Annotated in this window: 102 protein-coding genes, 1 tRNA gene, 2 pseudogenes and 1 riboswitch (2 of these 106 cut by a window edge); of the genes and pseudogenes, 36 read left to right on the top strand and 69 right to left on the bottom strand. The window is 72.4% G+C overall.

Annotated elements, in window-relative coordinates:
* From selA to ACLJN9_RS01805, 6 genes are all read right to left on the bottom strand, one after another.
* A protein-coding gene (selA, locus tag ACLJN9_RS01830) for an L-seryl-tRNA(Sec) selenium transferase (protein WP_410809192.1) crosses the window boundary here: on the bottom strand, positions 1-963 show its 5' portion. Its footprint begins 342 nt before the window's first position; only the first 963 of its 1305 coding nucleotides appear in the window; the start codon lies at positions 961-963; the stop codon falls past the left edge of the window.
* A 23-nt stretch (positions 964-986) separates the two neighbouring features.
* Positions 987-1082, bottom strand: a tRNA-Sec gene (locus tag ACLJN9_RS01825).
* A 13-nt stretch (positions 1083-1095) separates the two neighbouring features.
* Positions 1096-2277 carry an NrfD/PsrC family molybdoenzyme membrane anchor subunit gene (nrfD, locus tag ACLJN9_RS01820; protein WP_410809191.1) on the bottom strand — a complete coding sequence of 394 codons (1182 nt, stop codon included), beginning with the start codon at positions 2275-2277 and terminating at the stop codon, positions 1096-1098.
* Positions 2274-3470, bottom strand: coding sequence for a 4Fe-4S dicluster domain-containing protein (locus ACLJN9_RS01815; RefSeq protein ID WP_410809521.1), 1197 nt, complete (start codon positions 3468-3470; stop codon positions 2274-2276). The genes nrfD and ACLJN9_RS01815 overlap by 4 nt, the downstream gene beginning before the upstream one ends.
* Positions 3463-6735: a formate dehydrogenase gene (gene fdh / locus ACLJN9_RS01810; RefSeq protein ID WP_410809190.1), complete on the bottom strand. Its 3273-nt coding sequence runs from the start codon at positions 6733-6735 to the stop codon at positions 3463-3465. Before fdh ends, ACLJN9_RS01815 begins: the two co-directional genes overlap by 8 nt.
* A gap of 441 nt (positions 6736-7176) precedes the next feature.
* Complete coding sequence (locus ACLJN9_RS01805; protein WP_410809189.1) at positions 7177-7734, bottom strand: hypothetical protein; 558 nt, start codon at positions 7732-7734, stop codon at positions 7177-7179.
* Between the two features lie 843 nt (positions 7735-8577).
* Between ACLJN9_RS01805 and ACLJN9_RS01800 the strand changes: the two genes are divergently transcribed.
* The 3 genes from ACLJN9_RS01800 to ACLJN9_RS01790 all read left to right on the top strand — a co-directional run bounded on the left by ACLJN9_RS01800 (position 8578) and on the right by ACLJN9_RS01790 (position 11508).
* A complete protein-coding gene (locus tag ACLJN9_RS01800) occupies positions 8578-8919 on the top strand; it encodes a hypothetical protein (RefSeq protein ID WP_410809188.1) in 342 nt (113 codons plus the stop codon).
* On the top strand, positions 8916-9575 hold the full coding sequence (locus tag ACLJN9_RS01795) for a nucleotidyl transferase AbiEii/AbiGii toxin family protein (protein ID WP_410809187.1): 660 nt from the start codon (positions 8916-8918) through the stop codon (positions 9573-9575). The genes ACLJN9_RS01800 and ACLJN9_RS01795 overlap by 4 nt, the downstream gene beginning before the upstream one ends.
* Before the next feature lie 142 nt (positions 9576-9717).
* Complete coding sequence (locus ACLJN9_RS01790) at positions 9718-11508, top strand: bifunctional metallophosphatase/5'-nucleotidase (RefSeq protein WP_410809186.1); 1791 nt, start codon at positions 9718-9720, stop codon at positions 11506-11508.
* A gap of 61 nt (positions 11509-11569) precedes the next feature.
* Here the strand turns inward: ACLJN9_RS01790 and ACLJN9_RS01785 are convergent, their stop codons facing one another.
* Together ACLJN9_RS01785 and ACLJN9_RS01780 are read right to left on the bottom strand one after the other, a co-directional pair.
* Positions 11570-11749 (bottom strand): hypothetical protein, encoded by a 180-nt coding sequence (locus ACLJN9_RS01785; protein WP_410809185.1) that lies wholly within the window; start codon positions 11747-11749, stop codon positions 11570-11572.
* Positions 11750-11919: 170 nt separating this feature from the next.
* Complete coding sequence (locus tag ACLJN9_RS01780; RefSeq protein WP_410809184.1) at positions 11920-13074, bottom strand: geranylgeranyl reductase family protein; 1155 nt, start codon at positions 13072-13074, stop codon at positions 11920-11922.
* A gap of 158 nt (positions 13075-13232) precedes the next feature.
* On the opposite strand from ACLJN9_RS01780, the gene ACLJN9_RS01775 reads away from it, so the two are divergent.
* Together ACLJN9_RS01775 and ACLJN9_RS01770 are read left to right on the top strand one after the other, a co-directional pair.
* Positions 13233-13469, top strand: a complete 237-nt coding sequence (locus ACLJN9_RS01775; RefSeq protein WP_410809183.1) for a hypothetical protein — start codon at positions 13233-13235, stop codon at positions 13467-13469.
* An 83-nt stretch (positions 13470-13552) separates the two neighbouring features.
* The gene (locus tag ACLJN9_RS01770; protein WP_410809182.1) at positions 13553-14992 is read left to right on the top strand and encodes an MFS transporter; all 1440 of its coding nucleotides are present in this window, start codon (positions 13553-13555) and stop codon (positions 14990-14992) included.
* A gap of 159 nt (positions 14993-15151) precedes the next feature.
* Here the strand turns inward: ACLJN9_RS01770 and ACLJN9_RS01765 are convergent, their stop codons facing one another.
* From ACLJN9_RS01765 to ACLJN9_RS01750, 4 genes are all read right to left on the bottom strand, one after another.
* On the bottom strand, positions 15152-15709 hold the full coding sequence (locus ACLJN9_RS01765; protein ID WP_410809181.1) for a hypothetical protein: 558 nt from the start codon (positions 15707-15709) through the stop codon (positions 15152-15154).
* A 1162-nt stretch (positions 15710-16871) separates the two neighbouring features.
* Positions 16872-17513: a hypothetical protein gene (locus ACLJN9_RS01760; protein WP_410809180.1), complete on the bottom strand. Its 642-nt coding sequence runs from the start codon at positions 17511-17513 to the stop codon at positions 16872-16874.
* Positions 17514-17526: 13 nt separating this feature from the next.
* A complete protein-coding gene (locus tag ACLJN9_RS01755) occupies positions 17527-19314 on the bottom strand; it encodes a DUF4012 domain-containing protein (protein ID WP_410809179.1) in 1788 nt (595 codons plus the stop codon).
* Between the two features lie 99 nt (positions 19315-19413).
* Positions 19414-20661: a glycosyltransferase family 4 protein gene (locus tag ACLJN9_RS01750; protein ID WP_410809178.1), complete on the bottom strand. Its 1248-nt coding sequence runs from the start codon at positions 20659-20661 to the stop codon at positions 19414-19416.
* A gap of 168 nt (positions 20662-20829) precedes the next feature.
* Between ACLJN9_RS01750 and ACLJN9_RS01745 the strand changes: the two genes are divergently transcribed.
* The gene (locus ACLJN9_RS01745; RefSeq protein WP_410809177.1) at positions 20830-21384 is read left to right on the top strand and encodes a low molecular weight phosphatase family protein; all 555 of its coding nucleotides are present in this window, start codon (positions 20830-20832) and stop codon (positions 21382-21384) included.
* Here the strand turns inward: ACLJN9_RS01745 and ACLJN9_RS01740 are convergent.
* Positions 21365-22825 (bottom strand): polysaccharide biosynthesis tyrosine autokinase, encoded by a 1461-nt coding sequence (locus tag ACLJN9_RS01740; protein ID WP_410809176.1) that lies wholly within the window; start codon positions 22823-22825, stop codon positions 21365-21367. The genes ACLJN9_RS01745 and ACLJN9_RS01740 overlap by 20 nt on opposite strands.
* A 337-nt stretch (positions 22826-23162) precedes the next feature.
* On the opposite strand from ACLJN9_RS01740, the gene nhaA reads away from it, so the two are divergent.
* Complete coding sequence (nhaA, locus tag ACLJN9_RS01735) at positions 23163-24503, top strand: Na+/H+ antiporter NhaA (RefSeq protein WP_410809175.1); 1341 nt, start codon at positions 23163-23165, stop codon at positions 24501-24503.
* 49 nt (positions 24504-24552) lie between these two features.
* Here the strand turns inward: nhaA and ACLJN9_RS01730 are convergent, their stop codons facing one another.
* The 10 genes from ACLJN9_RS01730 to ACLJN9_RS01685 all read right to left on the bottom strand — a co-directional run bounded on the left by ACLJN9_RS01730 (position 24553) and on the right by ACLJN9_RS01685 (position 32514).
* Positions 24553-24750 (bottom strand): hypothetical protein, encoded by a 198-nt coding sequence (locus ACLJN9_RS01730; RefSeq protein WP_410809174.1) that lies wholly within the window; start codon positions 24748-24750, stop codon positions 24553-24555.
* 4 nt (positions 24751-24754) lie between these two features.
* Complete coding sequence (locus tag ACLJN9_RS01725; RefSeq protein ID WP_410809173.1) at positions 24755-25075, bottom strand: hypothetical protein; 321 nt, start codon at positions 25073-25075, stop codon at positions 24755-24757.
* Positions 25075-25437, bottom strand: a complete 363-nt coding sequence (locus tag ACLJN9_RS01720) for a DUF1622 domain-containing protein (RefSeq protein WP_410809172.1) — start codon at positions 25435-25437, stop codon at positions 25075-25077. The genes ACLJN9_RS01725 and ACLJN9_RS01720 overlap by 1 nt, the downstream gene beginning before the upstream one ends.
* Before the next feature lie 39 nt (positions 25438-25476).
* Positions 25477-26064, bottom strand: a complete 588-nt coding sequence (locus ACLJN9_RS01715) for a TMEM165/GDT1 family protein (RefSeq protein WP_410809171.1) — start codon at positions 26062-26064, stop codon at positions 25477-25479.
* Positions 26065-26281: 217 nt separating this feature from the next.
* Positions 26282-27247 carry an L-histidine N(alpha)-methyltransferase gene (gene egtD, locus ACLJN9_RS01710; RefSeq protein ID WP_410809170.1) on the bottom strand — a complete coding sequence of 322 codons (966 nt, stop codon included), beginning with the start codon at positions 27245-27247 and terminating at the stop codon, positions 26282-26284.
* Positions 27248-27297: 50 nt separating this feature from the next.
* Positions 27298-28044 (bottom strand): ergothioneine biosynthesis protein EgtC, encoded by a 747-nt coding sequence (gene egtC, locus ACLJN9_RS01705; RefSeq protein WP_410809169.1) that lies wholly within the window; start codon positions 28042-28044, stop codon positions 27298-27300.
* A 40-nt stretch (positions 28045-28084) separates the two neighbouring features.
* Complete coding sequence (gene egtB / locus ACLJN9_RS01700) at positions 28085-29422, bottom strand: ergothioneine biosynthesis protein EgtB (protein ID WP_410809168.1); 1338 nt, start codon at positions 29420-29422, stop codon at positions 28085-28087.
* A gap of 236 nt (positions 29423-29658) precedes the next feature.
* Positions 29659-30894: an ergothioneine biosynthesis glutamate--cysteine ligase EgtA gene (egtA, locus tag ACLJN9_RS01695; protein ID WP_410809167.1), complete on the bottom strand. Its 1236-nt coding sequence runs from the start codon at positions 30892-30894 to the stop codon at positions 29659-29661.
* Positions 30895-31049: 155 nt separating this feature from the next.
* Entirely contained in the window at positions 31050-31838 is a 789-nt protein-coding gene (locus ACLJN9_RS01690) for a hypothetical protein (protein ID WP_410809166.1), read from the bottom strand.
* A gap of 16 nt (positions 31839-31854) precedes the next feature.
* Positions 31855-32514 (bottom strand): RNA polymerase sigma factor, encoded by a 660-nt coding sequence (locus tag ACLJN9_RS01685; RefSeq protein WP_410809165.1) that lies wholly within the window; start codon positions 32512-32514, stop codon positions 31855-31857.
* A gap of 512 nt (positions 32515-33026) precedes the next feature.
* On the opposite strand from ACLJN9_RS01685, the gene ACLJN9_RS01680 reads away from it, so the two are divergent.
* Both ACLJN9_RS01680 and ACLJN9_RS01675 read left to right on the top strand, forming a co-directional pair.
* Complete coding sequence (locus ACLJN9_RS01680; protein WP_410809164.1) at positions 33027-34403, top strand: serine/threonine-protein kinase; 1377 nt, start codon at positions 33027-33029, stop codon at positions 34401-34403.
* 118 nt (positions 34404-34521) lie between these two features.
* Positions 34522-35784, top strand: coding sequence for a nucleotide sugar dehydrogenase (locus tag ACLJN9_RS01675; RefSeq protein WP_410809163.1), 1263 nt, complete (start codon positions 34522-34524; stop codon positions 35782-35784).
* A gap of 98 nt (positions 35785-35882) precedes the next feature.
* Here the strand turns inward: ACLJN9_RS01675 and ACLJN9_RS01670 are convergent, their stop codons facing one another.
* On the bottom strand, positions 35883-36584 hold the full coding sequence (locus tag ACLJN9_RS01670) for a DUF305 domain-containing protein (RefSeq protein ID WP_410809162.1): 702 nt from the start codon (positions 36582-36584) through the stop codon (positions 35883-35885).
* Between the two features lie 139 nt (positions 36585-36723).
* Between ACLJN9_RS01670 and ACLJN9_RS01665 the strand changes: the two genes are divergently transcribed.
* Complete coding sequence (locus ACLJN9_RS01665) at positions 36724-38169, top strand: LVIVD repeat-containing protein (protein ID WP_410809161.1); 1446 nt, start codon at positions 36724-36726, stop codon at positions 38167-38169.
* A 73-nt stretch (positions 38170-38242) separates the two neighbouring features.
* On the opposite strand, the gene ACLJN9_RS01660 is transcribed toward ACLJN9_RS01665, so the two are convergent.
* Positions 38243-39241: a linear amide C-N hydrolase gene (locus ACLJN9_RS01660; protein WP_410809160.1), complete on the bottom strand. Its 999-nt coding sequence runs from the start codon at positions 39239-39241 to the stop codon at positions 38243-38245.
* 140 nt (positions 39242-39381) lie between these two features.
* On the opposite strand from ACLJN9_RS01660, the gene ACLJN9_RS01655 reads away from it, so the two are divergent.
* Entirely contained in the window at positions 39382-40608 is a 1227-nt protein-coding gene (locus tag ACLJN9_RS01655; RefSeq protein WP_410809159.1) for an SLC13 family permease, read from the top strand.
* 4 nt (positions 40609-40612) lie between these two features.
* Here ACLJN9_RS01655 and ACLJN9_RS01650 read toward each other — a convergent pair whose 3' ends face one another.
* The 5 genes from ACLJN9_RS01650 to ACLJN9_RS01630 all read right to left on the bottom strand — a co-directional run bounded on the left by ACLJN9_RS01650 (position 40613) and on the right by ACLJN9_RS01630 (position 46240).
* The gene (locus ACLJN9_RS01650) at positions 40613-42202 is read right to left on the bottom strand and encodes an asparagine synthetase B family protein (RefSeq protein WP_410809158.1); all 1590 of its coding nucleotides are present in this window, start codon (positions 42200-42202) and stop codon (positions 40613-40615) included.
* A 4-nt stretch (positions 42203-42206) separates the two neighbouring features.
* Positions 42207-43175, bottom strand: coding sequence for a DUF5715 family protein (locus ACLJN9_RS01645; protein WP_410809157.1), 969 nt, complete (start codon positions 43173-43175; stop codon positions 42207-42209).
* A gap of 418 nt (positions 43176-43593) precedes the next feature.
* Positions 43594-44391 carry an isocitrate lyase/phosphoenolpyruvate mutase family protein gene (locus ACLJN9_RS01640; RefSeq protein ID WP_410809156.1) on the bottom strand — a complete coding sequence of 266 codons (798 nt, stop codon included), beginning with the start codon at positions 44389-44391 and terminating at the stop codon, positions 43594-43596.
* Positions 44388-45428, bottom strand: coding sequence for a cytochrome P450 (locus ACLJN9_RS01635; protein ID WP_410809155.1), 1041 nt, complete (start codon positions 45426-45428; stop codon positions 44388-44390). Before ACLJN9_RS01635 ends, ACLJN9_RS01640 begins: the two co-directional genes overlap by 4 nt.
* 68 nt (positions 45429-45496) lie before the next feature.
* Positions 45497-46240 carry an ArsR/SmtB family transcription factor gene (locus tag ACLJN9_RS01630; protein ID WP_410809154.1) on the bottom strand — a complete coding sequence of 248 codons (744 nt, stop codon included), beginning with the start codon at positions 46238-46240 and terminating at the stop codon, positions 45497-45499.
* A gap of 113 nt (positions 46241-46353) precedes the next feature.
* Here ACLJN9_RS01630 and ACLJN9_RS01625 point away from each other — a divergent pair, with 113 nt between their 5' ends.
* Positions 46354-48579, top strand: a complete 2226-nt coding sequence (locus ACLJN9_RS01625) for a family 43 glycosylhydrolase (RefSeq protein ID WP_410809153.1) — start codon at positions 46354-46356, stop codon at positions 48577-48579.
* A gap of 97 nt (positions 48580-48676) precedes the next feature.
* On the opposite strand, the gene ACLJN9_RS01620 is transcribed toward ACLJN9_RS01625, so the two are convergent.
* The 4 genes from ACLJN9_RS01620 to ACLJN9_RS01605 form a co-directional block, all read right to left on the bottom strand.
* Positions 48677-49051 (bottom strand): hypothetical protein, encoded by a 375-nt coding sequence (locus ACLJN9_RS01620; protein ID WP_410809152.1) that lies wholly within the window; start codon positions 49049-49051, stop codon positions 48677-48679.
* 233 nt (positions 49052-49284) lie between these two features.
* Positions 49285-49803 carry a 2'-5' RNA ligase family protein gene (locus ACLJN9_RS01615; protein WP_410809151.1) on the bottom strand — a complete coding sequence of 173 codons (519 nt, stop codon included), beginning with the start codon at positions 49801-49803 and terminating at the stop codon, positions 49285-49287.
* 143 nt (positions 49804-49946) lie between these two features.
* Positions 49947-50552 carry a DNA-binding response regulator gene (locus ACLJN9_RS01610; protein WP_410809150.1) on the bottom strand — a complete coding sequence of 202 codons (606 nt, stop codon included), beginning with the start codon at positions 50550-50552 and terminating at the stop codon, positions 49947-49949.
* Complete coding sequence (locus ACLJN9_RS01605) at positions 50549-51703, bottom strand: sensor histidine kinase (protein ID WP_410809149.1); 1155 nt, start codon at positions 51701-51703, stop codon at positions 50549-50551. The genes ACLJN9_RS01610 and ACLJN9_RS01605 overlap by 4 nt, the downstream gene beginning before the upstream one ends.
* A 132-nt stretch (positions 51704-51835) precedes the next feature.
* On the opposite strand from ACLJN9_RS01605, the gene ACLJN9_RS01600 reads away from it, so the two are divergent.
* Together ACLJN9_RS01600 and ACLJN9_RS01595 are read left to right on the top strand one after the other, a co-directional pair.
* A complete protein-coding gene (locus ACLJN9_RS01600; protein WP_410809148.1) occupies positions 51836-52711 on the top strand; it encodes a hypothetical protein in 876 nt (291 codons plus the stop codon).
* 49 nt (positions 52712-52760) lie between these two features.
* Complete coding sequence (locus tag ACLJN9_RS01595) at positions 52761-54491, top strand: DEAD/DEAH box helicase (protein ID WP_410809147.1); 1731 nt, start codon at positions 52761-52763, stop codon at positions 54489-54491.
* A 47-nt stretch (positions 54492-54538) separates the two neighbouring features.
* On the opposite strand, the gene ACLJN9_RS01590 is transcribed toward ACLJN9_RS01595, so the two are convergent.
* The gene (locus tag ACLJN9_RS01590) at positions 54539-54943 is read right to left on the bottom strand and encodes a DoxX family protein (RefSeq protein WP_410809146.1); all 405 of its coding nucleotides are present in this window, start codon (positions 54941-54943) and stop codon (positions 54539-54541) included.
* A gap of 133 nt (positions 54944-55076) precedes the next feature.
* Positions 55077-57407: an endopeptidase La gene (lon, locus tag ACLJN9_RS01585; protein WP_410809145.1), complete on the bottom strand. Its 2331-nt coding sequence runs from the start codon at positions 57405-57407 to the stop codon at positions 55077-55079.
* Between the two features lie 254 nt (positions 57408-57661).
* Here lon and ACLJN9_RS01580 point away from each other — a divergent pair, with 254 nt between their 5' ends.
* Positions 57662-58009 (top strand): histone-like nucleoid-structuring protein Lsr2, encoded by a 348-nt coding sequence (locus ACLJN9_RS01580; RefSeq protein WP_410809144.1) that lies wholly within the window; start codon positions 57662-57664, stop codon positions 58007-58009.
* A 144-nt stretch (positions 58010-58153) separates the two neighbouring features.
* On the opposite strand, the gene ACLJN9_RS01575 is transcribed toward ACLJN9_RS01580, so the two are convergent.
* The 3 genes from ACLJN9_RS01575 to ACLJN9_RS01565 form a co-directional block, all read right to left on the bottom strand.
* Positions 58154-59464 (bottom strand): hypothetical protein, encoded by a 1311-nt coding sequence (locus ACLJN9_RS01575; protein ID WP_410809143.1) that lies wholly within the window; start codon positions 59462-59464, stop codon positions 58154-58156.
* Between the two features lie 291 nt (positions 59465-59755).
* Positions 59756-60634 (bottom strand): DUF2726 domain-containing protein, encoded by an 879-nt coding sequence (locus tag ACLJN9_RS01570; RefSeq protein WP_410809142.1) that lies wholly within the window; start codon positions 60632-60634, stop codon positions 59756-59758.
* Positions 60635-60715: 81 nt separating this feature from the next.
* Positions 60716-61585: a phytanoyl-CoA dioxygenase family protein gene (locus ACLJN9_RS01565; RefSeq protein WP_410809141.1), complete on the bottom strand. Its 870-nt coding sequence runs from the start codon at positions 61583-61585 to the stop codon at positions 60716-60718.
* Positions 61586-62033: 448 nt separating this feature from the next.
* On the opposite strand from ACLJN9_RS01565, the gene ACLJN9_RS01560 reads away from it, so the two are divergent.
* The 3 genes from ACLJN9_RS01560 (at position 62034) to ACLJN9_RS01550 (ending at position 64216) form a co-directional block, all read left to right on the top strand.
* Complete coding sequence (locus tag ACLJN9_RS01560) at positions 62034-62876, top strand: Asp23/Gls24 family envelope stress response protein (RefSeq protein ID WP_410809140.1); 843 nt, start codon at positions 62034-62036, stop codon at positions 62874-62876.
* On the top strand, positions 62873-63433 hold the full coding sequence (locus ACLJN9_RS01555) for a hypothetical protein (RefSeq protein WP_410809139.1): 561 nt from the start codon (positions 62873-62875) through the stop codon (positions 63431-63433). Before ACLJN9_RS01560 ends, ACLJN9_RS01555 begins: the two co-directional genes overlap by 4 nt.
* A gap of 66 nt (positions 63434-63499) precedes the next feature.
* A complete protein-coding gene (locus ACLJN9_RS01550) occupies positions 63500-64216 on the top strand; it encodes a helical backbone metal receptor (protein WP_410809138.1) in 717 nt (238 codons plus the stop codon).
* Between the two features lie 10 nt (positions 64217-64226).
* Here the strand turns inward: ACLJN9_RS01550 and ACLJN9_RS01545 are convergent, their stop codons facing one another.
* Positions 64227-65105 (bottom strand): TerC family protein, encoded by an 879-nt coding sequence (locus ACLJN9_RS01545; protein WP_410809520.1) that lies wholly within the window; start codon positions 65103-65105, stop codon positions 64227-64229.
* Positions 65106-65380: 275 nt separating this feature from the next.
* Here ACLJN9_RS01545 and ACLJN9_RS01540 point away from each other — a divergent pair, with 275 nt between their 5' ends.
* Positions 65381-65773 (top strand): FKBP-type peptidyl-prolyl cis-trans isomerase, encoded by a 393-nt coding sequence (locus tag ACLJN9_RS01540; protein WP_410809137.1) that lies wholly within the window; start codon positions 65381-65383, stop codon positions 65771-65773.
* A 119-nt stretch (positions 65774-65892) separates the two neighbouring features.
* Here the strand turns inward: ACLJN9_RS01540 and ACLJN9_RS01535 are convergent, their stop codons facing one another.
* On the bottom strand, positions 65893-66273 hold the full coding sequence (locus tag ACLJN9_RS01535) for an STAS domain-containing protein (protein WP_410809136.1): 381 nt from the start codon (positions 66271-66273) through the stop codon (positions 65893-65895).
* A gap of 258 nt (positions 66274-66531) precedes the next feature.
* On the opposite strand from ACLJN9_RS01535, the gene ACLJN9_RS01530 reads away from it, so the two are divergent.
* Complete coding sequence (locus tag ACLJN9_RS01530; protein WP_410809135.1) at positions 66532-67551, top strand: SMP-30/gluconolactonase/LRE family protein; 1020 nt, start codon at positions 66532-66534, stop codon at positions 67549-67551.
* Between the two features lie 73 nt (positions 67552-67624).
* Here the strand turns inward: ACLJN9_RS01530 and ACLJN9_RS01525 are convergent, their stop codons facing one another.
* The gene (locus ACLJN9_RS01525; RefSeq protein WP_410809134.1) at positions 67625-68887 is read right to left on the bottom strand and encodes an Ig-like domain-containing protein; all 1263 of its coding nucleotides are present in this window, start codon (positions 68885-68887) and stop codon (positions 67625-67627) included.
* A gap of 576 nt (positions 68888-69463) precedes the next feature.
* Between ACLJN9_RS01525 and ACLJN9_RS01520 the strand changes: the two genes are divergently transcribed.
* Together ACLJN9_RS01520 and ACLJN9_RS01515 are read left to right on the top strand one after the other, a co-directional pair.
* A complete protein-coding gene (locus ACLJN9_RS01520; protein WP_410809133.1) occupies positions 69464-70420 on the top strand; it encodes a sugar phosphate isomerase/epimerase family protein in 957 nt (318 codons plus the stop codon).
* Between the two features lie 25 nt (positions 70421-70445).
* Positions 70446-72554: a PQQ-dependent sugar dehydrogenase gene (locus tag ACLJN9_RS01515; protein WP_410809132.1), complete on the top strand. Its 2109-nt coding sequence runs from the start codon at positions 70446-70448 to the stop codon at positions 72552-72554.
* 55 nt (positions 72555-72609) lie between these two features.
* Here the strand turns inward: ACLJN9_RS01515 and ACLJN9_RS01510 are convergent, their stop codons facing one another.
* The 4 genes from ACLJN9_RS01510 to pdhA form a co-directional block, all read right to left on the bottom strand.
* Complete coding sequence (locus ACLJN9_RS01510) at positions 72610-74289, bottom strand: right-handed parallel beta-helix repeat-containing protein (RefSeq protein ID WP_410809131.1); 1680 nt, start codon at positions 74287-74289, stop codon at positions 72610-72612.
* A 113-nt stretch (positions 74290-74402) separates the two neighbouring features.
* Positions 74403-75761 (bottom strand): dihydrolipoamide acetyltransferase family protein, encoded by a 1359-nt coding sequence (locus ACLJN9_RS01505; RefSeq protein ID WP_410809130.1) that lies wholly within the window; start codon positions 75759-75761, stop codon positions 74403-74405.
* Entirely contained in the window at positions 75758-76774 is a 1017-nt protein-coding gene (locus ACLJN9_RS01500) for an alpha-ketoacid dehydrogenase subunit beta (RefSeq protein ID WP_410809519.1), read from the bottom strand. The genes ACLJN9_RS01505 and ACLJN9_RS01500 overlap by 4 nt, the downstream gene beginning before the upstream one ends.
* Positions 76771-77937 carry a pyruvate dehydrogenase (acetyl-transferring) E1 component subunit alpha gene (pdhA, locus tag ACLJN9_RS01495; protein WP_410809129.1) on the bottom strand — a complete coding sequence of 389 codons (1167 nt, stop codon included), beginning with the start codon at positions 77935-77937 and terminating at the stop codon, positions 76771-76773. Before pdhA ends, ACLJN9_RS01500 begins: the two co-directional genes overlap by 4 nt.
* Before the next feature lie 106 nt (positions 77938-78043).
* Between pdhA and ACLJN9_RS01490 the strand changes: the two genes are divergently transcribed.
* Together ACLJN9_RS01490 and ACLJN9_RS01485 are read left to right on the top strand one after the other, a co-directional pair.
* Positions 78044-78550, top strand: coding sequence for an Lrp/AsnC family transcriptional regulator (locus tag ACLJN9_RS01490; RefSeq protein ID WP_410809128.1), 507 nt, complete (start codon positions 78044-78046; stop codon positions 78548-78550).
* 74 nt (positions 78551-78624) lie between these two features.
* A complete protein-coding gene (locus ACLJN9_RS01485) occupies positions 78625-80781 on the top strand; it encodes an acyltransferase family protein (protein WP_410809127.1) in 2157 nt (718 codons plus the stop codon).
* Positions 80782-80785: 4 nt separating this feature from the next.
* On the opposite strand, the gene ACLJN9_RS01480 is transcribed toward ACLJN9_RS01485, so the two are convergent.
* Together ACLJN9_RS01480 and ACLJN9_RS01475 are read right to left on the bottom strand one after the other, a co-directional pair.
* Positions 80786-81757, bottom strand: coding sequence for a DNA polymerase domain-containing protein (locus ACLJN9_RS01480; protein WP_410809126.1), 972 nt, complete (start codon positions 81755-81757; stop codon positions 80786-80788).
* A gap of 89 nt (positions 81758-81846) precedes the next feature.
* The gene (locus ACLJN9_RS01475) at positions 81847-82173 is read right to left on the bottom strand and encodes a hypothetical protein (protein ID WP_410809125.1); all 327 of its coding nucleotides are present in this window, start codon (positions 82171-82173) and stop codon (positions 81847-81849) included.
* A gap of 129 nt (positions 82174-82302) precedes the next feature.
* On the opposite strand from ACLJN9_RS01475, the gene ACLJN9_RS01470 reads away from it, so the two are divergent.
* The 5 genes from ACLJN9_RS01470 to ACLJN9_RS01450 all read left to right on the top strand — a co-directional run bounded on the left by ACLJN9_RS01470 (position 82303) and on the right by ACLJN9_RS01450 (position 87477).
* Positions 82303-83571 (top strand): GNAT family N-acetyltransferase, encoded by a 1269-nt coding sequence (locus ACLJN9_RS01470; RefSeq protein WP_410809124.1) that lies wholly within the window; start codon positions 82303-82305, stop codon positions 83569-83571.
* A gap of 100 nt (positions 83572-83671) precedes the next feature.
* Complete coding sequence (locus ACLJN9_RS01465) at positions 83672-84403, top strand: histidine phosphatase family protein (protein ID WP_410809123.1); 732 nt, start codon at positions 83672-83674, stop codon at positions 84401-84403.
* Positions 84387-85256, top strand: a complete 870-nt coding sequence (locus ACLJN9_RS01460; protein WP_410809122.1) for an NAD(P)H-hydrate dehydratase — start codon at positions 84387-84389, stop codon at positions 85254-85256. The genes ACLJN9_RS01465 and ACLJN9_RS01460 overlap by 17 nt, the downstream gene beginning before the upstream one ends.
* An 80-nt stretch (positions 85257-85336) precedes the next feature.
* Positions 85337-85837 carry a hemerythrin domain-containing protein gene (locus tag ACLJN9_RS01455; RefSeq protein WP_410809121.1) on the top strand — a complete coding sequence of 167 codons (501 nt, stop codon included), beginning with the start codon at positions 85337-85339 and terminating at the stop codon, positions 85835-85837.
* Between the two features lie 94 nt (positions 85838-85931).
* Positions 85932-86021: riboswitch (ZMP/ZTP riboswitch) on the top strand.
* A gap of 19 nt (positions 86022-86040) precedes the next feature.
* Positions 86041-87477, top strand: a complete 1437-nt coding sequence (locus ACLJN9_RS01450) for a glycine hydroxymethyltransferase (protein WP_410809120.1) — start codon at positions 86041-86043, stop codon at positions 87475-87477.
* A gap of 143 nt (positions 87478-87620) precedes the next feature.
* Here the strand turns inward: ACLJN9_RS01450 and ACLJN9_RS01445 are convergent, their stop codons facing one another.
* The 6 genes and pseudogenes from ACLJN9_RS01445 to ACLJN9_RS01420 form a co-directional block, all read right to left on the bottom strand.
* Entirely contained in the window at positions 87621-87881 is a 261-nt protein-coding gene (locus ACLJN9_RS01445) for a hypothetical protein (RefSeq protein WP_410809119.1), read from the bottom strand.
* Positions 87882-87948: 67 nt separating this feature from the next.
* Positions 87949-89277, bottom strand: a complete 1329-nt coding sequence (locus ACLJN9_RS01440) for a PLP-dependent aminotransferase family protein (protein ID WP_410809118.1) — start codon at positions 89275-89277, stop codon at positions 87949-87951.
* A gap of 3 nt (positions 89278-89280) precedes the next feature.
* Positions 89281-90384: an alpha-hydroxy acid oxidase gene (locus tag ACLJN9_RS01435; RefSeq protein ID WP_410809518.1), complete on the bottom strand. Its 1104-nt coding sequence runs from the start codon at positions 90382-90384 to the stop codon at positions 89281-89283.
* Positions 90370-91290 (bottom strand): annotated as a pseudogene (locus ACLJN9_RS01430) (alpha/beta hydrolase); the annotation flags it as partial. The pseudogene ACLJN9_RS01430 and the gene ACLJN9_RS01435, both read right to left, overlap by 15 nt.
* A 9-nt stretch (positions 91291-91299) precedes the next feature.
* Positions 91300-92514: a cytochrome P450 gene (locus ACLJN9_RS01425; RefSeq protein ID WP_410809517.1), complete on the bottom strand. Its 1215-nt coding sequence runs from the start codon at positions 92512-92514 to the stop codon at positions 91300-91302.
* A 64-nt stretch (positions 92515-92578) separates the two neighbouring features.
* Complete coding sequence (locus ACLJN9_RS01420) at positions 92579-93856, bottom strand: SGNH/GDSL hydrolase family protein (protein ID WP_410809516.1); 1278 nt, start codon at positions 93854-93856, stop codon at positions 92579-92581.
* A 246-nt stretch (positions 93857-94102) separates the two neighbouring features.
* Between ACLJN9_RS01420 and ACLJN9_RS01415 the strand changes: the two genes are divergently transcribed.
* The 5 genes from ACLJN9_RS01415 (at position 94103) to ACLJN9_RS01395 (ending at position 98961) form a co-directional block, all read left to right on the top strand.
* Positions 94103-95659 (top strand): class I adenylate-forming enzyme family protein, encoded by a 1557-nt coding sequence (locus tag ACLJN9_RS01415; protein ID WP_410809117.1) that lies wholly within the window; start codon positions 94103-94105, stop codon positions 95657-95659.
* Positions 95656-96882, top strand: coding sequence for an MFS transporter (locus ACLJN9_RS01410; RefSeq protein WP_410809116.1), 1227 nt, complete (start codon positions 95656-95658; stop codon positions 96880-96882). Before ACLJN9_RS01415 ends, ACLJN9_RS01410 begins: the two co-directional genes overlap by 4 nt.
* Before the next feature lie 95 nt (positions 96883-96977).
* Positions 96978-97898 carry an aminoglycoside phosphotransferase family protein gene (locus ACLJN9_RS01405; RefSeq protein ID WP_410809115.1) on the top strand — a complete coding sequence of 307 codons (921 nt, stop codon included), beginning with the start codon at positions 96978-96980 and terminating at the stop codon, positions 97896-97898.
* Between the two features lie 19 nt (positions 97899-97917).
* Positions 97918-98322 carry an MmcQ/YjbR family DNA-binding protein gene (locus tag ACLJN9_RS01400; RefSeq protein ID WP_410809114.1) on the top strand — a complete coding sequence of 135 codons (405 nt, stop codon included), beginning with the start codon at positions 97918-97920 and terminating at the stop codon, positions 98320-98322.
* 9 nt (positions 98323-98331) lie between these two features.
* On the top strand, positions 98332-98961 hold the full coding sequence (locus tag ACLJN9_RS01395) for an HAD family hydrolase (protein WP_410809113.1): 630 nt from the start codon (positions 98332-98334) through the stop codon (positions 98959-98961).
* Between the two features lie 15 nt (positions 98962-98976).
* On the opposite strand, the gene ACLJN9_RS01390 is transcribed toward ACLJN9_RS01395, so the two are convergent.
* Positions 98977-99552: a hypothetical protein gene (locus ACLJN9_RS01390; RefSeq protein WP_410809112.1), complete on the bottom strand. Its 576-nt coding sequence runs from the start codon at positions 99550-99552 to the stop codon at positions 98977-98979.
* 311 nt (positions 99553-99863) lie between these two features.
* Here ACLJN9_RS01390 and ACLJN9_RS01385 point away from each other — a divergent pair, with 311 nt between their 5' ends.
* Entirely contained in the window at positions 99864-100802 is a 939-nt protein-coding gene (locus ACLJN9_RS01385) for a sialidase family protein (protein WP_410809111.1), read from the top strand.
* A 43-nt stretch (positions 100803-100845) separates the two neighbouring features.
* Entirely contained in the window at positions 100846-101535 is a 690-nt protein-coding gene (locus ACLJN9_RS01380) for an SGNH/GDSL hydrolase family protein (RefSeq protein ID WP_410809110.1), read from the top strand.
* A gap of 76 nt (positions 101536-101611) precedes the next feature.
* Here the strand turns inward: ACLJN9_RS01380 and ACLJN9_RS01375 are convergent, their stop codons facing one another.
* The 14 genes and pseudogenes from ACLJN9_RS01375 to ACLJN9_RS01310 form a co-directional block, all read right to left on the bottom strand.
* Positions 101612-102970 (bottom strand): hypothetical protein, encoded by a 1359-nt coding sequence (locus ACLJN9_RS01375; RefSeq protein WP_410809109.1) that lies wholly within the window; start codon positions 102968-102970, stop codon positions 101612-101614.
* A complete protein-coding gene (locus ACLJN9_RS01370) occupies positions 102967-103935 on the bottom strand; it encodes an alpha-ketoacid dehydrogenase subunit beta (protein WP_410809108.1) in 969 nt (322 codons plus the stop codon). The genes ACLJN9_RS01375 and ACLJN9_RS01370 overlap by 4 nt, the downstream gene beginning before the upstream one ends.
* A complete protein-coding gene (locus ACLJN9_RS01365) occupies positions 103936-104907 on the bottom strand; it encodes a thiamine pyrophosphate-dependent dehydrogenase E1 component subunit alpha (protein ID WP_410809107.1) in 972 nt (323 codons plus the stop codon).
* A complete protein-coding gene (locus tag ACLJN9_RS01360; protein ID WP_410809106.1) occupies positions 104904-105695 on the bottom strand; it encodes a DUF3050 domain-containing protein in 792 nt (263 codons plus the stop codon). The genes ACLJN9_RS01365 and ACLJN9_RS01360 overlap by 4 nt, the downstream gene beginning before the upstream one ends.
* Before the next feature lie 2 nt (positions 105696-105697).
* Positions 105698-106630: a phytanoyl-CoA dioxygenase family protein gene (locus ACLJN9_RS01355; RefSeq protein WP_410809105.1), complete on the bottom strand. Its 933-nt coding sequence runs from the start codon at positions 106628-106630 to the stop codon at positions 105698-105700.
* Between the two features lie 114 nt (positions 106631-106744).
* Positions 106745-107824, bottom strand: a complete 1080-nt coding sequence (gene hppD / locus ACLJN9_RS01350) for a 4-hydroxyphenylpyruvate dioxygenase (RefSeq protein ID WP_410809104.1) — start codon at positions 107822-107824, stop codon at positions 106745-106747.
* 75 nt (positions 107825-107899) lie between these two features.
* Positions 107900-109138: a beta-ketoacyl-[acyl-carrier-protein] synthase family protein gene (locus tag ACLJN9_RS01345; RefSeq protein WP_410809103.1), complete on the bottom strand. Its 1239-nt coding sequence runs from the start codon at positions 109136-109138 to the stop codon at positions 107900-107902.
* Entirely contained in the window at positions 109135-110754 is a 1620-nt protein-coding gene (locus ACLJN9_RS01340) for a class I adenylate-forming enzyme family protein (RefSeq protein ID WP_410809102.1), read from the bottom strand. Before ACLJN9_RS01340 ends, ACLJN9_RS01345 begins: the two co-directional genes overlap by 4 nt.
* Positions 110751-111263 (bottom strand): annotated as a pseudogene (locus ACLJN9_RS01335) (beta-ketoacyl synthase chain length factor); the annotation flags it as partial. The pseudogene ACLJN9_RS01335 and the gene ACLJN9_RS01340, both read right to left, overlap by 4 nt.
* Before the next feature lie 89 nt (positions 111264-111352).
* Positions 111353-112447 carry a beta-ketoacyl-[acyl-carrier-protein] synthase family protein gene (locus ACLJN9_RS01330; protein WP_410809101.1) on the bottom strand — a complete coding sequence of 365 codons (1095 nt, stop codon included), beginning with the start codon at positions 112445-112447 and terminating at the stop codon, positions 111353-111355.
* Positions 112440-112685: an acyl carrier protein gene (locus ACLJN9_RS01325; RefSeq protein ID WP_410809100.1), complete on the bottom strand. Its 246-nt coding sequence runs from the start codon at positions 112683-112685 to the stop codon at positions 112440-112442. The genes ACLJN9_RS01330 and ACLJN9_RS01325 overlap by 8 nt, the downstream gene beginning before the upstream one ends.
* Positions 112685-112951 (bottom strand): acyl carrier protein, encoded by a 267-nt coding sequence (locus tag ACLJN9_RS01320; protein ID WP_410809099.1) that lies wholly within the window; start codon positions 112949-112951, stop codon positions 112685-112687. Before ACLJN9_RS01320 ends, ACLJN9_RS01325 begins: the two co-directional genes overlap by 1 nt.
* Before the next feature lie 161 nt (positions 112952-113112).
* Entirely contained in the window at positions 113113-114507 is a 1395-nt protein-coding gene (locus ACLJN9_RS01315) for a class I adenylate-forming enzyme family protein (protein ID WP_410809098.1), read from the bottom strand.
* Between the two features lie 308 nt (positions 114508-114815).
* Positions 114816-115343, bottom strand: the final stretch of a protein-coding gene (locus ACLJN9_RS01310; RefSeq protein WP_410809097.1) for a helix-turn-helix domain-containing protein. Its footprint extends 621 nt past the window's final position; 528 of the gene's 1149 nt are visible here — the last part of the coding sequence; the start codon falls outside the window, past its right edge; the stop codon is at positions 114816-114818.

Here is a 115343-nt window from a genome sequence, read left to right as displayed (position 1 = left end):
GGTGGCGGCCAGCGCGGCCAGGGTGAGTTTGTCCACGCGCAACGCCCGCGCCAGCGGATGGCGGCGCAGCCGCTCCAGCACGTCGGCGTCGCCGAGCAGCAGCCCCGCCTGCGGGCCGCCGAGCAACTTGTCACCGCTGGCGGTGACCAGCGCCGCGCCCGCGCGCAGGGTGCTGGCCGCGTCCGGCTCGTCGGGCAGCAGCGGATCCGGTGCGAGCAGCCCGGAGCCGATGTCGGCGACCACCGGCACGTCGAGGGTGGCCAACTGCCGCACCGTCGTGGCCGACGTGAACCCGGTGACCTGGAAGTTCGACGGGTGCACCTTGAGCACGAAGCCGGTGTGCGGGCCGAGCGCGGCGGCGTAGTCGGCGAGCGTGGTGCGGTTGGTGGTGCCCACCTCCCTCAGCCGGGCGCCGGTGCTCTCCAGCAGGTCGGGCAGGCGGAAGCCGTCGCCGATCTCGACCAGCTCGCCTCGGCTGACCACGATCTCCCGGCCGCCCGCCAACGCCGTGGCGGCCAGCACCAGCGCGGCGGCGCCGTTGTTGACCACGTGCACGGCGCCCGCGTCGGGCACGGCGGCGGCCAACGCGTCGAGCGCCTCGCGGCCCCGGCGTGCCCGACGCCCGGTGGTCAGGTCCAGCTCGACGTCGGTGTGCCCGGCGGCAGCCACCACCGCGGCGACCGCGTCGGGTGACAGCGGCGCCCGGCCCAGGTTGGTGTGCAGCACGACACCGGTGGCGTTGAGCACCACGCGGGGGCCGGGCGCGGGCAGCGCGGCGACGGCGGCGTCACGGACCTCGTCGGGGCCGATCTCACCACGGCGGGCCCGTTCCTGGGCGCGGGCGACGACCGTCTTGACGCGGTCCCGACCGAGTGTCGCGACGGCGGCGGCGAGCCGCGGGTCGGCGAGGAGCGTGTCGGTGCGGGGCACCCGGCGTCGCGGGTCCACCGGCCCCTCGCCCATTCGGTCATCTCCCGCCGCGCCGTTGGCGGAGACGGACGGGAATCGAACCCGCCTGGCCCGGGTCCCGGACCACTCCGGTTTTGAAGACCGGGAGGGGCACCAGCCGCCTGAACGCCTCCACCGGACATTCGATCACAACCGCGACGGGGCCGCCCGGTCAGGTGGAAGATCCGTGGCCCGGCGGGCGTCGAGCCGCTCGCGTTGCGGAATGACCGTGTACCGGGGGTCGCGGGCCGAGGCGACACCGCCGTAGAAGATGCCGAACCGGGTGGCGACCGACGCGGCCAGCAACGCGACGCCGGAAAGCCCGCCCATGACGCGACTGCGCCGGCCGAGCAGCGCACCGGCCACCCCGGCCACGGTCAACAGTCGACCGGTGCGCAGCAGCCGACCCGGCACCCCCAGCCGGTAGGGCTCGCTGAGCAGGCCGAGGCGGGTCTCCACCCGGTGCGCGCCGAACAGTTCCAGCGCCGCTCCGGCCACCGCCATCCGCCGGGCCGGGCCGGCCTGGGCCGGCGGCACGGCGAGCAGACCGACACCGGCGCCGCTGGCCAGCGCGCTGCCCGCGAAGATGACCGGCAACTCGGGGTACGCCTCGTGCCACGACGGCACCGCCGTGTCGGCGAGCAGCACCCCGGTGTACGTGGCCAGCGCGGGCGCCGTGCCGGCAGCGAGCAACCCGGCGGCGTGGCCGATCGGTGGCAGCACTCGGCGGGCCAGCCCGAGCGGGCCGTGCCGGGGCAGCCAACCGGCGGCCTCGGCGACCGCGGCGGCTCCGGCGGCCGGCCCGTAGACGGTGAGGATCCAGGTGCCCATCGACATCGGCGAGGTCGGCTTGGCCACCCGGAGCATGTGGTGGAACCGCTTCGGCCGGCCCAGATCCCTGACCAGGAAGACGGCGCTGGCGCTGACGGCTGCCAGCGCGGTGACCCGACCGGCCCGGCGCAGCGCCGGTCGGCCGGTGAGCTGCCCGCCCGCGGCGAGCAGCGACGAGCCGGCGGCCAACCCGCCCGTGAACAGGTACGCCGCGATGTCCCACTTCCAGACCGGCGCCTTGAGGACGGGCCGGCCGTAGTACGAGGTGAACTCGGCCTCCGGCACCCGTAGTTCCTCGCCGCCACCGCGTCGACCGCCCCGCCGGCCCGTCCGCCGACCGGCGGGTTCGGCGGTCCGCGACGGCTGCCGGCTCAGGTCTGCCCGGGCCTCGGTGCCATCCGTCGCCCGGCTCGCTCCTGGCCGGGCGGAGCCCTCGGCGGCCAACCGATCACGGAAGCGTCGGAACAGGGCACCCACCTCGGAACGGTGTGGACTCACGAGGAACCTCCGACGAAAGCGGCGACGGTTGCCGCCGCCATGGCCAGCGCCGCGATGCCGGCGCGTTTCCACATCGCCGGCAGATCCCGGGTGGTCACCACCGGATCCGGCGGCAGACCATACACCTCAGGCTCGTCCAACAACAGGAAGAACGCCCCGTCACCACCCACCCCGTCATGCGGGTCGTGCCCATACAACCGGGCCTCCGGCACCCCCCGCTCATGCAACACCGCCACCCGGGACGCGGCCCGCTCCCGCAACTCCTCGACCGGCCCGTACTGGATCGACTCCGTCGGACACGCCTGCGCACACGCCGGCGTCATCCCCGCACCCAACCGGTCATAGCACAACGTGCACTTCCACGCCCGACCGTCATCCCCACGCTGATCGATCACCCCGTACGGGCACGCCGAAATGCAGTAACCACACCCATTACAGATGTCCTCCTGCACCACCACCGTGCCGAACTCCGTCCGGAACAACGACCCCGTCGGACACACGTCCAGACACGCCGCATGCGTGCAGTGCTTACACACATCCGACATCATCAACCACCGAAAATCACCACGCCCCTGCACACCGGTCCCCCGACCCGGCGGCTGCGCCCCCGGCATCCCGAGAAACTCCGCCCCGGCACGCCCGTCCCCCGGCCCAGCGTGGGCGTGGCGCGGCCCTGCGTCACCGCTGCGCGGCCCCACGCCACCGCAGCCCGGCGCGGCGCCACCGTTGCCCGGCGCGGCGCCACCGTTGCCCGGCGCGGCGCCGAGGGGGTCGCCGAGCACGTCGGTCGCCATCCGCGCGGCGGCCGACGAGGAGCCGGCCGGCAGCCCCGGCTCCGTGCCCGTCGGGCCGGCGGTCTCGGCCGCGACCGCCGCCGACGTCGCGCTGGCCGGCACTCCGGTCGGCAGTCCGGCGAACGGCGGACTGCGGTGCCCGGCCGGACGGGGCTGCTCGATGAACGCGACGTGCCGCCACGAGTTCGCGGTCAGTGCGCCCGTGTTGTCGTACGACATACCCAGCAGGTCCAGGCCGGAGCCGGGGACCCCGTTCCACTCCTTGCAGGCCACCTCGCAGGCCTTGCAGCCGATGCAGACGCTCGTGTCGGTGAAGAAACCCATTCGCGGCGGCGCCGACGACCAGCCGGCATCCTGAGCAGGGTCCAGCGGCCCGTACAGACTGTTCGGATCAGGAATCACCGCGCCCCTCCCCGTCGGCTTCGGCGGTGACCGCCGGAGCCTGTCGGCCCGGGCTGATCCCGGCCCGCCGTTGGTAGTCGGCCACCAGTTCGAGCAGTTCCGGTCCTCTCGGGCGCCGGCCGGGCCGGACGTCGCAGGTGCCGACCTTGCTCTCCTGGATCAGGACGTTCGGGTCGAGGCTGATGCCGAAGAGGTCGTTGGCCGAGTCGCCGGTCACCAGACCCTCGAACCCGAAGTGGTACGGCAGCCACACCTGATGGATGATCCGACCGTCCACCCGCAACGGGGTGAGCCGGTCGGTCACCAGCACCTTCGCCTCGATGGCCGCGCGAGCCGTCACGAGATGAGCCCACCCGAGATGCGCCAGACCGGCCTCGGCCGCCAGCTCCGGGGACACCTCGACGAACATCTCCGGCTGCAACTCGGCCAGCGGACGCACCGTACGGCTCATTCCGCCGGCGGTGTGGTGCTCGGTGAGACGGCTGACCGTGAACACGTACGGAAAGACCTGACTGTGCTCCTCCGGCGGGCTCGGGTTCACCGAGTTCACCGGATGCGCGTACATCTTGCGGGTCGGGTTGGCCTGCTGCTGGTAGAGCGGGTTGCGCACCGGCGACTCGACCGGTTCGTAGTGGGTGGGCAACGGCCCGTCCAGGATCCCGCTGGGCGCGTACAACCAGCCCTTGCCGTCGCCCTGCATGATGAACGGATCGTCGCCCGCGATGCCCTCCGTTCCGGACGCGCCGGGCGGCGGCCGGTACGACGGTGGTTTGGTCTTCTCGAAGTCCGGCACGTCGTAGCCGGTCCACTCGGCCTTGTCCGGGTCCCACCAGACGTAGCGCTTGCGCTCACTCCACGGCCGCCCGTCCGGGTCGGCGGAGGCACGGTTGTAGAGGATCCGCCGGTTCGCCGGCCAGGCCCAACCCCACTCCGCAGCCACCCAGTCCTGCTCGTGCCGGGACTTGCGCCGGGCAGCCTGGTTCACGCCGTCGGCGTACACCCCGGTGTAGATCCAGCAGCCGATCGCGGTGGAGCCGTCCGCGCGGGCGTCGGCGAAGCTGGACAGCGGGCGGCCGGTCGCCACGTCGTACCCGTTGATCTCCCGCAGCACGGCCTCGGCGCTCGGCTCCGCGTGCGGGCCGTGCGTCGGGTAGTCCCAGGTGAGGTCGAGCAGCGCCCGGTCGCGCGGCAGGTCCGACTCGGCCAGCCTCTCCCGCAGTCTCCGGCCGAGGTGGTAGAAGAACCACAGCTCGGAGCGGGCGTCGCCCGGCGGCTCGACGGCCTTCTCCCGCCACTGCAACAAGCGCTGCGTCTGGGTGAAGCTGCCCTCCTTCTCCACGTGCGAGGCCGCCGGCAGAAAGAACACCTCGGTACGGCACTCCTGCGGCACGATCTCGCCGGTGGCCACCTCGGGGCCGTTCTGCCAGAACGTCGCGCTCTCGACCAGAAACAGGTCCCGCACCACCAGCCAGTCCAGGTTGGCCATCCCGAGGCGCTGCGCCCGGCCGTGCGCCGAACCGACCGCCGGGTTCTGCCCCAGCAGGAAATACCCCTTGATCCTGCCGTCGATCATGTTCAGCACCTGCTGGTACGTCCCGTGATCCCCGGTCATCCGCGGCAGGTACCCGTAGCAGTAGTCGTTCTCCGCCGTCGCCGCGTCCCCCCAGTACGCCTTCAACAGGCTGGCGGCAAACGATCCGGCGTTGCCCCAGAAGCCCTTCTGACCCGGGTGCCGGATGCTGTCCACCCACTCGTCGAACGTCGGATGGTCGGCGTGGTGCGGCATCGGCAGGTAACCCGGCAGCAGGTTGAACAGCGTCGGGATGTCGGTCGAGCCCTGGATGCTGGCGTGCCCGCGCAGGGCCATCACCCCACCACCGGGACGACCCACGTTGCCCAGCAACAGTTGGATGATCGCGCCGGTGCGGATGTACTGCACACCGACGCTGTGCTGCGTCCAACCCACCGAATAGATCAGCATGCCGGTGCGCTCGCGGCCGGAGTTCTGCGTCCACGCCTGGGCGAGCTCCAGGAACCTGTCCTTCGGGATCCCGCAGACCCGCTCGACCATCTCCGGCGTGTAGCGGGCGAAGTGCCGCTTGAGGATCTGGTAGACGCAGCGCGGATGCTGCAACGTCTCGTCCCGTCGGGTCTGCCCGCCCACCTCCGCGCCGTGCGACTCGTGCCGCAGGCCGGCGGCGGTGTCCCGCTCCTTGGCGGTGTGCCCGCTGCCGGACGAGCCCTCGTGCCCCTCGTACTGCCAGCTGTCCTGAACGTAGCTGCCGGTCTCGGGGTCGAAGCCGGAGAAGAACCCGTCGCCGTCCTCGGTGTCGCTGAACTGGTCGCTGATGATCGTCGCGGCGTTGGTGTACGAGAGCACGTACTCCCGGAAGTCCAGCTCGTTGTCCAGGATGTAGCGCACCACCCCACCCAGCAAGGCGATGTCCGTGCCCGCCCTGATCGGCAGGTACGAGTCCGCGACGGCGCTGGTGCGGGTGAACCGCGGGTCGACGTGGAACACCTTCGCGCCGCGCCGCTTGGCCTCCATCACCCACTGGAAGCCCACCGGGTGCGCCTCGGCCATGTTCGAACCCTGAATGACGATGACGTCAGCGTTGGCGATGTCCTGCTGGAAATCCGTCGCGCCGCCACGACCGAAGCTGGCCCCCAGACCGGGGACGGTGGCGGAGTGTCAAATACGCGCCTGGTTCTCGATCTGGAGAGCCCCCATCGCGGTGAACAACTTCTTGATGAGGTAGTTCTCCTCGTTGTCCAGCGTCGCCCCACCCAGACTGGAGATACCCAGCGTCCGGTTCAGCGGCCGACCCTGCGCGTCGACGTCCTCCCAGGTCTGCTCGCGGGCGGCGAGGATCCGGTCGGCGATCATGTCGAGCGCGGTGTCGAGCTCCAGGTCCTCCCACTGCGTCGAGTACGGCCGGCGGTAGCGGACCTTCGTCTGGCGCAGCGGACTGGTCACCAGGCTCTTGCTGGCCGAACCCTTCGGACAGAGCCGACCCCGCGAGATCGGGCTGTCCGGATCACCCTCGATCTGACTGACCTGCCCATCGGTGACGAACACCCGCTGACCACAACCCACCGCGCAGTACGGACACACCGAACGCGCCACCGAATCGGCCGCCTCGGTGCGCGCGGTCAACCCAGCCGATCGGGCGGACTGCGCCGCGGCACCCCGACCGAGCGGATCAGTGCCGGTGAGCTGACGGTAGACCGGCCAACCCTCGATGAAGGTCCGCAGACCCATCCCCGACACCCCCTCCCACGCGAGCGACCCCCCGAAGATAGCCCCAAGCGAGGCCGGTTCGCGAACCGAAAAATCAACCGGTGGAAGAGACAGCGCCGCCCCCGGCGGTTGGGCCAGGGGCGGCGCTGGTGTCGGTGTGCAGGTCGCCTCTCGGCGAGTGGCGCGACGCGGCTCCAGCCGAACGGTGTTCCGCGACGGCAATATAGGTGAGGCCCGGGGACACTGGATCACACCGACATGGGGTGTAACAGGCCCACGCCCCACCCTGTTCCCGACCAGCCACCCAGATCTTGGACACTTACCGTCCACCAAAAACGGTAACAGTCCAAGATCTCCCGCCGCCGCCGCGACACCGCTGGCCGGCACCCGTCTCGGGTGCCGGCCAGCGATCGGTTTCACGCGGTGGTGCGGTGCTGCGGTGGTGCGGTGGTGCTGGGTGGGTCAGCTGTTCCAGTGCTGGTGCACGAGGTCGGTGGCCTGCTGCTCCCACTGGGCATACGCGTCCGGGTACGCCGAGACCTGCACGGTCTGCGCGGCGTCGGTCAGCGCCATGTCCTGCCACCCGTCGACCTGCCGCAGGCCCTTGAGGAACGCGGTGGTGGAGTAGGCCGGGTCGGTGATCTGCTCCGGGGTGCCCCAACCACTGGACGGGCGCTGCTGGAACAGGCCCAGCGAGTCGTGGTCGTTGGCGTCACCGAGGTGGCCCAGGTTGTCCAACTTCGACTCCTGCAGGCTGGTGGCGATCGAGATGACCGCGGCCCGCTCGGGCAGGCCGGCCTTCTTCGTCGCGGCGATGATCGCCTTGGCGTTACCGGTCTGCTCACCATTCAGCGCGATCCGGGACTGCTCACCCTGCGGCTTCGGGGCCTGCACCGCGACCGCGACGGGCTTCGTGTCGACCGGGGTGGCGGCGTGCGCGGCGACCGGACCGGCGAACACACCACCGGCGAACGCCAGACCAGCAACAGACAACACACTCTTACGCATGATCGTGTTCATGGGGAAAGCTCCTTCGGGGGTAAGAACACCCAACCGCCAAGGGGGGAACGGCGAGCCGGGTGCGAGCACCTCGTCCGGGCGCATCAGAAAAAGTCTTCGGGGGGGTCGACGCCTCCGGCGGCTCAGCGTCGGGGTCGGCGACCTACGGGCGGGCGGCTCGTGGCGCCGGGGTCGGCGGCCTCCGAGAGGGCTCGTGGCGCCGGGTCCAGATGTAACGACCGGCGGGCCGCCGTCATTCCGGGGGTGGCCCATCCCGTCGCCACCCTCATCCAGGCGGTGATCGGGGGGTCGTTCGTGGGGACGGTAACGACCGGGCGGGGGCCAGCATTCCAACCAGAGACCGGTCAGGCCGGCGAGCCGTGGTGCTGCGATCGTCAGGGTATGTAACGACCCCCGGCCAGTCACCATTCCGCCCGGCGAGTGCGCCCGGCCACACGCCAAACCTCTCAAATCGGGTGTAACGCACCAGATGACCGGGCACTACGGGGGCAGATCGGCCATCCACGCCATGACCGACACGGCATCAGCAATGTCGGGTTATCCGGCCACGCGGGCTATCCCGACATCGGGACACCCCGCGTCGATCAAGCAAGCAGACCACCGCCAGAGAGCGACCAGACGGCATCGCGGCACCAACCGACGGCACGGCAGGCGCACCCGCCAGCACAAACCCGACGTCTCACCCACGACGACACCACGGGTCTGGGTCCAGGCGGGTTGGTTGGAGACAGAGGCCGGGTTGAGGCTCGGTGTGGGCGGGGCCGGGTGGCGGCAGGTCGGGTGGCGGCGGCGTTGGGGAACGTCCTGAGCGACATCGGCACCGGCGGGCGTTACGCTGGGCACATGTCTGCCGCCTCTCCCACCGCGACCGGCGTGGCCCTTCTGGCCCGCCCGGGTCGTCCGGCCGTGGTGGCGCGGACGATCGCCGAGCTGGCCGGTCCCACCCACGGTCTGGTGGAGCTACCGGTACGGCTGATGTGGAACGCCGAGCGCACCTTCGACCTGGGCGACCCCGACGACCTGCTCTGGATGTACGAGAACGTGCTGCGAGAGACCACCCGAGCCGAGGATCTGCGCGTCCTGATCAACGGGCGGACTCTGCGGCGGGTGTGGCGGCACCTCAACCTGCCTCGGGGCGTACGCCAGGCGTGGGAGAGCCGGCACCGCGGCCTGCGCGCGGCGTGACCGCACCGCACCTGCACGACTTCTACCGTGAGGTTGCCCGGGTGGCGCTGGCCGCGGCGGGGCCGTACCGGTTCGTCCTGGGCGGTGGCGTGGCCTGGGCGGCGCACGGCCTGGTGGCACGCCCGACGGAGGACGTCGATCTGTTCGCCGACGTGGAGGGCGCCGCGGCTGCGGCGTCCGCCGGGGTGCGTGCCGCGCTGGAGCGGGCCGGGTTCACCGTCAGTGACGCCGACCCGGACAGTGACCTCGCCGAGCTGTTCGACGGGTACGGCCGGGACATGAAGGACTTCGTGGTGAGCCGCGACGGGCGGCAGATCCGGCTCAGTCTGGCCCGGCTCGACCGTCAGCAGAGCCCGGTGGTGATGGACCTCGGCCCGGTGATGGACGTCCGCGACCTGGTGGCCAACAAGATCGCGGCGCTGGTCAACCGGCGGGAGGTCCGTGACTTCATCGATGTGGCGGCGGCCCTGGAGCACTACGACGTGACCGAGCTGCTGGTGCTGGCCCGGCAGGTCGACCCGGCGCTGGATCCGGCGGACGTCCGGGCCGCCGGACGCTACCTGGACCGGCTGCCCGATCAACGCTTCGGCCGCTACGGCCTGGACCCACCTGACGTCGCACGGGTGCGCGAGCGAATGGCCGACTGGCCGCGCTGACCCGCAACGTCCCCCGGTCGCTGACTTTCGGCCCGATGGAATCTGCGACAACAACTGGGGCTGACGTGGCGGTGGTGACGGCGTCTGGTTATGGTGCGCGAGGCGCCCACGAAGCGCGTCCACCCCCATGGAAAGGCACGTCATGACCTCTCCCTCCGGCCCGTCGCGTCGCCAGGTGCTCGTCGCCGCGGCTGCTGCGGCGACCGCCCCGCTGATCGCCGCCGCGCCCGCGCAGGCGGCCGGCGCGGCCCGGTCACGCACCTGGGACCTCACGCTTCTCGGCACATCGGACACTCACGGCAACGTCTACAACTGGGACTACTACCGCGACGCGGAGTACGACGACAGCAAGCACAACGACGTCGGCGTGGCGAAGCTGGCCACCCTCATCAACCAGATCCGCCGTGAGCGACGCGGCAAGGCGACGCTGGTGCTGGACGCCGGCGACACCATCCAGGGCACGCCGCTGGCCACCTACTACGCCAAGCAGGAACCGATCACCGCCACCGGGGAGAAGCACCCGATGGCCCGGGCCATGAACGTCATCGACTACGACGCGGTGACGCTGGGCAACCACGAGTTCAACTACGGCCTGCCCCTGCTGGACCTGTGGATCCGGCAGCTCGGGTTCCCGGCGCTGGCCGCCAACGCGGTCAACGCCAAGACCGGCAAGCCGGCCTTCCTGCCGTACGTCATCAAGAAGGTCTCGCTCGGTTTCGGCGCGCCGACCCTGCGGGTCGGCATCCTCGGCCTGACCAACCCTGGCGTTGCCATCTGGGACAAGGGCAACGTCGAGGGCCGCCTGCGGTTCGACGACATGATCGCGACCGCAGCCAGGTACGTGCCGATCATGCGGGCGCGGGGCGCGGACATCGTGCTGATCTCCGCGCACGGCGGCGACAGCGGCACCTCCAGCTACGGCCCGGAGCTGCCCAACGAGAACCCCACCGCGCTGATCGCCCAGCAGGTGTCCGGTATCGACGCGATCCTCTTCGGTCACGCGCACAACGAGGTCGTCGAGAAGTTCGTCACCAACGAGCGGACCGGCGCCCAGGTGCTGCTCTCCGAGCCGTCGAAGTGGGGTCAACGGTTGACGCGGATGGACTTCGCCCTGACGCGCGAGCGCGGCCGGTGGACGATCACCAAGAAGACCGCCACCATGCTGAACACCAACACGGTGGTCGAGGACCCGAAGGTGCTCGCCGCCGTGCGGGCCCAACACCAGAAGACCGTGGCGTACGTCAACCAGGTGGTCGCGCAGTCCACGGTGGAGTTGTCGGCGGCGGAGTCCCGCTACCGGGACACCCCCATCCTGGACTTCATCAACCACGTGCAGACCGAGGTGGTCGGCGCGGCTCTGGCCGGCACCGCGTACGCGGACCTGCCTGTGCTGTCGATCGCGGCACCGTTCAGCCGGACCGCGGTCTTCCCCGCCGGTGACGTCAAGATCCGCGATGTGGCCGGCCTGTACGTGTACGACAACACCCTCGAGGCGGTCGTGCTCAGTGGCGCCGAGGTGCGCGCGTACCTGGAGTACTCGGCGAAGTACTTCCGCACCGTTGCACCGGGCGCCCCGGTCGACCCGGAGCAGATCAGTGACCCCGCGGTGCCGGACTACAACTACGACGTCATCTCCGGCCTGGACTACGACATCGACATCTCCAAGCCGGTCGGGCAGCGGATCACCCGACTGGTGCTGACCGGCACCGACACCCCGGTGCCGGACAACGCGCAGTTCGTGGTGGCGGTGAACAACTACCGGCGCAGCGGCGGCGGCAACTTCCCCGGCATCGTGAAGACCCAGGTCTACAACGCGCAGCAGGAGATCCGTCAGCTGCTCATCGACTGGGCGCAGGCCAGGGGGACGATCGACCCGGCCGACTTCTTCCAGGCCAACTGGCGACTGGTACGCGAGGGCGTGCCGGTCTTCTGACCAGGAGAACCAGCTCTCCGACGGGCCGTGGGTGGCGACACCTGCGGCCCGTCGCGCGTTCTCAACCGCCGGAACGCAGTGCCCACTGGACCGGGTCGTCGTACGGCTCGGGTCGGTCAGGCCGTGCTTCGGTCTCTGTCAGCTCGACCCGCTCGTCGGGGCGGACACCGGGTGGCATCTCCCCGAACCGGACGTGGCGCAGGAACGCGTACTCGTCATCGGTGAACGGCTGCTCGATCATCGGCACCCCCCTGCTCTGCGGTCATTGTCCGGCGATGTGGCCGAGCGCACCAGTGGTCGAACGGGGCCAGCGGAGAGGACGCGCACCTCGCCTAAGGCATCCTAGGATCCTGGGTGAATGGTGGTTTCTCAGAGGACGCGATCAGGGAAGGTGGCGGGCGAGTCGACGGATCAGCGGCGAGCCGGCGTGGCCGGTCGGCGTGCGGCGGGCAGCCGGTCCAACACCGCGAGCGCCGCCCGGATCGGCCGGCGTTCCATCATCTCGTCGAAGCTCGCTCGGCCCTGACAGAACTGGACGAACATCCTCCACCCCGGCGGAGTCGCCAACAGGGCGTGGAACAGCTCCGGGCGGCGGGTGAACAGATCCAGCAGTCGGTACCCCGCCCGCATCGACGGCACCAGTCGCTCGGCCACCGCCCGTTCGTACCCAGCCAGATCGCCCTCGGCGACCGCCGCCCCGGCCAACTCGCCGGAGCGCAGCGCATAGCTGATGCCCTCCCGGCTCCACGGCTCGAGCAACCCGGCCGCGTCACCGACGACCAGCACCCGACCGTGCCGCAGCGGCGAATCCTCTTCACGGCAGCGGGTCAGGTGACCGGAGTCGTGCTCCGCCGGCAGTCCGGTCAGGCCCAACCGGTCGACGAACCGGCGCAGATAGTCCCGGGTCCCCTCCCCCGCGCCCCGGCCAGCGATCACGCCGACCGTCAACCGGTCGCCCTTGGGAAAGACCCACCCGTACGAGCCCGGCATCGCGCCCCAGTCCAGCAGCAGCCGCCCCCGCCACCGCTCCTGCTCGGCGGGCGGCACCGGCAGCTCCAGCTCCAACCCCAGGTCCACCTGCCGGTATCGGACCCCCACGTGCCGGGCGGTCACCCCTGAGGAGCCGTCCGCACCCACCACCGAACGCGCCGCCAGCGTCGTACCGTCGGCCAGCCGCAGGCGTACGACCTCGGGGTCCTGTTCGATCGCGCGGACCGCCACCCGCTCACGCACCTGCGCCCCCGCGGCGACCGCCGCCGCGCGCAGCCGGTCGTCGAACTCCTCGCGGCGCACCATGGTCACCACCGGACCGTCGTGCCGACGGGTGAACTCCCGGCGGCCGTCCCGGGTAAACGTCACCCGTTCCACCCGGTCGTGCGCGGGCACCTCGATCCGGTCCCGCACCGCGGCCAGCGACGTGCCGATGAGGCCACCGCCGCAGGTCTTGTACCGCGGGTGCGCGGCCCGCTCGACGACAAGGGTGCGGAGGCCGGCACGGGCGGCGACGTGCGCCGCGGAGAGCCCGGCGGGGCCGGCGCCGACGACGACGAGATCCCAGACGATCACGGGTGCAGCCTATGGCACACCCCGCCCGGCGGCCCCGGACGGTACGTCGCGCGCGCCTGACCCGACCCCCCGATCGAGTGGGCATCTTCGGTCACCCAGGGGGTAACCGACGCGGCGCAACCGTCTGCGCAAAGGGCGGACGAATGAAGGAGGAGATCATGCAGCAGGTGCAACTGTCGGAGGTCGAGCAACGGGTGTACCAGGCGGTCACCGCACTCGAGGCCCGCGGACAGGTCCCCTACCCGGACCTCATCGCCGAGGAGTCCGGCCTGAACGAGGAGCAGGTGGAGACACCGCTGCATCAGCTCACCGAGAAGGGCCTGCTGCACCGCGAGGACTCCCCGATGGCGGGTCTCGACTTCGGTCCACGGTTCTGCGCCCGCCAGATGGCGTGATCACGGAACCACCCGCGACGATTCGCCCCCCGCTTGCGGGGTAGCGGTGAGCAATGCGTGATCAACAGTCAACGGGGGGCTCGATGAGCGCGGGCCAGGCGCCGCGGCCCATCGACGCGGCGGAGAATCGGCGACGCTGGCAGGGCGTCGGTGTCGGGTTGGTCGCCGCCTTCATGACGCTGCTCGACGTGAGCATCGTCAACGTCGCGGTGCCGTCCATCGACCGTGCGCTGCACGCCTCCCCGAGCGACCTGCAGTGGGTGCTCTCCGGGTACGCGCTCACCTTCGGCCTGGTACTGGTGCCGGCCGGCCGCTTCGGTGACGCCCGCGGACGACGCAACGCGTTCGTCTTCGGCATCGCCCTGTTCACCGCGACCAGCGCACTCGCCGGCCTGGCCACCTCCCCGACGTGGCTGGTCGCCGCGCGACTGTTGCAGGGCGCGGCGGCGGGAATCGTGAACCCCCAGGTCATCGGGCTGATCCAGGAGCTGTTCCGCGGGCCCGAACGGGCCCGCCCGTTCGGGATCCTCGGCGCCACCATCGGTATCTCCACCGCCGTCGGGCCACTGCTCGGCGGGCTGCTCATCGCCATCGGCGGCGAGGAGCATGGTTGGCGGTGGGTGTTCTTCGTCAACGTGCCGGTCGGCATCGTCGCCGCGATCCTCGGCTGGCGGCTGCTGCCCGGCCGCCCCGAGGGCCAGCCGAGCCGGCGCCGGCTCGACCCGGTCGGCGTGGTGCTGCTCGGCGTGGGCGTACTGCTGATCCTGCTGCCGCTGGTGCAGGAGCAGCAGTGGCACACCCCGTGGAAGTGGGCACTCATACCGGCTGGTCTCGCCGTGCTCGTCGCCTTCGGGCTCTGGGAGCGGTGGTACGGCCGGCGCAGTGAACCGCTTTTCGACCTGGGTCTGTTCAGCTTCCAGTCGTACACCCTGGGGTCGCTCGTCGCGCTGGTCTACTTCGGCGGCTTCACCGCGATCTTCTTCATCTTCACCCTGTTCCTGCAGAACGGCCTCGGCTACAGCGCGCTCGTCGCCGGCCTGGCCATCACACCGTTCGCCCTCGGTTCGGCGGCCACCGCCGTGCTCGGCGGACGGATCGTCAACCGCTTCGGCCGGCCACTGGTCGCCATCGGTCTGCTCGCCGTGGTGATCGGGTTGGCTGGAACAGTGGTCGCACTGCGCCTCGCGCCCGACGCACCTGCGCCCTGGGTCGCCGCCGGCCCGCTGCTCCTCGCGGGCCTCGGCAGCGGGCTGGTGATCGCCCCCAACCAGACGCTCACCCTCGCCCAGGTCCCGGTATCCCAGGCGGGCAGCGGCGCCGGCATGCTCCAGACCGGCCAACGGATCGGCGCCGCGGCCGGCATCGCCGCCGTCGGCTCGACGTTCTTCTCCTCGCTGGCCGACAACCGGGGCAACTGGACCAAGGCGTTCGAACAGTCACTTCTGCTGGCGACCGGGATCATCGCCCTGGCACTGATCGCCGCGCTGATCGACATCCTGCGCACCCACAGACACCCCGAATGAACATCCCGGGGGTACACCGTGGCCACCGCTGACTCGTCAGTCATCCCTCGAAATCTTGGACAGTTACCGTTAGCGGATAACGGAAACTGTCCAAGATTGACCGCTGGCCGGCACCCGTAACGGGTGCCGGCCAGCGTCACGCGGTGGTGCTGTGGTGGGTCAGCTGTTCCAGTGCTGGTGCACCAGGTCGGTGGCCTGCTGCTCCCACTGGGCGTACGCATCCGGGTACGCCGAGACCTGCACGGTCTGCGCGGCGTCGGTCAACGCCATGTCCTGCCACCCGTCGACCTGCCGCAGGCCCTTCAGGAACGCGGTGGTGGAGTAGGCCGGGTCGGTGATCTGCTCCGGCGTGCCCCAACCAGAGGACGGGCGCTGCTGGAACAGGCCCAGCGAGTCGTGGTCGTTGGCGTCACCCAGGTGGCCCAGGTTGTCCAACTTCGACTCCTGCAGGCTGGTGGCGATCGAGATGACCGCGGCCCGCTCGGGCAGACCGGCCTTCTTCGTGGCGGCGATGATCGCCTTGGCGTTACCGGTCTGCTCACCGTTCAGGGCGATCCGCGACTGGTCACCCTGAGGCTTCGGGGCCTGCACCGCGACCGCGACGGGCTTGCCGTCGACCGGGGTGGCGGCGTGGGCGGCGACCGGACCGGCGAACACACCACCGGCGAACGCGAGACCAGCAACAGACAGCACACTCTTACGCATGATCGTGTTCATGGGGGAAGCTCCTTCGGGGGTAAGGACACCCAACCGCCAAGGGGGAACGGCGAGCCGGGTGCGAGCACCTCGTCCGGGCGCATAGGAAAGTCTTCGGGGGGGGTCGACGCCTACGGTGGCTCGGCGTCGGGGTCGGCGACCTACGGGCGGGCGGCTCGTGGCGCCGGGGTCGGCGGCCTCCGAGAGGGCTCGTGGCGGCGGGTCCAGATGTAACGACCGGCGGGCCGCCGTCATTCCGGGGGTGGCCCATCCCGTCGCCACCCTCATCCAGGCGGTGATCGGGGGGTCGTTCGTGGGGACGGTAACGACCGGGCGGGGGCCAGCATTCCAACCGGTGACCGGTCAGGCAGGCGAGCCGTAGGCGGGCCGTGGTGCTGCGATCGTCAGGGTATGTAACGACCCCCGGCCAGCCATCATTCCGGCCGGCGAGTGCGCCCGACCATACCCCAGAGCATCGCAAACCCGACATCATTGGTCAGGCCGCCTGATCAGGCGGGCGTCACGCGCCGACCTGCCGGTGATCGACTCACTCGACGCCGGATCGACCACCGCACCGGGACGCAATCCGATCGGAGTCGACAAAACCCGTGATGCCACCCAGGCATATTTATGCCACACAGGCATCACACACACCGCAGCGACCGCCACCGGACCGACTCCCGACGCCGAGCACAGTCACCCCGCCCCGAACACCCGAACACCCGAGCACCCGAGCACCCGAGCACCCGCCGCACTCAACCAGCGGGCTGGGCAGGCCCGAAGACGGCGACCACCGACCAGGAACGGCAGGCGCGCCACACACGCACTAACGGCGACCACCAACCGACGACGGACAGGCGCGCCACACACGCACGACGGCGACCATCAACCGACAACGGGCAGGCGCGCCACACACGCACGACGGCGACCACCGACCGGGGTGGGGCCCGCCGTGCCCGGCGCAGGGATCAAGCCTGACCGCCCGGAGCCGGGCACGGCGGGCCCCACCCCACCCCCCACGAACCCGACACCGACACCGACACCGACACCGACCACCTAACCCCACCAACCGTCTGACCCCACGACCAGGAGACGCGATCACAGAAGGGCTGGCGCCCGTCGGAGTCGTTCCGACGAGCGCCAGCCTGAGGTGCATCCGGGCACTGCCCGGTGACGGTACGGATCAGTGCGCGGCTCCGCTGAAGCGCTGGCGGCGACGCCAGCCCAGGGTCAGCAGGAGCATGAGCGCGCCAGCACCGACCAGGCCACCGCCGACCTTCATGGGCGTGTCGAGGCTGCTGCCGGTGACGGGCAGCGGCGGAGGCTGCGGCGCGTTGCGCAGGACTGTCAGCGTCGCGGTGCCGGTACGACCCGATTCACGGCCGGTGGCGTTGAACACGAACCTCCCCTCCGTCTCGGGGCGGTAGGTCAACTCGAAGCGTCCACTGGCGTCGGTCGTCGCCGTCAGGTTGAACGCGGCGGCTCGCTGGAACGCGACCGCGGCCAGCGCGACCGTCGAACCGTCGCTGCGCCGTGCCGACTGACCGTCGAGCCGGGCGGACGCGAGCGGGTTGACCGTGACCACGATGTCGACGGTCTCGTTCGGGCCGAAGTTGGTTCCGATCAGCGTCACCGGTTCGCCCAGCACGATGGTCGTCCGGCTCAGCGTCAGCGATGCCTGCTGAGGCGAGTACGGCGGCGGTTGAGGCGCGCCCGTGATCGTCGGCGTCGGCTGCGGCTGCGGCTGCGCCGCCCCCGCCGCAGTCGGCACGGCCACCACGGCCAGGCCGACCGTGAGCGCCATGATGATGCGGGATAGCCGCATGATTGGTTCCCTCCTACTGGTCACAGCTTGGTGCGGAATGAACTTGAGTGGTCCACGGGCTGGCGGTGGGGGTCAGCCGCAACTCGGCCTGCCCGACACTGGTCCTGGCGGTCAGGACCGTCACCTCCAACGCCCGCTCGGCGCCGGGGCCCACCTCGACGTTGGCCGTGGCGACCTGCCGACGTCGTTCGGTGCCGCTGCCCAGCGGGGTCTCCGTCCCGTCGAGCCGGGCACCGAGCACGCTCCCGCCAGCCGGGCTGTAGACCGACACCAACGTGCGAGCGGTGTACGGGTCACCCGCCAGGCCGAGGCCGAGGACCGACTTGGTGAGACCGGACTTCGGCGCGGTGGAGCGCAGGGTCACCCGCAGCCGTAGCTCACGGCGGCCGTCCGGTCGGCACTCGCCGACCATCAGGTTTGCCGCCGGCCGCAGGTAGTAGCCGAGCTTCGCGCCGCTGCCGTCGTTGAGGAACACACCGACTGTCGGCACGGTGTCCTGCTCCGGAAGCGTCCCGGCCATCCGGCTGTCGCCGATGGTCCGTTGTTCTTCCGGTCGGGCACTCCAGAACAATATCCGGCGTTCAGTGATAGCACGGTCAAATGCGGACAACAACACCTTCGAGTTGACATTCTTCTTGAAGAAGGCGTCAAAGACCGCGGCGGCGGATGCCGCGAAGAACTCGTCCTGCTGCTCGGTGTCCAGCCGTTGGTAGGTCTCGTTGAGCAGGGTCTGGACGACCTTTTCGCTGGCCAGCGGGACGCCGCCGGGCACCATGACCGGGCCGGTGGCCTTGAGCAGGTAGGACAGCACCACCGGGTCCACGGCGAGCACACCGTCGACGGTGGTGCCGGTCTTGCGGCGGAACATCTCCCGGTACAGCGCGGCCGCGGTCGGAAAGTGCGGGGTCAGATTGACGTCGGCGGGATAGATGCCGGGCAGGTCGGTCCAGAGGGCCCGGGTCTCAGCGGGCACCTTCAGCGGCGGGGTGAACTGGCCGAGCGAGGCACTGCTGCCCTGCTTGCCCATCCGGACCGTGCCGTTGTCGGCCTCGATCATCGCGTACGCGCCGAACATGCCACCGGTGGCGCGCAGTTCGGCCGGGTTCTGCGACACCAGCAGGTACCGCCGCGGGCCGCTCGCGCCGAGCAGCGGCGGCAGCAGCCGCGCGCCCTGGTCGGCCGCCGAGGTGAGGCTGGCCAGTCGGTCGATCTCGCCGCGCAGGTCGCCCAGCGCCTGCCGGATCTGACTCACCAGATGGTCGGCGGGTACCGTCGCCAGGTCCCGGCGGGTGCGCTGCACCGCGTCGTCGACTCGGGACAGCTCGCCGGAGACCGCGCTGAGCCGGGTCAGGTCCAATCGGCCCTCGGCGGGCACCAGGCTGGTCAGGTCGGTGCGCAGCAGCGCCGGGAACGCCTGGCGGGCCAGATCGTCGATGGCCTCGGCGATCCGCCGGACCGCGTCGAGGTCGTCGCCGGCGATCGGGGTACGCCGGGCGACCTGCCAGCCCGGGTCGGCGGTCGCGGCCCGGGCCGCACCGGACTGCTCCTGTAGTGCGGCGAGGGTGCGCAGGGCACGGTCGCTGTCTCCGCCGATCACCTGGGAACTCAACTCGCGGGCCAGGCCGGCGGCGTTGAGCAGGTGGGTTCGCGCCTGCCAGCCACGGAAGCCGATCCATCCGCCGGTCGCCAGCAGCAGCGAGCCGACCACCAGGGCGCCAAGGAGGGCGCGGCGCAGTCGGGTCCGCCGGCGACGCCGGGAACGGCTTCGCCGCCGGCGCGGTCGTTCGCTTACCTCCGTCACACCACACTCCCGATCCTGGATTCGGACAGAAGGCCCGATATCCCTGACGTTCTTAGCACGCATCAGCGAAGCTCGTACCGTTATGGCATTTCTCGTCCGTTACGTGAGGTCGCCTCGCGGCTCGGCGGCGGGCTCAGCGAAACGACCCGCCGCCTCATGGAGCAGCCGCTCCACCCGGTCCACCCCGGCCGGCAGCGACATCTCCCGGAGGTACGCCTCCCGGCCCCGGCGACCCATCTCGACGCGCGTCGCCGACGGGATGGTGGCGGCCAACCAGAACCGGTCTGCCAGCGCGGCCCAGTCCTCCGGCTGGCAGGACAGGCCGGCTCGGGCACGTTCGACCAGTTCGGCGGTGTCCCCGCCGGCCGAGGCCACCACCGGTGCCGCGCAGGAGAGTGCGGCCTGCAGCTTGCCGGGCACCGTGCCGCGCAGCTCCGGGAGGTCGCGCAGCATGACCAGCTGGTAGTCGGCCGCGGCGTACAGCTCGGGCATGTCGACCGGAGACCGCCGCTCCAGAAAGCGGACGTTCTCGGCACCCAGCTCCGCGGCGAGCCCCCGCACCCGCCGCTCGTCCGAGCCCGAACCGACCAGGACCAGTTCCATGGTCCGATCCAGCGCCGCTGCGGCCCGTACGGCCGTCTCCAGACCCTGCCGGGCGCCGATGGTGCCGGCGTGCATCACCACGCACCGACCGTCGCGGCGGACCAGCTCGCGGGCCGCCGCGCCCGGCGTCGCCGGGTGGAAGATCCGCTCGTCGGTCCAGTTCAGCACCAGTCGGACCCGGGCCGGGTCGGCGCCGGCGGCGACGACCAGATCCCGCATCGACGGGGCGGCGACGGCGACGAGCGCCGCGGACCGGTAGATCCGGGTCATCGCGGTGCTCATCCGCGCCGCCCAGCGCCCGTCGCCGGCCTCGTCGGCACCGTCGCGTGCCCAGACGTCCTGCACATGCAGCACCGCCGGTACCCGCCCGAGCAGCCGGAGCACACCGGCAGTGGCGAACGTGGTGGCCGGCAGTTGAAAGACGTAGAGCGCGTCCACGTCGCCCAGGAACCGGCGCGCGGCCAGCGTCGCGCTGCCGGCGAAGGAGAGGTAGCTGGCCATCCGGACGCCGGTGGACCCGGGACGGCCGGAGTACCGCGGCACCCGCCGGACGGTCAGCCGTTCACTGTGCGTCTGGTGGTGCCAGCGCTGCCGCCAGCCCGGGTAGACGTGACCACCGGGATAGTCCGGAAATCCGGTGAGCACCCGGACCTCGTGCCCACGCGCGGCCAGCTCCTCCGCGAGGCTGCCCGGGATGAACGCCGGCTCGGGCGGAAAATGGTAGGACAGGATGCCGATCCTCACCTCGTCACCGCCGTCCACTGCCGATCGGCGTCCGTCGGCGCGGCAGCACGGCGAGCGGGCACCCGCTCCGCGTACGATGCCGACAACCCCTCCCTGCGCGGCCGCCGGCGCCGACGCACCGCCCCGGCGGTGCGGCCGCTGGCGTCCGTACCGACGAGAGGGGCCCCGATGGCCGACCACGTGTTGTTCGTCTGCCACGCCAACCTGTGCCGATCGCCGATGGCCGAGTACCTGGCGCGCCGGATGCTCGCCGATCGGCCGGTGGTCGTGGTGAGCGCCGGGACCGACGCGGTGGACGGGCTGGGCATGCACCCGTACGCCATGGAGATCGCGACCGAGAGCGGCGCGGAGCCGGCGGCGTTCCGCAGCCGGAGGTTGCGTCCCGAGTATCTGGCCGACGCGACGCTGGTGTTGACCGCGACCCGGCGCCAGCGCTCGGTGTGCACCGCGCTGACGCCGGCCGCGCTGCACCGGACGTTCACTCTGCGCCAGTTCGGCCGGCTGGCCGCCGCGGCGGAGCCTCCCGACGGATCGGCGGACGACCCGCTGCGGGCCGCGGTCGCCGCCGCCGCCCACGCCCGGGGGCGACTGCAACCCGCCGCCGGGGATGCGGACGACCTACCGGACCCGATCGGCGGCACCGCCGCCGACTTTCGACGTTGCGCCGAGGAGATCGAACGCTCGCTGCGACCCCTCGCCGCGCTCATCGGGGCAACCGGGTGAGTTCCTGCGTACGGTCGCTGACGCCGTTGGTCTGAGTGTCCTCGCTGTGCCGGGCGGACGTGGCCCGCTCCGCCGGCGCCGAGGGCTTCGCCGTGGAGGTCACCACCCGGTAGGCCTCGTACTGGTACGCCTCGGCCTTGGCCACCTTGGCCATGTTGAGCACACAGCCGAGCAACCGGACCGAGACGGAGTGCAGGGAGCGGGCCGCCGCGGCCACCTGGGTCCGTGAGGTACGGCCCTGCTGGCTCACCAGCAGCGCACCGTCGGCCTGCACGGCCACCACCACACCGTCGGTCACCGCGAGCAGCGGCGCGGTGTCGATGATCACGATGTCCGCCGACTCGCGCAGCGCCAACAGCAGGTCCGCCATCGCCTTGGAGCCGAGCAACTCGCTCGGGTTGGGCGGGGCGGAGCCGCTCGGCAGCACCAGCAGGGACTTGTCCCCCCAGCGCTGCACCACGTCGCCGACCTGCACGTCGCCGACCAGAACGTCGGTGAGGCCGACCCCGGCGTCCAGACCCAGGTACTCGTCGACCTTGGGCCGACGCAGGTCCGCGTCGACCAGCAGCACCCGCCAGCCCGCCTCGGCGAGCGCGATGGCCAGGTTGCAGGAGAGCGTGGTCTTGCCCTCGCCCTGCAGGGCGCTGGTGACGGCGATGACGCGGGCCGGTTCGTGCACGTCCACGAAGCGCAGGTTGGTGCGCAGCTTGCGAACGGCCTCGGCGCGCGCCGAGGTCGCGGCGTCGCCGATGATCAGCGGTGCGGTACGGGCGCTGCTCTCGAACGGGATCTCACCGAGCAACGGACTGCCGGTGGCCCTCTGCAGGCCGGCGGCGTCGCGCAGCCGGATGTCGGCCACGCCACGCAGGATCGCCAGGCCGACGCCGAGCAACAGGCCGATCAGGCCACCGAGGGTGAGGTTCCGCACCGGCTTCGGCGACACGGGGCTGGCGCTGACCCGGGGACCGCTGACCACCTCGATCTTGATCGGCGCCTTGCCTTCGGGCGGGGTCTCGACCCTCTGCACGAGCTCGACGAACTTCGTGGCGAGCGTCTCGGTCACCCGCAACGCGCGGGTCGGGTCGGTGTCGGTGACCGACGCGCGCAGGAGGACCGTGCCCGTCTCGGTGGAAGTGCTCACCCGACGCTGCACCTCGTCGGCGGTGAGCCCGACCGGGTTCTCCGCTACGACGCTCTGGGCCAGACGGTCGCTGCTGAGCAGGTCGGCGTAGGACTTGACGCGCTGCTGAAGGAAGAGTCCACCCTGGTAGGCGTCGGTGACACCCTGGTTGGGGGTGGTGACGAAGAAGGTCACCGAGGCGACGTACCGGGGTTGGGCCCGTACGGTCAGGAACGCCGCGACGCCCAGGGCCACCATGACCGTGACCAGCGGAACCCACCAGTGCCGTCGCACGTGGCGCAATTGGCGGAGCAGGTCCATCAGGCACGCCCCCGTACCTGTCCGGTTACGCCAAAAAACTTCACGAAAACCCCCAAGGTCGTCTTAAACTCGTGAAACCATTAAAGCGGTTCATGCGGGTTATGTCCCGAGTTGCGTATTTTCGGCGGCAAACATGTGCGCTCGAATGACCAACCCGAGAAACGCCCGATCGGCAGCGGCGACATCGAGGAAAAGTCGACAGCCGATCGGGCAGCGTCCGATCGGGCCTGCGGCCGCCGCGACCGGGCAGCCCGGGTAGGGTCGGCAACGGTGTGCCGGGAAGTCTGGTCGGCGGGTGGTCCCCTGCCGTCCCGACACCCCGAGGTGAACGCCGCCGATGACCGACCGCACCCCGCAGCCCGACCGGCCACGGCTCTTCTCGCGATCCTCATGGCCGGAGGCGCGCCACCTGGCCGACGTGCTGCGCACCGAGACCGTCGGTGGCGCCCTGCTCCTGGTCGGCGCCGTGCTGGCGCTGATCTGGGCGAACTCCCCGTGGGTCGACTCGTACACCCGTCTCGGTCACTGGGTGCCGTGGCCCGGCGGGACGCGCTGGCACCTCGATCTGGACCTGGCCTCCTGGGCCGCGGACGGCCTGCTGGCCATCTTCTTCTTCGTGGTGGGCCTGGAGCTCAAGCGGGAGTTCGTCGCCGGTGAACTCCGGCACCCGCGGCGCGCCGCGCTGCCGGTCGTCGCCGCCCTCGGCGGGATGCTGCTGCCCGCGCTGATCTACGCGGCGGTGGTCCTCACGACGGGCGGGCAGGGGCTACGCGGTTGGGCGATCCCGACCGCCACCGACATCGCCTTCGCGCTGGCCGTGCTCGCGGTGGTGAACTCGCACCTGCCCCAGGGCCTGCGCGCCTTCCTGCTCACCCTCGCCGTTGTCGACGACCTGTTCGCGATCACCATCATCGCGGTGTTCTACACGGCGAACTTCGATCCCGTGCCGCTGCTCGCCGCGCTGGCGCCGATCGGGCTCTTCGCCCTGCTGGTGCAGCGCGGGCGTACCCGGTGGTGGGTGTTGATCCCACTCGCGACCGCCGCCTGGGCCCTGGTGCACGCCTCCGGCGTCCACGCCACGGTGGCCGGCGTCCTGCTGGGTTTCACCGTGCCGGTCCTGGCCGGCCGCCAACGGGCGGGCACCGCGCCGACCGGCAGCGGGGGCGCGGGCGGCCTCGCCGCACACCTGGAGCACCGCTGGAGGCCGGTGTCGGCCGGCTTCGCGGTGCCGATCTTCGCCCTGTTCGCCGCCGGGGTAAGGCTGCGCGGCACCGACCTGGGTGCCCTGGTGACCGACCCGGTGGTGATCGCCATCGCCGCCGGCCTGGTCTTCGGCAAGAGCATCGGCATCTTCGGGTCGACCTTCCTGCTGGCCCGGTTCACCCGCGCCGAACTGGACGAGGACATCAGCTGGGCCGACCTGCTCGGGATCGCACTGCTGGCCGGTGTCGGTTTCACCGTCGCACTGCTCATCGGCGACCTGGCCTTCGGTGCGGGCAGCACAGCCGACGACCGGGTCAAGGCCGCCGTGCTGGTCGGCTCAATGATCTCCGCCGGGCTGGCCGCACCCGTGCTGATCCGGCGCAACGCCGTGTACCGCCGGGTGGCGCAGCGCGAGCGGCTGGACGCCGACGGCGACGGTGTGCCCGACATCTACCAGCGCGGAGGCGACAGCTGATCACCGTGACCGCGCGGGACCGGCCGACACCTGCTCGGCGTCGCGCTCGTCAACGCCCGCGACCGGTGTCCCGCCGCTTCTCGGACTCGTCGGCCAACGCGTCGGTCGCCGGTGCGGTGAGGTCGTCGCCGGGCACCGCCACCTCCTCGGCGAGGTCCTGCTCGTCGGGCTTCCCGCCGGTCGGCGGCTCGGGAGCGGTGGCACCGCCGGAATAGCCGTACTCGTTCGGTTCGTCGTGCCGGCTCATCTGGTCATCTCCCGCTTTCGCCTGTTCTGCCTGGTACCGCCAACGGTAGGTGGTGGCCGTCCGTGGCGCAGGGCGGCGCAGATTGTCGGCGTGACCAGGGCGCTGCCCCGCCCAAGGCGGCACCGAGCAACTGACGCAGCGCGACGATCGCCGCCGCGCTGGCCAGGTCGGTCCAACCCGGCCCACCGGCGAGCCGGAGCAGGCCGGCCGCGGTCAGCAGGTCCAGCAGGACCCGGATCGCGGTACGGACGGCCCCGGTGGTGAGGACGGTGACCAACCCCGCCGTCAGTGCCAGCGCGGTGACCGCCGTCACCAGGGCAGCCATCACGACCGGGACTCCCCCTCGGCCACCTGCCGCTGCTCCTGACGGATCTCCCGGCCCAGGAAGTAGTTCAACGCCGTCCGGATCGTGGCGATCGCGGCCAGCTGACCGATCTGGGTGAACGACGGGGACACGGCGGTGCGCAGCACATCGGCGGCGAGCTGGAACTCCAGGCCGAGGGTCAGGAACCGGCCCAGGGTGAGCCGGATCGGGTTGAAGACGGCGGCGGTGCGGTGTCGCAGCCCTTCGACCAGGAACCGCACCGCCGCCCAGACCGCGCCGACGAAGATCACCACGGCGCCAGCGACCTCCACCACGGCGACCAGCACCTCGTCGCCGTGGCGCAGCAGTTCCGCCGGTGCCACCCAGGGCCGTTACCCGCCACCGGTGCGGGTAGTCGGCCCTCAGGTCAGCTCGCTCACCGCCTCCAGGATCAACCAGAGGCCGGAGATGGCGAACAGCACCGCGGCGCCGTACCTGATCGTCCTCTCCGGCAGCCGACGGCCCAGCAGACGGCCGACCAGAATGGCCAACGCGTCCGCGGCCACCATGCCGACGGTCGAGCCGAGCCAGGTGCCGAACCAGCCGTACTTGGTCGCCAGGGTGATCGTGGCGAGCATCGTCTTGTCGCCCAACTCCGCCAGGAAGAACGCCACCGACACCGCGACGATCGCGGTCTTGCTCGTCTTCTCGGCCTTGCGCTTCTCCTGCTCGGTGAGCGTGTCCCCGCGCAGCGTCCACGCGCCGAAGCCGAGGAACGCCACCCCGGCCACCAGGGAGATCCAGTCGGTGGGCAGCACGGCGCCCAGACCCGTGCCGATGGCGACCGACGCCAAATGAACCACCGCCGTGGCGACCGTGATGCCGATGAGCACCGGCATCGTCCGGAACCGGGTGGCGAAGGTCAGCGCCATCAGCTGACTCTTGTCCCCGAGTTCGGCGACGAAGATGACGCCGAAGCTGACCACCAGCGCGGCGAGGAATCCCTCCATGACGTCCTTCCCGTTCTCATGCCGGGAGGAGGGAAAGAGGCGCCCTCGACCCGGCTCCACAGCCTGGGTCGAAGGTCTCGCCCGCCCCGAGGAACCGGGGCCGCGTGGCCGGGTGCGGTACGCACCAGTATGTCGACCACGACATTGGGGGCTACTCCCCTTCGCGCGACCAGCCTAACCGATCATCGGGCCGGCCGGTCGAGGTGGGTGGACAGGCTCACCGCGCCTGCGCCAGCGTGACCCCGAACAAACCGTCCGGGTCGGTCCAGAACTCACTCGCGGTGAAATCCGCCTCGGCCAACTCGGCCGCGATCCCGGCAGGTCGGAACTTCGCCGACACCTCCGTGCGCAGGTCCTCACCCGGGGCGAACTCGACGGTCAGGTCCAACACCCGTACCCGCATCGCCCGGGTCGCCCGCAACCGCATCTCGATCCACTCGTGGGCCGGGTCCCAGAGGGCGACGTGCTCGAACGCGTCCGGGTCGAAGTCGGCGCCCAACTCGCGATTGATCACGTGCAGCACGTTGCGGTTGAACTCCGCCGTCACGCCCGCCGCGTCGTCGTACGCCGGCACGATCACCGACGGGTCCTTGACCAGGTCGGTGCCGAGCAGCAGCCAGTCGTTGACCTCCAGCGCGGCGCGCATCTCGGCCAGGAACTCGGCCCGCTCTGCCGGCAGGAGATTGCCGATGGTGCCACCGAGGAACACCACCAGCCGGCGGCCGCCGGTGGGCAGCAGGTCCAACTGCCGGGTGAAGTCCCCGACGATGCCCCGGACCCGCAGCTCCGGATAGTCGGCGGCGATTTCCGCCGTGGACCCCAGCAACGCGCTGACCGACACGTCGAGCGGGACGAAGGTGCCCAGACCCCCCTGACGGGTGAAGGCGTCCAGCAGCAGGCGAGTCTTCTCCGATGAGCCGGAGCCCAGCTCGATCAGGGTCTTGGCCCCGGTCAGCGCCGCGATGTCGGGGGCGCGCTCGGCCAGCACGGCGCGCTCGGCCCGGGTCGGGTAATACTCCGGCAACCGGGTGATCGCCTCGAACAACTCGCTGCCCCGAGCGTCGTAGAACCACTTCGGTGGAAGCCACTTCTCGTCGGCGCTCAGCCCGGCCCGAGCGTCCTCGCGCAGACCTCGCTGCAGGTCCCGCTCCTCGAGGTAGATCTCCAGCGGCTCCGCGGTCATTCTCGTGTCCTCTCTGCTCTGTCCATCGTCGTGCGCCTGACCGGTGCGGCTCACCGGGTCGGCAGCGGGCTCACCCGCACCTCGCTCGCCGTGGCGGTGACCAGGTGCCCCTCCGGCACCGGCCGCCACCCGGGGTCGTCGTCGTGCGGCTCGGAGGCGAGCAGCACGGAGCCCGCCGCCGCGCGCACCGACAGCGCGTGCCCGGCCACGCTGGCCACCGCCGTGTGCCCGTCGGTGAGCAGCAGGTTGAGCCGTGACCCGGGAGCCGCCGCGGCGACGTCGGCCACCGTCCGCGCGACCGCCTCGGCCGGATCGGCGCCGTCGCGCAGCCGCTGCCGGACCAGCGCCCACAGCAGGGCCGAGTCGGTGGCGGCGTCCAGGGTGAGCAGGTCGCGCACCGGCAGGCCGGCGGCGAGCGGCACCACGGCGTCCGGCCAGCCGCGCACCACCCCGTTGTGGCTGAACAGCCACCGGCCCTCGGCGAACGGCGCGGCGGCACCGTCGAGCACCGCCATCCCGACGGTGGCCGACCGCACCGCCGCGAGCAGCGCGCCCGCCCGGGTCACCGCCGCGAGCTGCGCGATCGTCGGGTCACCCCAGATCGGCTGGGCCCGCCGGTAGCGCACCGGGTCGCCGTCGCCCGGATACCAGCCGACGCCGAAACCGTCGGCGTTGATCGTGCCACCGCCGCGCATGTCGCGGGGCGCCCACGACTGCCGCACCAGGGAGTACGGCGGGTCGAACAGCACCTCGGCCAGGGTGACCGGCGGCCCCAGATAGGCGAGATGGCGACACATCAGCGCACTCCGCCCGCCGGCCCGCCGGCCGCGCGGCGGCTCACCGGTGCGACTCGTCCGCGCTGGCGTCGCGGGCGCAGCGGAAGCCGCTGAAGATCTGCCGTCGGATCGGATAGTCCCAGTTCCGGAAGGTGCTCCGGCAGGCGGCCCGGTCCGTGCCGAACGAGCCACCACGCAGCACGAGGTGGTCGGCGCCGAAGAAGACCTCCGAGTATTCCCGGTAGGGGAAGGCCGTGAAGCCGGGATGCCCGTCGAAGACGGTCGAGGTCCACTCCCAGACATCGCCGATGAGCTGGTGCACACCCAGCGGCGAGGCGCCCGCCGGGTACGCCCCGACCGGCGCCGGCCGCAGGTGGCGCTGGTCCAGGTTGGCGTGGGCCTCGGTCGGGTCGTCGTCGCCCCACGGGTAGCGGCGGGACCTCCCGGTCGCCGGATCCCAGCGGGCCGCCTTCTCCCACTCCGCCTCGGTCGGCAGGCGCTTACCAGCCCACGCCGCGTACGCCTGCGCCTCGTAGGCGCACACGTGCACCACCGGCTCGTCGGCGCGCACCCGATCCCACCGGCCGAAGCGCCGGTACGCCCAGCCGTCACCGTCGCGGCGCCAGTGCATCGGCGCGCTGAGCTGCTCCTGGAGTCGGTGCGACCATCCCTCGGGGCTCCACCAGCGCGGGTCGGAGTAGCCGCCTTCGGCGATGAACGCCTCGTACTCGGCGTTGGTGACCGGGGCGGCGTCGATGACGTACGCCGGGAGGTCGACGCGGCGCGCAGGGCGCTCGTTGTCCAGCGCCCACGGGTCGGTGTCGGTGCCCATGCTGAACTCCCCGGCCGGCACCAGCACCTCGCCACCGACCCGGGCGGTCGGCTCCGGCGGCGGCGGCGCGTGCAGCACCGCCGGCCCCGAGCGCAGCTGGTGGGTGGCGAGCATCGTCTCGTCGTGCTGCTGCTCGTGCTGGACGATCATGCCGAAGGCGAACCCGTCGGCGACCAGCGGCCGGTCGGTGAAGCTGACCGCGTCGAGCAGGTCGTGCACCTTGTCCCGCACGGTGCCCAGGTAGGCGCGCGCCTCGGCCGGCGCCAGCAGAGGCAGCGCGGGCCGGTCCCGTCGCGGCTGCTTGAACGCGTCGTACAGCTCGTCGATGTCGCACCGGACGGGCTCGCGGCCGCCGACGTCGCGGACCAGCCAGAGCTCCTCCTGGTTGCCGACGTGCGCCAGGTCCCAGACCAGGGGCGACATCAGCGGAGAATGCTGGCGCATCAGGTCGGCGTCGTCGACCGCCTCGGTCAGCAGCGCCGTGCGGGACCGGGCCCGCGCCAGCTCCGCCGCGATCCTGCCGCGCAGCCGCTCCCCGTCGGTCTGCGCCGTCGTGCTCGCGCTCACCGCATCGACCTTTGCTCGCGACTGCGGGGCTCGCAACCCCGGCTCACTCCTCGCGCTCACCGCACCGCCCTCCGCTCGCGACTGCGGGGCTCGCAACCCCGGCTCACTCCTCGCGCTCACCGCATCGCCCTCCGCTCGCGACTGCGGGGCTCGCAACCCCGGCTCACTCCTCGCGCTCACCGCACCGCCCTCCGCTCGCGACTGCGGGGCTCGCAACCCCGGCTCACTCCTCGCGCTCACCGGTCGCCCCTTTCCGCGGCGGTCAGCCGACGCCGCACGCCTCGCTGGATCTCGTCGTGGATGCCGTCCGGCAGGTCCAACCGGGGCAGGTTCGTCAGGGCCAGGTCGAGCAGCGCCGCCGCGGCGGCAGCGAGCTCCGCGTCGGCCAGGCCGCGCCGGGCCGCGCCCGACCAGCGGTGCGCCACCGGCGCCCCGATCTCGTACGCCGAGCGGACGGTGCCCGGATCGGCGAACAGCGCGGTCAGCACCGCCAGCGGAAGCCGCCAGGTGGGGCCGGGCTGGGTGTCCAGGTAGCGCAGCTCCAGGTAGCCGCGCGGTCGCACCGGCGGAAAGAGGGTGCTGACGTGGTAGTCGAGGTCGTCGGTGGTGGGCGGGCTGGGCAGCGCGCCGTGCAGCCAGTCGGCGAAGGTCACACCGGGCGGCGCGGTCCAGTCCGGGCCGCGCCGACGCACGCAGAGCAGCGGCGCGTCGAGCACGTACCGGGTCCAGGCGGCGCTCGGGTCCTCGTCGTTGCGGCTGGCCGCCCAGACCGGTCGGGTGCGGGCCGGATCGATGGCCAGCCAGGCGGCCATCCGGGCGGAGGCCCAGCCGGTGGACCTGCCGGCGTGCCGGTTGGCGGAGGCGAACGCGGCGAGCAGTGGCGGGCCGACCGCGTGTGCCGCGGCCCACCGGGCGGCGACCTGGTCGGGCTCGCCGGCGTCGAGGCACACCTGCAGGCCGGCGGTGCTGAACATCATGGTCCGGCCGGCCGGACCTCGCCGGTCGAAGGCGACGCGCATCGCGCGGTAGCGGGGGGTGTCCACCACCGGGCGGGGCCGGCGGTGCGGGTCGATGCCACTGCGACCGAGAATCAGCCCGCCGGCGGCCAGCAGGTCGGTGACCTGGGCGATATCAGCCTCGGTGGCCTGGATCAGCGCGGCGACCGAGGGACGCGGCGGGGTCGAGATCTCCACCTGGCCACCCGGCTCCACGGTCACCGCGCCGCCGTATCGCAGCGGCTCGGCCGGGCTGGTGGCGTCCAGCGTGACGGGGGTGTGTCGCCCCAGCGCCGCCCGCAGACGCGCCGGGTCGATTGGTCGGGCGGGGTCGGCGACGTCGTGCACGGTCCATTCGAGTTCGACGCCGGTGTGGGTGGGTGGGCCGGTCTTGAAGCAGATCCCGGCGAGGTGCCGGCCTGCGGCGGCCGACTCGTGCAGAATGACGCTGCGGTCCAGCTCGGGTGACGTCACCACGGGTCGGGGCCCCTCTCCGTACGCCGGCTCCGGAACACTGTGCCACCGTAGACCGATCCCCCGACACCGTCGGGGCGTCAACGGGGCCACCAGTCCCTGTCTAACAGACCTATTTCCCGGTGCACGCGGGAACGAACCGCCCGGCGACCCTACCCTCACCCCAGGGCGGCGGGCCCGCCGGTCGGCGACGGCGTGACCTTCGGCGATGTGGTCGGCACCGCGTCAGGCACCAGCCGCCGGCAGTACGCCTCGACCTCGTCGGCGCCACCAGCGGCGGTCACCAGGTCCTGGAAGCCAGGCGTACGCAGCGCCTTCTCCCGCTGCCGGGGATTCTTGGCCAGCCATGCCCGGCACTGCCCATGCAGCTTCCCGGCCGGCGCCGTACCGGTGGAGGGTGTGCCGGCGGGGGATGCACCGGTGGGCGGTGTGCCAGTGGCCGACGGGGTGCTGGACGCCGAAGGCGGTTGCGGCGGCGCCGACCGGCTGGGTGCCGCGGTGCGGTCGCCGGACGGGCTCTCGTCGACCCGGGTGGGGGTGGACGACGGGCTGGTGTGCGCCGGCGCCGGAGGCAGCTCCGGTGCCCGGTCCAGGCCGACCGCGGCGAAGGCGCCTCCGGCGGTGGCGGTGGCCGCCAGTGCGCCGATCCAGGCCATCACGCCGGTTGTCATCCGGCGGCGATGCGGCCGGCCCGGGGCGGTGGACGCCGGTGTGACCCGGGTGGCCCGGAACCCGGCCAGCGCGGCCTCCTCGCCGGTCAGCTCCCCCGGGCGGGCCGGACCCGCCGCCGCGGCGAGCAGCCGGGCCACCGGGTCGGCGGCGGGAACGGTCGTTCGCACCTCGGCCGACTCGGCGCCCGTCCCGACGGGCTGGGCGGCGCGGGTCGCGTCGAGCAGTCGTTCGGTCTCGACAGCGTCCCCCCGCCGGTCCGGCCGGTACGGGTTCATCCGGAATCCCCTCACGTCAGCCGTCCGCCGGCTCGGCGTGCGACGTCCGACGGGACCGACCCGGGCGCGGACGGAGCGGCGACGTCGGCTCCACACCGACCGGAGGCGCCACGCCCTTCCCGGAGACCGGCGTCACGGCCGTGCCCTGTCGTTCCAGGAGCGCGGCGAGCCGCCGCAGGCCCCGATGCGCGGCGGTCCGGACGGCACCGGCCCGGCGGCCCAGCACCTGACCGGCCGACTCCGCGTCCAGGCCGATCACCGCCCGCAGGAGAACCGCCTCGGCCTCCCGGGGAGGAAGGGTGGCGATCAGTGCCAGGGCCTGCTCGGTGCCGAGCGTCTCGCCGGCCCGCTCGGCGGTGTCCGCGTCGCCCGGCAACTCGTCGAGCGTCTGCACGGGCACCGGCGACGATGGCCGGCGACGGAGCCGGCGCAGGTGGTCCATTGCCCGGTTGCGGGCGATGGTCACGGTCCAGGCGCGGAACTCGCCGCCGGTGAAGGTGGCCAGGTCGCGGGATATCTGCAGCCAGGTCTCCGATGCGACGTCCTCGGCGTCGGCACCGACCAGCGCGGTCAGATAGCGCAGCAGGCCGGGCTGGAGGCTGCGGTAGAGGAGACGAAAAGCATCCTCGTTGCCGGCCTGCGCCGCGGTGACAGCCTCCGACAGGTCGCCGCTCATCCGTGGCCCACGGACCGCCGGGCGCGTCCCGACCCGCTCCGCTGCGATGGGGTGTTCCGCTTGACCCGGACCGTCGGCACGATCAGCTTCCGCACCGTACCGCCCTCCGCCGAATCCGATCCCGCCCGCGGCCGAGGCGCCCGGGTCACCTGGACCAGCGCCGGAACGATCGTTCGACGCGCTGCGCCCGAGCCGGGTCAACGCTAGGAGGGACCGACGGGAGCGACAAGTCAGCACGATGTCACGGAAGGGTGACAATCCTCTACCGACCCTGGTGGCGCGCGGCCGAAACACGGGGTGACCTGCGGACGTTGGCCGCACCGCCAGGCTGCGGCCCAACGTCGTCGGGCAGGCGTACACTGCGATGTAACGGCTTTTGTCACAACGCGTCGCGGCGCCGTCACACCGTGGTCCAGTCCATACGGCTCGGACCTGACGGATCGGACGGTACGGACCACCCGGCCGAGCAGCCGAGGCGCACCCTTCGGCACGGCTCTGGGTACGGTATTGCTGTGTTGTCATCCGAGGTCGTGCTCAGCGGTCGATACCGCCTGGACGAACGTGTCGCCACCGGCGGCATGGGCGACGTCTGGCGCGGCACCGACCTGGTCCTCGGCCGGCAGGTCGCGGTCAAGGTTCTGCTGCCGGCGCTGGTCTCGGACCCCGACTTCATCGCCCGGTTCCGGGCCGAGGCGCGCATTATGGCGGCTCTGCGGCATCCGGGCATCGTCCAGGTCTACGACTGCGGCGAGGACGACCTGCCCGACGGCGGCAGGGCGGACTACCTGGTCATGGAGTTCGTCGACGGCGAGCCGCTGGCCAAGCGGATCGAGGCGTCCGGCCGGCTCGACGTGGCCGAGACGATGTCGATCGTGGCTCAGGCCGCCCAGGCGCTGAACGCGGCGCACCGCGGCGGCATCGTGCACCGCGACGTCAAGCCCAGCAACCTGCTGGTGCACGAGGACGGCACGGTCGTGCTCGTGGACTTCGGTGTGGCCCGCTCCACCAACATCACCAGCATCACCAGCACCAACGCGGTGCCGGGCACCGCCCTCTACATGGCCCCCGAGCAGGCCGCCGGTCGGCCGGTCAGCAGCGCCACCGACATCTACGCCCTGGGCGCCGTCGCCTACTGCTGTCTCACCGGCAGCCCGCCGTTCACCGGCGACAACCCGCTCCAGGTCGCCGTCCGGCACCTGGACGACGAGCCGCCGGAGCTGCCGCACGAGATTCCGGAGGCGGTCCGCGCCCTGGTGTCCCGGGCGCTGGCCAAGGATCCGCTCGACCGGTTCACCAGCGGCGCGGCGATGGCCGAGGCCGCCCGGACCGCGGTGACCGGCGGGGAGCCGCCCACCGCGCTGGCGGCCTCGGTCCCGTTGCGCGACGCCGGGCCGGGCACGCGTACGGACGGACCCGTCGGTGCGGCCGTGGCGACGACCGCCGGCGGCCGACGGCGGCGGCGCGGCCCGCTGGTCGGTGCCGTGGGGGCCGTACTGGTCGCGCTGGTCGGCCTGGGCGCGGCGTTGGCGACGGCGAGGGACACCGACGCGCCGGCGGTCAAGCTGCCCACCACCTCACCGAGCGTGGCGCCGACCGGTCCGGTGGACGTGCCCGCGGCGAACGAGCAGATCACCCTGGACCCTTCCCGGCCGAACCGGCCGCCCGCCCCCCAGAACTCCGCATCGGCCTCGACCAGCGCGACGCCGAGCCCGCGGCCCAGCCAGACGGCCGCCTCGCCGTCGCCCACGGCGAGCGCCACCACGTCACCTCCGCCGAGCACCCCGCCGACGGTCTCACCGACGAGCAGTCCACCCGACCCGCCGACGAGCAGTCCGTCCAACCCGCCGGTCGAGCCGGGTGAGCCACTGGCGGGGCAACTGCTGAGCTGACCCGGTCGTGGTCGTCCGACGACCCATCAGTACCGATATCACCAAAACGGACTTACGGCGCCGAAGACCCCTCTAGGCTCTCAGCAGGCCATTTCCACCATCTGCCGCGGGAGCCCGGGTGAGCGCTGAGAAGCTGGTCGTGATCGGTCAGGGGTACGTCGGACTGCCGCTGGCCATGCGCGCGGTGGAGGCGGGGCTGGATGTGATCGGCCTCGACGTCGACGTCGACCGGGTGAAGCGGCTCGCGTCCGGCGAGTCGTTCGTGGAGGACATCCCCACCGACCGGCTGGGCCGGGCGCTGGGCAGTGGGCGATACCACCCCAGCACCGAGTACACCGACGCCGAGGGTTTCGACATCTGCGTCATCACCGTGCCGACCCCGCTGCGCGACGGAACCCCCGACCTGAGCTTCGTCGAGCAGGCCGGCGTCGGCATCGGCCCGTACCTGCGGCCGGGCTGCACGGTGATCCTCGAGTCGACCACCTACCCGGGCACCACCCAGGAGCTATTGCGCCCGCTGCTGGAATCGGCCAGCGGGCTGCAGAGCCCCGGCGACTTCCACCTCGGCTACAGCCCGGAGCGCATCGACCCGGGCAACCCGACCTGGCGGCTGGAGAACACCCCGAAGGTGGTTTCCGGCGTGGATCCGGCGTCGCTGGCCCGGGTGGACGGGTTCTACCGGCGACTCGTGGAGCGCACCGTACCGGTCGACTCCACCCAGGTGGCGGAGCTGACCAAACTGATCGAGAACACCTTCCGCCAGGTCAATATCGCGCTGATCAACGAGCTGACGATGCTCTCGCACCACCTGGACATCGACGTGTGGCAGGCGATCGACGCCGCCGAGACCAAGCCGTTCGGCTTCCTGCCGTTCCGGCCCGGCCCCGGGGTCGGTGGGCACTGCCTGCCCATCGACCCGTGCTACCTGTCCTGGCAGGTGAAGCGCCGCCTGGGCCGGCAGTTCCGGTTCATCGAGCTGGCCAACGACATCAACCACGAGATGCCCGAGCACGTCGCACAGCGGATCATGGCCGGGCTGAACAAGACCGGACGGTCGGTCAACGGCGCCCGGCTGCTGCTGCTCGGCTTGGCGTACAAGAAGAACACCGGCGACATGCGGGACTCCCCCGCGGTCGACGTGGCCCGCCGCCTGCAGGCCCTCGGCGGCGACGTCCACGCCGTCGAGCCGTACGCCGAGGCGCACCAGATCCCCGCCGGAGTGACCGCTGTCGACCTGAGTGAGTCGGAGGTCCGGGCCGCCGACGCGGTGGTCGTGGTCACCGACCACGACAGCTTCGACTACGACCTGGTGGCCCGGCACGCCCGCTACGTGTTCGACACCCGCAACCGGTGCTCCGGCCCGATGGTCGAGCGCCTGTAGACCCGGCACCGCTGGCCGGTCCCGCAGCCGGACACGACGACGGGACCGGCCGGCGGATGTCCGTCGAGCGTACGTGGCGGAGGCGCCAGGCCCCGCTCTCAGCTGCCGAGGACCTCGCGCATGCGGCCGATCTCGACGGTCTGCTCGGTGGCGAGCGAGTTGGCGAACTCGCTGAGCGTCAGGTCGGTGCCGACCTTGAGCAGGTTGGTTGCCATCTCGATGGCGCCCTCGTGGTGTTCGGTCATCATCCGGACGAACAGCCGGTCGAAGTCGGCGCCGCGGGTGGCCGCCAACTGCCGCATCGCCTCCGGCGACTGCATGCCGCGCATGCTGCCGTGGTCGTGCCCCTGGACCTCGGCGGGGAGGCCACGGGTCTGCAGCCAGCCACGCATCATGCCCATCTCCGGCCCCTGGCTGGCCCGGATCCGGTCGGCGAGGGCGCGGATGGTCGGGTTGGCGGCCCGGTCGGGGGCCAGCTCCGCCATTTCCAGGGCCTGCGCGTGGTGCGGGATCATCATCCGTACGAACCACACGTCCAGTGCGTTGTGCGGGGCGGGGCCGGCGTCGCGGACCTCGTGGGCCGGGCGGGTGGCCGCCGACTCACCCGGGCGGCCGGGCGCGATGACGGTCAGGTCGGTGGGTACGGGGCTGGCCGTCGGCGAGGCGCTGGCGGGCGCGGAGACCGACTGGGCGGTGCCCCTCGCGGAGTCGCTCCCCGCGCGGGCGACGACGAACGCCACCAGTGGCAGCACGAGCGCCAGTGTGACGATGGCCAGGGTCCGTGCACGCCGACTGGTCATGGGCAACTCCCTGGAATCGAGGTCATCGCGATGCTATCCATTGAGGAAGACGATCTCATGTGACACCAGTCACATCGATGCTCTTCGTCGGACGGTAACGTGTCAACAATCGTCTCCCCCTTGCGAAGGGCACTCGCCGATGATCAGACTCCACATGCCACGGATACGACAACTCCGGATCGTGGGCCTCGCCGCGACCGGCCTGCTCGTCGCCAGCGTCCTCGTCGCACCGGCAAGCAACGCGCAGGTCGTGCCGCAGGCGGCCCCGGTGGCCACCGCGGGAAACACGATCCCCGGCGTCGACGAGATCGTGAGCAGCCCCAACCTCCGGCAGATCGCCAACGTGCCCAAGGTCGCCCCGCTGGACGCGACCAACAGTGACATCGCCTTCCAGGGCAGGTACGCGTTCGCCGGCAACTACAACGGCTTCGTCATCTACGACGTGTCGCGGCCCAGCGCGCCGACGGTCACGGCCCGGGTGCTGTGCCCGGGGTCGCAGAACGACATCTCCGTCCACGGTGACCTGCTCTTCCTCTCCACCGACTCGTCGCGCAGCGACGACTCCTGCAACAGCACCGCGCAGGGGGCCAACATCAAGGAGTCCTGGGAGGGCATCAAGGTCTTCGACATCAAGGACAAGGCCAACCCCCGGTACATCAAGTCCGTCGAGACGGCCTGCGGCTCGCACACCCACACCCTCGTGCCGGGCAAGGACCGCAAAACCGTCTACCTGTACGTCTCGTCGTACAGCCCGCGGGCCGAGTTCCCGGACTGCCAGCCGCCGCACGACTCCATCTCCATCATCAAGGTGCCGCTGAAGAATCCCACCGACGCGGCCGTGATCTCCACGCCGAACCTCTTCCCGGACGGCGGCTTCCCGGGCAGCGAGACCGGCTCGGCGACCACCGGTTGCCACGACATCACCGCCTACCCGGACAAGGACCTGGCCGCCGGCGCCTGCATGGGTGACGGCATCCTGCTGGACATCCGCAACCGGGAGGTGCCCCGCGTGATCAACCGGGTGCGGGACACCACCAACTTCGCGTTCTGGCACTCGGCCACGTTCAACAACTCGGGCACCAAGGTGATCTTCACCGACGAGCTGGGTGGCGGCGGCGCGGCGACCTGCAACGAGGCCATCGGGCCGAACCGGGGCGCGGACGCCATCTACGACATCACCGGCCGCGGTGACGCCCGGACGCTGACCTTCCGCAGCTACTACAAGATCCCCCGCAACAACGCGGACACCGAGAACTGCGTGGCGCACAACGGCTCGCTGATCCCGGTGCTCGGGCGGGACATCATGGTCCAGGCGTGGTATCAGGGCGGCATCTCGGTCTGGGACTTCACCGACTCGGCCAACCCGAAGGAGATCGCCTTCTGGGAGCGCGGCCCGCTCTCGACCGAGAGTTTCGTCACGGGTGGCGCCTGGTCCGCGTACTACTACAACGGCCACATCTACTCCAACGACATCGTGAAGGGCCTGGACGTCCTGGAGCTCAACGACTGGCGCACCTGGACGGCGAAGCTGGTCCGGTACCGGGAGCTCAACGTGCAGACCCAGCCCAGCTACCTGAGCTGGTAGGCACCACGCGGTACGCCGGGCCCGGTCCCCGCTTCTCGGGGGCCAGGCCCGGCCACGTCCACGACGCCGGACATCAGCTCATCGGCAGCTGGTAGCGCCGCTCGGCGCCGCCGGTCGCCGTGACGAGCCGGACCTCGCCGCTGCGCAGGCCGTACGTCACCGACCAGCGGGTGTGTCCCTGCCGGACGGAGGCGAGCACCCGGTGCGCCGCGGTCGCGTCCAGCGCACCGCGGGCCTCGGTCAGCGCGGCGGCGATCTGCCCGTACCGACGGTCCTCGCGGCGGCGCTGCTCGGGAATCCCGGCGACCTTCACGTTGGTCAGTGCCTGCCAGCCGCCCGTACCCCGCTCCACCCGCAGCTCACCGTCGACGAACTCGATCACCGCCGACGCGCCGGTCGCGTCGGCCAGCAGGTAGTGCAGCGGCGGTCCGCCGTCGAAGTCGAGGTTGTGCTTGTCGAACACGGCCACCGCCTCGTCGACGGTGGCGGCCCGGTCCAGCACCAGTCGCAGGATCCGCACCGAGCCCACGGTGGGTTTGCCCGGCTCGGCGCGGGCCGTCGCCGCGTCGTCCGCGGCGAGCCCCACCGCGAGGCCACGCTCGTTCATTCCGTCGAAGGGCAGTAGCGGCGCGTCGAGCAGTCGACGGTCACCGGTCGGGTCCGCGCCGACCCCGAGGTAGGAGATGTCGACAAGCGAGATCGCCGCGTAGCCGTCCGGCGGGTCGGTCCGCAACACGAGGGCCGGGTTGGCGTCCCAGTCGAAGTTGCGGGCGAACAACGGTCGGGCCGGGTCGCCCCCGGCGACGAACAGCGAACAACCGAACGGGCTGGCCGGGGCCGCGTCGGTGCCCGCCGTCGGGTCGTACGCCCCGACGTAGGTCATCTCGTACAGCGGCAGGTCGTCCACCCGGCGCAGGCTGGCCAGGGTCCGCTCGGCCTGGGACGTGTCCTGCCGGGAGGCGTTCGGCATGCCGACCGGCGGGGAGGTGGGCGCACCACCGGACCCGGCGGTGGTGCAGGCGGTCAGGGCGAGCAGCAGGGCCGTCGTGACGGCCGGCAGGGTCCTCCGCATATCCGTTGGACGCTATGGGACCGATCGACGGTTGTCCACCGCGGCAAGCAGGCTTGTCCGGTTCCCATACTGGTGTGACTGGTCACGACGAAGGGGCCGGCGCGTGCGGCGGACCGGACCCCGTGCCAACGTCGTCAGACGTGAAGGTTGCCACCGCCGCGTCGTCCGCCCCGCCCGAGCCGAGGGCACGCTGGCGTCTCCACCCGCTCGACCTGGTGGCGGTCGTCCTCGCGGTGGCCGGGGCGACTTGCGCGCTGAGCGGGCTGCTGCCCCGCGCCGAGACCGCCGACACCCTGCACCGGATCATGCCCCTGCTGCTGTTCCTCGGCACCGTGATCGTGCTGGCCGAGCTGACGGCCGTGGCCGGAGTCTTCGACGTGCTGGCCAGCCGCCTGGCCATCGCCTCGCGGGGCAGCTGGGCCGTCCTGTTCCTGCTCTGCGGTGGCCTCGCCACTCTGACCACCCTCGTGCTCAACCTCGACACCACCGCCGTGCTGCTCACCCCGGTGCTGCTGGCCCTGGCCCGCAGCCTGGGTGTGCCGGCCGGCCCGCTCGCGATCACCACGGTCTGGCTGGCCAACACCGCCAGCCTGCTGCTGCCGGTGTCCAACCTGACCAACCTGCTGGCCGCCGACCGGGTCGGGCTGGCGCCACTGGCGTACGCGGCCCGGATGGCGCTGCCGCAGCTCGCCGCCGTGGCGGTCACCATGCTGCTGCTCTGGTACGCCTGGTGGCGGCGGGACCGACCGGCGGGCGGACGCTTCGTACCACCGGCCCGCCAGGTCCCCTCCGATCCGGTGCTGTACCGCACCGCGTTCGCCGGCTGTCTGCTCTTCGTCGCCGGCATCGTCGCCGGAGTGGAGATCGGTCTCGCGTCCACCGTCGCGGTCGCCCTGGTGTTGCTCGGCTTCGCCATCCGCTCTCCCGCAACGCTGCGACCCCATCTGGTGCCCGTGCGGTTGCTGCTCTTCGTCACCGGCCTGTTCCTGGTGGTGCAGACCCTCGGCCGGTACGGGCTGGACGACCTGGTCGCCGGCCTGCTCGGCGCCGACGGTGGAACGGCCGGGGCGCTACGCGCCGGCGGAGCGGGTGCCCTGCTCGCCAACGGGGTGAACAACCTGCCGGCCTATCTGGCCGGCGAGTCGGTGCTGCCGACCGGCGACGAGACCCGCCTGCTGGCCCTGCTCATCGGCACCAACGTGGGCCCACTGGCCGCTCCCTGGGCCTCGCTGGCCACCCTGCTGTGGTTCGAGCGATGTAAGGCGGCCGGGGTGGCGGTGCCGGTGACGCGGTTCGTGCTGACCAGCGGCCTGCTCGCGGTCACCGGCACGCTCGCGGCGGTCGGCGCGCTGCTCCTGGTGAGTTGAGCGTTCAGCGCCGCGGTGGGCGCGGGCCGACCAGTCGGCGGACGATCGGCGCGGCGTTCCACCTGGCCGCGCCGACCAGGTCGCGGGCGTGCTCCAGGACCGTGTAGTCGGGCCGGGTCAGCCCGTCGGCGATGGCCCGGTCCAGGTCGTTACCGCAACGGGTCAGTACGCTGTCGAAGTCGCGACGGACCGGCTCCAACAGGTCGTAGCCGAACGAGCGGTGCAGCCGGGCGAAGAGCGGCTTGTACAGCCGGACCCGCTCGTGCAGGCCCGAGGAGTACGACATGGGGTTCTTCGGCCGGCGTCGGATGTAGTCCGGCAGCACGTCGGCGAAGGCCCGTCGGACGATCCACTTCTCCTGGCCGTCGCGCAGCTTCAGCTTGAGCGGCAGTCGCATCGCCAGCTCCACCACGCTGAGGTCGAGGAACGGCACCCGGGCCTCCACACCGTGCCCCATGGCGGCCCGGTCGACCCGCTGCAACTCGGTGCGGCACAGGTTGCGGATGCGGTGCAGGAAGAGCCGACGCGACGCGACCGGGTCGACCCGGTGATACATCGGGTACCCGCCGAACAGCTCGTCGGAGCCGTCGCCGGTGAGCACCACCTTCACCCCCAGGTCGCGCAGACGCCGGAAGATCGGCACCGAGACCACCGCGTTGATGATGTCGCCGTACTCCGTCAGTTCGGAGATCCGGATCGCCTCACGCACGTCGGCGAGCCGGATGTCACGCGGGCGCAGCTCGATCACCTCGTGCGGCACGCCGAGGTCGGCGCAGAGCCGGCGCGCGTACGCCACGTCGGGGCTGTCCGGGACGCCGACGGTCACCGCCACGCAGTCCGGGTGCATGTCCCGCACCTGCCGTAGCGTCAACGAGCTGTCCAGCCCGCCGGAGAGCACCACGCCGACCGTGAGGTCGGTCTCCACCCGCATCCGGATCGCGTCGCTCAGCGCGGCACGGACGAGCAGGGCGGCCTCGTCCGGGTCGTCGATGATCGGCAGCCCGTCGCCGATGGTGAGCAGGTCGACGTACGGGCGCAGGCGCACGTGCCCGTCCGGATCCGCCCAGCCGTGGTGCCCGGGCGGCACCTCCACGACCGGGGCGCCGTGCCCGACCAGCGCCTTGACCTCGGAGGCGAGGTGCAGGCAGCCGGGGCGGCGCGACCAGTACAGCGGCTTCACCCCGAGCGGGTCACGGGCCAGGTAGACCCGGCCGGTGGGGCGCTCGACGACCGCGAAGGCATACTCACCGCGCAGCCGGTTCACCGCCGCCTCGCCCCACTGTTCGAACGCGGCCAGCAGCACCTCGGTGTCGCTCTCGGTGCGGAACTCCTGCCCGAGCCGGGTCAGTTGCGCCCGCAGCTCACGATGGTTGAAGATCTCGCCGTTGAAGCAGAGCAGCCAGCGCTCGTCGGCCGACGTCCACGGCTGCACGGCCCGTTCCCGGTCCACCACGCGCAACCGGCGGGTGCCGGCGAGCAGCCCGTTCTCGCACCGCGTCTCGGTGATCTCGCCGCGGGCGGCGAGGACGGCGAGCATCCGCCGGAAGGTCGCCGGGTCGGCCTCGGGGCCGATGCTCAGCGCGATTCCGCACATCGGCTCACACCCCCATCTCGGACTCGTACGCGCGGCGCAGCCGGCGCCGGGCGGTGGGCGCGAGACAGAGGTGCCAGGCCTGCCCCTCGTCGACCACGTTGAGCTCGCCGGTCTCCTGCCGGGCCAGCAGCAGTTCGGCGAGGGTGTCCCGCGCGCCGAAGCGCTCGTACCAGGCGAGTTCGACGTCCATCGAGTAGCCGAAGCAGTGCCCGCTGGGCAGCATCGCGGCGTACCCCAGCCGGCGCAGCCGGTACTGGTGCTCGGCGCTGCGGACCAGGCTGGTCACCCAGAGTGGCGGGGTGGCTGGCGGCACGGCCGCGGTGAACTCCCGTCCGATGTCGTTGAGCAGCGCCACCACCTCTCGCCGGGCGCGCCGGAACAGCAGCCCGGCGGTGCGCGGGGTGGCGTTCGGCCGCAGCCGGCGACCGAGCCCGCGCGCGGCCCGGCCCAGGATGGTGGAGGGCTGCTCCTGGTAGCGGAAGCGCAGCAGGTCGCGGCGGCGTAGCCATTCCAGGTCGACGAGCTCACTGCTGCCGTTGACCTGGTCGTCGGTGACGAAGGTCGGGGCGTCCTGCCACCACAGCACGTCGATGCGGGAGAGCAGGAAGATCCGGACCAGCGCGGTGAGGTCACGCGCCGAGGTGCGTTCGTTCGGTTGGTAGCGGGCCATCTCCAGCAGCAGCGTCTCGCGCGCGCCGATCAGCCCCTGCGGGGTGGCGTCGAGAACTGCGGCGAGCGCCGGCTCCCGCAGTCGCTCGTCGATGAGCACCTGCCGGGCCCTCGTGCTGGCCGCGTCGGCCAGCGCGCCCACCTCGATCAACAATTCGGCGACGGCCGTCCGGTAGGCGGTCAGATCGGGGGTGGTTGCGGCGGCACGGCCGGAGCTGGCTCCCGATGGCCGGCGGCGGGGCGGAGCGGTGGGCGACACGGGCGGACCGGGCCGCTGTCCCGGGCTACGGCTGGGCACTCGCATGACGGGTCCCTTTCTCCGGTCACGGCACTGGGTGGATCGCCCTGAAACACACCGTAATCAGCAGGACCCGGGATGGACCGAACAATTCTCCTATCCATCCCCGAAGGGAGCAGTTTGCCGCAGTCGCCGGAGGGTGTTCAGCGGTTCGCTCACGGGCCGAGGAGGCCGTGTGTGGTGCCTGTGGAGCTGATATCACGAACGATTCAGACCCGACTGCCCGGCGTCTGCTGTCCGCCAGCCGACCGACCGGTCGGTGATGTCGCAGACGACTCAGCTCCAAAGGCGCCGACCAGCACCCCGCCCACCGGCGACCGCCATCGGCCGGCCGCACCGGCCAGTCGCTGCCCTGGCGACCGCCATCGGCCGGCCGCACCGGCCAGTCGCTGCCCTGGCGACCGCCGACGGCCGGCCGCACCGGTCAGTCGCTGCCCGTCGGCACCAGACCCTGCACCTCGGCGTACGACGGCAGCCCCGCCGGCGTGGTGGGTCCGCCGGTACGGACGGCATCCGCGGTGGCCAGCGCGGCGCCCAACGCGGCCCGGAACAGCAGGGAGCCGGTGCTGACCCTGGCAGCTCCGGCCCGGCCCAGTTCGTCCAACCCTGGCCCGCCCGGCTGGAACAACACGTTCAGCGGCACGTCGAGGCGCTCTGCGAGCACCCGCAGTGTCGCCAGGTGCACGGTGCCGGGCACGAAGATCCCGTCGGCGCCGGCGGCACGGTAGACCTGGGCACGGGCGAGGGTCTGCGGCAGCGGGTCGTCCACCCCGAGCCACCAGGCGTCGGTGCGGGCGTTGACGAACAGGTCCGGCAGCACCGCCTTGATCGCCGCGATCTTCTCCGCTGTGGCGTCGACGTCGGCGAGGGTGCCGTCGGCGCGTCCGTCCTCCAGGTTGATCCCGACGACGCCGAGTCCCGCCAGCTCGGCCACGTAGCCGGCGACATCCGCCGCGTCGTCGCTGAACCCGCCCTCCACGTCCACCGTCAGCAGCACCGGCAGCCTGGTCAACCGTCGGGCCAGGGCCAGGGTCTCTGCCGCGGTGGCCGCCACGCCGTCGGGGAGGCCGGCGGCCGCGGCGACCCCGAGACTGGTGGTGCCGACCGCCGGGTGACCGCGCGCGGCCAGCGCCGCCGCCGAGGCGTGGTCCCAGGCGTTGGGCAGCAGCAGCGGACGGTCGCCACGGTGCAGGGCGCGGAACTCCGCACGTCGGTCGTTCATCGACCGGTCACCTCCAGGATCGTCGGGACGCGCAGCGTCGGGTGCGGCTCGTGGCGCAGAGCGCTGCGGGTAGGCCGGCAGCGCCGACGCAGCACGTCGAGCACTCCGGTCGCGAGGGCCAGGGCGTGCCGCTCGCCCGGGCAGCCACGCTCCCCCGCACCGAAGGTCAGCAGGCCGGTGGGCCGGCCGGGCCGGAAGAGCTCCGGATCGGCGAACGTGGCCGCATCGCGGTTGGCCGCGTCGAACCGGAGCAGCACCGGGCTGTCCGGCGGCAGATCGCGCCCACCCAGCCGTACCCCCGTGGTGGTGACGCGACGGGTGGCCCGGACCGGCGGGTCGAGCCGCAGCACCTCCGCCAGCAGTTCGGCGGTCCCCGAGCCCGGCGGATCGCCGGCCCGAGGGCGGGCGGGCGCGGGCAGCAGATGGTGGGCTGCGGCGCCGATCAGGCCGGCAGTGGCGTCGCATGCCTGGACCAGCAGACCGATCAGGTTCGCCCGTACCTCCGGCGGCGTCGGCGCCGCGAGCACGAGCAACGCCGCCACCGCCCGGTCAGCCCGACCGAGCAGGGCAGGGTCGACCCCCGGGTGGTATGCGGCCGCGACGGCCTCGACCGCCGTTGCGGCGGCGACCGGATCGCCGAAGCCGAGCCGACCGGCCAGCACCCGCAGCGGCACCGGCCTGGCAAGTTCGCGCATCACGTCGAGGCGGTCTCCGGCCCGGTCGAGGGCGGCGGCGGTCAGCCCGGCCGCCTCCCGGCGTAGGTCGTCGGGATCCAGCGCGGCCAGAGCGGTAACCCCGATCGCCCGGCGCTCAGCGTGCCGCTCCGGCGGGCTGAACCTGCTGACCGTGGCCCGCAGCCAGGCAACCGTGCCGGGCGGACCGGTGTCGACGGCGGGCACCCGGAAGACCGGGTCGGTCAGCGCCGTCCGGACGTCGGCGTGCCGTGTCACCCACCAGAAGCCGTCAGGTTCCAAGACGGGCGGCCCGCAGGCCGGCGTCCCGGCGGCGGGCGGAACAACAGGCCAGGCATCAGTCATCGCCCGACGGTAGAACCCCGTCCCTTCGGCCCCCACCGAACAGTGCCCGCCTCCGGCGCGGCCGGAGGTCAGGCGCGGCCGCTGGTTGCCTCCGGGGGTGGGGTGGAGGCCAGGGTGTGTTCGGGGATGTTCAGGGTCGCGGCGAGGGCGGGTCGGCCCGTCGGGGTGAGGCGGACCGCGCGATCGATCCCCGCAGCGGTCCAGCCCAGCTCGGTGAAACGGCGGCGGAGCGCCGCGCCGAGCGCACCGGCCAGGTGCGACCGGCGCTCTGTCCAGTCCAGGCAGTCACGGACCACCGGGCGTCGGGCGGCACGCAGCACGTCCACGGGTACGCCCAGCCCGGCCGCCCACGCCCACCCGTCGGGGGTCAGCGAAAGCCCGCTGACCCGGTCCAACCGCCCGTCGGCGAGCAGCGCGTCGTACATCAGCACGCCCAGCCGCCCGGCCAGGTGGTCGTAACAGGTCCGGGCGTACGCCAGGGCAGCCCTGGCGGTCGCGGCGCGCAGCGACCCGGTGGGCGCGGGCGGGGCCGGTGCGTGCCCGGCGAGTCCCTCGATGAGCTGGGCCACCGACGGCCCGGCCAGGCGCAGGTAGCGGTGGCGGCCCTGCCGCTCCTCGACCAGCAGCCCACCCCGGACCAGCCGGGTCAGGTGCTCGCTCGCCGTCGATGGCGCGATCCCGGCCCGGCGGGCCAGCTCACCGGCCGTCCAGGCGCGGCCGTCCAACAGGGCGAGGCAGATGCCGGCGCGGGTGCCGTGGGCGAGCAGGGCGGCCAGTTCGGCCATCGGGCGACCCTCGGTGATGGCGCTCATCCGCCCATCATCGCTCCCGCCGACCCTCTTTACAACGTTGTATCCACCGCTGTAGAAACGGTGACACACACCGACCCTTGTCGACACACCGCCAACTCCCTAGGCAGGTCTGCATGCGACACCTCCGCCGCGTCGGCGCACTCACCGCCGTGCTCGGTCTGATCCTGGCCGCGACCGTTCCCACACCCGCCGCCGGCTCCGACGTTCCGTCCCGCTACCGCAATCCCATCTCCGCCGCCGTGGGTGACACGTTCGCCGACCCGGTCATCGTCCGCGGCGACGACGGCCTCTGGTACGCGTACGGCACCACCGACCCGCTGCGCGAGGGCGAGGGCGAGTTCCACCGGGTGCCCATGGCCCGCTCGGCCGACCTGGTCCACTGGACGTACGTCGGGGACGCCTTCGGCCCCGACCAGCGCCCGCCGTACGCGACCGGCGGCGCGGCGTACTGGGCACCGGACGTGCGTCGCTTCGGCGACCGGTGGGTCATGTACGTGACGGTCACCGACACCACCGTCTCGCCCGAGGGCAGCGACTACGCCATCGGCGCGGCCACCGCCCCCACCCCGACCGGGCCGTGGACCTTCGCCGCGCAGCCGGTCGTCGCGCCGCGCCCCGGCGGCGGTGGCGGTTACCTGTGGACCATCGACCCGAGCCAGTTCACCGACGTCGACGGTCGCGGCTACCTCTACTACGGCAGCTACTACGGCGGCATCTCGGTCACCGAGCTGAGCCCGGACGGGTTGACCGCCGTCGGCACGCCGACCCTGGTGGCCATCGACAACAAGTTCGAGGGCAGCTACGTGCTGCGCCACGACGGCTGGTACTACCTGTTCGCCTCCACGGCGAACTGCTGCGCAGGCCCGGCCACCGGCTACTCCGTCCAGGTCGGGCGCGCACGCGGCCCGCGCGGCCCGTTCACCGACCGCGAGGGCGTCGCGCTGACCGCGTCCCGGGCGGGTGGCACGCCGGTGCTCACCCAGAACGGCAACCGCTGGATCGGTCCCGGCCACAACGGGTTCCTCACCGACCTGTCCGGCCAGGACTGGATCGTCTACCACGCCATCGACCGCGCCGACCCGTATCTCGACGAGCCGTTCGGCATCAACGAACGCCCGATGCTGCTCGACAGGCTCGACTGGATCGACGGCTGGCCGACCGTGAACGCCGGCACCGGCCCGTCCGAGGGCACCCGACCCGCACCGGTGACCACCGGCCGGGTCGACGCCCGGTTCGACACCGGCGGACTGGTCGACTGGCGACGCGACGCCGGCGAGTGGCGGGTCGCCGACGGCCAGCTCAGCGGCAGCGGCGCGCTCACCAGTCGTACCACCGTGGGTGCAGACGTGCGGGCGGAGGCCGACCTGCGGCTCACCGGCGCGGCCGCCGCCGGAATCACCCTCGGCGACCGCGTCGAGGTCCGGGTGGACACGGCCGGCGGCAGGCTCGTGGCCCGCGACGGCCGCCGGAGCGCCACCGCGCCACTGCCCGCCGGGTTCGTGCCGACCAACCGGCACAACCTGGCCATCGAGGTACGCGGGCGGCAGCTCGTCGCCGAGCTGAGCCCGGCCCGCCTCGGCGACCAGCTCGCCGTGGTGTCGCTGCGGCTGGAGCGCCCGGTCGCGGGCCGACCCGGGCTGACCGCCACCGGCGGCACGGCCGAGTTCGACAACGTGAGCGTGGCCCGGCTCTACCGGCCCGAGCGACGGGCCGCGCCGGTGCCCCGGGCCGGTGCGCCGCTGCCGGCCTACTCCGACGAGTTCGGCGACGGGCTCGACGGCGCCTGGCAGTGGGTCCGCGAGGACCCGGCGGCCACCGTTTCCGGAGGCGCGCTGCGCTGGCCGGTGCAGGCCGCCGACCTGACCGGCACCGGCAACACCGCCGGTGTGCTGCTGCGCGACGCGCCGAGGGGCGACTACGTCGTCGAGACGAAGGTGACCCTGGACCTGGGCGAGGAGACCGTCCGCAACTACCAGCAGGCCGGCCTGGTCGCCTACGTGGACGACGACCGCTTCGCCCGGCTCACCCAGGTGGCGATCTGGAACACCCGGCAGGTCGAGTACGGCTACGAGCTGCCCTTCGCCGGTCGGCCGGTGTACGGCGGGAGCATCGTCGGCACCCCGGCCACCACCACCTGGCTGCGGCTGGCGCACCACGTGGACCGGGTCACCGGTGAGCACGAGTTCCGGGCCGGCTCCAGCCGGGACGGACGTACCTGGACGTGGGGTGCGGTGTGGACCTTCCCGGCCGACACCACCCCCCGGATCGGCCTGGTGGCACACGGCGGCGCCGAGCCGCCGGCCACCACGGAATTCGACTACCTGCGCTTCTACCGCTGAGGCGCTGGATTCGGGACGGTCCGGGGGTACGACCTTCGGGACGTGCGTGCCGGGAACTGACCAGGGAGCGCCGACACGGGCTAGAGGTCGAACTGCCTCAGGCGAAGAAAATCAGGCCTGGAGCCCCGCCATCACCCCGCTCCCCCAGCAGAGGGGACGGCTCACCCGGCGAGACACCGACCTCAGCCCAATAGACGCGACCAGCCACGATGTAGTCGGTAACCCGATCATGACGGAGGAGGTACATCGTCGCGTAAGGCCACCGCGTCCCCAGCCGCTCCTCCTCGGCCGTCTTTTGTTCGGACGTTGCGAACCGAAGAGAGAACGGGTGAATAGCGTCTCCCGCGCAGATCCGCGAAACATCATGGAACACCAGGTCCAAGACCAGCTGCTCGTCGTCGCCCTCCGGGTCACCGATGATGCCTCGAAGGTGCACCCTGCTGTGGCCGACCGCGATCGACCACGGTTTCACCGGCCCTCTGATCCGCAAAGGCAGAACTCCTCTGACGAGTCGCGGTCCAGTCAACTCTCCTCCAGCGGGCCACTGCAGCTCTTCTGCGAGTCCGCGACGAGTGTCGCCGACTCCGGCGGCAGCGCCAACCAGATATCGGCAGCCACCTCTTGCACAAACGTCGCCGCCGCAGCCACCTCCGCCAGGGCACGTCGCTCAGCGAAAGCATTCGACAGGCCGGCCAGCGACGTGCCCTAGCGGAGCCGGGACAGCGCTGTCACCGTCCGGTCCGTGCCGTCGTAGCTGCGCGCGGCGTCGAAGTCGCCCGTTGGCCGCTGCCCACCGGCGACGGCACGGGCCAACCGCAGGTCCGCGTTGCGGAACCGCAGGGCCAGGCTCAGGTGTGCCACCCACACCCCCGGAGCGTGCCACGTACGGTGACCGTCGGCCTCGGCGAGAACGTCCCAGACCGCGGCGTGCAGCGCGGTCAGCGCGGGTGCCGGCCGTACGAGCCAGACCAGCGGGGCGCTGCCGTCCAAGACGACGACCCGGTCGAGCGCGACCGGCACCGGCAGCGCGGCGTCGAACAGCTCGGCCAGGCGGCGCTCGACCCCGGCCGGGAACCCGTCGACGGCGGCAAGGGTCAGATGCGGCCGGTTGGTCGGGTGGGTGTTGCGGGCCAGGCTGGGCAGCCCAGCGGCCACCAACCGCCCCCAGACCGCGCGGACGGCAGTCTCCAACCCGGGCGAGCAGACCAGTTCCACCGTACGCACGCGCCCAGGTTAGCCCGGCGGTCCCGCGCCACCCCTGCCGATCGGGATCGAGCCGCACCTCGAGGCCGGTTCGGTCGACGGAAGGCCCGCGGCCGGACAGCCGAGGGCCTTTCGTCGAGTTGGGTCGGTGCTGGGCTCGATGGTCAGAGCCAGCCGTTGTCTCGTGCCGTGCGTACCGCCTCGGCCCGGCCGGCCGAGCCGAGTTTCTGCACGGCGGCGGAGAGGTGGTTGCGGACGGTGCCGGTGGACAGGTGCACCCGCCGGGCGATCACCGCGACCGGTGCGCCGAACTCGGCCAGCCGCAGCGTCTCCAGCTCCCGAGGGGTCAGCGGGCACGCGGGCAGGGTCAACGCGTCGGCGGCCAGCGACGGGTCGACGTACCGGCCGCCGGCGTGCACCCTGCGGATCACGTCGGCGAGCGCACCACCGGGCGAACCCTTGGGCAGAAAACCCCGCGCGCCCGCCGTCAGCGCCTGGCGCAGGTGCCCCGGGCGGCCGTGCCCGGTCAGCACGACCACCGCGCACTCAGGTCGGGCCAGGGTCAGCTCGGCGGCCACCGCGATGCCGTCCAGGCCGGGCATCTCCAGGTCCACGACGGCCACGTCCGGGCGGTGCGCCAGTGTCGCGGTGACCGCCGCCGGTCCGTCGGCGGCCTGGGCCACCACCTCGATGTCCGGCTCCAACCCGAGCAGGGCGGCCACGGCGACCCGGATCAGGTCCTCGTCGTCGGCGAGCAGGACGCGGATCACGACGCCACCGGCACTGTGGCTTCCAGGGTGAACACCGCGTTCTCCCGGCGTACCCGCAGCTCTCCCCCGGCGGCGGCGAGCCGGTCAGCGAGGCCGCGCAGGCCATGGCTGTGCTGGTCCGGGCCCCGGTCGTCTGCGCCGTCATTGATCACGGTCATCCTGGCCACGGTCTCGTTCCGGTCGATGCGGATGCGGCACCAGTCCGCCCGGCTGTGCCGCAGCACGTTCGTGCCCGCCTCGCGGAGCACCGCCGCCAGCTCGGCGGCGGTGGGTTGTGGCAGGTCGGCCGGCGGCGTTCCGACCGTGCAGCGCACCCCGCAGGAGCGCAGGACCTCCGCCACGGCGGCCAACTGGTCGCCGAGGTCGATCGCGCGGTAGCCGTGCACCGTCTCGCGGACCTCGGTCAACGCCGAGGCCGCGAGCCGCTGCACCTCGGTGGCCTCCCGGCCGGCCCGCTCCGGGTCGACGGGCGCGAGCCGGGCGGCGAGTTCAGCTTTCAACGCGATCACGGTGAGGCTGTGGCCCAGCACGTCGTGCACGTCGCGGGCGAAGCGCAGCCGCTCCTCGGCGGCAGCGAGCCGGGCCTGGGCGGCCTGACCCTGCCGGGCCTCCACCAGGAGGTCCCAGAACCAGACCTGGAACCAGTTGACGGCCGCCACCGCCACCCCGATCCCGCCGGTCACGGCCAGGTACCGCCAGACCGCGCCGCCGGTCCATCCGGCCACGCCCGCCGACACGAGCAGGGTCGCCGCGGTGACCGCCAACGCGGCCGGGAGACGGACCAGGAGCGGGGCCATCCCGACCAGGGAAGCCCCGATCCACGCCCAGGTCGGCCAGAGCCCCGCGGCCACCGGGGCCACCAGCGGTACGGTCAGCGCCGCCACGACGGCGAGGCCGAGCTGGGCACGGCGTCGCCACCGTTGCGCGAGCCACGGGGTGACCGCCGCGTACAGCACAGCGGTCTGGGTGGCCGCGAAGGCGAGGATGCCGACGGCGCCGAGCGCGACGCGACCGGCGTCCGGGTCGCGGGTCAGACCGACCGCCGGCAGCAGGACGCTCGCCCAGACGCCGGTGGCCAGCGACAGCAGGGTCGCCTGCCGGGCCCGACGCAGCCGGCGGTCCGCCCGGGGAGTCACCGCCTCGCTCGCCACGCACCGATCCTAGAACCGGACGACGCCCGGTCCACCCCTGCGAACTGTCACGGTTGGACCGTGCGGTCCGCACAGAATTCCGGTGACGGACGGATCTTCTCGCGACGCCGGAAGGCCAGCAGGCTCGACGGCATGGAGAAGACACGGATGTACGCGGACACCATCGTCGTACCGCCGCCCGCATCGCTGCCGATCCACCAGCGGGGCGGAAGCGTTCGGCGGCTGCTGTGGCACCTGGGCGAGATGGCGCTCGCGATGGTCGCCGGGATGCTGCTGCTCGGGCCGCTGTGGAAGGTGGCCGGCATCGCGCTGGGGGCCACTGGTGCGCTGGCCCGCCCGGACGTGGCCGCGCTGGTGATGGCCACGAACATGACCGCCGGCATGACGGTGTGGATGCGCCACCGGGCGCACCACTGGCGTGGGGTCGTCGAGATGGCCGCCGCGATGTACGTCCCCTTCCTGCTGCTGCTCGTACCGTTGTGGACCGGCCTGCTGGATGCCGACGCGCTGATGGTCGGCGGTCACCTGCTGATGGTGCCGGCCATGGTGCTGGTGGCGGTGCGGCACCGGCACGAGGCGCCCGCGCCGGTACGGCGGCACCCGGCCGTGGTGGCGCTCGCCCGCCGCTGGCCGACCGGTCTGGCGCTGCTGGTGACGGTGGACATGTGGATCGATCCGGGAGTGCTCAGCCCGTGGACGATGCTGGTGCTGCCCGGCGGCTATCTGGTGATCGGCCTGGTCCGCCGTACCCTGCGCGGGCCGGGTGTGCTCGCCACCCAACTCCTCGGCCTGGCCGGCTGGGTCGCCCTGACGCTGGTCGCGGTCACGGTCGGCGGACGGACGGCCGCCTGGCTGGTGGCGTTCGGTTGGCTGGCGCACGCCGGATGGGACCTGGTGCACCACCGGACCGCCCGGGTGGTGCCGCGCGGCTACGCCGAGTGGTGCGGAGTCCTGGACACGGCGCTCGCCGGCATGATGATCGTGGCGATCCTCGGCACCGATGGTTGATGTGCCGGTCGGCGCAGCGGCTCCCGCGGGGTGATGAAAGGCTTGGCACATGAGTTCCGCACCTGCACAGCACGACGCACCTACCGACACCACCCCCGACGGCACCGACGAGGCACTCGCCTTCACGGAGCTCGGGCTGCGCGCCGAACTGCTGGGCGCGCTGGCCGCCCTCGGTTACGAGGAGCCCACCCCCATCCAGCGGGAGGCGATCCCGCCGCTGCTGGAGGGTCGGGACCTGCTGGGTCAGGCGGCCACCGGCACCGGCAAGACGGCGGCGTTCGCGCTGCCGCTGCTGCACCGGATGCCGGCCCACCGGCAGGGCGGCGACCCGGTGGCGCTGGTGCTGGTGCCGACCCGGGAGCTGGCGGTGCAGGTGTCCGAGGCGTTCCACCGGTACGGCAAGGAGTTGGGCGCGCGGGTGCTGCCGATCTACGGCGGGCAGCCGATCGGGCGGCAGTTGCGGGCACTGGACAGCGGGGTCGACGTGGTGGTGGCCACCCCCGGGCGGGCCCTCGACCACATCGCCCGGGGCACTCTGCGGCTGGGTGGGCTGGCCACGGTGGTGCTCGACGAGGCCGACGAGATGCTCGACATGGGTTTCGCCGAGGACATCGAGGCGATCCTGGAGCACGCCCCCGCGCAGCGCCAGACGGTGCTCTTCTCGGCCACCATGCCGTCCCGCATCGACGGGATGGCGCGGCAGCACCTGCGCGAACCGGTCCGGATCGAGATCGGCCGGGAGCAGACGGTGGCCGGTGAGGCGCCCCGGGTGCGGCAGAGCGCCTACATCGTGACCCGGGCGCACAAACCGGCCGCCCTGGGCCGGGTACTGGATGTGGAGTCACCCACCGCCGCGATCGTGTTCTGCCGCAGCCGGGAGGAGGTCGACCGGCTCACCGAGACGATGAACGGCCGCGGTTACCGGTCCGAGGCGCTGCACGGCGGGATGAGTCAGGAGCAGCGCGACCGGGTCATGGGGCGGCTGCGGGCGGGCACCGCCGACCTGCTGGTGGCCACCGACGTGGCGGCCCGCGGGCTGGACATCGAGCAGCTCAGCCACGTGGTCAACTACGACGTGCCGTCGGCGCCGGAGTCGTACGTGCACCGGATCGGCCGGGTGGGCCGGGCCGGCCGGGAGGGCGTGGCCATCACTCTCGCCGAACCGCGCGAGCACCGGATGTTGAAGACCATCGAGCGGGTGACCGGCCAGCGGATCACCATCGACAAGATCCCCACGGTGGCCGACATGCGCACCCGGCGACTGGAGTTGACCCAGGGGGCGCTGCGGGAGAGCCTGCTGGAGGACGACCTCGACCCGTTCCGGGTGATCGTGGAGACGCTGACCGACGAGTTCGACCTGATGGAGGTCGCCCTCGCCGCCGTCAAGCTGGCCCACGAGGTGACCTCGCCGGGCGCGGACGACGAGGAGGAGATCCCGCAGGTGCCGGTGCGCGGCCCGCGCGAGGGTCGACCCGAGACCGGCGGTCGGGGCGGCGACCGGCGCGGCGGGGGCCGGCCCCGCGTGGGCGGTAACACCGTCCAGGTCTTCGTCGGCCTGGGACGGCGCGCCGGGGTGCGACCGCAGGATCTGGTCGGCGCGATCACCGGGGAGACCGGCATCAACGGCCGCGACATCGGCTCGATCGAGATCGCCGACCGGTTCTCGTTGGTGGAGGTGCCGCAGGGCGTGGCCGACGAGGTGATCTCGGGGCTGCGTTCCAGCACCATCAAGGGCCGCAAGGCCACCGTGCGCCGGGATCGCGGCGGCGAGCACCGCTGAGGGCGCCGCCGGCGACCGCCGGGTACGACGGTCGCCGGCGTCACGGTTCAGAAGGAGTACGGGCCGAATCGGCCCCAGGCCACCACGGCGGCGAGGACGAGCAGCACCACGCAGGTGATCGCGCCCTGGATCTCGGTCCGACGTCGGTCCGCCGTGTCCTGCTTCTTCAGGTCGCGCAGGTGCACCAGGATGCCGCCGATCATGACGATGACCAGACCGACCGCGGCGAGCGGGGTGAGCACGGTGGCGATGCCGGTGAGGGCGGGCAGCACGAGCCCGATGGCGGCCAACAGCTCGACGGCGCCGAGCGCCTTGACCTGGGTCGGCGGGACCGGGTCCACCCAACCCATCCGGTCGCGCAGCTTCTCCTTGGGCTGGGTCAGCTTGGCGACGCCGGCACCGCCGAAGACGACGGCGAGCAGGATCTGGATGATCCAAAGGACCACGTTCACGGGGATTTCCTCCGGGGGTGCCGCCTCGCGGCGGACAGGTAGTTGAGGGTTCAAGCGAGACAGTAGACCTGTCCGCGTACCGGCAGGACCCCCGCCGTTGCCGGGAACGGCGGGGGTCCTGGTGTTCGGAGCGTCAGACCGCGAACAGCGCCGGACCGTCCAGCGCCGTGACCTCGGCCGGGCGCAGGGCCAGGGCGAGCACGTCGGCCACGTCGGCCAGGGTGTGCACGGTCAGCGCCTCGCGCACCTCGGTCGGCAGGTCGTCCAGGTCGGGCTCGTTGCGGGCCGGGATGATCACCTCGGTGAGGCCGGCGCGGTGCGCGGCGAGCAGCTTCTGCTTCACCCCGCCGATCGGCAGCACCCGTCCGGAGAGCGTCACCTCGCCGGTCATCCCGAACTCGGGGCGGACCGGGCGTCCGGTGACCAGCGACGCCAGCGCGGTCACCATCGTGATGCCGGCGCTCGGGCCGTCCTTGGGTACCGCGCCCGCCGGGAAGTGGACGTGGATCCGGCGCCCGGCCAGGACGTTCGGGTCGATGCCGAACCGCCGCCCGTTCGAGCGCAGGTACGACAGGGCGATGTGTGCCGACTCCTTCATCACGTCACCGAGCTGGCCGGTCAGGGTCAGCCCCGGCTCGCCCTCCATGCTGGTCGCCTCGATGAAGAGCACGTCACCACCGGCGCCGGTGACGGCGAGACCGGTGGCCACGCCGGGCACGGCGGTGCGCTCGGCCGACTCCGGGGTGAACTTGGGCCGGCCCAGGTAGCCGGTCAGATTCCCGGTGTCGACGCGTACCGGCGTCGGGTCGGTCGCCAGCCCCACCGCGACCTTGCGCAGGATCTTGGCCAGGGCACGTTCGAGTTGCCGTACGCCGGCCTCCCGGGTGTACTCCCCCGCGATCAGCGCCAGGGCCTCGTCGGCGACGCTCACCTCGTCGGGCGTCAGCCCGGCCCGCTCCCGCTGCCGGGGCAGCAGGTGGTCCCGGGCGATGGCGACCTTCTCGTCCTCGGTGTACCCGTCGAGGGTCACCAGCTCCATCCGGTCCAGCAGCGGGCCGGGGATGGACTCCACCACGTTCGCGGTGGCCAGGAAGAGCACGTCGGACAGGTCCAGGTCGACCTCCAGGTAGTGGTCCCGGAAGGTGTGGTTCTGGGCCGGGTCGAGCACCTCCAGCAGGGCGGCGGCCGGGTCGCCGGCGTAGCCGGCGGCCAGCTTGTCCACCTCGTCGAGGAGCACGACCGGGTTCATCGAGCCGGCCTCGCGCAGCGCACGCACGATCCGACCGGGCAGCGCGCCGACGTAGGTACGCCGGTGGCCGCGGACCTCGGCCTCGTCGCGCACGCCGCCGAGCGACACCCGCACGAAGTTGCGCCCGAGAGCCCGGGCGACGGACTCGCCGAGGCTCGTCTTGCCCACTCCGGGAGGTCCGGCGAGGGCGAGCACCGCGCCGGAGCCGCGACCGCCGACCACGCCGAGGTTGCGCTCGGCGCGCCGGTTGCGCACCGCCAGGTACTCCAGGATGCGGTCCTTCACATCGGCCAGGCCGGCGTGGTCGGCGTCGAGCACCGCCCGGGCCGCGCCGAGGTCGGTGTTGTCCTCGGTACGCGTGCCCCACGGCATCTCGAGCACGGTGTCCAACCAGGTACGGATCCAGCCCGCCTCCGGAGAGGCGTCACTGGCCCGCTCCAACTTGCCGACCTCGCGCAGGGCCGCCTCGCGGACCTTGTCGGGCAGCTCGGCGGACTCGACCCGGGACCGGTAGTCGGCCGAGCCGTCCGGCTCGTCCTCACCCAGCTCCTTGCGGATCGCGGCGAGCTGCTGGCGCAGCAGGAACTCCCGCTGGGACTTCTCCAGTCCCTCGCGGACATCGCTGTTGATCTGCTCGGTGACCTCCTGCTCGGCCAGGTAGTCCTTCACCCAGCCGACCAGCAGCTCGAGCCGGGCGGTGACGTCCGGCGCGGCGAGCAGTTCGGTCTTCTGCTCCAGGGTCAGCCACGGCGCGTAGCCGGCCGAGTCGGCCAACTCGGAGAGGTCGGTCATCCGCTCCACCGCGTCGATGACCTGCCAGGCGCCCCGCTGCTGGAGCACGGAGGTCACCAGGGCGCGGTACTCACGGGCGAGTTCCCGGGCACGTCCGGCGGGAGCGGGTTCGTCGAGTTCGGTCGCCTCGACCCAGAGGGCCGCGCCGGGGCCGGGCACGCCGGAGCCGATCCGGGCACGGGACAGGCCACGGATGACGGCGGCGGGCTCGCCCTCGGGCAGCCGGCCGACCTTCTCGATGGTGGCGACCACGCCGACCGGGCCGTACTCGCCGTCGATGCGGGGCACGGCGAGCAGCCTGCGGTCGCCGGACGCGCGGGCTGCGTCGACCGCGGCCTGGGTGGTCGGGTCGAGGGTCACCGGGATGACCATGCCGGGCAGGAGCACGGCGTCGGTCAGGGGAAGTACCGGAAGAGTTGCCATCGAACACCTGCTATCACGTTGAGTTGAGCGTGTCTCACTCAAGTAACAAAGCGTTCCCCTTGTTCCGAGGTGTGACCCAGGCCACTCGATCCGCCGGAGCAGGATCGCCCACCACATTCAAGGCCCTCTTCGCGGTTTTGCTCAGCCGCGCAATCGCGACGCGCCGAAATGAAAAGGACGCATATTGTTGCGGTTTCCCCGGGTGGTGGGTCAGACTTTGGACACATCCCGCCACACACAGGGAGTAATCGGCAATGGCGAGAAAAGTAATCACGGTGCTGACCGACGACCTCGACGGTGGGAAGGCAGACCGGACGGTCGAGTTCAGTCTCGACGGCGTGGCCTACACGATCGACGTCTCGGACGAGAATGCCGGCGTTCTGCGCAAGGCTCTGGATCCGTACATCAATGCGGGTCGGCGGATCGGGCGAGGTCCGGTGGAGAGCACTCGGACAGTCCGGCGGCCGGGGCGACCCAGCGGTGCCGGAATGGATCGGGAGCAGAACCGGGCCGTCCGGGAATGGGCCATCAAGAACGGCTACAAGATTTCCGAACGGGGTCGCATCCCGGTCGAGGTGGTCGAGGCGTACAAGAAGCGCTGATCGAACGACGCACAGACGGGGTCCCGCCAAGAACGGCGTGACCCCGTCAGATTGTCCGCGGCCGTCTTTCCGGCCGACACGGCGGCGGCCGGTCACCCCGGGCTGTTCGCCCCGGGCGACCGGCCGCCGCTGGTCGACTCAGAATCAGTTGACCTCGATGCGCACCGCGTCGAAGGCCGGGGTCTGGTTGGCGCGTTCCATCATCGGCAGCCGGTGCGATCCGTCGCCAGCCCAGACCGCGCACTGCGCGGTGCCCGACTCCGGCAGACCCGGGATCTGGATGGTCACCTCGTCCGGCTGGGCGCCTCCGCGTCCGTCCTCGGTGGCGACGAAGAACGCGGGCACCTCCTGCGGCTCCGGCGGGGCGGTCAGGCTGTCCAGCATCCGGCAGGCCGTGTGGAAGTGGCCACGGACCAGACCCTGGTCGTTGAGCAGCGAGCTCTCCACGTAGTACCCGCCCTGACCAGCCGCGAGGAAGCGGTCCCGGATCAGGTTGCGGGTGCTGACCCGCAGGGTGAAGGCCTGGTTACGGCCGACCTGTCCGGGGAACTGCGTGATCAGCAGCGACGGGTTGTTGGCTGCCGCGCCGACCTCACCGAACTCGGTGCTCACACAGCGGTTGCCCTTCTGGAAGCCGTCGTGCGCCTCGAGCTGACTCTTGTCGCAGTCGTTGGCCAACACGCCGAGACCGGCGCCGGGGGCGTTACCGCCGTTGTTACCGCCACCGTTGTTACCGCCGTTGTTACCGCCACCGGTGTTACCACCATTGTTGCCGCCGCCGGTGTTACCACCGTTGTTACCGCCACCGTTGTTACCGCCACCGTTGGTGCCGCCGCCCGTGTTGCCGGTCGGCTGCACCTGGCACTCGGCGAGCTGCGCGAGCCCCTGCGGGCGTGGACCCGCGCGGTCGATGGCGATCGTGATCCGGTCCAGCACCGCGCGTCGCTTGGCGGCCAGCGGTTGCAGGATCGAGTTGCGGATGAAGGCCTCGCCCTTGCTGCCCTCGGCGGCGAGCCGGCGGTCGGCCTCCGCGATCTGACTCTGCAACTGCGCGAGGTTGCGATCCACCTCGGCCCGGGCCCGGGCGGGCACCTGCGGCAGCTTCGCCGTCACGTCTGGGCAGGCGACGGCAGAGCCGGTGCCCGTGGTGCCGTCCTTACCGTCCTCACACTCGGCGACCGACTGCTGCCCGTCACCCCAGTGGTTACGTACCCAACGACCGTTCTGCCAGGTCCGGGTGGTCGAACCGTCACCGGTCGGCGCGGTCGCGCCCGGGCTCGGCTGTACGCACTGCCCCGAAGCCGGCCGCGGCTTGTTCGTCCGCCGGTCCTGAGCCGACGAAATCTGGGTCACGGCGACAACTCCGCCGAAGACCACGAGCGTGCCGACAACGGCCAGCAGACGCTTGCTCCGCGCGTTACCGGATGACCGGCGCGCCCGTGTGGACCTGCGCATCGAATTGCTCTCCTTCTCGATCCGGTAGTGGATTCCTGCCCTCGGCGGACCGACGGATGTGAGATGGCACGCCACGGCGACGACACCGCGACCTACCCGGTAACGTGTCGATGGCCGACGATGCCCTTTCCGCATCGCCTGCCGCGTCCGGTCGACGCGGATGGGGAGATCCTGTTCATTCGCGCAGGAGTACGGGACGGCGGCCGGGAAGGTTCAACGGCGCACGGAAAAATGCCGCGACGCGGCGGGGAGCCGGTGCGGAGAGGGTTCAGCGGGGAAAACGGGTGGCGGTCAGTCGGCACACAGGTGGTCGAAGGCGAAGCCACCCACCAACTCGTGCCGGCGCCGGCTCAGCGCGACGATCTCGGCGGTCAATTCGGCCCGCGGCAGCAGTTGCGGTTCAGCGGTCTCCGCTGCGCGCAGCCGGTCCCCCACGGCGACCGTGGCGAGGTCCTCGGCCAGCCGGGCCGCGTCGACACCGCAGGAGAAGCGGTGTTCGGTCACCGACACCCGCTGCACCAGGCACGCGTCGGGGCGTACGTGCACCCAGCTCCACCCCTGCGCGGGGCCGTCCGCCCAGCGCACGTGCAGACCCCGCACGATCGGGTCGGCCAGCCGCCGCGCCACGTACGCCTCGACAGCCGCCGCACGGGTCAGCGCGCCGAGGTCGTTGACCGGTCCGGGGCGGCCGTCCGGCAGCCGCCCGAGGATGTCCCGGAAGCCCACCGGGGCGGCCTCGTCCCCGGACGTGTTCCCGCCGGCCTCGCCCGACGCGTAGGTTCGCGCGTCGATGACGTACTCCACCAGGCGTCGGCCGTGCTCGGCCGCTCGCAGCGTCGACGAGCCGATGCGCAGCACGGGCAGGCCGACGGCGGCGCTCACCGCGTCCTTGAGTCGTTCGGCGCGCTGCTCCGCCGATCCGACCGGGGCGATCGGGCCGATCTCGACCGCGACGGTGGGCCGACCGCTGTCGGCGGCGCAGATCACGAAGTCGAAGGCGGCTCGGCTGGCCGAACTCCACTGGCTGCCGGTGACGCCCGGCGGACGCCCCTGGACCAGCTCGCTGAGCCGGCGCGCCGGGTACACGCGATGGCCGGCGCGGGTGAGCAGCGCATCGTCGGCGGGCGTCGCCCGCAGCCAGCCGCGGTCGTCACTGACGGTGCTCGTCATCTGCCTGATCCATCCGCCGGTCGGTCGCGCCGGGCCGAGTCTAGGTGGTCGATCGTGGCGCGCGGTCCCGGCGGTCGCGGGTTACTCGGCGGCGCCCATCACCAGGCCCTCGATGGTGTGTTTCTGCCGGATCGGCTCCAGCCGCTGCACGACCGGGCAGGGCAGGTGCGCCCGGACCAGCTCGGGCAGGCTCTCCCGGTAGCCGTGGGTGACGGCCATGTCGTGGTGGGCCGCGTTACCAGCGCCGGGCGCGTCCACGCCGAGCACGAGCACCGGACGGGCAGACCGGGAGACGTTCGGGGTGCCCCGGTGGATGGTCAGCGCCGATCGGGCGGAAATGTACCCGCGCTGCGGGTACTTGCGCACCGCCCGCTGCTGGTAGCGGGGGTGGCGCTCCCGCGGCGGGAACATGCCGTGGTCGAAGTCGACGCCGTCGTCCCACTGGGTGCCCGGGGCTATCTCGAACGGCCCCATCTCCTCCACCGTGTCCACGGTCGTCAGGTTGAACGCCAGCGAGGTGAGCCGGCGCTGTCGCCGGGTCTCTCCCGGCATCGGGAAGTCCCGGTGCCAGGGCTGCATGGCCGCCCCGGGGAAGGGGATGTCGAAGCCCAGCTCGACGATCTCGTACTCCGGGCCGAGGACCGCCCGGCAGACCGACACCACCCATGGATGGGTGACCAGCTCGACGAAGCCGCGCAGCTGCTCCGGGTGGATCTCCACGTACCAACGCTGCGGGCCGCGACCGACGGCCCCGTCGGGGCGCGAACGCGCCTCCTCGAACGCGGCGAACACGTCGTCGCCGACCCGCTCGACCCAGGCCGGGTCGAAGGCGGCCCGGCAGGCCGTGATGCCGTCGCGGTAGAGGTCACCGAGTGCCTCGGTGGGTACCTCGTCGTCGCCGGCGGGCGCAGGGTTGGCGACGGGTGCCGCCGCGACTGGGGGAACGCGCACTGAGGGCCTCCTCGGGATACCCAGTGAGCCTTACAACGTTGTAGAAGCGTGTCAAGGGCGGTCCGACGACGCCAGCGCTGGATCGCCGTGACCGGGATCACAGGAAAACCGCGTTCCGGAGGCCCCCGCCCGGTGTATCCAGCGGGGTCGCCGGTAGCGGGCCGGCCGGGAGGTCACCATGTCGCGACAGCAGTTCGGCAGCCTCGCCGACAGTGGTCCGGGCACCCGCCCGCGCCAGACCGACCACCCTCGCCGACCTCGCCGGGCCGGTGATCCGACCATCCTCCGGCGACCCCGCGCGGATCGGACCGGGCGGCACCACCGACTCCCCCAGCGGCCCGTCGCCACCCGGCCGTCCGCCCCTCCCTCCGGCTCTTCGCGAAGGATCGGCACCGTCGGCGGGAAACTGAGCACCGGCAACAGTCGGCGCGTCAACGCGGAACGGCGGGTGCGCGGTGTCACCGGGGCGCCGGACGTCGCGAGGATCGCGGCCGACGCGGCCGGCCAGGTGCCGGGCGTGTCCGGTGCCCATCCATCCTCCGTGCGACTGGGCGACCGGTCCGTTGGCCTCGACCTGCACCTGGTCACCTCGTACGGGCACAGCGTGCCCGCCGTCGCCGAGGCGGTCCGGGGGGTGGTCGCCGACCGGATAGCCGCTGAAACCGGGCTCACCGTAGCCGCGGTGACGGTCACGGTGGACGACCTGCTCGTTCCCGGCGCGGACGGCGCCGGGACGAGGCCACCGGCCAGACGGCCGGAGGCTGACATGCGGACAGCCAACCGGGTCGCCACACTGCTGCTGGCTGCCGCCCTGCTCGCCGGTGGCGCGCTGCTGGCCGTGCAGGCGCTACTGGTCACGATGGGCCGTCCGACGCCACTGCTCGCCCCACCCGGCTGGTACGACGCGCTGACCGGCACCCGGTGGCGGGACCCACCGGTCCGGGTGTTCGCCGGCGGGGTGGTCCTGCTGGGGCTGGCCATCCTGGTCGCCCAGCTGCGCCGCTGGAGGCCGGTGGGTCTGCGCGTCGACGAACGGGACGGCTGGCACCTGCACCGCCGCTGTCTGGAGCGCCGGCTGGCCGAGACGACGGACACCGTGCCAGGCGTACGCCGAGCAAGGGTGCGGGTCCGGCGACGAGGCGACCAGTGGCGTCCCCGGGTCCGCGCCAGCGGTGACCCGGCGGCACACGCCGAGGTCGAGTTCGCGGTGCGCCAGGAGCTGCAGCGACTCGCCGCGCCCGGCACCGGCCAGGTCGACATCCTGCTGCGGTCCGGTGGGCGGCCCTCGTGAGCGACGCCGCGCACCGACTGTTGTGGACCATCATCGCGCTGCTGCTGGTGGCGGGTGGAGGCGTCGCGCTCGCCGTCAGCTTCGGCGAGCTGCCCGTCGGCGACCCCGGCGCGGTACTGCTCGGTGCCGGGCTGCTGAACCCGTGGCGACTGGCGGCGCCATGGAGCACCCTGGCGGCGGCGGTCGTCGGAGTGCTGCTCGCCCTCGCCGGGCTGCAGCTACTGAACCGGGCGCCGCGCCGGCCCGACCGGGCACTCCGGGGCATCCTGAGCCACCCCGGGCGCCGGCCCGGCCGCACCCGGCTGGCCGCCGAGGTCCTCACCCGTGCGCTGGAACGCGACCTGACCGGAAACGCCGGTGTACACCGCGCCCGAGTGATCCTCTCCGGCACACCGCCGCGCCCCGATGTGTGGATCCGGGTGGACATGACGGCCGACGCCCGGGCCGCTGGCGTACGCGAGCACGTCCACGACGCGGTTCGCCGGTTCGCGACGACCGCCGACTGCCAACCGGCGCACCTCGACGTGACCGCCCGGATCGAACCCGGCGGACCCTGACCCTCGCCGAGCCGGCCCCCCGGGCATGATCGGTACCGGGACGGGGAACGGACGGAGGTGCGCGGGATGCGCGTGGTGTCACTGGTGCCGTCGCTGACCGAGGCGGTGGCGCTGACGCTGCCGGAGGCGCTGGTCGGCGCCACCGACTGGTGCAGCCATCCGGCCGGGCTGGACGTCGCCCGGGTCGGCGGCAGCAAGTACCCGGACCTGGACCGGGTGCGCGCCCTGCGGCCGGATCTGGTCCTGCTGAACGAGGAGGAGAACCGCCTCGCCGACGCGGAGGCGCTGCGGGCGGCGGGCGTACCGGTGCGGGTCACCTATCCGCGAACCGTTGCCGGCGCACTGACCGAGCTGGCCGAGCTGCTGACCGAGTTGGGTGCGCCGACGGAACCACCCTGGCTGCGGGCGGCTCGCCGGGCGTGGGAGGCCCCGCCCCGACTCGCGCCGCCGCGCAGGGTGGTGGTGCCGGTCTGGCGTCGACCATGGGTGGTGCTCGGCAGCGACACCTTCGCCGGTGACGTGCTGCGCCGGCTCGGCGTGGTCAACGCGTACGACCAGCAGCCCGAGCGCTATCCCCGCCCGAGCCTGGCCGACCTGCGCGAGCGGAAGCCGGAGCTGGTGGTGCTGCCCGACGAGCCGTACCGGTTCACGGCCGACGACGGGCCGGAGGCGTTTCCCGGCGTACCGTGCGCCCTGCTCTCCGGGCGGCACCTCACCTGGTACGGCCCGTCCCTGGCCGAGGCGCCCGCCCTGCTGGCCGGGCAGCTGTCCCGGGCGGTCTGAGCACGGCGGGTCAGAGGTCGGCCGGTCCGCGTCGGGCAGCCAGGGTGCTGACGCCGATCGACACACCCAGGGTCAGCACCACCACCGCCAGGGTCAGCCAGATCGGCAGCTTGCCCACCGGCGTTTCCGCGAGGATCAACTTTCCGCCCGCGAAGGCGAGCAGCAGGGCCAGACCGTAGCGCAGATAGCCGAAGTGCCGCAGCAACCCGGCGAGACAGAAGTAGAGACTGCGCAGCCCCAGCACGGCGAACGCGGTGGCCGTCCAGACCAGGAACGTGTTGGTGGTGATGGCGAGGATCGCCGCCACCGAGTCGATGGCGAAGACCACGTCGGTGGCCTCGATGGCGACCAGTGCCACCAGCAGCAGGGTGGCTCGGCGTCGGCCGTCGACGCGGACGGTGAACCGGTCGCCGGAGTAGCGGGCGTCGGTGGGCACCACTCGCCGGAACAGCCGGACCACCAGGTTGCGCTCCGGGTCCACGTCCGGTTTTCCGCGTACGGCCAGCCGCCAGCCGGTCCAGATCAGGAAGGCGCCCAGCACGAACGCGGCCCAGCTCAGCCGGTCCAGCAACTCCGCGCCGGCGAAGATGAACAGCAGCCGGAACGCGAGCGCGCCCACCACACCCCAGAACAGCACCTTGTGCTGATAGCGGGGCGGCACCCGGAAGTAGCCGAAGAGGAGGGCGAAGACGAAGACGTTGTCCACCGAGAGCGCCTTCTCCAGCAGATAGCCGGAGAAGTAGGCGACGGCGGGACCGCCGCCGAGCCCGAACCAGACGACCAGCCCGAACAGCAGGCCCGCGGTGATCCAGACGCCGCTCCAGAGCAGCGCCTCGCGCAACTCGACGACGTGGTTGTCCCGATGCAGGAACACGTCGACGGCGAGCATCACGGCGATCACCCCGCCGACCGCCGCCCAGGCCCACAGCGGCACCGCGACCGTCGCCTCACCCACCCGGCGCCCCCCGCGTCGACCATGGCGCGCCGCCCGCTAGCCCGCCGGCCGGCCGCTCCCGAGCCTAGGCGAGCGCCCTGACCGGCGTCGGCGCTCCCGGTAAGTCGGCGTCCGCGCCGGGCGGCGGGTCCGCCGCACATCGGTGGGGTGCGATCCGGCAGGATCGACGGTGACCGGACACATCACCCGACACGGCAGGAGATCCCCGCATGAACCAGGCAGCAGGCGCCCGATCCGGCAAGCCCGAGGTGGGTCCGATCGAGGGTGCGCCGCCGGCCGACCTCGTGATCGAGGACGTCACCGTGGGCGAGGGCCCGCAGGCCCAGCCGGGCCAACTGGCCAGCGTGCACTACGTGGGCGTGTCGCACTCCACCGGCGGCGAGTTCGACTCGTCCTGGAACCGCGGCGAGGCGTTCGAGTTCCCGCTCGGCGGCGGCCAGGTCATCGCCGGCTGGGACCAGGGCGTGGTCGGCATGCGCGTGGGCGGCCGCCGCCGCCTCACCATCCCGCCGCACCTGGGGTACGGCGACCGCGGCGCGGGCGGCGTGATCAAGCCCGGCGAGACGCTGGTCTTCGTCGTCGACCTGCTCGACGTGCGCTGACTGAACCTCGGGGGGCCGCCGGTCGACGCCGGCGGCCCCACCACCACCGGGCCTGAGGCACGGGCGGCCGACATGCGCGGGTGCGCGGTGCCCGGGTCAGGTGGGCGCCGCGACGGTCGTCAGGCGGCCAGCGCCAGATCCGGAGTCGTGGGAAGCCGGGCGGCCTCGACCACCCGGCTCGGCTCCAGCACCGGCATCACCCGGTGCAGCCCGGTGGCGCGCAGCACCCGGGCCACCACCGGGGTGGGATCGACCAGGACCAGCTCGCCGCCCCGGGCGCGGACGCGCAGGTGCGCGGCGAGCAGGGCACGCACCCCGGCGGCGGAGAGCAACCGCAACTCGGACAGCTCGAGGCGCAGAACCGGACGGGCCGGCGCGGACCACAGCGCGGACCGGAACGCGGCCACCGTGGCGATGTCGACCTCGCCGGTCACCCGCACCCGGACCACCTGGTCACCCACGCTGACCTGCACGTCCAACCGATCGCTGTGCTCTTCCATACCGACGAATCTAGCCCTCACCCCCGACAGTTCCGCCCCTCGAGGACGTGATTCCGGGTACGCCCAGGGTCAACCCCGAGGACGTCGGGATCCCCCTGAGGGTGGCCGGCCATGGTGTGCTCCTCGGTCCCGCCTCCGGTAACCCACCCGCCCGGCGCGAGCCCGACCGACCGCCGCGAGGCCGGCGCTGTCTGACCGGCGGCCGCCGCGCCGCGGCGACGCATCGACCTGGCGGCATCGGCGTTGGAGAATGCGACGATGCTGATCCCCCGGCCACGACCGCCCCGGCTCATCCGGCCCGTCCGCGAGGCGGCCACCGTTCCACCCCCGCTCACCGGAGCGTGGGCCGCCACCGACCGCCGGCTCGACGACGTCGACCTCCTGCCGTTGCCCGACGGCGCCGTCGGGCCCGAGGACGTGCTTGTCGACCCGACCGGGCGGGTGATCAGCGGCGACGAGGATGGCCGGCTGTGGTGGTGGCCGGTCGACGCGCCGGCGGGCACCCGACCCCGGCTCCTGGCGGAGACCGGCGGCCGACCGCTCGGCATCGAGGTGGACCCCTCCGGCGAGTCGCTGGTGGTCTGTGACGCCTACCGCGGACTGCTGCGCGTCACGCCCGACGGCGTCGTACGCGAGCTGACCGGGACGACGCCCCCGGTGCACCTGGCCAACAACGCGACCGTGGCCCGCGACGGCACCATCTACTTCACCGACTCCTCCGACCGGTTTCCGGTGTCGCACTGGAAGCGGGACCTGCTGGAGCACCGCCCGAACGGCCGGGTGCTGGCCCATCACCCGGGCAGCGGGCGCACCGAGGTGGTGACCGAGGGCCTGTACTTTCCCAACGGGATCGCGCTGACCCCGGACGAGTCGGCGTTGATGCTGGTGGAGACCACCACCCACCGGCTGCTCCGGGTCGAGTTGGGCGGCGGGGTGCGGGTGCTCGCCGACCTGCCCGCGTATCCGGACAATCCCTCGGCGGTGGGCGACGGTACGTACTGGATCGCCCTACCCAGTCCCCGGGTCCCGATCGCCGAGCGGCTCCTGCCGCATCCCCGCCTGCGCCAGCTCGCCGCGTTGCTGCCCGACGCGATGCAGCCGCAGCCCCAGCGTTACGGGCTGGTGGCGCTGGTCGACGGCACGGGAGGTGTCCTCCGCCGTACGCTGCACGGCCCGGCCGGGCACTACTGGATGATCACCGGGGTACGCCAGCACGGCGACCAGCTCTGGTTGGGCAGCCTGATCGGGCCCGGAGTGGCCCGGGTGCCGCTGGACTGAGAGGCCGGGCCCTCGGCATACGGCTCCGGGGCCGGCCCCTCGATCCTGAGAGGGCCGGCCCCGGAGTCTCGTCTCAGCGACCGCTGACCGAGGGTGCCGGTGCGGGCGACCCTCCGGCCACCGCGCCCGGGTGCGCCGGGGCGACCGGTGCGGGCCGCAGCCCGGGCGGCACCGGCAGGGCGCTGCCCCGGGCGAACTCGTCCCAGCTGACGTTCCAGGCCGTCCAGCCGTTGCCCGCCTGCAACTGCACCTCGGTGCCCTTCACGGTGACCAGGTCACCGACCTGGGTCACGCCCATCAACCACTCCGCCGCGGTGGCGGCGACGTTGGTGCACCCGTGCGAGACGTTGGTGCTTCCCTGGTCGCCCTCGGACCAGGGAGCGGAGTGGATGAACTCGCCACCCCAGGTGAGTCGCTGGGCGTCGTCGACGTCGACCACGTAGCCGCCGTTGGGCTCACCCCGGGTGTCGAAGGTGGTCCGCTCGTGCTTCTCCATGATCACCATCTTGCCGCTCGAGGAGGGCGTGCTCGACTTGCCCAGGCTGACCGGGATCCGGCGGATCTGTTTGCCGTCGCGCAGCACGGTCATCTGCTTGGTGTCGTTGTCGATCTCCAGCGCGACCTGTTTGCCGATCGTCGAGGTGGCGGTCCGGTCTTCGTCGCCGACCCGGTCCTTGCCGATCGGCAGTCCCTCCAGGCCAGCCCGAACGCTGATCGTGGTCCCCGGACGCCAGAAGTCGGGCGCCCGGTAATAGACCTGACTGCCATCATCCAGCCACGACCAGGCACCGGGCTGAGGCGGATTCGTCTTCACGAACAACCGGCGTTGGACGTCGGCCCTGGCCTCTTTGGGAATGCCCGGGTCGAACGCGACGGTTACCGGCATTGCCGTGCCGTACGTCTGGTTACCGCTGAAATACAGGGTGCTGGTGATCTGCGGTTTGGTGGATGTCGCCATGGTGGTGAACGTGGTGGTGCGACTCGCCGTGGCACCGGAGTCGCCGGTCGCGGTCACCTCGACGGTGTAGGTCCGCTTCGCCTGCAGTGGCGTGCTCGGCACCCAGCCCGAGCCATCCTCGCGCGGCTCTGCCTTGACCTGCTTGCCCTTGTCGTCGGTGAGCCGGACGGCGGTGATCCGCCCGCCCTTGACCGCTGTGCCCACCTCCGCGCTGACCGGCACCTCCCGGGCCTTGTCCCCCGGCGTCACGGTGAGTTCCGGCGCAGCGGCGTGCGCCTTGCCCGACGCCGGGCCCCGGTCGGCGGTGCATCCGCCCAGAACCAGCGGTGCGGCCGCGATGGTTACCGCCAACAGCGTCACTCGCCGCCTCAACGTCATGTTCAGTCCCCCCATTTTCGACGTCCCTCGGCCCCATTCTTGCCGCCTCGACCGGGGTGCCCATCCGATTCGGAAATAATCTGCGGCGCATTTATCGGTGCATTCTCCGATGGTGCGCCGCCTGGTCGAGCAAAGGCGGAACGAGCCCGTCCTGCGCGTCACACGCCAGTCCGGCCGACCTCGACCTGCCCGGCCGCACCGTCCCGTCCGACCTCCGCAACGTGGATCTAGCACGTTTAGCGGCCTTTGTGCGGTTCTGGCTTCGACAGGGGAAGCACTCCGGGTCCACTTTTGTCGGCCGAGGCGAAACTTCTGGTGATCGCGGCCGAGCTTTGCCTTCGTCCGGAGGTAAGGGTAGGGTCGCGATCTAGATAGAAAGTTGCCCATTCGTCGATCAGCTTGCCGCCGCCCCGCCGGGTGGCCGCGTCTCCGCTCCCGACAGGTCCGGGCCGCACCCCACGCGCCGTCCGTCATCGTCCCGCCGGATCCCCCATCCGGCCGGTTCGGCGCGTCCGGAGGCGGCAACCGGTCGACCTCAGCCGACGGCGCTCCCGCCGTCAGGAAGGGACCACCACCATGGATCCACAGCTGACGCCATCGGAACCGCTACCAGAATCCGGGCCGGTCAGCCGGCGCGGCGTGCTCCGCGCCGCGACCGCTTCCGCCGCCGCACTCGGCGCCGCGAGCCTGCTCGCCAGCCCCGCAGCCGCCGCGTCGGCCGGGCACTCCCACGGCCGTCGCCGGGTACCGGTGGACCGGATCAGCATCCAGCTCTACACGCTGCGCGACCAGCTCGCCGCCGACCTGCCCGGCACCCTGGACGCGCTGCGCCGGATCGGCTACCGACGGGTGGAGCACGCCGGCTTCGTCGGGCGTACCGCCGCCGGGTTCCGGGCCGCGCTGGACGCGGCCGGGCTGCGGGCCACCTCCGGGCACACCGGGATTCCGCAGCCGTTCAACGCCGCCACCTGGGAACGCGCCCTCGCCGACGCGAACGTGGTGGGCTCCAAGAAGATCGTCCACCCGTACTTCGGTCGGGACGCCGCCGGGCGACCGATCCGCGACCCCGCCGTCTACCGGGCCCTGGCGCGGGACCTCAACCAGGCCGGCCGGCTGGCCGAACGCGCCGGGCTGGACTTCGGCTACCACAACCACCAGCTGGAGTTCGTGCCGTTGACCGGTGGCTCGACCGGCTTCGACATCCTCGCGGGGCAGACCGACCCACGGCTGGTCCACTTCGAACTCGACCTGTACTGGAGCTGGCGGGGCGCACACGACCCGGTCGACGTGATTCGAGCCCACCGCGGCCGGATCCGTCAGGTGCACGTCAAGGACCTCGACGTGGAGGGCGGCTTCGCCGACCTCGGGACCGGCGTCATCGACTTCGGCCGGATCTTCGCCCACGAGCGGGAAGCGGGCATCGAGGAGTACATCGTGGAACGCGACGACGCGGGCACCCCGCCGCGCGCCCCCGCCGATGCCCTGGACACCGCAAGGGTCGGCTTCGACTACCTCGCCTCACTCCGGTACTGACCACCAATCCTCGGGGGACGACCTGATGAACAGGACCGCATTCGTGTCCGCCCTGCTGCTGGTGACCGCAGGCCTGGCCGTGCCACCGGCGGCGGCGACCGCCGCGCCGGCGCCGGCGGCCGCGCCACCGGACAGCAGCTTCCAGAAGGTGACGCTGAACGACTTCCCCGGTGAGCCGATGAGCCTCGCCGTCCTGCCCGACCTGCGCGTGCTGCACACCTCCCGCACCGGTGAGGTCCGCATCCACGACCCACGAACCGGGCTCAACACCCTGGCCGCCGACATCCCGGTGTACGAGCACGACGAGGAGGGGCTGCAGGGGGTCGCCATCGACCCGAACTTCGCGACGAACAAGTGGGTCTACCTCTACTACTCGCCGCCGCTGAACACGCCTGTGGACGACCCGGCCACCCCCGCCGTCAACGAGGGGGACGCGCCCCTGGTCGGCACCGAGGCGGACTGGCAGCGGTTCCGCGGTGCCCTGCGGCTGTCCCGGTTCAAGCTCGACGGGATGAGGCTCAACCTCAGCACCGAGCAGCAGATCATCGACGTGCCCACCGACCGGGGCATCTGCTGCCACGTCGGCGGTCAGATCGACTTCGACAGCAAGGGCAACCTGTACCTGTCCACCGGCGACGACTCCAACCCGTTCTTCTCCGACGGCTACATCCCGATCGACGAGCGGGCCAACCGACACCCGGCGTTCGACGCCCAACGCACGTCGGCCAACACCAACGACCTGCGCGGCAAGCTGCTGCGCATCCGGGTGCAACCCGGCGGCGGCTACCAGGTGCCGGCCGGCAACCTGTTCAAGCCGGGCACCGCGCAGACGCGCCCCGAGATCTACGCGATGGGGCTGCGCAACGCGTTCCGGTTCGCCGTCGACCGGCGCACCGACAACGTCTACCTGGCCGACTACTCCCCGGACGCCTCCAACCCGAACCCGGAGCGCGGCCCGGCCGGCCACGGCCGGTGGATGCTGATCGACAAGCCGGCGAACTACGGCTGGCCGTACTGCGTGACGCCGGACATCGCCTACCGCGACTACGACTTCGCCACCGGTGCGTCCGGCAAGACGTTCAACTGCACGCGCCCGGTCAACGACTCACCCCGCAACACCGGCAAACGTCGACTGCCGCCGGTCGAGCAGCCGCAGGTCTGGTACCCGTCCGCCGCCTCCGGCGAGTTCCCGCAGTTGGGCACCGGTGGAATCGGGCCGATGGGCGGCCCGGCGTACGACTACGACGGGACGAGCACCTCACGGACCAGGTGGCCCGCCTACTACGACGGGGTGCCGTTGTTCTACGAGTGGACCCGGGACTACATCAAGGAGTTCCGCCTCGACTCCGACGGCGACGTGCGCGACATCCGGCCGGTGGTGCCGTCGACGGTGGTGGACAACCCGATGGACATGGAGTTCGGCCCGGACGGCGCGCTCTACGTGCTGGAATACGGCGACGGCTACTTCGCCGAGAACCCGGACGCGCAGCTGTCCCGGATCGACTTCGTCCGGGGCAACCGGACACCCGTCCCGAAGGTCAGCGCCAACCCGACCGCCGGGCAGGCGCCACTGACCGTGGCGTTCTCCAGCGCCGGCACCACCGACCCGGACGGTGACGCGCTGCGCTACGCATGGGACTTCGACGCGGACGGTTCGGTGGACAGCACCGACGCGAACCCGACCTGGACCTTCCAGAAGAACGGGTCGTACACCCCGACGCTGAAGGTGACCGACCGCACCGGACGGTCCGCCGCGGCCACTCTGCCGCTGCTGGTGGGGCCGCGCGCGCCGATCGTCCAGTTCGTCGCCCCGGTGGCCGGGCAGCCCTTCCAGTTCGGGCAGACGGTCGCGTACCAGGTGCAGGTCACCGACGACCTGCCGGTGGACTGCTCCCGGGTGAAGGTGACCTACGTGCTCGGGCACGACGAGCACGGGCACCCGCTCTCCACGGCGACCGGGTGCTCCGGAACGATCACCACGTTCGTGGACGGTGGGCACAGCGGCGCGGACAACCTCACCGCGGTCTTCGTCGCGGAGTACACCGACGCGCCGACCGAGCCGGGCGTACCGGCACAGTCCGGCACCGCCACGGTGGTGCTGGACCCGACCCCGGTGGCCGGTCTGGCCGGCTGACCACCCGTCGAACGCGGCGGCGGTCCGGGGCACCGGGCCGCCGCCGTCGGCGTCCTCAGCCCCAGTCACCCTCGTCGTGGTTACGGCTCCAGCGTCCACCGACAGGCGGGGTGTCGAGCCGCATTCCGGCGTCGGCGTTGCCGGCCAGGTCGTTCTCCTCCACCCGACAGCCCACGCAGCTACCCCGATCGGTGATCCACAACCCGTGCGTCTGGGTCCGGTGCTCGTGGTTGTCCCAGATCCGGTTGCCCCGCAGGGTGGCCGAGTCCAACGGCGCATTCACGGTGATCCCGGCCCGGCGGTCCGGGGCCGCGTCCAGCTCGTACGGGCTGCCGGGCGGCGGGACGTCTCCGCTCCACGCGCTGATGGCGTCGGGGCGTACCGGTGCGAGGGTCAGCTCGTCGCCGGTGTTGGCGGCGACGAGTGCCACCGACCGCCCCACCCGCAGGACCTTGCCCCGATGGCCGTCGTGCTGCCAGTTCGCCGAGCGGTCCACCAGGGAGCGGTCGCCGTAGCGCACGGTCTCGCCAGCGCCGGTGGCCGCGTCCGCGCGCTGCCGCCCGTTGTTGCGGATCCGGTTGTGCAGCACCGTCGCGTCCACCATCCAGCGGTCGAACCGGATGGCGTCCAGCCCGTTGCCCCAGAACTCGTTGCCCTCGATCACCACGTCCCGGACCGGACCGTCGTAGCCGTGCCCGAGGTCGTGCCCGTGGTAGCCGTGCCGGCCGTTGCCGCTGATCCGGTTGCCGCGCACGGTGTACGGACCTGGCGTGTTGCCCAGGCTCACCCCGTCGCGCAGGTTGCCGTCGACCACGCAGTCGGTGAGCAGCCCGCCCCGGCCGGCCACGCCCGAGGTGCCCATGGCGGAGACGTCGAAGCCGCTGTCGAGGTTGCCGGTTATCGTGCAGGCGCTGACGATCAGCCCGTCCGCACCCCAGTCGGAGATGCCGAAGCGGTTGCCCTGGCTGTGGCAGCCGATGATCCGGTAGCCACGCGGCGGCGCCCAGTAGTCCTTCTGCAGTTCGAGGAAGATGCCGTTGGTGCCGTTGCCCAGGGTGGTGCAGTTGGCGATGACGAGCCGCTCCGTCGCGCCCCACCCTCCGATGCCCACGCCGATCCCGGCGCCCCCGATCTGCTCACCGTTGTCGAGCCGACCGCAGCCGACCACCACCACACCGTCGATGATGCTGTCCTGCAGGAAGTCACAGCCCAGGCCGGTGGCGGCGGTGTGGTGGATGAAGAGGTTGCGGAAGGTGCCCCGCACCACGTACTGCAGACCGAGGCCCTTGGCCAGGTAGCTGTACTCGGCCATCGCCACACCCGCGCCGTCGATCTCGAAGTCGGCGAAGGTGCAGTCGGCGATGTGCCGTTCGGTGCTGGCGCCGTGCTGCACCGTGGTCCAGAAGGCCAGCGGCGTCGGGTCGGACCGGTTGCCCTCGTTGCTGAGCAGGAACCGGGTGGCCGCCGGCCCGGCACCGATCAGGGACACCCCACTGCGCCAGACCGTGCCGGCGTCACGGATCGAGTAGATGCCCGGCGGGCAGTAGATGACCCGGGCCCGCCCGTCCGCGACGTAACCGCTGCCGAGCCGGTCCACCAGGGCGGCCAGCGCCGGCTGGTCGTTGGTCGCGCCGTCGCCGCACAGCCCGTACTCCAGCGCGTTGCAGTACAGGGGTGCGCCGGCGGAGGCGGGGCGCCGTTCCCGCACCGCGCTCGACGAGGAATGGTCCTGCACGGCCGGCTCCCTTCGACGCGACGGACCTCGCGTCGCCGACTTCCCGGTGCCTGTTCCCCGAAACCCGGACGGCCCCGGCGTGCGCGACGCCGGGGCCGGGGGTACGCCGGGGGTCAGGTGTTGGCGATCAGCAGCGCGGGCCGCTCCACACAGTCGGCGACGTGACGCAGGAATCCACCGGCCACCCCGCCGTCGCAGACCCGATGGTCGAAGGTGAGGCTCAGCTGGGTCACCTTGCGGACGGCGAGCTGCCCGTCGAGCACCCACGGCTTGTCCACGATCCGACCGACCCCGAGCAGCGCCGCCTCCGGGTGGTTGATGATCGGCGTCGAGCCGTCGACGCCGAACACGCCGTAGTTGTTCAGGGTGAAGGTGCCGCCGGTCAGCCGGGCCGGCGCCAGTGTGCCCGCCCGCGCCGCCGCGGTCGTGGTTGCCAGCTCGGCGGCAAGCTCGGCGGTGGTGAGCCGCTGGGCGTCGCGCAGCACCGGCACCAGCAGGCCCCGGTCGGTCTGCGCGGCGATACCCAGGTGCACCCCGGCGGACTGGATGATCCGCTGCCCCTCGGTGTCGACCCGCGCGTTGAGCTGCGGGAAGCGGCGCAGCCCGCTGAGGCAGATCCGGGCCAGCAGCGCCAGGATGCTCACCGGCGCGTGCGGCGTCGCCGTGTTGATGGCGGCCCTGGTCTCCAGCAGCCCGGTGGCGTCGACGTCGACCCAGATGGTCACCTCGGGAATCTCCCGCCGGCTGCGGGAGAGCTTGTCGGCGATCACCTTGCGGATGCCGGTGAGCGCAACGATCACGTCGCCGTCGCCGCCCGGGGCCAACGCGACGTGCGGTTCCGGCACGGCGGCGAGCCGCGTGGCGGGCACGGCAAGTGCCGCCTCCACGTCCGCGCGGCGGATCACGCCGCCGGGTCCGGTGCCGCGAAGCACTGTCAGGTCCACGCCGCGCTCGCGGGCCAGCCGCCGGACGATCGGCGAGATCACCCGGGGGGCCGGGCCCCGAACGCCACCCGGGCCTGCAACGTCCGCCGGACTGAGGGCGCCGGCCACGCCGTCCGGTGCGGCGTCGGCGGGCTCCGGGGCCAACGTGAGTCGGGGTCGGCGCCGCCGCCGGGTCGCGCCGCCGTGCCCGGTGCCGTACCCGATCAGCACGTTGCCGGAGCCGGCCCGCTCCTCCTCGCGGTAGGTGGCGTGCCCAGCCGGCTCGTCACCACCGTCCAGCGGCGCGATGGTGATCAACGGCTGGCCCACCGGGCGCACCTCACCCGCCGCGCCGTGCAGGGTGACGACCCGGCCGGCGTACGGGCAGGGCACGTCGACGACCGCCTTGGCGGTCTCCACCTCGACCACGCTCTGGTCGACCGTGACCACGTCACCCACGGCGACCCGCCACTCGACGATCTCGGCCTCGCTCAGCCCTTCGCCCAGGTCGGGCAGGAGGAAGACCTGCGTCCGCTCGACCGTGGTCATGCCGCGCTGCCCTGGGTCACCCAGCGCGGGTCGGGCTGGTCGTCCCACTGCAACCGGGCCACCGCGTCGAGCACCCGGTCCACGCCGGGCAGGTGGGTGTGCTCCAGCATCGGCGCCGGGTAAGGGATGTCCAGCCCGGCCACGCGCAGCACGGGGGCGTGCAGGGCGTGGAAGCAGCGCTCCTGCACCCGGGCGGCGATCTCCGCGCCGACGCCGGCGAAGCCCTGCGCCTCCTGGATCACCACGCACCGGCCGGTGCGCCGGACCGAGGCGGTGATGGTGGCGTCGTCGAACGGCACGATCGTGCGGACGTCCACCACCTCCAGGTCCCAGCCCTCCTCGCGGGCGGCCTCGGCGGCCTCCAGCGCGACGGGCACCGCCGGCCCGTACGCCACCAGGGTGGCGTCGCGGCCGGGACGCCGGACGACAGCCCGGCCGAACGGCTCGGTGCGTGCCGGCAGCTCCGCCTCCGCGCTGGCGAAGTAGAGCTTCTTCGGCTCCATGAAGACCACCGGGTCCGGGTCGTCGATCGCCTCGCGCAGCAGCGAGTACGCGTCGTCGACCGTCGCCGGGGTGACCACCTTCAGCCCGGGGGTGTGCGCGTAGTACGCCTCGGACGAGTCGCAGTGGTGCTCCACCCCGCCGATGCCACCGGCATACGGCACCCGGATGACGATCGGCACGCTGAGCTTGCCCCGGGTGCGGTTTCGCAGCTTCGCCACGTGCGAGGCGATCTGCTCGAACGCCGGGTACGCGAACGCGTCGAACTGCATCTCGACCACCGGCCGCAGGCCGGACATGGCCAGGCCGACCGCGAAACCGACGATGCCGGCCTCGGCCAGGGGGGTGTCGAAGCAGCGCTTCTCGCCGAACCGCGCCTGCAGGCCGTCGGTGATCCGGAAGACGCCGCCGAGCTGGCCGACGTCCTCGCCGAAGACGACCACCCGGTCGTCGGCGGCCAGCGCGTCGGCGAGCGCGGTGTTGAGCGCCTTCGCCATGGTGGTGGCCATCAGGCGTTCCCCTCCTCGTCGCGGGCGGCGGCCAGTTCGGCGCGGACCTGCTCGCGCTGCTCGACCAGTTGCGGGGTGGGTTCGGCGTAGACGTGGTCGAACAGGCTGAGCGGGTCGACGGTGGGCTGGATGTTCATCCGGGTCCGCAGGTCCGCCGCGTACGCCTCGGCCTGCTCGGCGACCTCGGCGACCGCCGCGTCGTCGAGCACCCCGCGGGCCCGCAGGTACGTCTCCAGCCGGGTGAGCGGGTCACGGTCGCGCCAGGCGTCGACCTCGGCGCCGTCGCGGTAGCGGCTGGCGTCGTCGGCGTTGGTGTGCGGCTCCATCCGGTAGGTGTGCGCCTCGACCAGGAACGGCCCGTTGCCGGCGCGGGCGTGTTCCACCGCGCGGGTGAGGACGGCGAGTACCGCCACCGGGTCGTTGCCGTCGACCTGCTCGCTGGGCACGCCGTAGCCGACGCCCTTGTAGGCCAGCGACGGCGCGGCGGTCTGCCGGGACAGCGGGACGCTGATGGCGTACCGGTTGTTCTGCACGAAGAAGACGACCGGCGACTTGAACACGGCGGCGAAGTTGATCCCCTCGTGGAAGTCGCCCTCGCTGGTCGCGCCGTCGCCGATGAAGGCCAGCGCCACGGTGTCGCGTCCCTGGTACGCCTCGCCGTAGGCCAACCCGGCGGCGTGCACGCACTGGGTCGCGAGGGGGGTGCACTGCGGCGCGGTCCGCACCGCCGCCGGGTCGTAGCCGCAGTGCCAGTCGCCGCGTAGCAGGGTGAGCACCTCGACCGGGTCGATGCCCCGGGCAACCAGCGCCATCGACTCGCGGTAGGTGGGGAAGACCCAGTCGGTGTCGCGAACGGCGAGGACGGCACCGACCTGGCAGGCCTCCTGACCCCGCGAGGACGGGTAGACGGCCAGCCGGCCCTGCTTGGTCAGCGCGGTCGCCTGGGTGTCGAACCGGCGGCCGAGCACCATCCGGCGGTACAGCTCGCGCAGCACCTCGGCGGGTGGCTCGGGGTAGTCGGTGCGGGCTGGTAGCGCCGTGCCGCTGGGGTCGAGCAGGCGGACCGGCTCGGCGTCGGGCAGCAGCGGGCGCGCCGGGTCGGGCGGGGTGGCCGTCCGACGGGTGCGCGGGGATGCCCTGCGGACCGCCTGGGGAGTGGTCGTCACGGCGGAACCTCCTGGGACGTGTGGTGGGCCTATGCTTCCGCCTGTCGGATGATTGACTCAAGATCCACGCAGAAGGCGGGACGGTTGGCATGCGGACGGTGCATCGGTGAGCCAGGAGACCGGAGACGGGTCGGGCCGGACCACCGGATCGGGACGTTCGGTTCGGCACCTGGACGAGGTGGATCGGCGGATCCTCGACGAGTTGGTCCGCGACGGGCGGACCTCGGTGCGCACCCTGGCCGAGCGGATCCACATCTCCCGCACCAATGCGTACGCCCGGGTGGAGCGGCTGGTGCGCGAGGGCGTGATCACCGGATTCCAGGCCCGGGTGGCACCCGAGGCGGCCGGCCTGGGCACCTCGGCCTACATCGCGTTGACGATCGAACAGAACACCTGGCGGGAGGTGTCGGCCGAGCTGGCCCGCGTCCGCTACGTCGAGCACGTCGCACTGCTCAGCGGCGAGCACGACGTGCTGGCCCTGGTCCGGGCACCGGACAACGCGACCCTGCGGGACGTGGTGCTGGACCGGGTGCAGCACATTGCCGGGGTGCTCTCCACGCGGTCCTGGCTGGTCTTCGAGGAGTACGACGGAAAACAGAGCCCCTGGCAGTGAGCCAAGACACGAAGACGCTGACAGATATCCCAATATAGATCTGCCCCCCACAAGACGCCCGTACTATCCCCGACGTGGTGATATCTAGCGATTTGTGGACACAGGCCAGAGCCGCCGCGCCGACACCGCCCAAGCCGACCTCGGCCGGCTCGCGGTCCTTCCGCGGCGACATCGAAGGCATGCGGGCCTTCGCCGTGCTGCTGGTGCTCCTCGGCCACGCCGGGGTGCCCCACCTGCCCGGTGGCTTCGTCGGCGTGGACGTGTTCTTCGTGATCTCCGGCTTCCTCATCACCGGCCTGCTGCTCGAAGAACTGGATCAACGAGGGCGCCTCTCCCTCACGCATTTCTACGCCCGACGGGCGAAGCGCCTCCTTCCCGCCGCCGCGACGGTCCTCGTCGCGACCCTGGTGCTGACCTACTTCCTCCTGCCGCGCGGCCGCTGGTCCTCGACCGCCTGGGACGTCATCGCCAGCGCGTGCTACGCGATGAACTGGCGCATGGCTGGCCAGTCCCTCGACTACGTCGCCGCCAACGACGCGCCGAGCATCGCCCAGCACTTCTGGTCCCTCGCGGTCGAGGAGCAGTTCTACCTGGTCTGGCCACTGTTGCTGATCGCGCTCGGTTGGATCGCCCGCCGACGCCGACGAGGGCACCGTGGCCTCTACCTGTCGGGGCTGGCGTTGATCGCGATCCCCTCGTTCGCCTGGGCGCTGCACGTCTCGCCGACTGATCCGTCGGCGTACTACGTGACCACCACGAGGATGTGGGAGTTGGCCCTCGGCGGCGCCGTCGCCGTTTCCGCGACCTGGCTGAGCCGGTCGTCGCGCCTGGTGGCCGTACCCCTGGCCTGGGCCGGACTGGTCGTCGTCGGCGCATCGGCGGTCCTGATCAGCACGGAGGCCGGCTTTCCGGGGTACGCCGCGCTCGGCCCCACCCTCGGCACGGCCGCGGTGATCGCCTTCGGCCGGGCGGCCGGCCGCGCCGGGCCCGCGCTCCTGCTGGGCCGCCAACCGCTGCTCTACATCGGTGGGATCTCGTACTCGCTGTACCTGTGGCACTGGCCGCTGCTCATCGCCGCACAGGCGCACTTCGGTGACCTCAGCGTCGGCACCGCCCTCGCCGTCCTGGCCGCCTCGGCGGTCCCCGCCGCGCTCACCCACCACGTCATCGAGAACCCGGTCCGCCGCTCACGGACCCTCGCCGACGAGCCACCCGCCGCCCTGCGGGTCGGGGCCCTGTGCACCGGTGTCGCCGCACTGGCCGGCCTGGCGTTCCAACTGGCCATCCCGTCGACGGCCGGACCGGCTCCGACGTCGGTGATCATGGGCCAGGTGCCCGGAGCCACCACGCAGGCGGCGCCGTCGGCACCGGCGGCTGCGCCGGGTGCCGCGGCTCTCGGCTCCTCCCCCCGCACCAGCAGCGCCGGAGTGCCCGTCGACCAGGTCGCCTCGATCACCCCCAACCCGATGTCGGCGAAGCAGGACGCGTGGCTACAGAACGCGAGCTGCCATCTGGACGCGGTCTCCTCGACCCCCAAGGCATGCCTGCACGGAAAGGAGGATGCGACCACCACGATCGCGCTCGTCGGCGACTCGCACGCCGACCACTGGATTCCCGCCCTGCGGAAGGCGGCGGAGACGAACGGCTGGCGCCTCGTCACCTACACGAAGTCCGGCTGCCCCTTTCTGACAGCTGAGATCACCCAGGATGGCCGGCCCTACTCGTCCTGCACCGAGTGGAACAGGAAGGTCCGGCAGGCTCTGCTCGGCGAGGACCGCCCCGACATCCTGATCACCACCCACGCCCTGTATCCGGTCCGTGGTGAGCCGCAGTCGAGGTGGCAGTCCGCGATGGCCCGCGAGTTGCGCGGGACGTGGAGCAGCATGATCGCGGAGAAGCTGCCGGTGGTGGTGCTGCGGGACACGCCGCTCAACCAGAAGGACGTCGCCGAGTGCGTCTCCCAGAACCCGAACCGGCTGACCAGGTGCGCGACGCCCCGGGCCGATGCCCTCCGTTCCGGCGGCGGTCCCGCCCAGGAAGAGGCAGCGAAGGGCCTCGCCGGCGTCCGTCTGATCGACCTGAACGACTGGATCTGCCCCGCGGACCGCTGCGCGCCGGTCATCGGTGGCGTCCTCGTCTGGCGCGACGCCCACCACCTGACCGCCACGTACTCGGCCACCCTCGCACCTCAACTGGGCGCGGCGCTCAAGCCCGTGATCGCCAAGCTCTGACCTGTCACCGGACCGGCGGGGCCTCCAGGCCCTCCCGGTCGGCCAGCTCGAGCAGCGGCTCCAGCGAGTGCCGGTCGCCGTCCAGGCCGGCGTGCGGATCGCCGCGCTCGGCGAACCGGGCCGGCACGGACAGCACGTCGAAGTCCTCCGGTCGGGCGTCGTCCAGCTCCGCCCAGTCCAGTGGGGCCGACACCAGCGCGCGGGGCGTCGGCCGGATCGAGTACGCCGAGGCCATCGTGTGGTCCCGGGACATCTGGTTGTAGTCCACGAAGACCGGCCTGTCCCGCTGCTCGCGCCACCAGGTGGTGGTGACCAGCTCCGGCAGCCGGCGTTGCATCTCCCGGCCCAGTGCGAGCACCGCCCGACGACACTCACCGAAACTCCAGCGAGGCTCGATCGACAGGTAGACGTGCAGCCCTCGGCCGCCGGTGGTCTTCGGGTAACCGGTCATGCCCAGCTCGGCCAGGAACGCCCGCACCTCCCGGGCGACCGGCACCACCTGCTCGAACCCGACGCCGGGCATCGGGTCGAGATCGATGCGCAGCTGGTCGGGGCGCTCCACGTCGGAGGCGCTGACCGGCCACGGGTGGAAGCGCAGGGTGCCCAGGTTGGCCGCCCAGATCACCACCGCCAGCTCACTCGGGGCGACCTCGTCGGCGGTGCGGCCGCTCGGAAAGGTGATGTGCGCCGTACGCACCCACTCGGGCGCGCCCGCCGGCAGCCGCTTCTGGTAGAACGCGTCGCCCCGGTTGGTCTGCCGGGTGGCGATGGTCGCCCCCTCGAAGACGCCGCGCGGCCAGCGTTCCAGCATCGTGGGCCGGTCCCGCAGCCCGCGCAGGACGCCGTCACCCACCGCCAGGAAGTAGTGGACCACGTCCAGCTTGGTCAGCCCGCGCTCGGGAAAGTAGGGCTTGTCGGGGCTGGAGACGCGGACCACCCGCTCACCGACCTGGATCTCCTGCGCCGCCGTCGCCACGCCCCGAGGGTACGACGAACGCGGGCCGGCGGGCGGCCTCGGCGCGGAACCAGCGCGGCGCGGCGGGCCGAGTGCGCCGGGCCGTCGACTCAGGAGATCAGCAGGACACCGACCAGGATCAGCGGCAGCCCGACGAAGAGGAAGATGCCGACCCCGGTGAGCACCCGCCCGCCGCCGGCCTCCTCGCGCTCGGGCGCGAGACCGAAGGTGGCACTCGGGCCCATCATGCCGATCCGGCTCATCGTCAGGTCACCGGTCACCCCGAGGAGCGCGCCCACCACCATCAGCGCGATCCCCAGCCGGCCGATGAAGTCGCCGCCGGCCACCGCCACCCAGACCGCTGCCGCGACCGCGACCAGAACAGCGGCGATCACGAACAGCACGAGCGCCTCCCGCAGACCCCGCACGACCGTCATCTCGAAGCCACCCTCCGTCCGGGGCGTACCGGCCGCCCCGGACGGACATTGTTCCCCATCGACCTCATCGGGCGCTGTCCCGAACCGGACCGGTCCGCCCGGCTTGACGGGCACCGGCAGGATGACGGGGTGCAGCAGCAGAGGAAATCCGGCGCGGCACCGGCCGCGCTGATGGACGACGCCTCCGTCGACGACGTCCCCGCCCTGCTGGCCCTCGACGCGCTCTGCTTCCCGCCGGACGACCCCGCCCACGAGCCGGCGGCGCCGAGTGAGATCGAGAACGGCGTCCGGGCCGGGCACGTCCGGGTGGTCCGGGTCGGCACGCGGATCGTCGGCTTCCTCCAGTACGAGCTGCCCACCGCGCACCACCTCTACCTCAGCGGCCTGGGGGTGCACCCGGACCACCGGCGCGCTGGGGTGGGTGCCACGCTGCTCGACGACTTCCTGGCCCGGGCCGGAATGGTCGGACCGCAGCCCGCCCCATCGATCTCCACGGTGACCAGCCCGGAGAACCTGGCCATGCTCGGCTTGCTGCTCTCGCGGGGGTTCGTGGTCCGCACCGTCGTGCCGGACTACTTCGGCCCGGGCCGCGACCGCTTCTACTGCCAACACAAGTCGCGGGTGGAGTACGTCGACGCGGACGAGCGCTACCTCATCCCGACGGCCGCCTCGGCGCAGGTGACCACGATGCTGGCCGGGGAGCGGCACGTCGTCACCGGGCTGGTGGTCCTGCCCGCCGGGCCCGCCTTCGAACTCTCCCGGTTCGAGACGGACGACTTCGCCGCCCTGCAGTCGAGCGAAAGCGCCGCCGGGATCGCGTTCTCCAGCGGCATCCTGGCGGCGATCGCGTTCGTGCTCGGCCTGTCGTTCGCGTCCCAGGCCTATCCCGACGGGGTCCGGGTGCTGCTGATGTGCGCGGCGCTGGCCACCACCGCGTCGCTGATCATCTATGCCAACACCTCCGGCGAGCTGGCCCGGCTGCGCACCAACGCCTTCGGCCGGTACACCAAGTGGGGCAACGTGCTGTCGGAGTTCGGCGGCGTGTTCCCCTTCCTCATCGCGCTACCGGTGACGTTCGCGAAGCTCACCCCGTCGGTGGGCGTGGCCCTGGCCGCGGCGGTCCTCTTCGGCGCCACCCTCCTCGTCTACGACCGGTCGACGTTCTCCATCTCGGCGCGGTTCCGGCAGAGCGCCAGCACCACCGTCCTGTCCCTGTTGGTTGCCGCTGCGCCGGTGCTGGGCGTCGTCGCGGTCCGTCAATCCGCGGCGGTGATCCCCTGGGTGTGGACGGCGTCGGTGGTGCTGGCGCTGGCCGCCCGGTCGTTCGCGTACCTGTTCCGCCGGCAGGACGAGGCAGCACCGCAGGTGGGGCTGCGCCCCTGGCAGAGCCGCCGCTAGGCGCAGGTACGCCCGGGCGGGAGTCGGTCGACGACCGGCTCCCGGGTGAGGTACGCCGGCGGCGCGGTTACCGGGCAGCCGCGCCGGGTAGGGGTGCCGCATGGCGGAACTGGCGACGCTCTGGATCATCCGGCACGGGGAGAGCACCGCGAACGTGGCGGCGACCCGGGCCGAGACGTCGGGCGAGGAACTCATCGGGCTCACCCCCCGGGACGCGGACGTGCCGCTCTCCCCTACCGGCGAGGAGCAGGCCAGGGCCACCGGCCGCTGGCTGGCCGGGCTGCCCCCCGAGCGTCGACCGGACGTCGCGGTCGTGTCGCCGTACCTGCGGGCGGTCTGCACGTCCGAGCTGGCGCTGCACGACACGGGGGTTCCGGTGAGCCGGGACGAGCGGCTGCGCGACCGGGAGTTGGGCATCCTCGACGGCCTGACCGGGCACGGGGTGCGGCGACGGTTTCCGGACGAGGCCGAGCGCCGGGACCGGCTGGGCAAGTTCTACTACCGGCCGCCGGGCGGGGAGTCCTGGACCGACGTGGCGTTGCGACTCCGTACCCTCCTCGGCGACCTGCGCCGGGACCACGCGGGCCAGCGGGTGCTGCTCTTCGGTCACGACGCGCTGGTCTTCCTGCTTCGTTATCTGATCGAGGGGATGACCGAGTCGGAGTTGATGGAGCTGACCCGAGGACATGTGATCGCCAACTGTTCGATCACCGACTGGTCCGACGACGGGCAGGGCCGGCTCACGTTGGGCGGCTTCAACGAGGTCGGCCACCTGCACCAGCAGGGCGCCGAGTCGACCAGGGAGGACGAGATCCATGCCGAGCCGGTCTGAGGTGCAGGTGATCACGCCGGGGCTGCTGCGGAACTGGGCGCTGCCGGTGCCGGCCGGAGGCAAGGAGAGCCGGGGCACCGTGCTGGTGGTCGGCGGCTCCCGCTTCACCCCGGGGGCGGTGCTGCTCGCCGGGGTGGCCGCACTGCGCGCCGGCGCCGGGGTCCTCCAGCTCGCCGCCGCCGAGTCCACCGCCGCCACGCTGAGCATCCAGGTGCCCGAGGCACTGGTGGTCGGGCTGCCGGAGACGTCGGACGGCGCGGTCGCCGCCGACCGGGCCGGCCAGCTCGGCGAGTTGGTCGCCACGGCGGACGTGGTGGCGCTCGGCCCCGGGCTGAAGGCGATCGACGAGACCAACCGCCTGCTGCGCCTGGTCCTGGACGCGGCCCGGCCGGACACCGCGCTGGTGCTCGACGCGTACGCCCTCGGTGCGCTCAGCCACGAGCCGGGGCTGCTGGCCGGCTCGGGCCGGCCCGTGGTGCTCACCCCCAACGTCACGGAGGCCGAGCACCTGCTCGGGCGCGAGCCCGGCGACGACCTGGACGCCGAGGCGGCCGAGCTGGCCACCCGGTACGAGGCGGTCGTCTCGCTCTACGGGCACGTGGCCGCCCCGGACGGGCGGGGGTGGCGGGAGGAGAGCGGCGACGCCGGGCTGGGCACCTCCGGCAGCGGCGACGTGCTCGCCGGGCTGCTGGCCGGGCTGCTGTCCCGGGGCGCGGAGCCGGCGCAGGCCGCCTGCTGGGGGTCGTTCGCGCACGCGGTCAGTGGTCAGCGGCTGATCCCCCGGTACGGCCGGATCGGCTTCCTGGCCCGCGAGCTGCTCGATGAGATACCCCGCACGCTGGCCACCGTCTGACCCGGGGACGCATTCTGTTTCCGCAGCTCACCGCGAGGGTACCGGAACCAGAACCAGACGAGATCCAGGGAGGTCGTGCGGTGTCCACCGATGCCATCGTTCTGCTCAAAGAGGACCACAAGGAAATGCGCCGCCTGTTCAAGGCCTTCCAGGATGCCGAGGAGGGGCCGGCGAGCCAGCGACAGAAGCTGGTGGGCCAGATCGTGGAGGCCCTGACCGTGCACACCTACCTGGAGAACGAGGTGATGTACCCGGAGGTCCGCCGGCTCCTGCCCGACCTGGAGGACGACATCCTCGAGTCGTACGAGGAGCACCACGTCGTCGACGTGCTCTGCGCCGAGCTGGCCGCCATGAAGGCCGACCACGAGCACTTCAACGCCAAGACGACGGTGCTGATCGAGAACGTCGAGCACCACGTCGAGGAGGAGGAGCAGGAGTGGTTCCCCAAGGTGCGCGAGGGGCTCGGCCGCAAGCAACTCCAGGAGATCGGCGAGCGGATGATCGCGCTGCGCCCGGACGCGCCGCGTAGCCCCAGCGAGCCGAAGGCGATCAAGAAGGCGGTCGACGCCGTGACGGCCTGAGCCGTCCGCGTACGACGAAGGGCCCGGCGCACCGCGCCGGGCCCTCGTCAATGCGGAGGTCGGCCCGGCCGCTCAGCGCCGACCCGGTAGGATCTCTTCGGGCCGTTACTGGCGCGTGGGGATGGAGAACCATCGGGAAGCGGCCCCGTCACGAGGACGTTTGCCGAGCGCCTGGGCCTTCCCGCACGTCTGTAGGAGGTCGCATGTCGCGCAACGCCGAGTCCACCGCATTCCGGAGTGCCCTCGAGGTGATCCGGGCCGTCGAGCCGCGGGTGGCCGACGCCATCGGCGCCGAGCTGACCGATCAGCGGGAGTCCCTCAAGCTCATCGCCAGCGAGAACTACGCCTCCCCGGCGACCCTGTTGGCGATGGGCAACTGGTTCAGCGACAAGTACGCCGAGGGCACCGTCGGGCGCCGCTTCTACGCCGGCTGCCAGAACGTCGACACCGTCGAGGCCCTCGCCGCCGAGCACGCCCGGGAGCTGTTCGGCGCCGCGCACGCGTACGTGCAGCCGCACTCGGGTATCGACGCCAACCTGGTCGCGTTCTGGGCCGTTCTGGCCGACCGGGTCGAGTCCCCGGCGCTGAAGAAGGCACAGGTCCGGCAGGTCAACGACCTCACCGAGGCCGACTGGTTCACGCTGCGTCGCGAGCTGGGCAACCAGCGGATGCTCGGCATGTCGCTGGACGCTGGCGGCCACCTCACCCACGGCTTCCGGCCGAACATCTCCGGCAAGATGTTCGACCAGCGCAGCTACGGCACCGATCCCGCGACCGGTCTGATCGACTACGACCGGGTGGCCGAGGCGGCCCGGGAGTTCAAGCCGCTGATCCTGGTCGGTGGCTACTCGGCGTACCCCCGGAAGGTGAACTTCCGGATCCTGCGGGAGATCGCCGACTCGGTCGGCGCCACCTTCATGGTCGACATGGCGCACTTCGCCGGCCTGGTGGCGGGCAAGGTCTTCACCGGCGACTTCGACCCGGTGCCGCACGCGCACATCGTCACCACCACCACGCACAAGTCGTTGCGCGGTCCGCGCGGCGGCATGGTGCTGTGCCAGCCGGAGCTGGCCGACCAGGTCGACCGCGGTTGTCCCATGGTTCTCGGTGGTCCACTGCCGCACGTGATGGCCGCCAAGGCGGTCGCACTGGCCGAGGCACGCCGCCCCGACTTCGCCGACTACGCGTCCCGGATCGTGACCAACGCGCAGGCCCTCGCCGAGGGGCTGGTGAGCCGGGGCGCGAAGCTGGTCACCGGCGGCACCGACAATCACCTGGTGCTGATCGACGTGTCGGGCTACGGGCTCACCGGCCGGCAGGCCGAGCAGGCCCTGCTGGACTCGGGCATCGTCACCAACCGCAACTCGGTCCCGCAGGACCCCAACGGCGCGTGGTACACGTCCGGCATCCGGGTCGGCACGCCGGCGCTGACCACCCGCGGCCTGGGCACCGCCGAGATGGACCAGACCGCGGAGCTGATCCACACCGTGCTCGCCCACACCACGGCCGGCGCCAACGCCGACGGCACCGCGTCCAAGGCCAAGTACGTGCTCGACCCGGCCCTGGCCGACAAGATCGCCCGCCAGGCCACCGACCTGCTGGCCCCGCACCCCCTCTACCCCGCCATCGACCTCACCTGACCGCCCTCCCGCCGCGCCGCCCTCTCCCGCCGCGCCGATCTAGGGCAGACCACTGTGGATAGAGATCAACCAGCGGTGATCTTCCCTAGATCGACGAGCAGAGGGGGCGGGGGGCGCGGCGGGGCAGCGGCGGGGGTGGGGGGTTAGGGCAGGGGGCGTTTGAGGTGGTAGCGGTGGACTTCCGTGCTGCCTTGGACGTTGTTCACGTCCTCGGCGGCGGAGACCAGCTCCCAACCCTCACGGCCGGCCCGGTTGAGGTGCGCGATGGCGGTGTCACCGTAGGGGGTGATGTCGTTGCGCGACCCGTCCGGGCCGTACCAGATGAACGAGACGTGGAAATTTCGGCCCTGCCCCTGATAACGGCGGACGAGCAAGGCGTACTCCCAGGCAACCATGCGGCCCATTATGACCATCCATCCAGGACGGCCGCGGCCGGGTCGTCGCGCATTGCCATCCGGTGAACGCGGTGTGTCAACGTACCTGGCTGGGCGTCCGGCGGGCGATCTCGTCGGTGATCAGGGCGGCCAGCCGGTCCAGGCCCAGGTCGATCTGCTCCGGCGTGACCGCGCTGACCGACAGCCGTAGGGCGCACACCGGGACGGTGTCGTCGTAGAAGTGCGCCATCGGCGTCCAGAGCACCCCGAAGTCCCGCGCCGACCGCGCCAGCAGCGCGTCGTCGACGTCGAACGGCACGGTCACCACCACGAAGAACCCACCGGCGGGTACGGTCCAGCGCACCGCCGACCGGTCCGGGAACCGTCGGGCGAGCCCGGCCACCAGGTGGCGCAGGTTGCGGGCGTACGCGGCCCGCTCCCGGGTGTTGGCGGGCACCAGACTGCACCCGTGCTCCAGCAGCCGGCCGCCGATCACCGCCTGCGCGATGGGTGAGGTGTTCAGCGTGACCATGCTCTTGATCATGGCGAGCTGGTCGGCGAGGGGGCCCACCCGTCCGTCCACTCCGGCCACCCGCTGGTCGGCGACCACGTAGCCGACCCGTGCACCGGGCAGGACGGTCTTGGCGAACGAGCCGAGGTAGACCACCCGCCGGTCGGTGTCCAACGCCTTCAGGGTGGGTGGGCGTGGGCCGCCGTCGAGGTGGAACAGCCCGTACGGGTTGTCCTCCAGCAGCAGCAGATCCTCCTCGGAGGCCAGCGCCAACAGTCGCCGCCGGTCGGCCGGGGAGATGCTCAACCCGGACGGGTTGGCGAAGTCCGGCATCAGGTAGCAGGCGCGCGGCCGACGCCCCGCCGCCCGGGCTCGGCGCACCTGGGCCCGCAGATCGGCCAGGTCGACCCCGGACGGCCCGGCGGCGACCGGCCACACCGGCAGATCCACCAGTCGGGCCGCGCCGGTCAACCCCACGTAGGTCGGGGCGACCGCGAGCAGCACGTCCTCGGGCCCGGCCCGCAACGCCCGCAGCACCAGGAACATCGCCTCCTGGCAGCCGACGGTCACCACGATCGACTCCGGGTCGACGGTGACGCCCTCGTCGACCGCCAGGTTGCGCGCGATCAGGTGGTGGATGATGCCCTTGGTCCGGCCGTACTGCAGAAGCAGCCGGCGGGCCTGCTCGGGGCGGTGACCCAGGTCGTCGACGAGGTGCCGGTGGAACGTCTCCAGGTGCCGGTGCACCGCCGCCAGGTCGAAGAACTCCTCGTACGGCCGGCCGGCCGCCAACGACACCGCCGCCGGGTAGCGCTCGGACACCTCGTTGAGGAAGTTCATCGAGGTCAGCGCCGGGTCACCCAGCGCAGGGTGCAGGTCGGCGACGGTCAGGTCGACCGGTTCGACGGGAGTCACCGTTCAGCCGAGTGTCATCGTGCGCAGATCCCGCGCGCCGGCCGGGTCGGGACAGCCGGCCAGCGTCAACGCGTCCCGCAGCTCGGCGGCGAGCAGCGCCAGGGCGTCGCTCGCGGCGGGCTGGCCGCCGGCCGCGAGGGCCCAGAGCAGCGGCCGACCGACCAGCACGCCCGCGGCGCCCAACGCGAGTGCCCGCAGCACGTCGGTGCCGCTGCGGATGCCGCTGTCCAGCAGCACCTGGCATCGGTCACCGACCGCGTCGACGACCTCCGGCAGCATGGTGACGCTGGGCGGCGCCCCGTCCAGCTGCCGGCCGCCGTGGTTGGAGACGACCACGGCGTCCGCCCCGGTCCGCACCGCCTCGACCGCGTCGCGGGGGTCCAGGATGCCCTTGACCACCAGTGGCAGGTCGACGTGTTCGCGCAGCCAGGCCAGGTCCGCCCAGCGCAGCGCCGGGGCGAACGACTCGTTGGTGTGCGCGGCGATCGCGGACACCCCCGGCGCGCCGGCGTGGGCCAGGGCGTCACGGCCGGCGGGCAGGTTCGCGGCGACCACGTCGTCGGGCAGCCGGAACGCGTTGCGCAGGTCCCGGGGGCGCCGGCCGAGCACCGGGACGTCCACGGTCACCACCAGCGCCCGGCAACCCGCCGCGACGACCCGGTCCAGCAGGTCGCGGACCAGGGCACGCTCGCGCAGCCAGTAGAGCTGGAACCAGACCTCCGCGCCCGCGGTGGCGACCTGCTCGATCGGTGTGCTGCTCAGCGTGCTCGCCAGATAGGGCACCCCGGCCGCGCCGGCCGCCGCCGCGAGCGCCAGCTCCCCGCCCGGGTGGACCAGCCGCTGGTACGCCATCGGCGCCACCCCGACCGGCATGGCGTACGGGCGGCCGAGCAGCCGGGCGCCGAGGTCGACGGTGTCCACCGCGCGCAGCATCCGGGGCAGCACCGCGACCCGGTCGAGCGCGGACCGGTTGGCGGCCAGGGTCACCTCGGCGCCGCTGCCGCCAGCCACGTAGTCCCACACGTCGCCCGGGAGCGCCGCGCGGGCCCGCTCGGCGTAGTCGGCCAGGGACACCGCCGGCGGGGCGAGCCCGAACCGCTCCCGCAGGAACGCCGCGGCGCTCTGCTGCGCCCGCTGGCCGTCGGTGAACGCGCCGGGCATGGCGAAGAAGCCGTGAATCATCCCCGGATAGTCCTCCAGCCGGGTCGGCACGCCGGCGGCGCTCAGCCGCTCGGCGTAGCGCTGTCCCTCGGCGCGCAGCGGGTCCAGCTCGGCGGTGACCACCAGCGCCGGCGGCAGGCCCGACAGGTCGTCGGCGAGCAGCGGGGAGGCGAGCGGGTCCCGGGAGTGCGCCGGGTCGACCAGGTAGTGCTCCCGGTACCAGGCCACCGATCGGCGGTTGAACAGTGCCGGATCGTCGTCGACGGTGCCCGGCGGTTCGCCGCTCTGGTCGGTGTTCGGATAGACCAGCAGCTGCGCGGCGAGCCGAGGCCCACCCGCGCGGCAGAGCAGGGTGACGGCTGCGGCCAGGTTGCCGCCGGCGCTGTCCCCGCCCACGGCCAGCCGGTCGGGGTCGACGCCCAACCGGTCGGCGTTGCGGGCGATCCACTGGGCGGCCGCGTGGCAGTCGTGCACGGCGGCCGGAAACGGGTGCTCCGGCGCCAGCCGGTAGCCGACCGTGACCACCTGACAGGGCACCGCGTTGGCCAGCCGCCGGCAGATCCCGTCGGCGGTGTCGATGCTGCCGAGCGTCCACCCGCCGCCGAAGAGGTACAGGAGGGTGGGCAGCGGTCCTGGACCACCCGGCCGGTACACCCGCAGTGACAGCGTCCCGGCGGGACCGGGGATTAGCTCGTCGCGTACCTCGTGGACCTGCTCGACCACGCCGCCGCCGGCGCGGATCGCGGCCAGGTCCGCGGCGCGCGCCTCGGACAGGGTCTGCGCGTACAGCGGTGGTGTGCCGGCCGAGGCGCGGGCCGCACGATACGCCTCCACCTCCGGGTGCAGGGCCATGCCGGTCTCCTATCCGCCGGTGCTGACCAGCAACTTGTCGATGCCGCGCAGAAAGAGGCTGCCGCTGTAGGCGGGTGTCTCGGTGACGGCCAGCCGGGGGAACCGGGCGAACAGCCGGGGCAGCGCGAGGCGTCCCTCCAACCGGGACACCGCCGCGCCCAGACAGAAGTGCAGGCCCACCCCGAAGGCCAACGACGGCGGGCCGGGACGGGTCGGGTCGAAGGCGTCCGGGTCCGGAAACCGCGCCGGGTCCCGGTTGGCCGCACCGATGATAATCAGCACGTTGTCGTCCCGGGCCACCGGCACGCCGCCCAGCACGGTGTCCTCGGGTGCCGCCCGGGCCAGGAAGTGCACCGGGCTCTCCAGCCTCAGCACCTCGTCGACGCAGCCCTGTGCCAACGTCTCGTCGGCGGGCAGCGCGGCAACCACCTCCGGGTGGGCCAGCAGCAGCGGAAGGCCGTTGCTGAACATGTAGACGGTGGTGACGAAGCTGGCGTTGAACAGCACGATCAGGTTGCTGACCAACTCCTCCTCGGTCAGCTCCACCCCACCTGCGTCGAGCGCCTCGACCAGGCCGCTGAGCAGGTCGTCGGCGGGTGTCCGGCGACGGTGCGCCAGCAGCTCCCGGTAGAAGACCCGCAGCTCCTGCGCCGCCGTGTTCGCCGCCGCCAGCCGCTGCGGGGTCTTGCCGGCCACGTCCAGGAACTCGTCGATCCGCTCCACCCGCTCGCGGTACCAGGCCAGGTCGGCCGCCGGGATGCCGATGAACTCGGCCATCACCAGAGCCGGGATCGGGTACGCGAAGTCGGCCACGAAGTCGACGACGCCACCCCCGGCGTCGGCCATCCGGTCCAGCAGTCCGTCGACCACCCGCAGGATCACCGGCTCCAGCGCGCCCAGCCGGCGCGGTGTGAAGGCGCCGGAGAAGACGTGGCGCATCCGGGTGTGATCGGGCGGATTGATGAACATCATCGACGTCTGGAAGGTGCGCAGGATCTCCTGCTCCTGCCAGCCCGGCGGCGGCTGCTTGGTCCACCGCGGATCGCGCAGCAGCCCGTCGACGAGGTCGTAGCCGACCGCCACCGCGGCCACCGTGCGGTGCTCGGCGCGCGGCGGCACCCCGCTGACCGGCCCGAGCCGGTGCAGGCCGGCGTACCACGGGTACGGATCCTGTCGGCCCTGCTCGCTGTAGAGGCCGGTGAGCAACTCCCCCACGTCCACGATCGTCTCCTTGGCAGGATGTCGGAGGCCGGGGGCGGCGAGGATCACCCGCCGCCCCCGGCCGTTGTCACAACCCCAGCAGGCGCAGGGGTACGGAGTCGGCCATCGCCTGGTTGCCCGCATCGTTCGGGTGGATGTGGTCCCCCGAGTCGTACGCGGGCAGCAACCGGCTGGGCTGCGCCGGGTCGCGCAGCACCCGGTCGAAGTCGAGCAGCCCGTCGAACTCCCGGCTGCCGCGCAGGTAGGTGTTCACCGCCTGCCGGGTGGCGTCCTTCTCCGGCGTCCACACGCCCGGTGCGCCGTGCCCCTCGTACGGGGCCAGCGTGGCCACGAGGCTGGTCAGCCCGCGCTGCTGGAGCTGCTGGTTGATCTGGCGCAGGGTGGCGATGATCGCGTCCGGTGAGTCGTTGGACATCCAGATGTCGTTGATGCCCAGGTGGGTGACCACGGTGCGGACCCCGGTCTGGGGGAAGACGTCCTCGTTGAGCCGCGCGGCGGCGTTCGGCCCGAGCTGGAAGTAGCCGGGGTAGTTGCCGTCGCCCGGCTCGGTGCCCTCGTGGTTGAGCCGGTTTCCGGCCAGGCTCAGGTTGAGCACGCCCGGGGTGCGCCTGTCCGGCCGGGCCGCGAGCAGCCGGTCGGCGAGCAGGTCGGGCCAGCGCCGGTTGGCGTTGACGGTGCTGCCGTTGCCGTCGCCCAGGGAGTCGCTGAGCACGACCAGCGCACCCGGGGTGGCCCGGCGCTGCACGTCGACGCCGGAGAGGAAGAACCAGCAGCAGTTGGGGCGGATCGTGAACCCGGTGCCGTCGGCGGCACCGGTCAGGTCGCCGGCGCCGATGAAGTTGGTCTGCTGCGACTGGCCGTGGAACGTGGTCGGCCCGGTCGGGGTCGGGAAGTGCAGAGTCACCACCAGGTCGCTGTCGTCCGCGACGGGGAAGGTCAGCGGGTCACTGAGCAGCTCGGCACCCCGGTTGATGGTCGCCGAGGCGTCACCCGTGAAGGACAGCGGGCGCAGCGACGCCGGGTCGATGTCCGAGACGTCCTCGGCGGTCGCGGTGTTCGGCCGGGCGACGGTGGCCCGACCGACCCGGACCGCCTGCTCGCCGTAGAGGTTGCTGAGCCGTACCCGCAGCGCCGGGCCGCCCACCGAGACGTGCAGGACCATCCGGACGCTCTGGTTGTTCAGGCCGGTGTTGGTCAGTCCGACCGAGTTGCCCCGGGTGACCGCGGCGGCCCAACTGCCCGCCCAGTCGGACCGGTCGGGCCGACCGGCGGCGGTCCCGGACCCGCCGGCACTGGCGACGACGGCGGGTGCTCCGGCGACCAGCAGCGCGGCCGCGGCGGCGATGACATGCCATCTCTTCGGGGTCATGGAACCTCCATCGTGTGGCAGCCCAGGGCCATCCGCTGACGGCTCCCGCCTGGACGATGGTCCAGAAACCTATCCGCCGCCGATGACAGGCGTCAATCAACCTGATCGACGCGATCAAATGTCCTCCGGGCCTGTCGGACCGCCCTTCGGCCGGGTCCCCACCAGCCGTTGCAGGCCTAGGCTCGCAGGCGGCGGCGGTGCGGTCGGATGGAGGGCTGCCGGATGACTGAAGGACCCGGGCACACGACCTACGTGCACAGGGCTCTGGACCTCTTCGCCGACTTCGGCGACCGGGAGGCGTTGGTCGGTGGTGGACGCCGGCTCACCTACACCGAGGCCGCCGCGCTTCTCCGGGCGATGGCCGCGACGCTGACCCGGCACGGCGTACGGCCCGGCTCGGCGGTGCTGGTGACCGTCGCGAACGCGGTGGAGGGTCCGCTGCTGCAGCTCGCCCTGCACCTGATCGGCTGCCGGACGATGTGGGTCGCTCCGGTCACCGCCCGCCGCGAGGTCGACGAGTTCATCCGGCTGGCCCGCCCCGACGCGCTGGTCTACGACGCCCGGGACCCGGCCAGCCTGGGCCCACACCTGGCCGCCGCGCTGCCCGGCACGCCGGTGTGCTGCCTGGGCCCGGGCGGCGCCGGCCCGGACCTCACCGTCGACGGCGGCCCGGTCGACCTGGCGGCGGTCGTGTCGGCGCCGGAGTCGTTCCTGCAGACCAGCGGCACCACCGGCAGCCCCAAACTGGTGCACCACCGGGAGGGCTTCTACGCACAGATCCTCGCCCTGGCCGCCGACTTCCGGGCCGCCGGGTTCCCGCTGCTGCGGCACCTGTCGCACTCGCCCATGTGGCTGGCCAGCGGCCAGATCACCACCCTGTTCAACCTGTTCACCGGCGGTGTGCTGGTGCTGCGCGACGACTGGGACCCGACGGCGTTCGTGGAGACCGTCCAGCGGGAACGGATCAACTCCACCTTCGTCACCCCGCCGATGCTCTACGAGGTGCTGGACCACCCGGCCCTGCCCGGCGCGGACTTCTCCGCCATGTTCATGTTCAACGTGGGTGCCGGGCCTGCCGCGCCCGCCCGGCTGCGCCAGGCCATCGCGCGCTTCGGCCCGGTGCTGCGCATCGTGTACGGCCTCAGCGAGGCCGTGGTGATCACCGCGTTGCCCGGGTTGACCGACGATCCGGCGCACCCGGAACGGCTGAGCTCCTGCGGCCGGCCCTACGGCGACGTGCGGATCGAGATCCGCGACGGCGACGGCACGGTGCTGGCACCGGGGCGCGACGGTGAGGTGTGGGTGCACACCCGGCTGAGCTTCGCCGGCTACCACGGCCAGCCGGAGCTGACCGCGCAGACGCTCGTCGACGGCTGGGTGCGCACCCGCGACATCGGCCACCTGGACGGCGAGGGCTACCTCTACCTCGTCGACCGGGCGCACGACATGATCGTCACGCACCGGCGGAACTGGGCGATCTTCTGCCGACCCATCGAGGACGTGCTGGCCGGGCACCCACAGGTGCGGGCCGCCGCGGTGATCGGCGTGCCGGACGAGACGGTCGGCGAGGTGCCCTACGCGTACGTGGTGCCGACCGCGGACGCGACGGTGACCGGGCCGGAGCTGATCGACCTGGTCACCGCCGAACTCAACGAGATGTGGGCGCCGGCCGGGGTGGAGTTCACCGACCGGCTGCCGGTCAACCGGTCGGTCAAGGTGGACAAGCGGGCGCTGCGGGACCGGTACGCGGCGGGCCGGGCGGCGGCGGTCGGGGCGTGACGCCGCGCCGGCAGCTGATCGTCCTGGTCAGCGCGGACCTGATCTCCAATGTGGGCACCCGCATCTCGATGGTGACCATTCCGTGGCTGGTGCTGGTCACCACGGGCAGCCCGACGAGGATGGGTCTGGTCGCCTTCGCGGAGACGCTGCCGTACCTGCTGTCCAGCGCGTTGGGCACACCGTGGGCCGACCGGATCGGCCTGCGCCGCGCCTCGATCCTCTGCGACGTGGGCAGCGCGGGGGTCATGTTGATCGTCGCGCTGACCCCGTGGCTGGGCTTCGCCCCGCTGGTGGCGCTGGTGGCGGTGGCCGGCGGGTTGCGCGGCATCGGGGACCGGGTCAAACACGTGATGTTCCGACCGGCCGCCGAGGCCGCCGGGGTGCCGCTGATCCGGCTGACCTCGGCGTACGACGGGTTGAGCCGGGTGGTGACCCTGTTCGGCGCCGCGGTGGGCGGCCTGCTGATCGCCGGGTTCGGGGTGACCGGGGCGATCCTCCTCGACGCGGCCAGCTTCGGCATCTGCGCACTCCTGATCGGCGTCCTGGTCCGCCCGCCGGACGCCCCGGCGCGGCCGGCCCAGCCGGAGAGCTACCTGCGCGCGCTGCGTGCCGGGTTCAGCCACCTGAGCCGGGACCGGCCGCTGCTGGGCATGCTGGCGGTGGTCTCCGCGCTCAACATGGTGGCAAACGCCAGTGTGGCGGTCTACATCCCGGTCTGGGTCGCCCGGGAGCTGCACGGCCCCACCGGGCTCGGCTTGGTGCTGGCGGCGTTCTCGGCGGGCGCACTGCTGGGCAACGTGCTGTTCACCGCGCTCGGTCCCCGGCTGCCCCGCCGACTGACCTTCCTGGTCGGCGCGCTGGTCGCCGGCACACCCCGCCTGGTCGCGCTGGCGGTCAGCGACGAGCTTCCGGTGGTGCTCGTGGTGACCTTCCTGTCCGGGATCGGCATCGCGGCTGTCAACCCGCTGCTCGGGGTGGCGCTCTACGAGCGGGTGCCGCCGGAGTTGCAGACCCGGGTGATCGGCATCGCCGGGTCGTTGGCCTTTCTCGGGTTGCCGGTCGGCGCGCTGCTCGGCGGCTGGTCGGTGGACGCGTTCGGGCTCACCCCGGCGCTGCTGGTCATGGCGGCGGCGTGCCTGCTGGTCAGCGCGTACCCGCTGGTCGCCCGGATGTCCGGCCCGAGCGCGCGGACGCAGCCGTCACCCGCGGTCCGCACGCCCTGACCTCTCGGCGGCCCGGGCCGCCGGGCCGGGGGCTGGGTGCCGACGGCGGGGCATATCGGTTGCGTGCGGCGGGCGGCACCCGCAGGCTCCCAGGGATGAACGCGCTGCCTCCGCTCGACGTACCGGACACCGACGACACCGTCGCCGACCGGATCGAGGTGGCGCTGGTCCGCCGCCTGATCGCCGAGCAGTTCCCGAGGTGGGCAGAGCTGCCCGTACGCCCGGTCGACGTCGGGGGCTGGGACAACCGCACCTTCCACCTGGGCGACGCGATGACCGTGCGGCTGCCCAGCGGCGAGGGGTACGCCCTCCAGGTCGCCAAGGAACAGCGGTGGCTGCCGGTGCTCGGCTCCCACCTGCCGCTGGCGATACCCACCCCACTGGCGCACGGTCGGGCGGGGGCCGGCTACCCGTACCCGTGGTCGGTCTACGGGTGGATCGACGGGCAGACCGCCCGCGCCGAGCGGATCGCCGACCTGAGCCGGTTCGCCACCGATCTCGCCGGTTTCCTGCGAGCCCTGCGCGGCGTCGACGCGGACGGACCGGCTGCCGGCCCGCACAGCGCCTGGCGCGGGGGCCCGCTGTCCACGTACGACGCCGAGACCCGGGCCGCGATCGAGGCGCACCGCGACCGGCTGCCCGTCGACGCGGTCCACGCCATCTGGCAGACCGCCCTCGACGCCACCTGGGTCGGGCCGCCGGTCTGGTTCCACGGCGATGTCGCGGCCGGCAACCTGCTGGTCCGCGACGGCAGGCTCGCCGCCGTCATCGACTTCGGCTGCTGCGGTGTCGGCGACCCCGCCTGCGACACCGTCATCGCCTGGACGCTGCTGGACGGCCCCAGCCGAGTCACCTTCCGCGACGCGCTGGGCCTCGACGCGGCCACCTGGGCACGCGGGCGCGGGTGGGCGCTGTGGAAGGCGCTGATCACCCTGGACGATGTGGACCCGGCCAGGGCGGCCGAGGCCCGGCACGTGCTCGACGCACTGCTCGCCGAGCGCACCGTGGCCCGCTGAACCCCCGTACGGTGTGGGCATGGCCAGCTGGGACGACGTCCGCCGGATCGCGCTCGCGCTGCCCGAGACCACCGAGCGGGGCTCGTACGACGGGCTGCCCGCCTGGCGGGTGCGCGACAAGCCGTTCGTCTGGGAACGGCCGTTGCGTCGGCCCGACCTCGACGCCCTCGGCGTCGCCGCGCCCGACGGGCCGATCCTCGGCGTACGGGTGCTGGACCTGGGCGTCAAGGAGGCCCTGCTCGCCGACGACCCGTCGGTCTATCTCACCATCCCGCACCTCGACGGCTATCCGGCCGTGCTGGTCCGGCTCGACCGGATCGGTGTGCCGGAGCTGACCGAGGTGATCACCGAGGGGTGGTACGCCCGCGCCCCGAAACGCCTCGCCGCCGCCCACCGAGCCCGGCAGGAGCCAACCGACGGCTAGGCTCGGCGGGTGAAGCAGGTGGACGCGATCGTCTTCGACATGGACGGCACGGTGATCGCCTCGCACGCGGCGGTGCCGGCCGCGTACCGGGCCGCCATCCTCGCCGGCGGCGGGCGGCAGTACACCGACGACGAGATCATCGCCGGTTACCCGCTCGGCGCGCCGTCGGCCCTGCTCAGCGCGCTGCTCCGCCGGCCCGCCACCGAGACGGACGTCGAGCGGTACCACCTGGAGCTGGCCGCCGTCGCCGCGCAGGTCGCCAGCTACGACGGCGTGCCCGAGCTGCTGGCGGACCTGGCCGGCCGGGCACCGGTCGGGCTGTTCACCGGCGCCAGTCACCGGGCCGCCCACATCCTGCTCGAGCGGGTGGGTCTGGCCGACCACTTCCGGGTCATCGTCGGCGGCGACGAGGTGACCCGACCGAAGCCGGCCCCCGACGGGGTCGTCCTGGCCTGCCGGCGCCTCGACGTCGCACCGCAGCGCAGTGCCTACGTGGGCGACTCGCCCCTCGACCTGCGGGCCGCCCGGGACGCCGGTGCGCTGGCGGTGGCCGCCAGCTGGGGCCACCAGTACGACCCGGACGCACCCGCCGACCTGACCGTGGCGCACCCTCGCGACCTCCGCGCGCTTCTCGTCTGACCGACCGGGGTCGCCTCAGCGGCCGGCGGGGGTCGGGGCGGCGTGTTCGGTACGGCAGCGCGGGCAGCGCAGCCGCCTTCCGGCGGCCCGGGGCACCCGTAGCCGTTGACCGCAACGGCAGGTGAACACCGTCCGGGTCGCCCGTAGGTACTCGTCGCGCTCACGGCGCTGCCAGGTGCCATGGCAACGGTTGCACCGTTTCGGCGGATAGCTGTGGTAGTAGGCGAGGCCCAACGCGCCGGCCGTCATCACGGCGGCACAGAACGGCAGTCCCAGCAGCGCGAGGAGGGCGGGCAGCATCGCGCCGATGCCGTCGGACAACACCCCACCGATCACTGCCAACACCAGCACCGGCACGCCGAGCAGGAGGCCCGCGAAGCCCCACGTAAAGACCAGCAGGGACAGCACGAAGAGCAGCCGCACCCCACCGGGCGCCCAGCGGGCCACGCCATACCCGCCGCAGCGCGGGCAGTTCGGCGAGGCGTGGTGCGGCACCGACCGCAGCGCCCTGGGCGCGAGCCACTCGACGAGCCGCTTGAGGATCTCCTCGACCAGCTTGGTCGCCAGAGACTGGAGAAACGAACTGAGCACGCCTGTCACCTCCCCGCCATCGTGACCGACCGGGGCCGTCACCCCACAGCAGCGCGCCGATGCCGAGGCGCGGGCGACACCGATCCGACAGTGCCGGTCACGCCGCCGGGGAGTTCGTCGGGCGTTCGTCTCGTGGCCGCGCGGGCGTCGGCAGAGGCGGCTAGCGTCGGCCGTCGTCACCGCGCCCGTCTCCGGGCGGCCGGACGACGGCCGGCAGCGGGTCGGGAGCACGGGCCGGTCGCGCCGAGCCGAACCGGGCACCGGCCGGCGCCCGCGATGTCCCGCTCCCCAGCCCCAGGAGGCCGCCGCGTATGACATCGTCATCCACCCGCCGCAGCAGCGCCGAGGTCGTCGCCGTCCACCGAATCGGCGACAGCGCGCCGCACAGCGCGTTCACCGACCTCGTCCGGTACGCCGGGACCTGGTTCTGCGCCTTCCGTGAGGCGCGGACCCACCTCTCCGACGACGGCGTGATCCGGGTGCTGACCTCGACCGACGGGCGGTCGTGGACCTCGGCGGCGGCGCTGCGTCAGGACGGCGTCGACCTGCGTGACCCGCATTTCGTTCCGCGGCCGGACGGGCGGCTGCAACTGCTGGCGGCGGCCGCCACCGGCGAGACGACCAAGGCGTTCCAGACGGTGACCTGGCTCTCCGCCGACGGGCACGGCTGGGGCGATCCGATCCCGGTCGGCGAGCCGGGCGTCTGGGTGTGGCGGGCGGCCTGGCACGACGGCGCGATGTACGGCGTCGGCTACGCCACCCGTGACCCGCGGTTCGCCCGGCTCTACCGCAGCGCCGACGGCGTCGACCTGCAGTCGTGGGTGCCGACGCTGTTCGAGGGCGGCTACCCCAACGAGTCGGGGCTGGTCTTCGACCCCGACGGCACCGCGGTGTGCCTCCTGCGCCGTGACGGGGACGGCGCCTCCGCGCAGCTCGGTCGCGCCCGGCCGCCGTACCGGAACTGGACCTGGACCGACCTCGGTGTCCAGGTGGGCGGGCCCACGCTGCTTCTGCTGCCCGACGGGCGCCTGCTGGCCGGGGCGCGGCTGCTCGGCGGTGAGGTCCGCACCGCGGTCTGCGCCGTCGACCCGGATCGGGGCGAGCTGACCGAGTTGGTGGCGTTGCCCTCCGGCGGCGATACCAGCTATCCCGGTCTGGTCTGGCACGACGACCTGCTCTGGGTCAGCTACTACTCCTCCCATGAGGAGCGGACCTGCGTCTACCTGGCCGAGGTCCGGCTGACCGGCTGAGCGGGCCATGGCCGCAGGCCGTGGATTCGGTTAGCGTGCCGACATGCCATCGACGCTCACCGAATCGACGGACCCGTACTGCCTTCGTCCCGGCGAGGCCGCCGAGCTGCTGCGTGGGCATCCCTGGCGTCGGTTCGTGGCGCTCGGAGACAGCGTCGTGGAGGGAATGTGCGAGCCGACGCCGGGCTACCCGGACGTGCAGTGGGCCGACCGGATCGCCGCCGAGCTGGCCGCCGTCCGCCCCGGGCTGGCGTACCGGAATCTGGGCCGGCGTGGGCTGCGGGCGCACCAGGTCCGCGCCGAGCAGCTCGCCCCGGCGCTGGCCTTCGACCCGGACCTCGCGCTGGTCGTCTGCGGCGGCAACGACGCCTTCCACCCGGCGTACGACGCGGACGCGGTGGACGCCGAGCTGACCGCGATGATCAGCGCGCTGCGGGACGTCGGCGCCGACGTCATCACGGTGGGCATGTTCGACGTGTCGCACAGCCCGGCGGTGCCCGAGCCGCTGCGCGCCGGCCTCGCCGAGCGGATGCGCCGCCTGTCGGCACACACCGCGAGGCTGGCCGAGCGCCTGAACACCCTGCACGTGCACCTGACCGACCACCCACTCACCGCCGACCCGAGCATCTACAGCACCGACGGCCGACACGGCAGCGCCCGCAGCGACGCCGTAGCCACAGCCGAAACCCTCCGCCGCCTCTCCCCCACCCACCCCCACCCCCACCCCCGTTGATCATGAAGTTATAGCCATCGATCCCGGCGTGTCATGGCAATAACTTCATGATCAACGGGGTGGGTGGGGAGTGGGGTTAGTCGTGGAGGAGGATTCCTGTTAGGAGGACGCCGTGGGCGAGGTTGAGGATTCCGTCGCAGCCGGGGTAGCCGACCCTCGCCAGGCCGCCGGAGCCGTGGCGGCCGAACAGGTACGGGGCCAGGGTGTACGGGACCTCGGCGCTGACCGTGTCGCCCGTCTCGATCTGCACGAAGTCCATCGGCACCCGGTCCGCCGGCAGGTACTCCTGCAGGATCACGCCGCCCCGGTCCACGGCGGCGCGGAGGCCCTCGGCCCAGTCCACCGGGCCGAGTTCCGGGCCGAGCAGCACGCCGATCCCGGCCGAGCCGTCGGCAGGCTTCGCCACCAGCCCGCCCTGCTCGGCGAGAGCCCGGTCGAGCACCGCGGCGGTCAGCGGCACCGTGTACGGCACGTGCCGGCGGATCAATGCCTGGTCGTCGGCGGGTAGCCCGTCCACGTCCTCCCACAGCCAGGCGAAGGTGGTCTTGTTGCCGAGCAGCCAGGCGGCCGCCGAGACGAACATCGGCAGTGTGCCGGCGGCGAGGGCCCCGGCGACCGCGTCCAGGCCGCCGGTCGGGGTGACCCGGTTGGGCACGAAGAGGCGGAACAGCGCGTCGACCGGCGCGCCGTCGACGACCAGCCGCCGATCGGCGTCCAGGGTGGCGGTGGACACTCCGGCGATGACCAGGTCGATGCCGAAGTCCCTGGCCCGCACCACGAGGGGGTCGAGGATCCGGATGAACGTCTCCGGGTCGTCCAGGCCCGGGTAGTCGGAGTCGAAGTCCATCAGCAGCGCCACCCGGGCGCCGTCGGGCAGCCGCAGCTCCTCGCGGATCGCCACGAACCGCTGGTCCAGCAGGGACGGCGCGGCCCGCAGCGGCAGCTCACCGACGATGCCCTGCTCCCGGTAGAGCTGGGTGAACCGCTGGATGACGGTGTCGGCGTCGAACCCGCCGCCGAGGCTGCTGTCGATGTTGTACTCGACGAACTTCGGCACGCCGTCGACGAAGAGCACGTCCGGCCGGTATGCGGCCAGCAACGCTTCGGTCAGTGGCTCCGAGTCGTCCAGCAGCCGGGTCTCCCCCGCCGGTACGCCGAGCAGCCGGCGCAACTCGCCGGCGGTGCCCGCCCGACGTCGGCAGGCGTCGAGGATCAGTTGGGCCAACCGGTCGCAGACCTCGTTGAGCTCGCGCCAGGCGTCGGCGGTGAGCACCGGCGGTCGGGCCAGCCGCCACTGCTTGTTGTAGGTCGCCCGGCCGTGGAAGACCCGCTCCCAGGCGGCCGCGCCGCTGGACACCATGGCCCGGCGGGTCGGCTCCGGCAGGTCGGTCCAGGCCCGGTCGGCCGACGGCCACGAATAGTTCGGGTCGATCATGATCCGTCCTTCATGGTCAGGTGGATGGCGGTGGTGAGCTGGTCGCGACCGGGCTGCACGGCGCGGTCCAGTGCCGGGGCGAACGGCAGTACCGCCCCGTCCGGGCGGGTGACCCGGCGCGGCGGGGCGAGCAGCCGGACCCGTTCGACCACCGAGGCGATGATCTCGGCGGCGACCCCGCAGGAGCGGTTGGCGTCGTCGACCACCACGAGCCGCCCGGTGCGGGCCACCGACTCGGTGAGACCGTCGATGTCGAACGGGTACAGGGTGCGCGGGTCGAACACCTCCACCGAGACCTGATCGGCGAGTTCCTCGGCCACGGCGAGGGCGTCGTGCACCAGGTGCCCGACCGCGACCACGGTGACGTCGTCGCCGAAGCGGTGGATCCGGCCCCGGCCCAGCGGCACCGGTACGAGGTCGTCCACGTCCGCACGGCTGTCCATCGCCGCGGCCGGGGCGAACACCACCACCGGGTCGTCGTGTCGGATCGCGGTGACCAGCAGGCCGTACGCGTCGGCCGGGGTGGCCGGCACGACGGTGACCACCCCGACGTGGGCGAAGAGGCTGTACGGGTGGTCGGAGTGCTGCCCCGCCCAGCCGGTACGCGAGCCGGACCCGGGCACCAGGTAGGTGACCGGGACCGCGCACTGCCCTCCGGTCATCAACGGGAACTTGTGCGCGTGGTTGACGATCTGCTCGAAGACCAGGAACAGCAGCGACGGGATCTGGAACTCGATGACCGGTCGCAGCCCGGCCAGCGCGGCGCCGGTGGCGAAGCTGGTGAACGCCTGCTCCGACAGCGGGGTGTCGCGGATCCGGTCGGTGCCGAAGCGCTTGGCCAACCCGGTGGTCACCAGCGACGCGCCGACCTGGATGTCCTCGCCGAGCAGGAACACCGTCTCGTCGCGGGCAAGCTCGTCGGCGAGGGCCCGGGTCAACGCTCGGCGGTACGACAGTCGGGGCACTCAGCCTCCTCCGGTGCGGGCGGTCATGCCGCTGGCGTACAGGTACGCGAGGGCGTCGGCCGGGTCGGGTTCCGGGCTGGTCAGGGCGAACCGCACCGCCGCGTCGAGGGTCGCCTCGACCTCGGCGTCCACGGCGACCCGTTCGGCGTCGGGAATCCGTTCGCCCTGGATGCGTACCGGGTCGCGGGCCCGGGCGCGGGTCACCTCGTCGGGCGGGCGGTAGTCGAGGCGTACCGCGTGTTCGAAGGTGTGGTGGGCGTCGAAGCGGTAGGTCCGGGCCTCGACCAGCTCGGGGCCGCCGCCGGCGCGCATCCGGTCGACGGCGGCGGCCGCGGCCGCGTACACCGTCTCGGGGTCCTGGCCGTCGACCTGGACGGCCGGGATGCCGAATGCGGCGGCGCGGCCGGCGATGGTGCCGGCCACCGCGCCGGCGACCGGCATGGTGGTGGCGTAGCCGTTGTTCTCGCAGACGAACAGCACCGGCACCCGCCAGAGCGCGGCCAGGTTGAACGCCTCCAGCAGCATCCCCTCGTTGACGGCGCCGTCGCCGAAGAAGCTCACGCCGACGGTGTCGTGGCCCCGGCGTCGTCGCGCCCAGACGGCGCCGGTGATGATCGCCCCGGAGGCCCCGACGATCGCGTTGGCGCCGAGGATGCCGAGGCTGAGGTCGGCGGCGTGCATCGAGCCGCCCCGCCCGGCGTTGAGGCCGGTGACCCGGCCGCACAGCTCGGCGAGCATCCGGGCCGGGTCGGCGCCGCGGGCCAGCACGTGTCCGTGCCCGCGGTGGGTGCCGGCGATCACGTCGTCGGCACCCAACGCGGCGCAGACGCCGGCGGCGATTCCCTCCTGACCGAGGTACGGGTGGATGCCGCCGACGATCTGCCCACCGTGGACCAGCTCCACCGCCCGCTGTTCGAACCGGCGGATCAGCCGGACGGTGCGGTAGAGCTGGACCGGGTCGGCGTCGGTCACGCGGGCCCCTTGACGGCGGCCAGGATCTCGTCCCAGAGCCGGGCCCGGGCGGTCAGCGCGGTGTTGACCGTGTCGGCGCACTCCTGCCATTTGGTGTCGTCGTCGCCGCAGAGGTCGGCGAGCATCTGCATGGCCATCGGGGTGTGCTGCTCGCCGTCGACCTCGATGTGTCGCTCCAGGTAGTCGACGAACGTGTTCAGTCGGTTGCTGCGCTCGTTGACCGCGACCACCTGGGTGAACATGTCCGGGATCAGGTCCTCGCGGCCGAACGCGAAGGCCGCCGCCTGGCAGTGCACCGGGGTCGTGTCGATGATGCGCCAGGTGGTGGCGGCGAAGGCCGCCGAGGCGGCCGGCGCACCGGCCTCGGTCAACGCCTCGGGCACACCTCGGCCGGCGCGCAGCAGGTCGATCAGGCCGTCCACGGCGGTGGTGTCGGCACCGGCCTCGTGCATGCCCTGCACGTACAGCTCGAAGTGGCTGATGTAGCCCTCGCCCAGCTCGTCGCTCTCCTCCACCATGACGATGTCGTTGATGAGGCGGCGGCTGCCGGTCGGACCGGTCGGGATCCAGGGGACGGTGACGCAGGTCAGCTGCCGCTGCAAGGACTTGAGCAGGGACATGAAGTCCCAGACCGCGAAGACGTGGTGCTCCATGAAGGTGACCAGTGACTCGTGGGTGTCCAGGTTGGCGTAGAGCGGGTGCTTGACCACGGCGTCTCGCCGCTCGGTCACCGCCTGCTCCAGCCGCTCGATCCCCGGGTGGGTCCTACCCCAGTCGTACCGTGACATGTTCAGCCTCCCTGCTGGGCGTGGTGGCGCCAGATGACCGGGCAGTAGTCGGGGTCCGCGTAGTCCGGCCGCCCGTCGGAGGTACGGCGGACCAGCACGTCGTGGTTGTACGCGGCGAGCGTGCCGTCGGACAGCGGGTACGCCCGCCAGGCGTTGTCGCCGTCCTGCAGGTGCAATAAGATCGCCTGCCGGGGGCGGCCGCTGACGTTCGGGCCGCTGCCGTGGTAGGTGCGGCAGTGGTGGAAGCTCACGTGTCCCCTGGGGATCACCATCGGGATCTTGCGGATCTCGGCGCCGTTGTGTGCCGCGTTCTCGGCCAGCATCTCCTCCAGCTGGTCGCGGTCCCGGTCGGCGAAGTGCCGCACCACCGTGTCGTCGGCGCCGATCTCCCGCCACCGGTGCGAGCCGTCGACCATCGTGATCGTGCCCATCTCCTCCCCGCAGTCGTGGAAGGGGATGAACGCGGTGAGCATGTTCTCCGACGACGAGGACGCCCAGTAGTGCTTGTCGAAGTGCCAGGGCACGATGTTGCTCGGCTCACCGGAGATCGGCGGTTTGTAGATCAGCGTCGACTGGAAGACCCGGATCTCGTCGGCCTGGGCCAGCCGGGCGGCGACCGCACCGATCAGCGGCTTGCGCAGGATCGCGCCGAGCCCGTCGTGTTCGTGGTGGACGTAGTCGTTGTGCCGCTGCACCGGCCCCTTCGACTGCTCCCAGTAGGCGAGCTTCGGTGGCCGGACGGGCAGCCGGCGGTCCCGCTCCCCGCCGTAGTAGCGCTGCGTGGCGGCGGCGAGCGCGTCCACCTCGTCGTCGGTGAACAGCTTTCCCGACAGGTACCAGCCGTGCTCGACGTAGTGCCGCACGTCGTCGTCGGAGGGCAGCAGGGCCTGCTCCTGCGCGGTCAACGTCGCCTCGTGCCCGGTGGTCGCGCTCACTGCGCCTCCTCGGATCGCGACTGCGGGGCTCGCAAACCCGGCTCACTCCTCGCGCTCACTGCGCCTCCTCGGATCGCGACTGCGGGGCTCGCAAACCCGGCTCACTCCTCGCGCTCACATCCCCACCCCCTGCGGTGCGGCCAACTCCCGTTCCTTGGCCTCGTACAGCGCCTTGATGTTGCCGCTGCCGAAGCCCCGGGCGCCGCGCCGCTCGATCAGCTCGAGGAAGAGCGTGCGACGGACGTGCATCGACTCGGCGAAGATCTGCAACAGCTGTCCGCCGTGGTCGGAGTCGACCAGCACGCCCAGCTCACGCAGCCGCTCCAGTGGTGCGTCGACCCGGCCGACCCGCGTCTCGAGCGAGTCGTAGTAGCTGCCGGGAGTGCCGGCGAAGCGCACCCCCCGCCGGCCCAGCCTCTCCACCGCGCCGACGATGTCGTCGGTGCGCAGCCCCAGGTGCTGCACCCCGCCACCGGCGTGCTGGTCGAGGAACGCGTCGATCTGGCCCGGCCGCCGGGTGCGGTCCGGCTCGAGCAGGACCACGGTGACCCGCCCGGAGGGGCTCTGCACCACCTTGGAGTTCATGCCCTGCCCGCCGACCTCGATGTGCTCCTCGAAGATCTGCCCGAAGTCGAACAGCCGCTGGAAGTGCCCGACCGTCTCGTCGAGCTGGCCGGGTGGCACGCAGACGGCCAGGTGGTCGATCTCGGCGAGCAGCGGCTTGTCGTCGTGCTCTGTCGCGCCGACCGGCACGATGCGGCCGGGCAGGAAGTCGCCCCGGTCGCCGCGGCGCTGCACCAGGCGGTGCCGCACGTCGGCGAAGCCGTCCACCTCGGCGGTCACCACCTCGGCGTCCGCGCCGGTGACGGTGGTCGGCGGCGTCACCGGAGTCGCACCCCGATCGAGCAGCTCGGCGTACGCGTCAGCGACGTCGTCGACCTCGACCGCGACGACCGCGATGCCGTCGCCGTGCCGTTGCACGTACTGCGCCGCCGGATGCTCGGCGCTCAGCCCGGAGGTGAGCAGCAACCGGATGTCTCCGTGGCAGAGCAGCAGCGAGCGCTGCCCGACCAGCCCGGTCTCCGGGCCACCCTGCCCGCAGACTCGGAAGCCCAGTGCGGTGTCGAAGTAGAAGGCCGCCTGCCGGGCGTCCCCCACGTGGAGTTCGATGTGGTCAATTCCACGGATGTCCATGTTCCCTGAAAACTCCTCCCACGGTTTCCCCCCGTGTTGCCGTCCGGGCGCGCCCCGCCCGGGATGCCGCCTCGCTCACCTCCTCGGCTCGGCGACCCGCGCGAGCAGCAGGCTCACGTTCTGGCCGCCGAACCCGAACGAGTTGGTCAGCGCGTACTCCGGATCGGCCTTGCGCGGCGTGCCACGGATGTGGTCCGCCGGGCAGGCCGGGTCCGGGTCGTCGAGGTGGTACGTCGGTGGCAGCAGCCCCCGACCGAGAGCCAGCGCGGTGGCCGCGGCCTCCAGCACCCCGGACGCGCCGAGCAGGTGACCGGTGAGCGCCTTGGTGGAGCTGACCGGCACGCCACCGGCACCGAAGACGTCGGCCAGAGCGGTGGTCTCCGCGACGTCGCCGAGTTTCGTGCCGGTGCCGTGCGCGTTGACGTAGCCGACCGCCGCCGCGGGAACGCCGGCGCTGTCCAGGGCGCGGCGGATGCACGCCGCCGCCCCGGCGCCGTCGGGGCGGGGTGCGGTGAGGTGGTACGCGTCGGTGCTCGCCCCGTAGCCGGCCACCTCGGCGTAACCGGTCGCGCCGCGAGCGGCGGCGTGTTCGGCGCGCTCCAGCACCAGCAGCGCCGCGCCCTCGGCCAGGACGAACCCGCTGCGCGAGGTGTCGAACGGCCGGCTCGCCCGGGCCGGGTCGCTTCCGGCTCGGGCCAACGCACGGGCGTTGCCGAAGGTGTCGGCGAAGGTCGGAAAGAGCGGCGCCTCACTGGCCCCGCAGACCACCACGTCGGCCTCCCCGGCCCGGATCAGCCGGACCGCGTCGGCGACCGCCTGGGCGCCGGACGCGCACGCGGTGCCGACCGACGAGCTGTAGCCGCGAATGCCGTGCGCGATGGCGATCCGCGCCGCCGGCATGTTCGGCAGGATCCCGGTGAGCAGGTACGGACTGACCGCCGCCCGCCCCCGGGCGGCGCGGGCCAGCACCTGCGCCTCCAGGGTGGCCATTCCGCCGACGCCGCCGACGATCACCGCGATGCGCGCCGGGTCGACGTCCCGGCCCACCTCGATGCCCGCGTCGGTCAGCGCGTCGGCGGCGGCGAGCAGGGCGAGCACCACGATCCGGTCCAGCACCCGGGTCTCCGGCCCGGACGCGACGCTGCGCGGGTCGATGTCGGGCAGCAGGCCGGCGACGTCCAGCGACTCCCGCACCGGATGCCCGTCGGGTGGCCGGGTCAGCCCGGACCGGCCGGTGGTCAGCGCGTCGAAGGTCTCCTCGACACCCCGCCCGACCGGGGTGAACAGGCCCATCCCGGTGATCAGGGCGCTCATGACAGCGCCTCGCTCAGGTAGCGCTCGCGCAGGGCGACCTTGCGGACCTTGCCGGTCACGGTGACCGGGATGTCCGCCGAGCGCACCGGCACCACCTGGCGCAGCGTGGCACCGACGTCCGGGCCGAGCGCGACGCGGATCCGCTCGGTGCGATCCTCGGTCTCGTCGGCGCCAGCGGTCAGCTCCAGCAGCACGTCGGTGACCACCTCGCCGGTCTCGGCGACGACGACCACCACCGTGCAGTCGGTGACGTCCGGGCAGGCGGCGAGGATCCGCTCCTCCGACAACGCGGTGTAGAACCGCCGCCCGTCGCCCGCGTCGACCGAGTCCACCGCCCGGTCGAGGTGGTAGTAACGGCCGTCGGCGTCGGCGCGGACCAGGTCGCCGGTGAGGTACCAGCCGCGCTGACGGAACCGGTGGGTGGTGACCGAGTCGTTCCAGTAGCCACGGAACAGCGACGGGGAGTCGATACCCAGGTAACCCACCTCGCCGACCGGCACCGGCTCGCCCTCGGCGTCGAGCACCGCGACGCGGGTGAACCGGTACGGCCGGCCGATGCAGCGGCCGTACCGGTCGGTGTCGGCGCGGTGGGTGATGTGGAACATCGAGTGCCCCATCTCGCTGGAGCCCAGACCGTCGATGAAGACCGAGCCGGGCACCCGGACCACCCCCTCGCGGGTGACGGTGTCCCGCGAGCCGACCGCGACCAGTCGCCGGATGTGCGGTTCGTGCGAGCAGTCGCCGGTGTTGAACCACAGTCGCACCGAGTCCAGGTCGTAACCGGACAGGTCGAACCGGGCCAGCTCGGCCCAGGTGACCGAGAAGCCGAACACCCCGTCGGGTCGCCAGCGCTGGATCGCGTCGAGAACCCGCTCGCCGCCCTGCTCGGAGAGGAGGAACATCTCCGCGCGGTTGCCCAACGCCTGGTTGACCATCAGCACGGTGGCGGTGTGCGGGGCGGGCAGCGCGTTGAGGATCCGGGTGGTGCCCTGCGCCTGCGGCATGGTGAGCAGGTGCCGGGTGGCGGCGAACAGGCTGGCGTGCGAGTGCAGCACCGCCTTGGGCACGCCGGTGGTTCCCGAGGTGTGGGTGATGACGATCGGGTCGTCGGGGTGGTGCCGGTAGTGCGCCGGAGCCGCGGCCGGGTCGCCCGTGCCGGCCTGGGCCGGGGTGCCCAGCAGCGGCACACCGAGGTCGTGCCCGGCCAACAGCGCGGTGTGCGCGTCGTCGGCGAGCACGCCGGAGCCCCGCAGCCGACGGATGTACTCGGCGGCGATCTCCGGGCGCAGCTTGCCGTTCATCAGCGCCGGGATCGCCCCGAGCCGGGCCAGCGCCAGGAAGCTGAGCACCATGTCCGAGGCGGCGGTGGCCCACACGGCCACCGGGTCACGCGGGCGTACGCCGCGCTCGTGCAGCCAGGCGGCGCGGGCGGCGACCCGCTCGTCGAGCCGGCCCAGGGACAACGCCACCTCGGCCGGGTGCCCGTCGACGGCGGTGTCGAAGGTCAGGCCGGGCCCGTCCGGGTCGGCGCCGTGCGCCAGCACCCGCGCCAGGACGTTGCCCGCACCCAGCTCGGTGTCGGCGGCCAACGCGCCGCGCAGTCCAGGAGTTCTCATGGCCGTGCTCCTCCCCCCAGCAGCACCGCGACCGCCTCGGTGGGTGCGTCGGGTGCCTGTTCGATCAGGATCAGCAACACCTCGTCGGCGTCGCCGTCGTGCAGCAGGAGGTCCGCCTCGGCGGTGCCGTCGGCGCGCGGGTCGCCGGTCGGGCTCAGGCAGACCACCGGGCCGCGCAGTCCCCAGCGGGCCGCGACGTGCCCGGCGACGCTGTTCGGCACGGACTGGAAGAAGAACAGCGGACCGACCCGCCCGCCGGCCTCGACGGTGGCCCGTACGTGCTCGGCGCTGGCCCGGTCGCCGCTGGCACTGACCAGCACGAGCGCCGTCCGCACCTCCGTCGGCACCGGCGCCGACCCGTACCGCCGCCGCAGGCACCGCTGGGCGACGGCGACGACCACCGGCGCGAACGTCGAGTGCACGAACCCGGCGACCCCCGGCGCCTCCCCGTCCCCCGGCTCGGGCCACCGCCCCTGCGCCCGGACGCGGCTCTCGCCTCCGACCGTCTCTCGTGATCGTGCAGTTTCGCCCCCCGCTTCGCGGCCTTCGCCGGATTCATCCGGCCGGGAAGTGCACGATCGCGGGGGGTGGGGCGCGGTCACGGGAGGCCGACCAGGAGGGCGGTGTTGGCGCCGCCGAAGGCGGCGTTGAGGGTCAGGGCGTGGGCGGTGGTGGTTCGGCGGGGGCCGTCGGTGATGACGTTGAGGGGGCAGTGCTCGTCGGGGCCCTGCCAGCCGGCGTTGACCGGTAGCGTGCCATGCCGCAGCGCCAGCGCCGTGACCACCAGTTCGAGGAGCCCGGACGCCTCCAACGCGTGCCCGTGCAGCGCCTTGGTGGAGCTGACCGGCACCTGTCCGGCGTGCCCACCGAGAGCACGGTGCAGGGCCGCCGCCTCGGCGGCGTCGCTCTGCGCGGTGCCGGTGGCGTTGGCGTTGACGTAGCCGACCGCCTCCGGCGGCAGCCCGGCCCGGCGCAGCGCCCCGCCGACCGCCCGTGCCAGCCCGGCACCGGTCGGGTCCGGCTGGCACGGGTGGAACGCGTCCCCGGCCCGCCCCCAGCCGGCGATGGTGGCCACCGGCTCGGTGCCGCGGCGGTGGCTCGCCGTGCTGGCCTCCAGCACCACGGCGGCCACGCCGTCACCGAGCAGCAGCCCCCGGCGGCCCGCGCTGAACGGGCGCACCGCGGAGTCCACGGCGAGGGCCCGGCCGGCGTCGAAGAGCGCGAACTGGTCCGGCTCCACCAGGTAACCGGCGGCCACCACCGCCCGGTCGAGGTCACCCCGACCGATCAGGGCCGCCGCGTCGGCCACGGCGGTGCTCGCCGACACGCACGCGCTGGTGTAGACCCGGGTACGACCTCCCAGTCCGCATCCGACGGCCACCTGAGCGGCGAGGGCGGACACGTCCGGGTCGCCGTGCACGGCGAGCAGCAGCGCGCACTCCGCCCGCCGCGCGCCATCCAGACCGGCCGCGCGGCAGGCCGCGTCGATCGCGGCGGTCAGCTCGTCGGGAAGCGTGCCGACCTCGGGCAGGGTGGCCGCCACGGTGACCCGACGGCCGGTGGTGTCGAAGCGGCGTACCGGGCCGAACGCCGGCTCGCCCGCCAGCACGCCGGCGAGCTGCGCCTCGGGGCCCCGGCCCAGGGCGCTGACGGCGTGGACGCCGGTGAGGTGGGCGGCGCGGGGCTCAGCCATCGGCGGGGGCGGTCAGCGACGCGCGGAACACCACAAGGGCGTCATCGACGGTACGGATGCCGGCAAGCTCGTCGTCGGTGAGGTCGAGTCGCCGCTCGTAGCGCTGCTCGACGAGGTGCACCAGCCAGGCGAGTTCCATCGAGCCGATCCGGTCGGGCACCTCGGCCGCCGGTTTCGCGGTGAGCTCGGCGAGCATGGTCAGCAGGTCAGCTCGCCCCAGGTCGGGCTGACCGGTCATCAGGCGTTGTCGTTCGTCGTCTCGGCGACGCGGTCGGCGACCATGGTGGTGAACTCGCCAACCGTCATCAGTGCCAGCTTCTCCGACTCGTCGTCGGCGAACGTCAGGCCGTACCGGTCCTCGACCCGGACGGACAGGTCGGCCAGGGCCAGCGACTCCAGGTCGACGCCGGACGGCCCGAGCGTGGTGTCGTCGTCGAGCCCCTCGACGTCGTAGTTCATGTCGGCGAGCTGCTCGACGACGAAGGCGCGGACCTCGGCTCTCATGGTTACCCTCTCTGGGCGCTCAGCTGACGGTGTCCGGTGGGGACGCCGTCCACGGGTGGGTCGGTCGGAACACCGGAGCTGGGCGAGGATCTCGTCCTGGCGGTCGCGGCGCACGCCGACACGGAGGTCGAGGTCGACGTCGAGCTGGTGCAGCGGGCCACTCACGGCGTCGCTGCCGCGCGCAGCGCGTCGGTCGAGCGGACCAACTTGCCGGTGGTGGTGCGGGGTACCTGGTCGAGCAGGCGCAGCACCAGGGGTCGTTTGTAGCTGGCCAACCGCTCGGCGAGCAGCTTGTCGAGCACCTCCTCGGACAGCGGGCCGTCCGGTTGGACATACGCGGTGATGCCGTTGTCCCAGACCACCACCGCGGCGGCGACGCCGGGCAGCTCGGCCACCGTGGTCTCCACCTCGGTCAGGTCGACCTTCATCCCGCCCACGGAGACCTGCGAGTCGAGCCGGCCGCGCACGGTGACCAGGCCGGTTGCCTCGTCGACGACGCCGGCGTCGCGGGTGTGCAGCCACCCGTCGGCCCACCGGGTCGGGTCGCTCAGACCGACGTACGGCGAGGCCGGGCAGGAGACCCACAGCTCGCCGGCGGATTCGCGAACCTCGATGCCGGGCGCCGGAGCGATCGACGGTCGGTGTCGCCCGTGCAGGTCGGTGCCGATCACCCCGACCTCGGTCATCCCGTACATGTTTCCCAGCGGCACCCCGTACCGGTCGGTGAACGCCTGGGCCACCGCGGCCGGCACCAGCTCACCGCCGGTGGTCATCCGCCGCAGCTGCGGCAGCGGACCGGTCGGCCGGGTGGACGCGAGTAGTCCGATGTGGAACGGCACGCCCAGCACGGTGGCGGGGGTCGGCTCGGCGGCGACCGCCGCCAGCACGGCGTCGCCGCTGAGCCGCTCCGGCGGCACCAGCTCGACCCCGGCGTGCAGGCCGTAGAGCAGGCCGCCGACCAGGCCGAGCACGTGCACCATCGAGGGCAGCAGGATGATCCGCTCGCCGGGCAGCGCCACCCCGTCGATCCGGGTGTAGCGGTGCACCTCGGCGACCAGATCGGCGGAGGTACGGCCGATCACCTTGGACGGGCCGGTGGAGCCGGAGCTGAGCTGGATCACGGCGTGGCCGCTGACCGCCGGGCGGTCGGCGTACGGGGTGACGCCCTCGGTGACGTCGACGAAGATCCGTAGCGCTCCCCCGCCGGTACGCAGCGGCGCGACGACCACCTGCGGGGTGAGTCGGGCCAGCGCGCGATCCACCTCGTGGTCGGTCAGCCGGTGGTCGAGCAGGATCGCCTGGGCCCCGGCGCGCCAGGTGGCCAGCAGGTTCACCACGTACGCCAGCGACGGTGGCAGTCGAAGGGCAGCGGCGCCGCCGGGGCGCAGCCCGGCGGTGGTGAGCCGGTCCTGTGCGACGGTGACCAAACGGTGCAGGGTGACTCGGTCGATCGGCTCCGGCAGTCGGAGACAAATATCGGTGGGGCGCCCGGCGAACAGGACTTCGTCCACCCATGCAGGGTCTGTCACCGTAAAGTTTCCTGCTGATTGATCCATTGCCCTCACCGTTCAACGCGCAGCACAAACTAGGGCATAAAGGCCATTTTGTGGACATCTCTCGGGGTGCTGTCGGAACCCTACGACAGCCGCTCTGCGCATCGCTAGATGCAAATGGCTAGATCAAAGCAAGCGCCCGGACCGATTGCCACATACCGGTGCCGACCACCGGCCATCGGGGTCGACGTGTCGATAACGGCGGCTGCGCCGATCATCTGGAGACCGTCGCCCCGGACGACTTCGGCGACCGGGGCGTCGACCCCCTCCGCGCCTGATCGGGGTCGGCGCACGAATCGGGTCACGATGGGTTACCGGGTGAGGCCGATGAGGGTGGCCAGTCGGGCGACGGTGGCGGCTGCGGCGCCGCGCTGGGCGATGTCGGTGATGAGAGTACGAGCGGCAGGCCGGTAGCGGACTTCGGCGGGTGCGATGGTGTGGGCGTCGGTCAGCGTGTGGGCGGCGGCGGTGAGGTCGCCGGTGTCGAGATAGGCGCGGGCGGCGTCGATGAGGTGGGCGGCGCGGTGCTCGGCGGGTAGTCGGGGCCAGTCGTCGTGGCGGATGGCTTTCTCGTGTCGGTCCAGGGCCTGGGTGGTGTCGCCGAGGTGCAGGGCGGTGAGGAATCGGGTCAGTCGCACGGTGGTGGGGCCGAAGGCGGTGTGGTGGGGGTCGTCGGTGCTCGTACGCCGATCGGCCAGCATGGCGGCGTGGTCGGTGAGGTCCTCGGCGCGGCGGTGCTCGCCGCAGCCGGCGGCGGCGATGGCGGCCTGGAGCAGCAGTGTTCCGCGTACCCGATGGTCTGCGGCGGTGCCGGTGGCGGCGACGGCCGCGGTGAGGGC

Origin of the sequence: Micromonospora sp. 067-2, from assembly GCF_046549295.1 — a bacterium.
In the GTDB taxonomy this organism is placed as follows: Bacteria; Actinomycetota; Actinomycetes; order Mycobacteriales; family Micromonosporaceae; genus Micromonospora.
Note: the sequence above shows the minus strand (reverse complement) of the source record. Positions and strands in the feature narration are given on the sequence as shown.

Coding starts and splice junctions, on each gene's coding strand:
- ACLJN9_RS01805 (WP_410809189.1), bottom strand. CDS start 7,734: ATGAACACGATCATGCGTAAGAGTGTGTTGTCTGTTGCTGGTCTGGCG.
- ACLJN9_RS01800 (WP_410809188.1), top strand. CDS start 8,578: ATGTCTGCCGCCTCTCCCACCGCGACCGGCGTGGCCCTTCTGGCCCGC.
- ACLJN9_RS01790 (WP_410809186.1), top strand. CDS start 9,718: ATGACCTCTCCCTCCGGCCCGTCGCGTCGCCAGGTGCTCGTCGCCGCG.
- ACLJN9_RS01785 (WP_410809185.1), bottom strand. CDS start 11,749: ATGATCGAGCAGCCGTTCACCGATGACGAGTACGCGTTCCTGCGCCAC.
- ACLJN9_RS01775 (WP_410809183.1), top strand. CDS start 13,233: ATGCAGCAGGTGCAACTGTCGGAGGTCGAGCAACGGGTGTACCAGGCG.
- ACLJN9_RS01770 (WP_410809182.1), top strand. CDS start 13,553: ATGAGCGCGGGCCAGGCGCCGCGGCCCATCGACGCGGCGGAGAATCGG.
- ACLJN9_RS01765 (WP_410809181.1), bottom strand. CDS start 15,709: ATGAACACGATCATGCGTAAGAGTGTGCTGTCTGTTGCTGGTCTCGCG.
- ACLJN9_RS01760 (WP_410809180.1), bottom strand. CDS start 17,513: ATGCGGCTATCCCGCATCATCATGGCGCTCACGGTCGGCCTGGCCGTG.
- ACLJN9_RS01745 (WP_410809177.1), top strand. CDS start 20,830: ATGGCCGACCACGTGTTGTTCGTCTGCCACGCCAACCTGTGCCGATCG.
- ACLJN9_RS01740 (WP_410809176.1), bottom strand. CDS start 22,825: ATGGACCTGCTCCGCCAATTGCGCCACGTGCGACGGCACTGGTGGGTT.
- nhaA (WP_410809175.1), top strand. CDS start 23,163: ATGACCGACCGCACCCCGCAGCCCGACCGGCCACGGCTCTTCTCGCGA.
- ACLJN9_RS01730 (WP_410809174.1), bottom strand. CDS start 24,750: ATGAGCCGGCACGACGAACCGAACGAGTACGGCTATTCCGGCGGTGCC.
- ACLJN9_RS01725 (WP_410809173.1), bottom strand. CDS start 25,075: ATGGCTGCCCTGGTGACGGCGGTCACCGCGCTGGCACTGACGGCGGGG.
- ACLJN9_RS01715 (WP_410809171.1), bottom strand. CDS start 26,064: ATGGAGGGATTCCTCGCCGCGCTGGTGGTCAGCTTCGGCGTCATCTTC.
- egtD (WP_410809170.1), bottom strand. CDS start 27,247: ATGACCGCGGAGCCGCTGGAGATCTACCTCGAGGAGCGGGACCTGCAG.
- egtC (WP_410809169.1), bottom strand. CDS start 28,044: ATGTGTCGCCATCTCGCCTATCTGGGGCCGCCGGTCACCCTGGCCGAG.
- ACLJN9_RS01690 (WP_410809166.1), bottom strand. CDS start 31,838: ATGAACCCGTACCGGCCGGACCGGCGGGGGGACGCTGTCGAGACCGAA.
- ACLJN9_RS01685 (WP_410809165.1), bottom strand. CDS start 32,514: ATGAGCGGCGACCTGTCGGAGGCTGTCACCGCGGCGCAGGCCGGCAAC.
- ACLJN9_RS01670 (WP_410809162.1), bottom strand. CDS start 36,584: ATGACCAGTCGGCGTGCACGGACCCTGGCCATCGTCACACTGGCGCTC.
- ACLJN9_RS01665 (WP_410809161.1), top strand. CDS start 36,724: ATGATCAGACTCCACATGCCACGGATACGACAACTCCGGATCGTGGGC.
- ACLJN9_RS01660 (WP_410809160.1), bottom strand. CDS start 39,241: ATGCGGAGGACCCTGCCGGCCGTCACGACGGCCCTGCTGCTCGCCCTG.
- ACLJN9_RS01650 (WP_410809158.1), bottom strand. CDS start 42,202: ATGTGCGGAATCGCGCTGAGCATCGGCCCCGAGGCCGACCCGGCGACC.
- ACLJN9_RS01645 (WP_410809157.1), bottom strand. CDS start 43,175: ATGCGAGTGCCCAGCCGTAGCCCGGGACAGCGGCCCGGTCCGCCCGTG.
- ACLJN9_RS01640 (WP_410809156.1), bottom strand. CDS start 44,391: ATGAACGACCGACGTGCGGAGTTCCGCGCCCTGCACCGTGGCGACCGT.
- ACLJN9_RS01635 (WP_410809155.1), bottom strand. CDS start 45,428: ATGACTGATGCCTGGCCTGTTGTTCCGCCCGCCGCCGGGACGCCGGCC.
- ACLJN9_RS01630 (WP_410809154.1), bottom strand. CDS start 46,240: ATGAGCGCCATCACCGAGGGTCGCCCGATGGCCGAACTGGCCGCCCTG.
- ACLJN9_RS01625 (WP_410809153.1), top strand. CDS start 46,354: ATGCGACACCTCCGCCGCGTCGGCGCACTCACCGCCGTGCTCGGTCTG.
- ACLJN9_RS01600 (WP_410809148.1), top strand. CDS start 51,836: ATGGAGAAGACACGGATGTACGCGGACACCATCGTCGTACCGCCGCCC.
- ACLJN9_RS01595 (WP_410809147.1), top strand. CDS start 52,761: ATGAGTTCCGCACCTGCACAGCACGACGCACCTACCGACACCACCCCC.
- lon (WP_410809145.1), bottom strand. CDS start 57,407: ATGGCAACTCTTCCGGTACTTCCCCTGACCGACGCCGTGCTCCTGCCC.
- ACLJN9_RS01580 (WP_410809144.1), top strand. CDS start 57,662: ATGGCGAGAAAAGTAATCACGGTGCTGACCGACGACCTCGACGGTGGG.
- ACLJN9_RS01575 (WP_410809143.1), bottom strand. CDS start 59,464: ATGCGCAGGTCCACACGGGCGCGCCGGTCATCCGGTAACGCGCGGAGC.
- ACLJN9_RS01570 (WP_410809142.1), bottom strand. CDS start 60,634: ATGACGAGCACCGTCAGTGACGACCGCGGCTGGCTGCGGGCGACGCCC.
- ACLJN9_RS01550 (WP_410809138.1), top strand. CDS start 63,500: ATGCGCGTGGTGTCACTGGTGCCGTCGCTGACCGAGGCGGTGGCGCTG.
- ACLJN9_RS01545 (WP_410809520.1), bottom strand. CDS start 65,105: ATGCTCGCCGTCGACGTGTTCCTGCATCGGGACAACCACGTCGTCGAG.
- ACLJN9_RS01540 (WP_410809137.1), top strand. CDS start 65,381: ATGAACCAGGCAGCAGGCGCCCGATCCGGCAAGCCCGAGGTGGGTCCG.
- ACLJN9_RS01535 (WP_410809136.1), bottom strand. CDS start 66,273: ATGGAAGAGCACAGCGATCGGTTGGACGTGCAGGTCAGCGTGGGTGAC.
- ACLJN9_RS01530 (WP_410809135.1), top strand. CDS start 66,532: ATGCTGATCCCCCGGCCACGACCGCCCCGGCTCATCCGGCCCGTCCGC.
- ACLJN9_RS01525 (WP_410809134.1), bottom strand. CDS start 68,887: ATGACGTTGAGGCGGCGAGTGACGCTGTTGGCGGTAACCATCGCGGCC.
- ACLJN9_RS01520 (WP_410809133.1), top strand. CDS start 69,464: ATGGATCCACAGCTGACGCCATCGGAACCGCTACCAGAATCCGGGCCG.
- ACLJN9_RS01515 (WP_410809132.1), top strand. CDS start 70,446: ATGAACAGGACCGCATTCGTGTCCGCCCTGCTGCTGGTGACCGCAGGC.
- ACLJN9_RS01505 (WP_410809130.1), bottom strand. CDS start 75,761: ATGACCACGGTCGAGCGGACGCAGGTCTTCCTCCTGCCCGACCTGGGC.
- ACLJN9_RS01475 (WP_410809125.1), bottom strand. CDS start 82,173: ATGACGGTCGTGCGGGGTCTGCGGGAGGCGCTCGTGCTGTTCGTGATC.
- ACLJN9_RS01465 (WP_410809123.1), top strand. CDS start 83,672: ATGGCGGAACTGGCGACGCTCTGGATCATCCGGCACGGGGAGAGCACC.
- ACLJN9_RS01460 (WP_410809122.1), top strand. CDS start 84,387: ATGCCGAGCCGGTCTGAGGTGCAGGTGATCACGCCGGGGCTGCTGCGG.
- ACLJN9_RS01450 (WP_410809120.1), top strand. CDS start 86,041: ATGTCGCGCAACGCCGAGTCCACCGCATTCCGGAGTGCCCTCGAGGTG.
- ACLJN9_RS01445 (WP_410809119.1), bottom strand. CDS start 87,881: ATGGGCCGCATGGTTGCCTGGGAGTACGCCTTGCTCGTCCGCCGTTAT.
- ACLJN9_RS01415 (WP_410809117.1), top strand. CDS start 94,103: ATGACTGAAGGACCCGGGCACACGACCTACGTGCACAGGGCTCTGGAC.
- ACLJN9_RS01405 (WP_410809115.1), top strand. CDS start 96,978: ATGAACGCGCTGCCTCCGCTCGACGTACCGGACACCGACGACACCGTC.
- ACLJN9_RS01400 (WP_410809114.1), top strand. CDS start 97,918: ATGGCCAGCTGGGACGACGTCCGCCGGATCGCGCTCGCGCTGCCCGAG.
- ACLJN9_RS01385 (WP_410809111.1), top strand. CDS start 99,864: ATGACATCGTCATCCACCCGCCGCAGCAGCGCCGAGGTCGTCGCCGTC.
- ACLJN9_RS01380 (WP_410809110.1), top strand. CDS start 100,846: ATGCCATCGACGCTCACCGAATCGACGGACCCGTACTGCCTTCGTCCC.
- ACLJN9_RS01375 (WP_410809109.1), bottom strand. CDS start 102,970: ATGATCGACCCGAACTATTCGTGGCCGTCGGCCGACCGGGCCTGGACC.
- ACLJN9_RS01360 (WP_410809106.1), bottom strand. CDS start 105,695: ATGTCACGGTACGACTGGGGTAGGACCCACCCGGGGATCGAGCGGCTG.
- hppD (WP_410809104.1), bottom strand. CDS start 107,824: ATGGACATCCGTGGAATTGACCACATCGAACTCCACGTGGGGGACGCC.
- ACLJN9_RS01345 (WP_410809103.1), bottom strand. CDS start 109,138: ATGAGCGCCCTGATCACCGGGATGGGCCTGTTCACCCCGGTCGGGCGG.
- ACLJN9_RS01340 (WP_410809102.1), bottom strand. CDS start 110,754: ATGAGAACTCCTGGACTGCGCGGCGCGTTGGCCGCCGACACCGAGCTG.
- ACLJN9_RS01330 (WP_410809101.1), bottom strand. CDS start 112,447: ATGGCTGAGCCCCGCGCCGCCCACCTCACCGGCGTCCACGCCGTCAGC.
- ACLJN9_RS01325 (WP_410809100.1), bottom strand. CDS start 112,685: ATGACCGGTCAGCCCGACCTGGGGCGAGCTGACCTGCTGACCATGCTC.
- ACLJN9_RS01320 (WP_410809099.1), bottom strand. CDS start 112,951: ATGAGAGCCGAGGTCCGCGCCTTCGTCGTCGAGCAGCTCGCCGACATG.
- ACLJN9_RS01315 (WP_410809098.1), bottom strand. CDS start 114,507: ATGGATCAATCAGCAGGAAACTTTACGGTGACAGACCCTGCATGGGTG.